At 67.9% G+C, this 114,003-nt stretch carries 113 protein-coding genes and 1 tRNA gene (2 of these 114 running past the window's edge); 70 read left to right on the forward strand and 44 right to left on the reverse strand.

Annotated features, from left to right (window positions below):
• The 9 genes in view from G6N19_RS12140 to G6N19_RS12180 are tightly spaced (at most 16 nt apart) and all read left to right on the forward strand, a layout consistent with a single transcriptional unit that may run on beyond the window.
• Positions 1-665, forward strand: the 3' portion of a protein-coding gene (locus G6N19_RS12140; RefSeq protein ID WP_269473701.1) for an MCE family protein. Its footprint begins 508 nt before the window's first position; 665 of the gene's 1,173 nt are visible here — the last part of the coding sequence; its start codon lies off the left edge, out of view; the stop codon is at positions 663-665.
• Complete coding sequence (locus G6N19_RS12145; RefSeq protein ID WP_193465026.1) at positions 665-1,702, forward strand: MCE family protein; 1,038 nt, start codon at positions 665-667, stop codon at positions 1,700-1,702. Before G6N19_RS12140 ends, G6N19_RS12145 begins: the two co-directional genes overlap by 1 nt.
• Positions 1,689-2,747 carry a virulence factor Mce family protein gene (locus tag G6N19_RS12150; protein WP_041318812.1) on the forward strand — a complete coding sequence of 353 codons (1,059 nt, stop codon included), beginning with the start codon at positions 1,689-1,691 and terminating at the stop codon, positions 2,745-2,747. Before G6N19_RS12145 ends, G6N19_RS12150 begins: the two co-directional genes overlap by 14 nt.
• Positions 2,744-4,078 (forward strand): MCE family protein, encoded by a 1,335-nt coding sequence (locus G6N19_RS12155; RefSeq protein ID WP_193465027.1) that lies wholly within the window; start codon positions 2,744-2,746, stop codon positions 4,076-4,078. Before G6N19_RS12150 ends, G6N19_RS12155 begins: the two co-directional genes overlap by 4 nt.
• 2 nt (positions 4,079-4,080) lie before the next feature.
• Positions 4,081-5,262 carry an MCE family protein gene (locus G6N19_RS12160; protein ID WP_232062693.1) on the forward strand — a complete coding sequence of 394 codons (1,182 nt, stop codon included), beginning with the start codon at positions 4,081-4,083 and terminating at the stop codon, positions 5,260-5,262.
• A 6-nt stretch (positions 5,263-5,268) separates the two neighbouring features.
• Positions 5,269-6,969, forward strand: a complete 1,701-nt coding sequence (locus G6N19_RS12165; protein ID WP_013830550.1) for an MCE family protein — start codon at positions 5,269-5,271, stop codon at positions 6,967-6,969.
• Complete coding sequence (locus G6N19_RS12170) at positions 6,915-7,631, forward strand: mammalian cell entry protein (RefSeq protein ID WP_408632435.1); 717 nt, start codon at positions 6,915-6,917, stop codon at positions 7,629-7,631. Before G6N19_RS12165 ends, G6N19_RS12170 begins: the two co-directional genes overlap by 55 nt.
• Positions 7,610-8,119, forward strand: coding sequence for a mammalian cell entry protein (locus G6N19_RS12175; protein WP_193465028.1), 510 nt, complete (start codon positions 7,610-7,612; stop codon positions 8,117-8,119). The genes G6N19_RS12170 and G6N19_RS12175 overlap by 22 nt, the downstream gene beginning before the upstream one ends.
• Before the next feature lie 16 nt (positions 8,120-8,135).
• Positions 8,136-8,678: a hypothetical protein gene (locus tag G6N19_RS12180; RefSeq protein WP_013830547.1), complete on the forward strand. Its 543-nt coding sequence runs from the start codon at positions 8,136-8,138 to the stop codon at positions 8,676-8,678.
• 1 nt (position 8,679) lies between these two features.
• Here the strand turns inward: G6N19_RS12180 and G6N19_RS12185 are convergent, their stop codons facing one another.
• On the reverse strand, positions 8,680-10,149 hold the full coding sequence (locus G6N19_RS12185) for an alpha,alpha-trehalose-phosphate synthase (UDP-forming) (protein WP_193465029.1): 1,470 nt from the start codon (positions 10,147-10,149) through the stop codon (positions 8,680-8,682).
• A 2-nt stretch (positions 10,150-10,151) separates the two neighbouring features.
• Positions 10,152-10,325, reverse strand: a complete 174-nt coding sequence (locus tag G6N19_RS12190) for a hypothetical protein (protein WP_013830545.1) — start codon at positions 10,323-10,325, stop codon at positions 10,152-10,154.
• A 64-nt stretch (positions 10,326-10,389) separates the two neighbouring features.
• Here G6N19_RS12190 and G6N19_RS12195 point away from each other — a divergent pair, with 64 nt between their 5' ends.
• The 5 genes from G6N19_RS12195 (at position 10,390) to G6N19_RS12215 (ending at position 14,163) form a co-directional block, all read left to right on the forward strand.
• Positions 10,390-11,310 (forward strand): enoyl-CoA hydratase, encoded by a 921-nt coding sequence (locus G6N19_RS12195; protein ID WP_013830544.1) that lies wholly within the window; start codon positions 10,390-10,392, stop codon positions 11,308-11,310.
• A gap of 65 nt (positions 11,311-11,375) precedes the next feature.
• Positions 11,376-12,203 (forward strand): SDR family oxidoreductase, encoded by an 828-nt coding sequence (locus G6N19_RS12200; RefSeq protein WP_013830543.1) that lies wholly within the window; start codon positions 11,376-11,378, stop codon positions 12,201-12,203.
• 2 nt (positions 12,204-12,205) lie between these two features.
• On the forward strand, positions 12,206-13,066 hold the full coding sequence (locus tag G6N19_RS12205) for an SDR family oxidoreductase (protein WP_013830542.1): 861 nt from the start codon (positions 12,206-12,208) through the stop codon (positions 13,064-13,066).
• Between the two features lie 56 nt (positions 13,067-13,122).
• On the forward strand, positions 13,123-13,983 hold the full coding sequence (locus tag G6N19_RS12210; RefSeq protein WP_013830541.1) for an alpha/beta fold hydrolase: 861 nt from the start codon (positions 13,123-13,125) through the stop codon (positions 13,981-13,983).
• A gap of 104 nt (positions 13,984-14,087) precedes the next feature.
• A tRNA-Thr gene (locus tag G6N19_RS12215) sits at positions 14,088-14,163 on the forward strand.
• A gap of 105 nt (positions 14,164-14,268) precedes the next feature.
• Here G6N19_RS12215 and G6N19_RS12220 read toward each other — a convergent pair.
• Positions 14,269-15,030 carry an MlaD family protein gene (locus G6N19_RS12220; protein WP_041318804.1) on the reverse strand — a complete coding sequence of 254 codons (762 nt, stop codon included), beginning with the start codon at positions 15,028-15,030 and terminating at the stop codon, positions 14,269-14,271.
• A gap of 108 nt (positions 15,031-15,138) precedes the next feature.
• On the opposite strand from G6N19_RS12220, the gene G6N19_RS12225 reads away from it, so the two are divergent.
• Both G6N19_RS12225 and G6N19_RS12230 read left to right on the forward strand, forming a co-directional pair.
• Positions 15,139-15,858, forward strand: a complete 720-nt coding sequence (locus G6N19_RS12225; protein WP_013830539.1) for a response regulator transcription factor — start codon at positions 15,139-15,141, stop codon at positions 15,856-15,858.
• Between the two features lie 52 nt (positions 15,859-15,910).
• Complete coding sequence (locus tag G6N19_RS12230) at positions 15,911-17,368, forward strand: sensor histidine kinase (protein ID WP_193465030.1); 1,458 nt, start codon at positions 15,911-15,913, stop codon at positions 17,366-17,368.
• 3 nt (positions 17,369-17,371) lie between these two features.
• Here G6N19_RS12230 and G6N19_RS12235 read toward each other — a convergent pair whose 3' ends face one another.
• Positions 17,372-17,776 carry an HIT family protein gene (locus G6N19_RS12235; protein WP_041320216.1) on the reverse strand — a complete coding sequence of 135 codons (405 nt, stop codon included), beginning with the start codon at positions 17,774-17,776 and terminating at the stop codon, positions 17,372-17,374.
• Between the two features lie 112 nt (positions 17,777-17,888).
• On the opposite strand from G6N19_RS12235, the gene G6N19_RS12240 reads away from it, so the two are divergent.
• Entirely contained in the window at positions 17,889-18,419 is a 531-nt protein-coding gene (locus G6N19_RS12240; protein WP_193465031.1) for a YceI family protein, read from the forward strand.
• Between the two features lie 74 nt (positions 18,420-18,493).
• On the opposite strand, the gene G6N19_RS12245 is transcribed toward G6N19_RS12240, so the two are convergent.
• The 10 genes from G6N19_RS12245 to G6N19_RS12290 form a co-directional block, all read right to left on the reverse strand.
• Positions 18,494-19,621 carry an NDMA-dependent alcohol dehydrogenase gene (locus tag G6N19_RS12245; protein ID WP_193465032.1) on the reverse strand — a complete coding sequence of 376 codons (1,128 nt, stop codon included), beginning with the start codon at positions 19,619-19,621 and terminating at the stop codon, positions 18,494-18,496.
• 162 nt (positions 19,622-19,783) lie between these two features.
• Entirely contained in the window at positions 19,784-21,034 is a 1,251-nt protein-coding gene (locus G6N19_RS12250) for a cytochrome P450 (RefSeq protein ID WP_408632436.1), read from the reverse strand.
• Between the two features lie 68 nt (positions 21,035-21,102).
• Positions 21,103-21,843, reverse strand: a complete 741-nt coding sequence (locus G6N19_RS12255; protein ID WP_041318798.1) for a glucose 1-dehydrogenase — start codon at positions 21,841-21,843, stop codon at positions 21,103-21,105.
• Between the two features lie 8 nt (positions 21,844-21,851).
• Positions 21,852-22,940, reverse strand: a complete 1,089-nt coding sequence (locus G6N19_RS12260) for an NAD(P)H-dependent amine dehydrogenase family protein (protein ID WP_193465034.1) — start codon at positions 22,938-22,940, stop codon at positions 21,852-21,854.
• Between the two features lie 26 nt (positions 22,941-22,966).
• On the reverse strand, positions 22,967-23,521 hold the full coding sequence (locus G6N19_RS12265; RefSeq protein ID WP_013830531.1) for a nuclear transport factor 2-like protein: 555 nt from the start codon (positions 23,519-23,521) through the stop codon (positions 22,967-22,969).
• Positions 23,522-23,526: 5 nt separating this feature from the next.
• Complete coding sequence (locus G6N19_RS12270) at positions 23,527-23,733, reverse strand: ferredoxin (protein ID WP_013830530.1); 207 nt, start codon at positions 23,731-23,733, stop codon at positions 23,527-23,529.
• Positions 23,734-23,743: 10 nt separating this feature from the next.
• Entirely contained in the window at positions 23,744-25,099 is a 1,356-nt protein-coding gene (locus G6N19_RS12275) for a cytochrome P450 (RefSeq protein ID WP_193465035.1), read from the reverse strand.
• On the reverse strand, positions 25,096-25,926 hold the full coding sequence (locus tag G6N19_RS12280) for an SDR family oxidoreductase (RefSeq protein WP_083037527.1): 831 nt from the start codon (positions 25,924-25,926) through the stop codon (positions 25,096-25,098). The genes G6N19_RS12275 and G6N19_RS12280 overlap by 4 nt, the downstream gene beginning before the upstream one ends.
• Positions 25,927-27,153 carry a cytochrome P450 gene (locus tag G6N19_RS12285; protein WP_193465036.1) on the reverse strand — a complete coding sequence of 409 codons (1,227 nt, stop codon included), beginning with the start codon at positions 27,151-27,153 and terminating at the stop codon, positions 25,927-25,929.
• Positions 27,150-27,785: a TetR/AcrR family transcriptional regulator gene (locus tag G6N19_RS12290; RefSeq protein WP_193465037.1), complete on the reverse strand. Its 636-nt coding sequence runs from the start codon at positions 27,783-27,785 to the stop codon at positions 27,150-27,152. The genes G6N19_RS12285 and G6N19_RS12290 overlap by 4 nt, the downstream gene beginning before the upstream one ends.
• A gap of 166 nt (positions 27,786-27,951) precedes the next feature.
• Between G6N19_RS12290 and G6N19_RS12295 the strand changes: the two genes are divergently transcribed.
• The 8 genes from G6N19_RS12295 (at position 27,952) to G6N19_RS12330 (ending at position 35,216) form a co-directional block, all read left to right on the forward strand.
• Positions 27,952-29,421, forward strand: a complete 1,470-nt coding sequence (locus G6N19_RS12295; protein WP_193465038.1) for an aldehyde dehydrogenase — start codon at positions 27,952-27,954, stop codon at positions 29,419-29,421.
• Positions 29,422-29,440: 19 nt separating this feature from the next.
• Positions 29,441-30,193 carry an SDR family oxidoreductase gene (locus tag G6N19_RS12300; RefSeq protein ID WP_193465039.1) on the forward strand — a complete coding sequence of 251 codons (753 nt, stop codon included), beginning with the start codon at positions 29,441-29,443 and terminating at the stop codon, positions 30,191-30,193.
• On the forward strand, positions 30,190-31,053 hold the full coding sequence (locus G6N19_RS12305; protein WP_041318789.1) for an NAD(P)-dependent oxidoreductase: 864 nt from the start codon (positions 30,190-30,192) through the stop codon (positions 31,051-31,053). The genes G6N19_RS12300 and G6N19_RS12305 overlap by 4 nt, the downstream gene beginning before the upstream one ends.
• A 10-nt stretch (positions 31,054-31,063) precedes the next feature.
• Positions 31,064-31,492, forward strand: coding sequence for a carboxymuconolactone decarboxylase family protein (locus G6N19_RS12310; RefSeq protein ID WP_013830522.1), 429 nt, complete (start codon positions 31,064-31,066; stop codon positions 31,490-31,492).
• Positions 31,493-31,509: 17 nt separating this feature from the next.
• A complete protein-coding gene (locus G6N19_RS12315; RefSeq protein WP_041320213.1) occupies positions 31,510-32,262 on the forward strand; it encodes an enoyl-CoA hydratase/isomerase family protein in 753 nt (250 codons plus the stop codon).
• Positions 32,259-33,137, forward strand: a complete 879-nt coding sequence (locus tag G6N19_RS12320; protein WP_013830520.1) for an SDR family NAD(P)-dependent oxidoreductase — start codon at positions 32,259-32,261, stop codon at positions 33,135-33,137. The genes G6N19_RS12315 and G6N19_RS12320 overlap by 4 nt, the downstream gene beginning before the upstream one ends.
• Positions 33,138-33,320: 183 nt before the next feature.
• Entirely contained in the window at positions 33,321-34,589 is a 1,269-nt protein-coding gene (gene purD / locus G6N19_RS12325; protein WP_041320211.1) for a phosphoribosylamine--glycine ligase, read from the forward strand.
• A gap of 54 nt (positions 34,590-34,643) precedes the next feature.
• Entirely contained in the window at positions 34,644-35,216 is a 573-nt protein-coding gene (locus G6N19_RS12330) for a hypothetical protein (protein ID WP_049792934.1), read from the forward strand.
• 74 nt (positions 35,217-35,290) lie between these two features.
• On the opposite strand, the gene G6N19_RS12335 is transcribed toward G6N19_RS12330, so the two are convergent.
• Together G6N19_RS12335 and G6N19_RS12340 are read right to left on the reverse strand one after the other, a co-directional pair.
• Complete coding sequence (locus tag G6N19_RS12335; protein WP_013830517.1) at positions 35,291-35,488, reverse strand: hypothetical protein; 198 nt, start codon at positions 35,486-35,488, stop codon at positions 35,291-35,293.
• 104 nt (positions 35,489-35,592) lie between these two features.
• Positions 35,593-36,429, reverse strand: coding sequence for an alpha/beta hydrolase-fold protein (locus G6N19_RS12340; protein WP_193465040.1), 837 nt, complete (start codon positions 36,427-36,429; stop codon positions 35,593-35,595).
• Between the two features lie 79 nt (positions 36,430-36,508).
• Between G6N19_RS12340 and G6N19_RS12345 the strand changes: the two genes are divergently transcribed.
• From G6N19_RS12345 to G6N19_RS12365, 5 genes are all read left to right on the forward strand, one after another.
• Positions 36,509-37,126 (forward strand): TetR/AcrR family transcriptional regulator, encoded by a 618-nt coding sequence (locus G6N19_RS12345; RefSeq protein WP_041320207.1) that lies wholly within the window; start codon positions 36,509-36,511, stop codon positions 37,124-37,126.
• 118 nt (positions 37,127-37,244) lie between these two features.
• Positions 37,245-38,771, forward strand: a complete 1,527-nt coding sequence (locus G6N19_RS12350) for a Re/Si-specific NAD(P)(+) transhydrogenase subunit alpha (RefSeq protein ID WP_013830514.1) — start codon at positions 37,245-37,247, stop codon at positions 38,769-38,771.
• A gap of 32 nt (positions 38,772-38,803) precedes the next feature.
• Entirely contained in the window at positions 38,804-40,225 is a 1,422-nt protein-coding gene (pntB, locus tag G6N19_RS12355) for a Re/Si-specific NAD(P)(+) transhydrogenase subunit beta (RefSeq protein WP_013830513.1), read from the forward strand.
• A 21-nt stretch (positions 40,226-40,246) separates the two neighbouring features.
• On the forward strand, positions 40,247-41,665 hold the full coding sequence (purB, locus tag G6N19_RS12360; protein ID WP_013830512.1) for an adenylosuccinate lyase: 1,419 nt from the start codon (positions 40,247-40,249) through the stop codon (positions 41,663-41,665).
• Between the two features lie 6 nt (positions 41,666-41,671).
• Positions 41,672-42,712, forward strand: coding sequence for a tellurite resistance/C4-dicarboxylate transporter family protein (locus G6N19_RS12365; protein ID WP_193465041.1), 1,041 nt, complete (start codon positions 41,672-41,674; stop codon positions 42,710-42,712).
• Here G6N19_RS12365 and G6N19_RS12370 read toward each other — a convergent pair.
• The 4 genes from G6N19_RS12370 to G6N19_RS12385 are packed head-to-tail and all read right to left on the reverse strand — an operon-like array spanning position 42,624 to position 47,617.
• Positions 42,624-44,378: an NAD-binding protein gene (locus G6N19_RS12370; protein WP_013830510.1), complete on the reverse strand. Its 1,755-nt coding sequence runs from the start codon at positions 44,376-44,378 to the stop codon at positions 42,624-42,626. The two genes, G6N19_RS12365 and G6N19_RS12370, sit on opposite strands and share 89 nt — an antisense overlap.
• A gap of 3 nt (positions 44,379-44,381) precedes the next feature.
• The gene (locus G6N19_RS12375; RefSeq protein ID WP_013830509.1) at positions 44,382-44,768 is read right to left on the reverse strand and encodes a DUF6394 family protein; all 387 of its coding nucleotides are present in this window, start codon (positions 44,766-44,768) and stop codon (positions 44,382-44,384) included.
• A 9-nt stretch (positions 44,769-44,777) separates the two neighbouring features.
• Entirely contained in the window at positions 44,778-45,416 is a 639-nt protein-coding gene (locus tag G6N19_RS12380; RefSeq protein ID WP_013830508.1) for a hypothetical protein, read from the reverse strand.
• Positions 45,417-45,463: 47 nt separating this feature from the next.
• The gene (locus G6N19_RS12385; RefSeq protein WP_013830507.1) at positions 45,464-47,617 is read right to left on the reverse strand and encodes a cellulase family glycosylhydrolase; all 2,154 of its coding nucleotides are present in this window, start codon (positions 47,615-47,617) and stop codon (positions 45,464-45,466) included.
• A gap of 227 nt (positions 47,618-47,844) precedes the next feature.
• On the opposite strand from G6N19_RS12385, the gene G6N19_RS12390 reads away from it, so the two are divergent.
• The 6 genes from G6N19_RS12390 to G6N19_RS12415 all read left to right on the forward strand — a co-directional run bounded on the left by G6N19_RS12390 (position 47,845) and on the right by G6N19_RS12415 (position 55,217).
• Positions 47,845-48,741, forward strand: coding sequence for a phosphoribosylaminoimidazolesuccinocarboxamide synthase (locus G6N19_RS12390; protein WP_013830506.1), 897 nt, complete (start codon positions 47,845-47,847; stop codon positions 48,739-48,741).
• Positions 48,738-50,885: a S9 family peptidase gene (locus tag G6N19_RS12395; protein WP_193465042.1), complete on the forward strand. Its 2,148-nt coding sequence runs from the start codon at positions 48,738-48,740 to the stop codon at positions 50,883-50,885. Before G6N19_RS12390 ends, G6N19_RS12395 begins: the two co-directional genes overlap by 4 nt.
• A gap of 41 nt (positions 50,886-50,926) precedes the next feature.
• Positions 50,927-51,415 (forward strand): glutathione peroxidase, encoded by a 489-nt coding sequence (locus tag G6N19_RS12400; RefSeq protein WP_083037544.1) that lies wholly within the window; start codon positions 50,927-50,929, stop codon positions 51,413-51,415.
• Positions 51,415-52,761 (forward strand): DUF2254 domain-containing protein, encoded by a 1,347-nt coding sequence (locus tag G6N19_RS12405; RefSeq protein WP_193465043.1) that lies wholly within the window; start codon positions 51,415-51,417, stop codon positions 52,759-52,761. The genes G6N19_RS12400 and G6N19_RS12405 overlap by 1 nt, the downstream gene beginning before the upstream one ends.
• 61 nt (positions 52,762-52,822) lie before the next feature.
• Entirely contained in the window at positions 52,823-53,542 is a 720-nt protein-coding gene (locus G6N19_RS12410; protein ID WP_193465044.1) for a DUF2334 domain-containing protein, read from the forward strand.
• 19 nt (positions 53,543-53,561) lie between these two features.
• Complete coding sequence (locus G6N19_RS12415) at positions 53,562-55,217, forward strand: FAD-binding dehydrogenase (protein ID WP_193465045.1); 1,656 nt, start codon at positions 53,562-53,564, stop codon at positions 55,215-55,217.
• A 12-nt stretch (positions 55,218-55,229) separates the two neighbouring features.
• Here the strand turns inward: G6N19_RS12415 and G6N19_RS12420 are convergent, their stop codons facing one another.
• Entirely contained in the window at positions 55,230-55,868 is a 639-nt protein-coding gene (locus G6N19_RS12420; RefSeq protein ID WP_083037548.1) for an MBL fold metallo-hydrolase, read from the reverse strand.
• 83 nt (positions 55,869-55,951) lie between these two features.
• Between G6N19_RS12420 and purS the strand changes: the two genes are divergently transcribed.
• Complete coding sequence (purS, locus tag G6N19_RS12425) at positions 55,952-56,191, forward strand: phosphoribosylformylglycinamidine synthase subunit PurS (protein ID WP_013830499.1); 240 nt, start codon at positions 55,952-55,954, stop codon at positions 56,189-56,191.
• Positions 56,188-56,862 (forward strand): phosphoribosylformylglycinamidine synthase subunit PurQ, encoded by a 675-nt coding sequence (purQ, locus tag G6N19_RS12430; protein WP_013830498.1) that lies wholly within the window; start codon positions 56,188-56,190, stop codon positions 56,860-56,862. The genes purS and purQ overlap by 4 nt, the downstream gene beginning before the upstream one ends.
• Positions 56,863-56,876: 14 nt before the next feature.
• Here purQ and G6N19_RS12435 read toward each other — a convergent pair whose 3' ends face one another.
• Entirely contained in the window at positions 56,877-57,674 is a 798-nt protein-coding gene (locus tag G6N19_RS12435; protein WP_013830497.1) for a family 1 encapsulin nanocompartment shell protein, read from the reverse strand.
• On the reverse strand, positions 57,671-58,759 hold the full coding sequence (locus tag G6N19_RS12440; RefSeq protein WP_193374482.1) for a Dyp-type peroxidase: 1,089 nt from the start codon (positions 58,757-58,759) through the stop codon (positions 57,671-57,673). The genes G6N19_RS12435 and G6N19_RS12440 overlap by 4 nt, the downstream gene beginning before the upstream one ends.
• Between G6N19_RS12440 and G6N19_RS12445 the strand changes: the two genes are divergently transcribed.
• The 9 genes from G6N19_RS12445 to G6N19_RS12485 all read left to right on the forward strand — a co-directional run bounded on the left by G6N19_RS12445 (position 58,758) and on the right by G6N19_RS12485 (position 69,547).
• The gene (locus G6N19_RS12445) at positions 58,758-60,020 is read left to right on the forward strand and encodes a M18 family aminopeptidase (protein ID WP_013830495.1); all 1,263 of its coding nucleotides are present in this window, start codon (positions 58,758-58,760) and stop codon (positions 60,018-60,020) included. The genes G6N19_RS12440 and G6N19_RS12445 overlap by 2 nt on opposite strands.
• 45 nt (positions 60,021-60,065) lie before the next feature.
• Complete coding sequence (purL, locus tag G6N19_RS12450) at positions 60,066-62,345, forward strand: phosphoribosylformylglycinamidine synthase subunit PurL (RefSeq protein WP_193466389.1); 2,280 nt, start codon at positions 60,066-60,068, stop codon at positions 62,343-62,345.
• 10 nt (positions 62,346-62,355) lie between these two features.
• Positions 62,356-64,086: an alpha/beta hydrolase gene (locus G6N19_RS12455; RefSeq protein WP_083037552.1), complete on the forward strand. Its 1,731-nt coding sequence runs from the start codon at positions 62,356-62,358 to the stop codon at positions 64,084-64,086.
• Positions 64,087-64,127: 41 nt separating this feature from the next.
• Positions 64,128-64,517 carry a sterol carrier family protein gene (locus tag G6N19_RS12460; protein ID WP_013830492.1) on the forward strand — a complete coding sequence of 130 codons (390 nt, stop codon included), beginning with the start codon at positions 64,128-64,130 and terminating at the stop codon, positions 64,515-64,517.
• Between the two features lie 52 nt (positions 64,518-64,569).
• A complete protein-coding gene (purF, locus tag G6N19_RS12465) occupies positions 64,570-66,087 on the forward strand; it encodes an amidophosphoribosyltransferase (RefSeq protein WP_041318776.1) in 1,518 nt (505 codons plus the stop codon).
• 139 nt (positions 66,088-66,226) lie between these two features.
• Positions 66,227-67,489, forward strand: a complete 1,263-nt coding sequence (locus G6N19_RS12470; protein WP_013830490.1) for an aromatic ring-hydroxylating oxygenase subunit alpha — start codon at positions 66,227-66,229, stop codon at positions 67,487-67,489.
• A 6-nt stretch (positions 67,490-67,495) separates the two neighbouring features.
• Positions 67,496-67,825 (forward strand): hypothetical protein, encoded by a 330-nt coding sequence (locus G6N19_RS12475; protein ID WP_013830489.1) that lies wholly within the window; start codon positions 67,496-67,498, stop codon positions 67,823-67,825.
• Positions 67,822-69,075: a metal-dependent hydrolase family protein gene (locus tag G6N19_RS12480; RefSeq protein WP_013830488.1), complete on the forward strand. Its 1,254-nt coding sequence runs from the start codon at positions 67,822-67,824 to the stop codon at positions 69,073-69,075. The genes G6N19_RS12475 and G6N19_RS12480 overlap by 4 nt, the downstream gene beginning before the upstream one ends.
• Before the next feature lie 16 nt (positions 69,076-69,091).
• Positions 69,092-69,547 (forward strand): MarR family winged helix-turn-helix transcriptional regulator, encoded by a 456-nt coding sequence (locus tag G6N19_RS12485; RefSeq protein WP_013830487.1) that lies wholly within the window; start codon positions 69,092-69,094, stop codon positions 69,545-69,547.
• On the opposite strand, the gene G6N19_RS12490 is transcribed toward G6N19_RS12485, so the two are convergent.
• Genes G6N19_RS12490 through G6N19_RS12500 form a run of 3 tightly spaced genes read right to left on the reverse strand, consistent with a single transcriptional unit; the run spans position 69,544 to position 73,207 of the window.
• Positions 69,544-71,232: a nitric oxide reductase activation protein NorD gene (locus tag G6N19_RS12490; RefSeq protein ID WP_013830486.1), complete on the reverse strand. Its 1,689-nt coding sequence runs from the start codon at positions 71,230-71,232 to the stop codon at positions 69,544-69,546. The two genes, G6N19_RS12485 and G6N19_RS12490, sit on opposite strands and share 4 nt — an antisense overlap.
• Positions 71,229-72,050 (reverse strand): CbbQ/NirQ/NorQ/GpvN family protein, encoded by an 822-nt coding sequence (locus G6N19_RS12495; RefSeq protein ID WP_408632437.1) that lies wholly within the window; start codon positions 72,048-72,050, stop codon positions 71,229-71,231. The genes G6N19_RS12490 and G6N19_RS12495 overlap by 4 nt, the downstream gene beginning before the upstream one ends.
• Positions 72,051-72,052: 2 nt before the next feature.
• Entirely contained in the window at positions 72,053-73,207 is a 1,155-nt protein-coding gene (locus G6N19_RS12500) for a spirocyclase AveC family protein (protein ID WP_013830484.1), read from the reverse strand.
• Between the two features lie 101 nt (positions 73,208-73,308).
• On the opposite strand from G6N19_RS12500, the gene G6N19_RS12505 reads away from it, so the two are divergent.
• From G6N19_RS12505 to purM, 8 genes are all read left to right on the forward strand, one after another.
• Positions 73,309-73,911: a TetR/AcrR family transcriptional regulator gene (locus G6N19_RS12505; protein WP_041320201.1), complete on the forward strand. Its 603-nt coding sequence runs from the start codon at positions 73,309-73,311 to the stop codon at positions 73,909-73,911.
• Positions 73,912-74,025: 114 nt separating this feature from the next.
• The gene (locus G6N19_RS12510) at positions 74,026-74,784 is read left to right on the forward strand and encodes an SDR family NAD(P)-dependent oxidoreductase (protein ID WP_013830482.1); all 759 of its coding nucleotides are present in this window, start codon (positions 74,026-74,028) and stop codon (positions 74,782-74,784) included.
• Between the two features lie 36 nt (positions 74,785-74,820).
• Entirely contained in the window at positions 74,821-76,035 is a 1,215-nt protein-coding gene (locus tag G6N19_RS12515) for an SRPBCC family protein (protein WP_013830481.1), read from the forward strand.
• Positions 76,032-76,367, forward strand: coding sequence for a hypothetical protein (locus G6N19_RS12520; protein WP_013830480.1), 336 nt, complete (start codon positions 76,032-76,034; stop codon positions 76,365-76,367). The genes G6N19_RS12515 and G6N19_RS12520 overlap by 4 nt, the downstream gene beginning before the upstream one ends.
• Before the next feature lie 34 nt (positions 76,368-76,401).
• On the forward strand, positions 76,402-77,247 hold the full coding sequence (locus G6N19_RS12525) for a TauD/TfdA dioxygenase family protein (RefSeq protein ID WP_013830479.1): 846 nt from the start codon (positions 76,402-76,404) through the stop codon (positions 77,245-77,247).
• Positions 77,248-77,335: 88 nt separating this feature from the next.
• The gene (locus G6N19_RS12530; protein WP_013830478.1) at positions 77,336-78,484 is read left to right on the forward strand and encodes an acyl-CoA dehydrogenase family protein; all 1,149 of its coding nucleotides are present in this window, start codon (positions 77,336-77,338) and stop codon (positions 78,482-78,484) included.
• Entirely contained in the window at positions 78,481-79,725 is a 1,245-nt protein-coding gene (locus G6N19_RS12535) for an acyl-CoA dehydrogenase family protein (RefSeq protein WP_193465046.1), read from the forward strand. Before G6N19_RS12530 ends, G6N19_RS12535 begins: the two co-directional genes overlap by 4 nt.
• A 34-nt stretch (positions 79,726-79,759) precedes the next feature.
• Positions 79,760-80,851 carry a phosphoribosylformylglycinamidine cyclo-ligase gene (gene purM, locus G6N19_RS12540; protein WP_013830476.1) on the forward strand — a complete coding sequence of 364 codons (1,092 nt, stop codon included), beginning with the start codon at positions 79,760-79,762 and terminating at the stop codon, positions 80,849-80,851.
• A 23-nt stretch (positions 80,852-80,874) separates the two neighbouring features.
• Here the strand turns inward: purM and G6N19_RS12545 are convergent, their stop codons facing one another.
• Positions 80,875-81,042, reverse strand: coding sequence for a DUF3073 domain-containing protein (locus G6N19_RS12545; RefSeq protein WP_013830475.1), 168 nt, complete (start codon positions 81,040-81,042; stop codon positions 80,875-80,877).
• Positions 81,043-81,190: 148 nt separating this feature from the next.
• Positions 81,191-82,270, reverse strand: a complete 1,080-nt coding sequence (ygfZ, locus tag G6N19_RS12550; RefSeq protein WP_013830474.1) for a CAF17-like 4Fe-4S cluster assembly/insertion protein YgfZ — start codon at positions 82,268-82,270, stop codon at positions 81,191-81,193.
• A gap of 46 nt (positions 82,271-82,316) precedes the next feature.
• Between ygfZ and G6N19_RS12555 the strand changes: the two genes are divergently transcribed.
• Positions 82,317-83,183 (forward strand): aminodeoxychorismate lyase, encoded by an 867-nt coding sequence (locus G6N19_RS12555; RefSeq protein ID WP_041318769.1) that lies wholly within the window; start codon positions 82,317-82,319, stop codon positions 83,181-83,183.
• A gap of 12 nt (positions 83,184-83,195) precedes the next feature.
• Here G6N19_RS12555 and G6N19_RS12560 read toward each other — a convergent pair whose 3' ends face one another.
• The 7 genes from G6N19_RS12560 to lmeA form a co-directional block, all read right to left on the reverse strand.
• A complete protein-coding gene (locus G6N19_RS12560) occupies positions 83,196-83,873 on the reverse strand; it encodes an FABP family protein (protein WP_013830472.1) in 678 nt (225 codons plus the stop codon).
• A 117-nt stretch (positions 83,874-83,990) separates the two neighbouring features.
• Positions 83,991-84,293, reverse strand: coding sequence for a DUF1416 domain-containing protein (locus G6N19_RS12565; RefSeq protein WP_041318762.1), 303 nt, complete (start codon positions 84,291-84,293; stop codon positions 83,991-83,993).
• A 1-nt stretch (position 84,294) separates the two neighbouring features.
• A complete protein-coding gene (locus tag G6N19_RS12570; protein ID WP_013830470.1) occupies positions 84,295-85,128 on the reverse strand; it encodes a sulfurtransferase in 834 nt (277 codons plus the stop codon).
• A gap of 39 nt (positions 85,129-85,167) precedes the next feature.
• Positions 85,168-85,623 carry a DUF4395 domain-containing protein gene (locus G6N19_RS12575; protein ID WP_013830469.1) on the reverse strand — a complete coding sequence of 152 codons (456 nt, stop codon included), beginning with the start codon at positions 85,621-85,623 and terminating at the stop codon, positions 85,168-85,170.
• A gap of 94 nt (positions 85,624-85,717) precedes the next feature.
• The gene (locus G6N19_RS21795; protein WP_369797625.1) at positions 85,718-85,807 is read right to left on the reverse strand and encodes an Ms5788A family Cys-rich leader peptide; all 90 of its coding nucleotides are present in this window, start codon (positions 85,805-85,807) and stop codon (positions 85,718-85,720) included.
• A gap of 29 nt (positions 85,808-85,836) precedes the next feature.
• Positions 85,837-86,253, reverse strand: coding sequence for a TlpA family protein disulfide reductase (locus G6N19_RS12580; RefSeq protein ID WP_041320198.1), 417 nt, complete (start codon positions 86,251-86,253; stop codon positions 85,837-85,839).
• An 11-nt stretch (positions 86,254-86,264) separates the two neighbouring features.
• A complete protein-coding gene (gene lmeA / locus G6N19_RS12585; protein ID WP_041318756.1) occupies positions 86,265-87,056 on the reverse strand; it encodes a mannan chain length control protein LmeA in 792 nt (263 codons plus the stop codon).
• A gap of 60 nt (positions 87,057-87,116) precedes the next feature.
• On the opposite strand from lmeA, the gene G6N19_RS12590 reads away from it, so the two are divergent.
• From G6N19_RS12590 to G6N19_RS12625, 8 genes are all read left to right on the forward strand, one after another.
• Positions 87,117-87,899, forward strand: coding sequence for a winged helix-turn-helix transcriptional regulator (locus G6N19_RS12590; RefSeq protein ID WP_013830466.1), 783 nt, complete (start codon positions 87,117-87,119; stop codon positions 87,897-87,899).
• Positions 87,896-88,813 (forward strand): mycothiol synthase, encoded by a 918-nt coding sequence (mshD, locus tag G6N19_RS12595; RefSeq protein WP_013830465.1) that lies wholly within the window; start codon positions 87,896-87,898, stop codon positions 88,811-88,813. Before G6N19_RS12590 ends, mshD begins: the two co-directional genes overlap by 4 nt.
• A 107-nt stretch (positions 88,814-88,920) precedes the next feature.
• Positions 88,921-90,024: a phosphate ABC transporter substrate-binding protein PstS gene (gene pstS, locus G6N19_RS12600; RefSeq protein ID WP_013830464.1), complete on the forward strand. Its 1,104-nt coding sequence runs from the start codon at positions 88,921-88,923 to the stop codon at positions 90,022-90,024.
• Between the two features lie 87 nt (positions 90,025-90,111).
• Entirely contained in the window at positions 90,112-91,062 is a 951-nt protein-coding gene (gene pstC / locus G6N19_RS12605; RefSeq protein WP_408632502.1) for a phosphate ABC transporter permease subunit PstC, read from the forward strand.
• Positions 91,062-91,976, forward strand: coding sequence for a phosphate ABC transporter permease PstA (gene pstA / locus G6N19_RS12610; protein ID WP_013830461.1), 915 nt, complete (start codon positions 91,062-91,064; stop codon positions 91,974-91,976). The genes pstC (G6N19_RS12605) and pstA (G6N19_RS12610) overlap by 1 nt, the downstream gene beginning before the upstream one ends.
• 56 nt (positions 91,977-92,032) lie before the next feature.
• Complete coding sequence (gene pstB, locus G6N19_RS12615; RefSeq protein WP_041318753.1) at positions 92,033-92,809, forward strand: phosphate ABC transporter ATP-binding protein PstB; 777 nt, start codon at positions 92,033-92,035, stop codon at positions 92,807-92,809.
• A 148-nt stretch (positions 92,810-92,957) separates the two neighbouring features.
• Entirely contained in the window at positions 92,958-94,022 is a 1,065-nt protein-coding gene (gene pstS, locus G6N19_RS12620) for a phosphate ABC transporter substrate-binding protein PstS (RefSeq protein WP_232062695.1), read from the forward strand.
• A 217-nt stretch (positions 94,023-94,239) separates the two neighbouring features.
• The gene (locus G6N19_RS12625; protein ID WP_013830458.1) at positions 94,240-96,222 is read left to right on the forward strand and encodes a serine/threonine-protein kinase PknD; all 1,983 of its coding nucleotides are present in this window, start codon (positions 94,240-94,242) and stop codon (positions 96,220-96,222) included.
• Positions 96,223-96,242: 20 nt separating this feature from the next.
• On the opposite strand, the gene pstA (G6N19_RS12630) is transcribed toward G6N19_RS12625, so the two are convergent.
• The 8 genes from pstA (G6N19_RS12630) to G6N19_RS12665 form a co-directional block, all read right to left on the reverse strand.
• Entirely contained in the window at positions 96,243-97,148 is a 906-nt protein-coding gene (gene pstA / locus G6N19_RS12630; RefSeq protein WP_013830457.1) for a phosphate ABC transporter permease PstA, read from the reverse strand.
• Positions 97,145-98,119, reverse strand: a complete 975-nt coding sequence (gene pstC / locus G6N19_RS12635) for a phosphate ABC transporter permease subunit PstC (protein WP_013830456.1) — start codon at positions 98,117-98,119, stop codon at positions 97,145-97,147. Before pstC (G6N19_RS12635) ends, pstA (G6N19_RS12630) begins: the two co-directional genes overlap by 4 nt.
• Before the next feature lie 42 nt (positions 98,120-98,161).
• The gene (gene pstS / locus G6N19_RS12640) at positions 98,162-99,277 is read right to left on the reverse strand and encodes a phosphate ABC transporter substrate-binding protein PstS (RefSeq protein WP_013830455.1); all 1,116 of its coding nucleotides are present in this window, start codon (positions 99,275-99,277) and stop codon (positions 98,162-98,164) included.
• Positions 99,278-99,521: 244 nt separating this feature from the next.
• The gene (gene phoU, locus G6N19_RS12645) at positions 99,522-100,190 is read right to left on the reverse strand and encodes a phosphate signaling complex protein PhoU (RefSeq protein WP_013830454.1); all 669 of its coding nucleotides are present in this window, start codon (positions 100,188-100,190) and stop codon (positions 99,522-99,524) included.
• 54 nt (positions 100,191-100,244) lie between these two features.
• Positions 100,245-102,461, reverse strand: coding sequence for an LCP family protein (locus G6N19_RS12650; RefSeq protein ID WP_193465047.1), 2,217 nt, complete (start codon positions 102,459-102,461; stop codon positions 100,245-100,247).
• 184 nt (positions 102,462-102,645) lie between these two features.
• Positions 102,646-103,731: a tRNA dihydrouridine synthase DusB gene (gene dusB / locus G6N19_RS12655; protein WP_232062696.1), complete on the reverse strand. Its 1,086-nt coding sequence runs from the start codon at positions 103,729-103,731 to the stop codon at positions 102,646-102,648.
• Positions 103,732-103,823: 92 nt separating this feature from the next.
• On the reverse strand, positions 103,824-104,825 hold the full coding sequence (locus G6N19_RS12660) for an acyl-ACP desaturase (protein ID WP_013830451.1): 1,002 nt from the start codon (positions 104,823-104,825) through the stop codon (positions 103,824-103,826).
• Positions 104,826-104,886: 61 nt separating this feature from the next.
• Positions 104,887-105,501 carry a TetR/AcrR family transcriptional regulator gene (locus G6N19_RS12665; RefSeq protein ID WP_013830450.1) on the reverse strand — a complete coding sequence of 205 codons (615 nt, stop codon included), beginning with the start codon at positions 105,499-105,501 and terminating at the stop codon, positions 104,887-104,889.
• A 401-nt stretch (positions 105,502-105,902) separates the two neighbouring features.
• On the opposite strand from G6N19_RS12665, the gene G6N19_RS12670 reads away from it, so the two are divergent.
• The 6 genes from G6N19_RS12670 to G6N19_RS12695 are packed head-to-tail and all read left to right on the forward strand — an operon-like array spanning position 105,903 to position 113,244.
• Entirely contained in the window at positions 105,903-106,778 is an 876-nt protein-coding gene (locus G6N19_RS12670; protein WP_193465048.1) for an SDR family NAD(P)-dependent oxidoreductase, read from the forward strand.
• Positions 106,775-108,175, forward strand: coding sequence for an aromatic ring-hydroxylating oxygenase subunit alpha (locus tag G6N19_RS12675; RefSeq protein WP_013830448.1), 1,401 nt, complete (start codon positions 106,775-106,777; stop codon positions 108,173-108,175). The genes G6N19_RS12670 and G6N19_RS12675 overlap by 4 nt, the downstream gene beginning before the upstream one ends.
• Positions 108,172-110,016: a flavin-containing monooxygenase gene (locus tag G6N19_RS12680; protein WP_013830447.1), complete on the forward strand. Its 1,845-nt coding sequence runs from the start codon at positions 108,172-108,174 to the stop codon at positions 110,014-110,016. Before G6N19_RS12675 ends, G6N19_RS12680 begins: the two co-directional genes overlap by 4 nt.
• A complete protein-coding gene (locus tag G6N19_RS12685; RefSeq protein WP_013830446.1) occupies positions 110,013-110,849 on the forward strand; it encodes a TauD/TfdA dioxygenase family protein in 837 nt (278 codons plus the stop codon). Before G6N19_RS12680 ends, G6N19_RS12685 begins: the two co-directional genes overlap by 4 nt.
• Positions 110,846-111,796, forward strand: coding sequence for an SDR family NAD(P)-dependent oxidoreductase (locus tag G6N19_RS12690; RefSeq protein WP_013830445.1), 951 nt, complete (start codon positions 110,846-110,848; stop codon positions 111,794-111,796). Before G6N19_RS12685 ends, G6N19_RS12690 begins: the two co-directional genes overlap by 4 nt.
• A 17-nt stretch (positions 111,797-111,813) precedes the next feature.
• A complete protein-coding gene (locus tag G6N19_RS12695) occupies positions 111,814-113,244 on the forward strand; it encodes an aldehyde dehydrogenase family protein (protein ID WP_013830444.1) in 1,431 nt (476 codons plus the stop codon).
• A gap of 36 nt (positions 113,245-113,280) precedes the next feature.
• Here the strand turns inward: G6N19_RS12695 and G6N19_RS12700 are convergent, their stop codons facing one another.
• On the reverse strand, positions 113,281-114,003 hold the 3' portion of the coding sequence (locus tag G6N19_RS12700) for a ferredoxin--NADP reductase (RefSeq protein ID WP_013830443.1). It continues 297 nt past the right edge of the window; only the last 723 of its 1,020 coding nucleotides appear in the window; the start codon falls outside the window, past its right edge; its stop codon occupies positions 113,281-113,283.

Consider the following 114,003-nt stretch of genomic DNA (forward strand, 5'->3'; position numbering starts at 1 on the left):
TGGCGTTGTCCGGGCTGAACGGCTACCTGGAGAAACTCAATCCCAAACTGCCGCAGCTGCAAACGGGCTTCGCCAAGACCGGTGTGGTCGGCAACATCTACGGGGACGCCGCACCGGACCTGGCGACGGTTTTCGACAACGTCCCGACAATCAGCAAGACGCTGGTCGACCAGCGCGACAACCTGAGCAAGGCGCTGCTGGCGACGACCGGGCTGGCCAACAACGGTTACGACACCTTCGAGCCCGCCGCCGACGACTTCATCGCCGGTATCCAGCGCTTCCGTGCTCTGGGCAGCCTGCTGGCCGAATACTCCCCGGAGTTCGGCTGCCTGCTCCAGGGCACTACCCGCGCACTGCAACGTTTCGGGCCGTCCATCGGTGGCACCCGGCCGGCGCTGTACGTGAACTCGAGCTTCATCCCGGGCGCGCCGGCCTACACCTATCCGGAGAGTCTGCCGGTGGCCAACGCCACCGGCGGCCCGAACTGTCGCGGCCTGCCGGACCTTCCCAGCAAGCAGTACGGCGGATCCTGGTTCCGGTCACCGTTCCTGGTGACCGACAGCGCCTACATCCCGTTCCAGCCGAACACCGAAGTGCAGTTCGATGCCCCCTCCACCGCGCAGTTCCTCTTCAACGGCGCCTACGCGGAACGGGATGAGTACTGATGAACACTCGTGGGACTCTGATCAAGGTCGCCGTCTTCGCCGCGGCGATGCTGCTGGTGTCGGCGGGTCTGGTGGTGGTGTTCGGCGAATTCCGGTTCGCGTCCAATCACACCTACCATGCCGACTTCGCCAGTGCGTCACGCCTCAAGGGCGGCGAAGACGTGCGGATCGCCGGGATCCCGGTGGGCACGGTGAAACGGGTGGCGCTGACGCCGGACAACACGGTCAGCGTCACCTTCGACGTCGACAAGCGCTACCAGCTCTACGACTCGACCCGAGCGCTGATCCGCTACGAGAACCTGGTCGGCGACCGCTATCTGGAGATCGCCTCCGGCGCAGGTGAACTGCGCAAATTACCACCCGGCGGCACCATCGGCCGGGAGCACACCCAGCCGGCACTGGACCTCGACGCACTGCTGGGCGGGATGCGTCCGGTGCTCAAGGGACTGGACGGCACCAAGATCAACGAGATCAGCAACGCGATCATCGAGCTGCTGCAGGGGCAAGGCGGCGCGCTGACGCAGATGCTGGCCAACACCAGCTCGTTCACCACCACGCTGGCCTCCCGCGACCAGCTGATCGGCGACGTGATCAACAACCTCAACACGGTGCTGGCCACCGTCGACGACAAGAGCGAGCAGTTCGACGCCACCGTCGACCGGCTGCAGCAGCTGATCACCGGCCTGGCCGAGGGCAAGGATGCCATCGCCGGTGCGATCGGCCCGCTGGCCACCGTCGAGACCGACCTCACCGACACGCTGCGGCGCACCCGGCGGCCGCTGCAGGGCGTGATCGAGAACGCGCGTCCGCTGGCCACCGTGCTGAACAAGCGCAAGCAGGAACTCAACGATGTCATCGACCCGCTGGAGGAGAACTACCTGCGGCTCAACGCACTCGGCGCCTACGGCTCGTTCTTCAACATCAACTACTGCACGGTCTCGATGAAGTTGAACGGGCCCGCCGGCAGCGACATCATCCTGCCCATGGGCGGCCAGACCGACACCACTAAGGGGAGGTGCTCTCCTGTCAAGAATTGATCGCGTAAACCCGGTTCGCACGGGTACGTTGGGCATCGCACTTGTGGCATGCCTGGTCTTGGTGTCGTTCGGTTACACCAGCCTGCCGTTCTGGCCGCAGGGCAAGACCTACCACGGCTACTTCGCCGACGCCGGCGGCATCATGCCCGGCAACGACGTGACGGTGTCCGGTATCCGGGTCGGCAAGGTCACCAAGGTGGCGCTGGCCGGGCCCAGCGCCGAGGTGGGTTTCACCATCGACCGGAAGGTCCGGGTGGGCGATCAATCGTTGGCCGCGATCCGCACCGATACGGTGCTGGGCGAGAAGGCGCTGTCGGTCACGCCGGCCGGCGCAGGCTCGGTGTCGGTGATCCCGTTGGAACGCACCCGGGCGCCCTACACACTCAACAACGCCCTGCAAGACCTCGGCGGCAACGTGCGTGATCTGGACACGCCGCGATTCGAAGAGGCACTACAGGTGCTCACCGACTCGATGCGCGATGCGACACCGCAATTGCGCGGGGCGCTGGACGGGGTGACGGCGCTGTCCCGCAGCATCAACCGCCGCGACGAGGCGCTGGGCCAGTTGCTGACCCACGCCAAGTCGGTCACCGGTGTGCTCAACCAGCGTGCCGCGCAGGTCAACCGGCTGGTGCTCGACGGGAACCAACTCTTCGCCGCGCTGGACGAACGCCGGCAGGCGCTCGGCGCGCTGATCGCAGGAATCGATGATGTCTCGCAGCAACTTTCGGGCTTCGTCAGCGACAACCAGAAGGAGATCGGTCCGACCCTGGACAAACTCAACCTGGTGCTGGACAACATGATCGAGCGCAAGGATCGGATCGCCGGGGCGATGGAGCGACTGCCCGGCTACGCCACCACACTCGGCGAGGTCGTCGCCTCGGGTCCGGGCTTCCAGATCAACCTCTACGGCCTGCCGCCGCCCACGTTGTCGGAGGTGCTGCTCGACATCTACTTCCAGCCCGGCAAGATTCCCGACAGCCTGGCCGACTACCTGCGCGGGATGATCTCCGAGCGCACCGTGATTAAGCCGAAGTCGCCATGACGCGCCCGTCATTGCGGATTCTGCTCGCCGGGGCGCTGGCCGCGCTGCTGGCCGCCGGCGTGTACCTGGTGCTGCCAGCGCAGCGCGGCTACCGGATCACCGGTTACTTCGCTTCGGCGGTCGGTCTGTACCCGGGTGACGACGTTCGGGTGGTCGGGGTTCCGGTCGGCCGGATCGAGTCCATCGAGCCGCGCGCGGAGAACGTCAAGATCACCATGTCGGTGAACAAGGACGTGCCGTTGCCGGCCGACGTGCACGCGGTGCTGATGGCGCCGAACATCGTCTCGGCGCGGGTGATTCAGCTGGCGCCGGCCTACACCGGTGGCGAGCGACTGGCCGACGGCGCGGTGCTCGGCGAGGATCGCACCGCGGTGCCGGTGGAGTGGGACGAGGTCAAAAAGGAGCTGACTCAGCTCAGCGCGCAACTGGCACCCGAACAGGGCAAACTCAACGGCGCGCTGAGTGCTTTCGTCAACCAGGCCGCTGACACCTTCGACGGCAACGGCGACTCGTTCCGCAGCGCCCTGCGGGAGCTCTCGGCGACCACCGGCCGGCTCGGTGACTCGCGCACGGATCTGTTCGGCACCGTCAAGAACCTGCAGGTGCTGGTCGACGCACTGTCCGGCAGCAACGAGCAGATCGTGCAGTTCACCGACCATGTCGCGGCCGTATCGGCGGTGCTCGCCGACAGCTCGGCCGACCTGGATGTCACGCTGGGAACCCTGAACCAGGCACTGCGTGACGTGCGGGGCTTCCTGCACGACAATAATGACGCGTTGATCACACAGGTCAACAAGCTGTCGGAGTTCACCAAGGTGCTCAGTGACCAGAGCGAGAACTTCGAACAGGTACTGCACATCACCCCGCACGGCCTGGTCAACTTCTACAACATCTACAACCCCGCGCAGGGCTCGCTCGCCGGTCTGCTGTCGCTGCCCGACTTCGCCAACCCGGTGCAGTTCATCTGCGGCGGCGTCTTCGACGTCGGCTCGGTACCGGACAACTTCAAGCGAGCGGAGATCTGCAAGGAGCGGATGGGCCCGGTCATGCGCCGCTGGTCGATGAACTTCCTGCCGTTCCTGTTCCACCCGATCAACTCGATCACCGCCTACAAGGGCCAGATCATCTACGACACCCCCGAGACCGAGGCCAAGGCGCAGACGCCGGTGCCGTACCTGAAGTGGATGCCCGCACCGGGTGTCACACCGCCGAGCACCGACGATGTCGCCGCATTGTTCCTACCGCCATCGGAGCCGGGGCAGCTGGGCACCGCACCCGGCCCGCACGGCCCGCAGCAGCCCGGGGCCGGCGCACCACGGGAGGGCGGATGAGCATGAGATCTGTTGCCGGCGTCGTCAGGCGTGCCGGCCGACGCGGCGCGGCACTGGGGGCCGGGGCGCTGGTGCTGTCCGGCTGCCAGTTCGGCGGGCTGAACTCGCTGAACATGCCGGGCACCGCGGGCCACGGCCGAGGGTCCTACAGCATCACGGTGCAACTGCCGGACGTGACCACGCTGCCGCAGAACTCGCCGGTGATGGTCGACGACGTCACCGTGGGCAGCGTCTCTGGCCTGCAGGCGGTGCAGAAGCCCGATGGCAGCTTCTATGCGGCGGTCAAACTGTCGCTCGATGGCAACGTTGCGTTGCCGGCGAACGCCATTGCGAAAGTCGCCCAGACCTCGCTGCTGGGTTCCCAGCACATCGAGCTCTCCGAGCCGCACGATCAGGCTCCGGCCGGCAGGCTTGCGCCAGGCGACGAGATCCCGCTCAGCCGCACCGGGCGCTACCCCAGCACCGAAGAGGTGTTGTCCTCACTGGGCGTGGTGGTGAACCAGGGCAATCTCGGTGCACTGCAGGACATCACCGAGGAGGCGTACGCGGCGGTCGCCGGACGGGCCGGCACCTTCGCCGGGCTGCTGCCCCGGCTCGCCGAGCTGACGGCGTCGCTGGACCGCCAGGCCCACGACATCATCGCCGCCGCCGAGGGGCTCAACCGGATCGGCGTGACCCTGGCCCGCAGTGCGCCCAGCCTCGCGCGGGCACTGGAGACCATGCCGGGCGCGCTGCAGGTGCTCAACGACAATCGCGCCAACATCGTGGATGCATTCGGAGCGCTGCAGCGGTTGGCGACCGTCGGGTCGCGGATCATGACCGAGACCAAAGAAGACTTCGCCGCCGACATCAAGGACCTCTACCCGGTCATCAAGGCCTTCGCCGACAACGCCAACGAGTTGGTGACGGCGTTCCCGTTCATTCCGACCTTCCCGTTCCCGTCGATGTACCTGCGCAATGCCGTCCGCGGCGACTTCCTGAACGTCTATGTCACCTTCGACATGACGTTGCGCCGGTTCGGCGAAACCGTGTTCACCACCGGCGCGTTCGACCCGAACATGCCGCACATGCACGACGTACTCAATCCGCCCGACTTCTTGATCGGTGAGCTGGCGAACCTGTCCGGGCAGGCGGCCGACCCGTTCAAGATCCCGCCCGGCACGGCTGTCCGATATGAGGAATGACCTGCGATGCTGACCCGCCTCGTTCGAATCCAACTCGGGATCTTCGCCGTGGTCACAGTGTTGGCCGTCGGTGCGATCGCGATCCTTTACCTGCACCTGCCCAGCCGGATGGGGATCGGAACCTACAAGGTGACCGCCGATTTCATCGGTGGCGGCGGGATCTACAAGAGCGCCAACGTGACCTACCGCGGCGTGACGGTGGGCCGGGTGGAAGACGTCCGTCTCACCGATCATGGGATCGACGCCCAGATACGGCTCAACAGCAGCACCAAGGTCCCGGGCAACGTCACCGCAACCGTCAAAAGCATGTCCGCGATCGGTGAGCAGTACATCGACCTGGTTCCGCCGGAAGGAGCCGCCGCCGCCGGGGTGTTGCACAACGGCGCGCGGATCGGCCAGGACCGCACCGCGATAGGCCAGGACATCGCCGGCATGCTCGATCAGGCCCAGACACTGGTCAACAGCGTCGCCAACAGCCGCCTTCGTGACCTGCTGCGCAACACCTTCGAGGGCTTCAACGGTTCCGGGCAGGAGCTGGCCCGGATGATCGCGTCGTCGCGGCAGTTGATCGACGAAGCCAACGCCAACTTCGAGGCGACCGAGGGTCTGATCGACCAGTTCGAACCGTTCCTGGATGCCCAGATCCGCAGCGGCGACGACATCAAGACGCTGGCCCGATCGCTGGCGACGGTCACCACCGAGGTGCGCAACGCCGATCCGCAACTCCGCGAGGTGCTGCAGATCTTGCCGAGCGTCACCGACGAGGCGAACACCACATTCAGCGGGATCCGGGCGTCGTTCCCGACCTTGGCGGCCAGCATCGCCAACTTCGGCCGGGTCGGGGTCATCTACCGCAAGTCCATCGAACAAGCGCTGGTGGTGTTTCCCGCGCTGATGGCGGCGCTGATCACCGTCGCCGGGGGCGCCCCGATCGAAGAGGGCGCCAAGTTGGACTTCAAGATCGACATGCACGACCCGCCGCCGTGCGTGGTCGGGTTCCTGCCGTTCACCGAGATGCGCACCCCGGCCGACGAGACCGTTCGTGAATTGCCCAAGGATTTGTATTGCAAAGCGGCGCAGAATGATTCAGCAGCGGTCCGGGGGGCCCGCAACTATCCGTGCATGGAATACCCGGGCAAGCGGGCGCCGACCATTCAGCTCTGTCGTGATCCGAAGGGCTTTGTCCCGATCGGCAGCAACGCCTGGCGCGGTCCGCCGGTGCCGTACGACACGCCGATCACCGACCCGCGGATGATCACACCGATGAACAAGTTCCCGTACATCCCACCGAGTTCCGACTACGATCCCGGCCCGCCGGTGGTCGCGCTGCCGCCGGGTGTGCCCGCGGGCCCGGGCCCGGCGCCGAACCCGCCGTACCCGTTGCCGTATCCGCCGAACGAACTCGGGCCGAACCCGCCGGCACCGTGGCCGTACTACGCCCCGCCGGACCAGAACCTGCCGACGAACCCCGGCGGTAACGGCGGCCTGCCGGCCTACGGCCGGGACCCGGCGCCGGGACCGGCCCCCGGGCCGCTGCCGGCCGAAACGCCGGCCCAGGCCAACGGCGTCGCCTACAGCAGCTATGACCAGCGGACCGGGAAGTTCGTCGACCCGGCGGGCAGCACCGGGGTGTTCGTGTCGGGGGCCGACAAATGGCTGCCGGCCGAGAACTGGGCCGACCTGATGCTCGAGCCGAGGCAGACGTGACCGGTCCGGAAGAGGCCAGGGCTCGACGCCGGGCCTCGCGGGCCGCCGGCCCGGCCGGTGACGCCGCCGAAGTCGCCACGACTGCCGTTCCGACGCCGAGTCGGGCCGCCGTGCGGGCGGTGCGGCCGGCCGGCCCACCGCCGCGGCGACAGCCCAACGCACGCCAGGCCGCTGTCGTTGCGGCGGCGGCCGCCCTGGTGGCGAGCGTCGTGCTCGGCGGTCTGGTCGCCGTGCTACTGGTGCAACACCGGCATGATGTCGCGGCCGAGAGCCGTGACCAGCGTTTCGTCGACACCGCGGTCCAGACCGTGCTGAACATGTACACTTACACGCCCGACACCATCAACGAGCAGGTGGACCGCTTCGTGGGCGGCACCAGTGGACCGCTGCGCGACACCATGGCCGGCAACGCGGATAACCTCAAGGCGCTGCTGCGGGAGACCAAGCACAGCTCGGAGGCGGTGATCAACGCCGCAGCGCTGGAGACCACGGACGATGTGGCCGGCAACGCCTCGGTGCTGGTCGCGATGCGTGCGACCGCCACCGATGCCGACGGCGTCAACAAGCCGTCGCAGCCGTACGCGCTGCGGATCATCGTGCACGAAGACAATGCCGGCAACATGACCGCCTACGACCTCAAATGGCCGGACGGCAGTCGATGAACCGGGGATGGTCGGGGCTCGTCGCCCTGGTGGTCCTGCTCGGGGTGTTCGTCGGTCTGGGCGCCACCGCGGGGAAGCTGTATTGGAACCGGGTCGAGGCGCGTGGTGAACAGCTGGCGCGCACCGAGCTGGTCGAACTGGCGAAAGCAGAGATTCCCAAGGTACTCGGCTATGAGTACAAGACCGTGGAAGGCAGCCTGACCGAGACCTTTCCGATGTTCACCGGCGACTACCGCCGCGAGTTCGAGGCCCGCGCGATCAACGACATCATTCCGCAGGCCCGGGAGAGGCAGCTGGTCAACCAGGTCGACGTGACCGGTGTGGGCGTCCAGGATGCGAAGCGGACCGCCGGATCGGTGCTGGTCTTCATCAGCCGCACCGTGACGAGCGGTAAGTCCAAGGAGCCGCTGCATGAGGGCAGTCGGCTGCGGGTCGACTTCCGCAAGGTCGACAGCAAATGGCTGATCAGCAACATCGTTCCGATCTAGCTGAGAGGATCGCGCCATGAGGAAGCTCATTCGCAGTCTGGCCGCGTTCGGTATCGCGATGGCGGCGAGCGCCGGGCTGGCCGTCGAGGCCGGCGCGGACGACGACGCCTTGCCGGAAGGCACCCTGGAAGGCATCTACAAGTACACCCAGGACGACGGCAGCACGGCGACGTGGCGGATCTACCCGCTGTGCGTACCCACGGTGGGCGATGGCCGGGTGCCGCTGCACCTGGCGGTCGGCTGCAAACTGCAGGTGGAAAGCGACGGCCCACCGGGGCAGGCCGGGGCCTACCGGCTGTCCAACGGCCAGTGGACCTACCACACGCCGCTGTTGGCCGGTGTCCGATGCCCGGATGGGCGCACCGCCGGCACTGAAGAGATGTACCGGTTCGACACGTCGCTGCGCGGCACCTACACCCAGTCGCACAATGCGGTCTGCGGCTGGCAGCCCGGTTTGAAGACGCACCCGTTCACGCTGACGTTTGTGTCGCCGCTGCCCAACCCGGTGATCCACTACCCGTTGACCTGTCAGGACAACCCGATTCACCTGTGCAGCTGAGCTACTCCGCTGTTTCGGCGAGCGAGTCCAGGAAGGATCGGGCCCAGCGGTCGACGTCGTGGGTCAGCACTTGGCGGCGCAGCGCACGCATACGTCGGCGGCCTTCTTCGGAGGTCTGGTTGATCGCCGCCTCGATGGCATCCTTGACGCCCTCCAGGTCGTGCGGGTTGACCAAGTAGGCTTGCTTCAATTCCGCGGCGGCACCGGTGAATTCACTCAAAACGAGGGCACCGCCCAGGTCGCTGCGACAGGCCACGTACTCCTTGGCGACCAGATTCATCCCGTCGCGCAGCGGGGTGACCAGCATGACGTCACTGGCCGCGAAGAACGCGATCAGCTCGTCGCGGGGAACCGGGCGGTGCAGGTAGTGCACCACCGGGTGGCCCACCTCGCTGTACTCGCCGTTGATGTGACCGACCTGGCGTTCGATGTCCTCGCGCAGGATCTGGTAACTCTCCACCCGTTCCCGGCTGGGCGTCGCCAGCTGCACCAGCACGGTGTCGTCGCGCTTGGCGCGGCCCTCGGCGAGCAGCTCGTTGAACGCCTTGAGCCGGACGTCGATCCCCTTGGTGTAGTCCAGCCGGTCCACGCCGAGCAGGATCTTGCGCGGATGACCCAATTCGGCCCGGATCTCCTTGGCGCGCCGCCGGATTCCCCGCTCGCGCGCCTTGTGGTCGAGGTCGCCGGAGTCGATCGAGATCGGAAAGGCGCCGACGCGCACGGTGCGGTCGGCCAGACTCACCTCGCCGAACCTGCCGCGTACCCCCACCGCACCGCGTGAGGTGGCCGCGCCGGTCAGGTTACGGGACAGGAACAGGAAGTTCTGCGCGCCGCCGGGCAGGTGGAAACCGACGAGGTCGGCACCGAGTAGGCCGTCGACGATCTCCCTGCGCCACGGCAGCTGCATGAACAGCTCCACCGGTGGGAACGGGATGTGCAGGAAGAAGCCGATGGTCAGGTCCGGACGCAGACTCCGCAGCATCTTGGGCACCAGCTGCAACTGATAGTCCTGGACCCACACCGTCGCACCCGGTCCGGCCGCCTCGGACGTGGCCTCGGCAAACCGGCGGTTGACGTCGACGTAGCGCTCCCACCACTGCCGGTGGTAGATCGGTTTGACGATCACGTCGTGGTACAAGGGCCACAGTGTCGCGTTGGAGAATCCCTCGTAGTAGTCCGCGATATCGGTGGCGCTCAGTGCTACCGGATGCAGTCGCAGGTCCTCGATATCGATCGGCTCCGCGGGACCGTCCGGACTGCCCGGCCAACCCACCCAGGCGCCGCGGCGCTTGCGCAGCAGCGGCTCCAGCGCGGTGACCAGCCCGCCGGGGCTGCGCTTGTACGCCGTCGTGCCGTCGGGTAGCACCTCGATGTCGGTCGGCAGTCGGTTGGCCACCACGACGAAGTCGGAGTCATGGAGTTCTCGCGGCCCCTGCGGCCCCGCCGTGGCCCGGCCCCCCGACCCCGGCACCGCTAGGCCCCGGGCTTCTCGGTATTCGCCGGACCGATCCCCAGCATGGACAGGAAGACCCGGCACTCGTCGGCATCCTCTGCGTAAGCGGCCACGACTCGCCGCGCTTGGCGTGCGGTGCTGTCGGCCAGCGGTTCCACGTCGTCGATCTCGGCGTGTTCGGATTTAGCAGGCATGCAGTCGACTCTAGCGAAGTGCGCCGTAACCTGGGAGGCGGACGACAACGAGGGCGGAGGTCCAGTGGCGACATCGGAGACCACATCAGCGCAGGCCGGCGATCTCGTCGACTACGAAATCCTTGACGACGGCCGCATCGCCCGGATCTGGCTGAACCGTCCGGAGACACACAACGCGCAGAACCGCACTCTGCTCGTGCAGCTTGACGAAGCGTTCGGCCGGGCCGAGGCCGACGACGCCGTGCGGGTGGTGATCCTCGCGGCGCGCGGTGAGAATTTCTCCGCCGGCCACGACCTGGGCTCCGAGGCGGCCCTGGCCGAGCGCCGGGCCGGGCCGGGCCAGCACCCGAGTTTCCGGAGCCACGGCGGCACCCGGGAACCGGTCGTCGAAAAAACCTACCTGCAGGAGTGGCACTACTACTTCTCGAACACCTGCCGCTGGCGGGAGCTGCGCAAGATCACCATCGCGCAGGTGCAGGGCAATGCCATCTCCGCCGGGTTGATGTTGATCTGGGCGTGCGATCTGATCGTCGCTGCCGACGACGCCCGGTTCTCCGACGTGGTCGGGGTGCGCCTGGGCATGCCGGGCGTCGAGTACTACGCCCACCCGTGGGAGTTCGGCCCGCGCAAGGCCAAGGAACTGCTGCTGACCGGGGACTCGCTGGACGCCGACGAGGCCTACCGGCTGGGAATGGTCTCGAAGGTGTTCAGCGTCGAGGAACTGGAGGACAAGACATTGGAGTTCGCCCGCCGCATCGCGCAGCTTCCGACCATGGCCGCGCTGTTGATCAAGGACTCGGTGAACGCCGCCGCCGACGCCATGGGCTTTTCCGAGGCGCTGCGCCACGGGTTCCATATCCATCAACTGGGCCATGCTCATTGGGCGGCGCATAACGACAACAAGTTTCCGGTCGCGCTGCCGCCGGAGGTACCGGACTGGCGCACCGCCAAGGCCACGGACGTGGCCCGTCGCGACCAGCCGTAGGCGAAGGCCTTGCCGGCATGGTTCCATGGATAGAACACGTTCCAGTTTTGGTGTGAGGGGTTGGTGTGACACTTTCGTCGCGGATTTCGTTCGACGGCCGCAGCTACCTGGTCACCGGTGGCGGTAGCGGTATCGGCAAGGCGGTGGCGGCTGCGCTATCCGCCGCCGGAGCCGATGTGCTGATCGTCGGCCGTAATGCCGAGCGGCTGGCGGCGGTGGCCGACGAGATCGGGGCACGCCACCAGGCGACCGACGTCACCGACGAGGACAGTGTGATCGCGGCCGTCGATGCCGCCGTGGGTGGAAGCGGCCGACTGCACGGGGTGGTGCACTGCGCCGGCGGTTCGGAGACCATCGGCCCGATCACCCAGATCGACTCGGAGGCGTGGCGGCGCACCGTCGACCTCAACATCAACGGCGCCATGTACGTGCTCAAGCACGCCGGGCGGGTGCTGGTGCGTGGCGGCGGCGGCTCGTTCGTCGGGATCTCCTCGATCGCGGCCAGCAACACCCACCGCTGGTTCGGCGCCTACGGTCCCACCAAGTCGGCGCTGGACCACTTGATGCAGCTGGCCGCCGACGAACTGGGTGCCTCGTGGGTGCGGGTCAACAGCATCCGCCCGGGCCTGACGCGCACCGAGCTGGTGTCGGTGGTCCTCGATACACCGGCTCTCTCCGAGGACTACCGGGTCAGCACTCCGCTGCCGCGGGTCGGGGAGGTCGAAGACGTCGCCGACCTGGCGTTGTTCCTGCTCAGCGACGCAGCGGGCTATATCACCGGCCAGGTCATCAACGTCGACGGCGGGCAGATGCTGCGCCGCGGCCCGGACTTCACGGCGATGCTGGAGCCGGCGTTCGGTGCCGACGGCCTGCGGGGAGTGGTCGGGGAATAGCCGTGGGCGTCTATGCGGTCACCGGCTCGGCATCCGGGATGGGACAGCAGGCGGCCGAGAAGCTGCGTGCGGCCGGGCACCGGGTGATCGGGGTCGACCTGCGCGATGCCGACGTCATCGCCGACCTGTCGACAGCGGATGGCCGCGCGGCGGGCGGCGAGGCGGTGCTGGCCGCCTGCGAGGGCCGCTTGGACGGTGCGGTGCTGGCCGCCGGCGTCGGACCCGCCCCGCGGGCGACACCGCTGATCCTGCAGGTCAACTACTTCGGGGTGGTCGAACTGCTGGAGGCATGGCGCCCAGCGCTGGCCGCCGCCGGCGCCGCCAAAGTGGTGGTGGTCGCGAGCAATTCGACGACCACGGTGCCGGCGGTGCCGCGGTCGGCGGTGCGGGCACTGTTGGCCGGCAAGGCGGCCAAGGCGACGCGCCGGCTGCGACTGCTCGGCCCGGGCGCGCCATCGCTGGCCTATGCGGCATCCAAGATCGCGGTGTCGCGCTGGGTGCGCCGACGGGCGGTCGAGCCGTCGTGGGCGGGGGCGGGCATCCGGCTCAACGCCCTGGCTCCGGGGGCGATCATGACGCCACTGTTGGAACGTCAGCTGGCCACCCCCGGCCAGCAGAAGGCTGTCCGCAGCTTCCCGATACCGGTCGGCGGTTTCGGTGACCCCGGCCGGCTGGCCGACTGGATGTTGTTCATGCTCTCCGATGCCGCCGATTTCCTCTGCGGCAGCGTGATCTTCGTCGACGGTGGATCAGATGCCTACTTCCGTTCCGACGACTGGCCCCGCAGCGTCGGGCTGTCGCGGCTGCCGCGCTATCTGATGCGGTTCAGGGCGTTCCGGGGTGCCACGCCCCCGGCGCATTGACCCGCGCCGTTCGGCGTTAGCGTGTCTAAAGACTTCGAGAGATCCTGAGGAGAGAAATGCCGGCAGAGCTGACCCACGACGAGACCCTGCGCGAGGTCGCCATCGAGCAGGGGGTGCTGCGCTACCACGAGGCCGGCGACGGCCCGACGTTGCTGCTGCTGCACGGCTCCGGACCGGGTGTCACCGGGTGGCGCAACTACCGCGGGGTGCTGCCGGCGTTCGCTGAGCACTTCCGCTGTCTGGTGCTGGAATTCCCCGGGTTCGGCGTCAGCGACGACTTCGGTGGGCACCCGATGGTGACGGCCTTCGGCGCGGTCGGGCAGTTCGCCGACGCGTTGGGCCTGGATGAGTTCAGCATCGTCGGCAACTCGATGGGCGGTGGCGTCGGCATCAACTACGCCATCAACAGTCCGGACAAGGTGCGCAAGCTGGTGACCATCGGCGGCATCGGCACCAACCTGCTCACCCCCGGGCCGCCCGAGGGCATCCGGCTGTTGCAGGACTTCACCGACAACCCCAGCCGGGAGAGCCTGATCCGGTGGCTGGAGTCGATGGTCTACGACCCGAAGGTGATCACCGAACAGCTCATTGAGGAGCGCTGGGCCCTGGCGACCGACGCCGAGACGTTGGCGAGTGCGCGGCGGATGTACGGCAAGGAAGCCTTCACCAACATGGTGAAGATGATGCAGGCGTCCAAGGGCCCGCTGCCGTGGTCGATGATGCACCGGGTCAAGGCACCGACCCTGGTCACCTGGGGCCGCGACGACCGGGTCAGCCCGCTGGACATGGCGCTGATCCCGATGCGCACCATCCCCAACGCGGAGTTCCACGTATTCCCCAACTGCGGGCACTGGACGATGATCGAGGCCAAAGACGCCTTCGAGTCGGTGGTGCTGGACTTCTTGCGGCGCGATTGATTCCACGCCCGGCAGCGCCGGCTTTGGCCGTCCTCCGCCCAAGTCGGCGGGAGCGGGCGGCTCCACCCGTCGTACAATCGCCATGGCTCATCGAGCCGGCCCCGGCCGCGTTAGCTCAGTTGGTAGAGCGTCGCTCTTGTAAAGCGGATGTCGAGAGTTCGAGTCTCTCACGCGGCTCCATTACCTGCCGGTACCGGCGGATAGCGTCTGTCCTATGACAGTGACCTGTCTCGGCTGCGGAGCCGATTTCGAAGGCCGTCGCCTAAGGGTGTTCTACAGCAATGCCTAATGGGGCTCGGTCGGTCGCTCGAGGTCGGTCGGGTCCGGGTCGACCACTCGCTGGGAGCGTACGGTCCGCGGTGGCGGCGGGCGCCGACTGGACCGGCGCGGCAGCAGCGGGATGCGCTCGGCGATGTTGCTCAGCGGGTTGACCACCATGGTCAGCGCGATCACCGCCTCCTGCAGGGTCTCGATGGCGGGCTCCAGCGCCTCCATCCCAGGGGCCAGCCGGCTCAACGTGTCGGCGACGTTGGCAAGCTGCTCCAGCGGGCCGTTGCGCGCGGTGAGCTTGTCGATCAGCCCGCCCTCGGCCAGCAGGCGGTCGGCCAGGCCGTCTTCGGACAGCAGCCGCTCGATCAATCCGTTCTCGTCGGTCAGTTGATCCACCAGTCCGCCGGGTTGCAATGCCCGCTGCAGCCCGCCGCCTTCGGCGGTGAGCCGGTCGAGGACGCCTCCCGGCCCGGTCAGTTGGTCGACCAGGCCCCCGGGGGCCAGCAGCCGGTCAGCCGGGCCGCCCGGAGCCAGGGCGCGGCCGAGTGGGGCGTCGTCGTCCATCAATTTGGCGAGCCGGTTGGCCCGGGCGATGGCGTCCTCCAGGCCCAGCATCTGTGCCATTGAGTTGGCGGGCCCATGGGTCTCGGGTTCGCCGAGGGTCTGCCGGGCCAGCCCGAGCGCCGCGGTGGCGACCCCGAGTCCGGCATCGGCGATGGAAAGACCGATCCGCGCCGGCGCGGTCGACACGGCGATCAGCTGTTTGGCCAGGCCCACCAGGTCAGTGTAGGGGCGAAACCCCACCGATATCAGGTAGTTTGATTGACAACAAACACACAGCCGGTTTCCAGTTTATTTTCACCCGTTCGGGAGGGAATTGACCCCATGGGAGCTACAGCTGCGCAAGACGCCGCACCGGAGGCCCGCATCCTGGTCGTCGATGACGAGACCAACATCGTCGAGCTGCTGTCGGTCAGCTTGAAATTCCAGGGGTTCGAGGTCTACACCGCATCCAGCGGGCCGGCGGCGCTGGACCGTGCGCGCGAGGTCCGGCCGGACGCGGTGATCCTGGACGTGATGATGCCGGGGATGGACGGGTTCGGTGTGCTGCGCCGGCTGCGCGCCGACGGTATCGACGCCCCGGCGCTGTTCTTGACCGCGCGTGACTCGTTGCAGGACAAGATCACTGGCCTGACCCTCGGCGGCGACGACTATGTGACCAAGCCGTTCAGCCTGGAGGAGGTGGTGGCCCGGCTGCGAGTCATCCTGCGCCGGGCCGGCAAAGGTGCCGGTGAGCCACGCAACTCGCGCCTGAGCTTCGCCGATATCGAACTCGATGAGGACACCCACGAGGTATGGAAGGCGGGTCAGCCGGTGTCGTTGTCGCCCACCGAGTTCACCCTGCTGCGCTATTTCGTGATCAATGCCGGCACCGTGCTGAGCAAGCCGAAGATCCTCGACCACGTCTGGCGCTACGACTTCGGCGGTGACGTCAATGTGGTGGAGTCCTACGTCTCCTATCTGCGGCGCAAGATCGACACCGGCGAGAAGCGACTACTGCACACGCTGCGCGGAGTTGGCTATGTGTTGCGCGAGCCGCGCTAGCGAATGCCGCCGGTGATTGCCGGGCGCGGGGGATCGGACGAAGGATAGAGGGATGGCGAAACCCCCGCGCGGCATCCTGCCCCTGCGCGTCAGCCTGGTCGCCGCCACACTGGCCATGGTGGCTATCGGCTTGCTGGCACAGGGATACGCCGTGACCACCATCCTGCGGCACCGGCTGATCAGCAGGATCGACGCCACGCTGATCGACGCGGCGCACGGTTGGGCGCTGGAGCAGCGCGGGCGGTCACCGGTGAAGGCGGACGAGGATCCCAACCCCGGCCGGCCGCCGACGAGCTTCTATGTTCGCGACGTCGACCCCGACGGCAGCGTCTGGACGGTCGTCAACGATCAGAATGCCGAGCCGCTGTTGCCACCGGACAACGACGTGGGGTCGGTGCCGGTCACGATCGGCTCGGTCGACGGGTCGGGCGTGCAGTGGCGGGCCCTGTCGGTGCACGCTGAGAGCGGCCGGCTGATCACGGTGGCCAGGGATCTGTCGGACCCGCGGGCTACGCTGCGCTACCTGGCCTGGTCGCGGGTGGCGATCGGTGTCGGGGTACTGGTGGTCCTCGGGGCCGCCGGGTATCTGGTGGTCAACCGCAGCCTGCGCCCGTTGGCCGAGGTTGAGCGGACCGCGGCGGCGATCGCCGCCGGCCAGTTGGATCGCCGTGTACCCGAACGTGATCCGCGCACCGAGGTGGGGCGCCTCTCGCTCGCGCTCAACGGCATGCTGGCGCAGATTCAGCAGGCGGTGGCCTCCTCGATTGCCTCGGCGGACAACGCGCGTGTCTCCGAGGAGCGGATGCGCCGGTTCATCACCGACGCCAGCCATGAGCTACGCACGCCACTGACCACGATCCGCGGCTTCGCGGAGTTGTACCGGCAGGGTGCGGCCCGTGACGTCGAGTTGCTGATGTCTCGCATCGAGAGCGAAGCCCGCCGGATGGGCCTGCTCGTCGAGGATCTACTGCTGCTGGCCCGGATGGATGCCCAGCGGCCGCTGGAGCGGCGCTGGGTCGACTTGCTGGTCTTGGCGACCGACGCGGTGCACGACGCCCGGGCGATCGCGCCGGACCGCGCCATCGAACTGGAGGTCTTCGACGGTCCGGGCACCCCCGAGGTGCTCGGTGACGAAGCCCGGCTGCGTCAGGTGCTGAGCAATCTCATGTCCAATGCGCTGGAGCACACTCCGGAAGACGCCGCGATCACCGTGCGGGTCGGAACCGCCGGCGGCGACGCGATCCTCGAGGTCGTCGACCAGGGTCCCGGGATGAGCGAGGAGGACGTGCAGCGGGCCTTCGAGCGCTTCTTTCGCACCGACTCGTCGCGGGCGAGAGTCAGCGGCGGCACGGGTCTGGGACTCTCAATCGTCGACTCGCTGATCCGTGCCCATCACGGCACCGTCACCGTGAGCTCGCCACCCGGTCATGGTTGCACCTTTCGGGTCGCAGTACCTCGTCTTGCCGAGACGGCGGCCCAGCCGGCCGAGTTACCCGCCGAAATCAACTGAACATCAAGGAATCTCGGACAGCGCAGCCTTGATCTTGGTTTGCGCCTCGTCGAGCGATTCCGGTGACGGGTTGCGGTCGACGCCGGCGAAGCCGAAATCGGACAGGCTGCGAGTCGGAAAGACGTGGACGTGCAGGTGCGGGACCTCCAGGCCGGCGATGATCATGCCGGCGCGGTCGGTGTCGAACGCCCGGCATACCGCCTTGCCGATTCGCTGTGCCACGGCCATCACCCCGGCGAACACGGCGCCGTCGACGTCCTGCCACTGGTCGATCTCGGCGCGGGGCACTACCAGGGTGTGGCCCTGCGTCATCGGTTCGATGGTCAGGAAACCGACGACGTCGTCGTCCTCGTAAACGAATCGACCTGGCAGTTCCCGGTTGATGATCTTGGTGAAGACAGTGCTCATGAACTTCAGCATATGCGTCGAGTGCCGGATATAGCGGGCGTAGCTGCGTATTATCGAAGACACGCTGGTGCCCCTGGCGGGTGCTCGTCACGCCACAGGTAGAGGAGATGAGATGTCAGCTGTCACAACATTTCTCAGCAGTCCCGAGGCGGTCGGCGTTTGGAGCCTCGATACCGAGCAGTCGAGCATCCGGTTCGAGAACGGCACGATGTGGGGCGCGCTGAAGGTACGTGGCGCTTTCACCGATTTTTCTGGCGGCGGCGAGATCAAGGACGCCAAGACCGTGTCGGGCCGCATCGATATCAAGGCCGCCTCGATCGACACCGGCCTGGGCACCCGCGACCATGACCTGCGGCGGTCGAATTTCTTCGACACCGACCACTACCCCGACATCACCATCGTGGTCAAGAGCGGGGAACCGGCCGGTGGCGACGCCGCCCGGCTGAACGCCGACCTGACCGTCAAGGGCATCACCGGGCCGCTGCCGCTGAAGGTCGACATCACCCCGCTCGGTGACGGTGGCGTGCGGCTGACCACCGAGACGACCGTCACTCGCAAGCAGTTCGCAGTCGAGGGCAATTTTCTGGGGATGGTCGGCAACAAGACCAAGCTGAAGGCCAGCGTGGTGTTCCGGAAGGTCTAGTCCTGGCGTTGACTCTGCACTGAGGGCGGGTGCTTCTCGCACTTCTTCGCCCTCAGCGCAGAGTCAACTGGGGTTTAGCGATCCGCGTCGGTGTAGCGGATGATGCCGCGGATGTTCTTGCCGTCGAGCATGTCCTGGTAGCCCTCGTTGATCTGCTCGAGTTGGTACTGGCGGGTCACCATGTCATCCAGGTTCAGCTTGCCCACCTTGTACATCGACAGCAGTTGCGGGATATCGTATTGCGGGTTGCCGCCGCCGAAGATGGTGCCCTGCAGGTTCTTCTGCAGCAGTGTCAGCATCGCCAGGTTGAGTGTGACCTGGTTGTCGAGCATGCTGCCCATCGCGGTGAGCACACAGGTTCCGCCCTTGGCCGTCAGGATCATGTAATTGTCGACGTCTGTGCCGTGCACCTCACCGACGGTGACGATGACCTTCTTGGCCATCAGCCCCGCCGTGACCTCCATGATCCCGCCCATGGCGGCATTGATCTCCGGATAGACGTGCGTAGCACCGAACTTCAGTGCCTGGTCACGCTTCCAATCAACCGGATCGATGACGAAGATGTTGCGCGCGCCGGCATTGACCGCGCCCTGCAGGGCAGACATGCCCACCCCGCCGACGCCGACGATCGCGACGTCGTCGCCGGGACGGATGTCGGCGGTGCGCACCGCCGAGCCGTAACCGGTGGTGACGCCGCAACCCACCAGGCAGGCCACCTCGAACGGGATGGCCGGGTCGATCTTCACCACCGATGTCTTGTGCACGACCATCCACGGCGAGAAGGTGCCCAGCAGCGTCATGGGGTACACGCCTTGGCCGCGGGCCGTGACGCGGAAGGTGCCGTCGCTGACCGCCACGCCGTTGAGCAGTCCCGCGCCCAGGTCGCACAGGTTGCGCAGCCCCGACTGGCAGGTCGGACAGCTACCGCAGGAGGGAATGAAGGACAGCACCACATGGTCACCGGGTGCGATGTCCTCCACACCGGGGCCGACCTCGGTGACGATGCCCGCGCCCTCGTGCCCGCCGAGGACGGGGAAGCCGGCCATCGGGATGCTCCCGGTCATCAGATGGTGGTCGGAGTGGCACATCCCGGCCGCCTCCATCTGGATCTTGACCTCGTCCTTCTGAGGTTCACCGATCTCGATCTCTTCGACCGACCACGGCTTGTTGAACTCCCAGAGCAACGCACCCTTTGTCTTCACCACGAACCTGCTTTCATTCTCGAATATCCGGCTAGGAAACGGCCCCGGTCCTAGCCCGGGACTCCGGGCAGCCCACTTGTCGCAGCCTATAGCCCGTCACAGCCCGGGGGAAGGGGTCGCCCAACCAACCGTCTGATTGACTGAGGCTGCCATGGACCGGGCCTAGCCGTGGTAGGCGACTTGCAGGTCTTTGACCCCGTTGATCCAGCCCGAACGGAGCCGTTGCGGCTCGGCCAGTTTGGTGATGTCGGGTAGCTGGTTGGCGATCTCATCGAACATCAACCGGATCTCCATACGGGCAAGGTTGGCGCCGATGCAGTAGTGCGTACCCTGTCCGCCGAACGCCAGATGCGGGTTGGGATCACGCAGGACGTCGAAAGCGAAGGGTCGCTCGAAGACCTCCTCGTCGAAGTTGGCCGAACTGTAGAACAGGCCGACCCGCTGCCCCTGCCCGATGGGCACCCCGCCGATCTCGGTGTCGATCTTGGCGGTGCGCTGAAAGCAATGCACCGGGGTGGCCCAGCGGACGATCTCGTCGACGGCGGTCTCGGGGCGTTCCCGCTTGTAGAGCTCCCACTGATCGGGGTTCTCCGCGAAGGCGTTGATGCCGTGAGTCATGGCGTTGCGGGTGGTCTCGTTGCCCGCCACCGCCAACAGGATCACGAAGAACGCGAACTCGGTCTCGCCGAGTGATTCACCGTCCATGTCGGCCTGGACCAGCCGTGTGACGATGTCGTCGGCCGGGCAGCGCCGCCGCTGCTCGGCCATGGTGTAGGCGTAACCCATCAACTCGGCATTGGCCATGGCCGGATCAGAGTCGAAGTCGGGGTCATCGGTGTTCATGATCGAGTTGGTCCAGTGGAACAACCTCTCGCGATCGGCCTCGGGCACCCCGATCAGATCGGCGATCGCCAACAGCGGCAGCTTCATCGCGATGTCATCGACGAAGTTGCCGCTGTCCTTCTCGGCGGCCGCCGCAACGATATCGCGCGCCGACTGCGCCAGCTTCTCCTCCAACGCGCCCACGGATCGCGGGGTGAACAATCGGGACACCAGCTTGCGCAGCCGGGTGTGCTCGGGCGGGTCATGGTTGATCAGCAGCGCCTTGGTCAGCTCCAACTGGTCGGCGGTGATGCCGTCGGGCAGCCGCATCACTGCGCCCTTGGCGTTGGTCGACCACACCTCGTTGTCGCGTGAGATCTCTTTGATGTGTTGGTGTTTGCTGACCACCCAGTAGCCGCCGTCATCGAAGATGTTGCTGTGCGCGGGCTGCTCGTTCCACCAGACCGGGGCGGTCTTGCGTAACTCGGCGAACTGGGCGATCGGCATGCCGTGCAACAGGACGTCCGGATCGGTGAAATCGAAACCCGGGCCGAACGGACAGGCTGGTTGCGTTGATGTCAAGACGAACACCTCTGATTGTCGCGGGCTGCCGAGCCAACTTCGAACATACACGTGATGGTCATGTGTATGACCAGATGTCAACCGGTTTTGTGAGGTACGTCGGTGACCAGACCGCCGTCCATGACGAACTCCGAACCGGTGGCATAAGAGGATTCGTCACTGGCCAAAAAGACCACAAAGGTGGAGACCTCCTCGGACTCGCCGGGCCGGCCCAGCGGGATCGTGACCATATCCTCGGGCAGATGCTCGGTCATCGGGGTGCGGATGAATCCGGGATGCAGGGAATTGACCCGAATGTTGTGGCGCGCCAGTTCAAGTGCGGCCGACTTGGACAGCCCGCGCACCGCCCACTTGGAGGCGACATAGGGGTGCACCATCGGTGCGCCGCGCAGCCCCTCGATGGAGGACACGTTGATGATGGAACCGCCGCCCGCGGCGATCATCGAGTCGATCGCCGCGCGCATACCGAGAAAGGTGCCGTTGAGGTTCACGTCGATCACGTTGTGCCACTGGTCCAGATCGAACTTGCGCAGCGACCCCAGCGCGACGGTGCCGGCATTGTTGACCAACACGTTCAACTTGCCGAACCCGTCGACCGCGGCGGTCACGGCGGCGGCCCACTGCTCGGGGTCCCGGACGTCGAGGTGCACGTAGGCCGCGGCGTCGCCGAGTTCGGCCGCCAGCGCCGCTCCCTCCTCGTCGAGCACGTCGCCGATGACTACCTTGGCGCCCTCGGCGACGAGCATGCGGGCGTGGGACGCGCCCATGCCACGCGCACCGCCGCTGATCAGAGCAACTTTTCCGTCGACGCGCCCCATAGTCGTCCTCAGCCTTTCGATGATTCGGTGATGATCTGTGTGCCGCCGGTGACCAGCGGCAGGTCCAACGTGGTGACGATGCCCGCCGGTGCTGCGACGACGGCGGGAACGGCGTTGACGACCCGCCCCACCCCGGCGGCGATCGCCGCGTAATTGTGGTCACCGTGGCGACTGGTCGGGCGGATGTCGACGGTGTACGACGGTTCGCCGGTGATCTCCACGCGATAGGAACCGCCCGGTTGGGCCGGCTGCGCCCAGTCCGGCCGCAGGTCGCTGTGCAGTCGAGTGACGTGCTCCACCACGATAAGCGGGTGGTCGTCGACGATGCCGCAGATCTCGAACTTGAGTGCGGCGACACCGCCCTTGGGGATGTGCCCGGCCGCGATGTCGAACGCCTCAGGCGCCGGTTCGCGCTCCGAGGAGTCGGTGATGGCATCCAGGGTCACGCCCAACCCGTTGGCCAGCTCACGGATCGCGGCGCCCCACGCGACGCTCAAGATCCCGGGCTGCAGCAGCATCGGGACTTCGTCGAGCGAGTTTCCGAAGCCCATCACGTCGAACATGACCTCGGCTCCGTCATAGGTCGCGTAGTCGGCGATCTCCAGGCAGCGGATCTGCTCGACGTGGTGGCAGGTGCTGGCGAACGCCAACGGCACCAGGTCGTTGATGAAACCGGGGTCGACGCCGTTGACGTAGACCGTCGAATTACCCTGCTGCGCGGCCTCTTCAACAGGGGCGATGAACTTATCCGGGATGACGCCCCACGGGTATTGCAGCACCCCGGGCGCCGTGCCGATGACGTTGATGCCGGCCGCGAGCAGCCGGCAGACATCACGCAGCGCGCCGGGCAGCCGGGTGTCGCCCATGGCGCAGTAGAGCGCGGCGTCGGGCTTGGCGGCGATGATCGCATCGAAGTCATCGGTGGCGGCAATACCGGTATGGACGTCGAGGCCGGCCAGCTCGCCGGCGTCTTTGCCCACTTTGGCGGCTGTTGAGACCCACACGCCGGTGAGCTCGTAGGCGGGATTGCTGATCAGCCCCCGCAGGGCGATGCGCCCAGCGTTGCCGGTGCCGATCAGAGCGACGCGGATGGCCACGTGTTCTCCTGGGCGTGAGTTGTGGGCTACCAGAGCGGGACCGGCGACTGGCCGAGCGGGTAGTAGCCGGGGAGCTTCTCACCGGCCAGGCTGCGCTCGATGCGCTTCTGCATACCCTTCGAGAGCTTGCCGGCGGTCATCAGATCCAGATAAAGCTTCTGGACGTGACCGAAGTCGAAGAAGTCACGCTGCCACTCGATGAGCGGCAGCCCGCCCTTTTCGGTGAGCCGAAACCAGCTGCCGCCGATCCCGTAGATCTCCGATTCGACACCATCGGAGTCGGTCGCGACCTGCTTCCAGAATCCGACGATCTCACCCTGCTTGTCGTCGATGATCACCTTCTGGTACGGATACTGCCAGTTGTCCAACCCCTCCATCTCCAGGCCCAGGGCGATGTCACGGATCTCGTCGATGCCGACGCAGATGACGTCCTCTTTGGGGCCGATGTTCCAGCCGTAGGTGGCGTCGTCGGCGAAGAAGTCAGCCAGCGGTCGCCAGTCGCCGGCGGCTTCGGCTTCCCGGTTGGCCTGCAACCAGCGCTCGACCCAGTCCTCGAGTTGTTCGCGGGGGAAAGATGGCATGGTTCTCAATCCTTTTTCTCTTCAATGGACAACGCTCGGGTGGGACAGGCCCGCACGGCCTCTTCGATCTGGCGACGGTCGGATTCCGGTGGCTCGTCGTTGAGGATCTCGACCTTGCCGCGCTTGGGCACCCGGAAATAGTCGGGCGCCTCCAGCTCGCACATGGCGTGGCCCTGGCACAGGTCCAGATCGACCTTGACTCGAAAAGCCATGGGAACCCCCTTATTTGGTTCGCCGCCGGTAGCGCACCTTGGCCGGGCGGGCAAGCTGCACCACCATCTTGGAATGGTCGTTACGGTAGGTCTCCGGCGGCTGCGACATCTCGAACTCATACTCGCGCAGCAGCACCGAGAAGATGGCCTTGATCTGCATGGTGGCGAACGCCGCGCCGACGCAGCGATGCCGGCCCGCTCCGAACGGAATCCAGGTCCAGCGCTGGAGGACGTCTTCCTCCCGCGGCTCGTTATAGCGTTCCGGCACGAACTCATTCGGCTCCGGGAAGGATTCCGGGATCCGGTTGGAGACCGCCGGAGAGGCCGCCACCATGTCGCCCTCGTGGATCGGGTAGCCGCAGACCTCGAACTCGCCCTTGGCCATCCGCATCAAGATGATCAGCGGCGGGTGTAGCCGCAGCGTCTCCTTGAGCACGTTCTCCAGGTTCGGGATCTGGCGCAGCGCATGGAAACTCACCTCACCGCCGTCGGCGTAGAGCTCATCGAGCTCACTGATGACGGCCGCGTGTGCCTCCGGGTGGCGCAACAACTCGATCAGCGTCCAGGCGGAAGTCCCGGAGCTGGTGTGGTGGCCGGCGAACATGATCGAGATGATGATCCCGGTGATCTCGTCGGCGGAGAACCGCGGATTGCCGCTCTCGTCGGGGATCGAGACCATGACGTCGATCATGTCCCGGCGTCTCTTGTCGGTCTCCGGATTGGCGATTCGGCCGTCCATGATGCCCTGCACCAGCTCGACCAGCTTGACGCGGGCCGCGTCGCGGCGCTGGAAGCTCTCGATCGGTAGATACGGGTCGACGTAGCACAGCGGGTCGGTGCCGCGCTCCAGCTCGTAGTACAGCTCGGCGAACCGGTGGTCGAGTTCCTCGCGGAACTTCTGCCCGATCAGGCAGGCCGTCGAGGTGTAGATGGTCAGTTCGGCGAAGAACTCCAGTAGATCGATTTCACCGCTCTCACCCCACCCCTCGATCATCTTGCGCACTTCGTGCTCGATAGTGCTGGCGTGCCGCTTCATGTGGTCGCCGCGAAGCGCGGTGTTGTGCAGCATTTCCGCGCGTCGTTCCGGCGGAGCGTCGAACACCACGCCGTTGCCGAAGATCGGGGTCATGAACGGGTAGGCCGCGGCCTGGTCGAGCTCGTCGTCGCCTGACCGGAAGAAGAACTCGTTGGCCTCGGCGCCGGTCAGCAGCACCACCTTTCGGCCGGCCAGGTCAAACCAGCCGACGTCCCCGCATTCGTCGCGCACCCGCTGCATCAACCCGATCGGGTCGGTGCGGAACTCCTCGAGGTGGCCGTGCTCGGCCTCGCCTCCCGAGACCCGGGGAACCTCAGTCGTGACAGTCATGATTGCGGCATTCCTTCCTCACCCAGTTGCAGGTGCTGGCGATCGGAGTCGGTGTCGTGCAGCGGCGCCTCCGGCTGCACTTCCAGGTTGACGACATGGGCCCCGCGTGGGGTCTCCGCGACGAACGCGATGGCGCGGGCCAGATCGGCGGGCCGCAGGAAGTAGCTGTGCCGGGCCTGGCCCCACTTGGCCCAGTCCTGCAGCATCGGGCCCACCTGCTCGGCGGAGAGCTTCCAGCCCATCTCGGTCATTGTCGGGCCCGGGTGCACGATCGAGGCCCGGACCCCGGTGCCCTCCAACTCCATCCGCATGTTGTTCACCATGGCGACGAGTGCGGATTTGGCTGCGCCATAGGCGCCCATGTGCGGGCGCTGCTGCAGTGCCACATCGGAGCCGACGAAGATCACGTCACCGCGCCGGCGGGCCACCATATCGGGCACCACTGCGGTCGCGAGCCGGTTGGCGCCGATCAGGTGCACCTGGATCTGGTCGTTGAACGCCTCGGTGCTCATCTCGTGAATGCGGCCGGGGAACATGTCGCCGGCCCCGGAGACCAGCAGCTCGATCTCGCCCAACGCATCAATGCTGGACGCCACAAAAGATTTCACCGAGTCGGCGTCGGTGACGTCCAGTGGGAACGCCACCGCCTCGCCGCCGTCGGCGCGAATAGTGTCGACGAGCTTCGCCAACTTGTCCGCGCGACGCGCTCCCAAGGCCACCGGAAAACCGCGGCGTGCCAACTCTTCAGCCGTGGCGGCACCGATACCCGAGGACGCCCCGGCGACGATGGCGGGCCGGCGAGCTGGGGGCGGGTCGAAACGTGGCACTTAGGCCTCCTTGATGGTGATGGGGAGGTCGGCGAAGCCGCGCACGTTCGATGAATGCACCCGTACGGCGTTGGCTTCGTCGACCTGGTAGTCGCTGATCCGGTTGAAGAGTTCTTCAAGGGCCACCCGGGCCTCCATCCGGGCCAGGTGCGCGCCGAGGCAGAAATGGGCGCCGCTGCCGAAGCTGAGCAGCTTGGAGCCGATGTCCCGGCCGATCCGGAAGGTGTCGGGGTCCTCGAAGACCCGCTCGTCGCGGTTACCGGAACCGGGCAGCAGCAGCACCACCGAGTCTGCCGGAATGGTGGTGCCGTGCAGTGTGTAGTCCTCCGCGGCGGTGCGGGCCAGGATCTGGCTGGGGGTGTCGTAGCGCAGGGTCTCCTCGACCCACAGCGGGATCCGGGAACGGTCGGCGAACAGCGGCGTCAGCTGGTCGCGGTTGCGGTGCCCCCAGTAGATGGCGCTGCCGAGCAGCTTGGTGGTGGTCTCGTTGCCGGCGATCACCATCAGGAACAGGAACGCCAGGATCTCGGAGTCGCCCAGCCGGTCTCCGTCGACTTCGGTCTCCAGCAGTGCCGAGGTCAGGTTGTCGGCCGGATTCTTCTTGAAGTCGGCGATCATCTCGTTGTAGTAGGTCATCAGATCCATCGACGCCTGGATCGCCGACTGCGGCACATCGGTCACCCCGTCCTCGCGGTGCAGCACCCCGTCGGCCAGCTCGCGAATCCGAGTCCGGTCGGCCTCCGGCACTCCCATCAGCTCGGAGATGACGTCCATCGGCAGTTTGCCGGCGAAGTCGTTGATGAAGTCGAACGAGCAGGTGCCGTCGGAGCCCGGTTGGATAGCGTTGTCCAGATGCTGGCGCGCCAGCCGCACCACATTCGGTTCGAGCTCGCGGATCCGGCGCGGCGTGAAGCCTTTGGACACCAGGGTCCGCAGCCGCAGGTGCTGCGGGTCGTCCATCGCCAGGAACGACATCACCAGCTGGGCGTGCGGGCCGCGGGAGACCGGATCCAGGGAGACACCGTCACGGTTGGACAGCGCGTCGCTGTTGCGGAACCCGTGCAGCACATCGGTGTGGCGCGAGATCGCCCAGAAGTCGAGCTCCTCATTGTGATACACCGGGGCTTCGTCGCGCAGCCGCTTGTAGTACGGGAACGGGTCCTCGTGGAAGTCGTAGTCGTACGGGTTGAGGACCGGCGGGCCGGAGGTCATGGTCTGCAGGCTCATTGCGCTCCCGACTCGAGGATCAGGCTGACCACATAGGACAGCCGATCGGTGATCTGGTGGTAGGTGAAGGCGCCGCTGCCGGCGTTGACCAGCGCGCCGAAGAACGTCATCTCCAACGCGGAGACCTTCTCCGGATCCGCGCCGGGGCCGATCGCAGAGACGATGCGGCGGTGGATCTCCGCGCCGATCCGGTCTCGCACCGTGCGCACCGCCGGATCGCCGCTGCCGCTGAGCAACGCCGCGGTGCAGGCCGCCGCGACTTCTGGTTCGTCGGCGACCACCAGCGCCAGGTGCCGCAGCGCCTGGTTGACCCGGCTGGGCATCGGCTCGTTGACATCGGTGAAGTACGGAACCTGACGCACCAGGTCCAGGTAGACCTCGGCAATCAAGTGGTTCTTCGACGAGAAATAGGTGTAGGCGGTCGCCGGGGCGACCTTGGCCCGCGCCGCGACCGCACGAACGGTGAGGTCCGCGTAGGACTTTTCGCGCAACATCTCGACCCCGGCGGTCAGCACCTTGCGGAAGGTCTCCTCCTGGCGACGGTTGCGGGTGCCCGGGGCGCCCGCAACCGTCGACGGTACCGCCGGTGCGCCGTTCGCCGGTGTGACTGCCGCCACGGATTCGCTGGACACCTGTCCAACGTAGCCGACGGCGGCTTGGTTGGGCAAGTCTGCTGGGAAATAAGGTTTTCTCGGCCGCCGGGTTGCCAGAGTCGCAATTCTGCCGCTAGGGTTCGACCGAGCGATAACAGACAAGTGTCCAATTCCGGACGGCACCGAGAAGCTGTGGGAGTGACTGATGGCGCTACTGGCCGACGGCGTGAGCCGGCTGCTCATCGACGGAAAGCTGACCGCCGGCGGGGCCGGCGGGTTCGCCACCGTCAACCCGGCCACCGAGGAGGTGCTGGGCGAGGCGGCCAACGCGGACAGCGCCGACATGGACCGCGCCATCGACGCGGCACGGCGGGCATTCGACGACACCGACTGGTCGACCAACACCGAGCTGCGGGTGCGCTGCGTACGCCAGCTGCGTGAGGCCATGCGCGAGCAGGTAGAAGAGCTGCGGGAGCTGACGATCGCTGAGGTGGGTGCGCCGCGGATGCTCACCGCCGGTGCCCAGCTTGAAGGCCCGGTCGAAGACCTCGGGTTCGCCGCGGACACCGCCGAAAGCTACGAATGGACGCAGGATCTCGGCCATGCCACCCCGCTGGGCATTCCCACTCGCCGGTCGGTGGTGCGCGAGGCGGTCGGGGTCGTCGGCGCCATCACGCCGTGGAATTTCCCGCACCAGATCAATCTGGCCAAGCTCGGCCCGGCGCTGGCCGCGGGTAACACCGTGGTACTCAAACCCGCGCCCGACACCCCGTGGGTCGCCGCAGTGCTCGGGGAGCTGATCGCCGAGCACACCGATATCCCGCCGGGCGTCGTCAACATCGTCACCTCCACCGACCACACGCTGGGCGCCATGCTCGCAGGAGACCCTCGGGTGGACATGGTCTCGTTCACCGGTTCGACGGCCACCGGCCGCAGCGTGATGGCCGACGCGGCCGCCACCATCAAGAAGGTCTTTCTGGAACTGGGGGGCAAGTCGGCTTTCGTGGTGCTCGACGACGCCGACCTCGCCGCGGCCTGCTCGGTGGCGGGCTTCTCGGTCTGTCTGCACGCCGGGCAGGGCTGCGCGATCACCACCCGGCTGGTGGTGCCCCGGGCTCGCTACGACGAGGCAGTGGCCATCGCGGCCGGCACGATGGGCTCGATCAAGCCCGGCGACCCCACCAAGCCCGGCACGGTCTGCGGTCCGGTGATCTCGGCGCGCCAGCGCGACCGGGTGCAGAGCTACCTGGACCTGGCCCTGGCCGAGGGTGGTGAGTTCGCCTGCGGCGGTGGCCGCCCGGCCGATCAACCCGCCGGCTTCTTCATCGAGCCCACCGTCATCGCTGGGTTGACCAACGATGCGCGGGTGGCCCGGGAGGAGATCTTCGGCCCGGTGCTCACCGTGATCGCCCACGACGGCGACGACGACGCGGTGCGGATCGCCAACGACTCGCCCTACGGGCTGTCTGCCACCGTCTACGGCGCCGACGCGCAGCGAGCGGCCGCGGTGGCGGCCCGGATGCGGGCCGGGACGGTCAACGTCAACGGCGGGGTCTGGTACTCGGCGGACGTGCCGTTCGGCGGATACAAGCAGTCCGGCAACGGACGCGAGATGGGTGTCGCCGGGTTCGAGGAATACCTGGAGATCAAAGCCATTGCGACAGCAGCGAACTGATAAGCAAGGAGAAGAACCAGTGGGGCAATTCGACGACAAGGTGGCCATCGTCACCGGTTCCGGTGGCGGGATCGGCCAGGCCTACGCGGCGGCACTGGCCGCTGAGGGCGCCGCCGTGGTGGTCGCCGACATCAACCTCGAGGGCGCGCAGAACGTCGCCAAGCAGATCGTCGCTGACGGCGGCAAGGCCCTCGCGGTGGAAGTCGACGTCTCCGACCCGGAGTCGGCGCAGGCCATGGCCGATGCGGCGGTCAATGAATTCGGCGGGATCGACTACCTGGTCAACAACGCCGCGATCTTCGGTGGCATGAAGCTCGACGGGCTGCTGACCGTGCCGTGGGACTACTACGAGAAGTTCATGCGGGTCAACCTCGACGGTGCACTGATCTGCACCCGGGCGGTCTACGAACACATGGCCGAGCGCGGGGGCGGCGCCATCATCAACCAATCCTCCACCGCGGCATGGGTTTACTCGAACTTCTACGGGCTGGCCAAGGTCGGTATCAACGGTCTGACCCAGCAGCTCTCCCGCGAGCTGGGCTGGCGCAACATCCGGATCAACGCGATCGCACCCGGCCCGATCGACACCGAGGCCAACCGGTCGACCACCCCGCAGGCCATCGTCAAACAGATGGTGCAGCAGTTGCCGCTCGCACGGATGGGCACGCCCGAGGACCTGGTTCCGATGTGCCTGTTCCTGCTGTCGGATCAGGCGTCGTGGATCACCGGACAGATCTTCAACGTCGACGGCGGACAGATCATCCGGTCATGAGCACACCTGATTCACCACCGCGCCTCGGCTACATCGGGCTGGGCAACATGGGCGCGCCGATGGCCAGGCGGATGGTCGACTGGCCCGGCGGCGTAACGGTATTCGATGTGCGTGCCGAAGCGATGACGCCGCTGGTCGAGGCCGGCGCCGGCTCGGCCGACAACGTCGCCGAGGTGGGTGCGAGCGCCGACATCATCAGCGTCACCGTGCTCGACGACGCCCAGGTCCGCGAGGTCGTCGCCGAACTGGCGGCCAACGCGAAGCCGGGCACCGTCATCGCGATCCACTCGACGATCGCCGACACCACCGCCGCCGAGCTGGCCGAGCAGCTGAAGCCACAGGGCATTCACGTCGTGGATGCGCCGGTCAGCGGAGGCGCGGGAGCCGCCGAGAAGGGTCAGCTGGCCACCATGGTCGGCGCCGACCGCGCGGTCTACGAACAGATCAAGCCGGCGTTCAAACACTGGGCGGCATTGGTCATCCACGCCGGGGAGCCCGGCGCCGGCACCCGAATGAAGCTGGCCCGCAACATGTTGACGTTCACCGCCTATGCCGCGGCCGGTGAAGCCATGAAACTGGCCGAGGCCGCCGGCCTGGACCTGCAGGCGCTGGGCCGGGTGGTGCGGCACACCGATGCGCTCACCGGCGGACCCGGGGCGATCATGCTGTTGGACTCCACCGCGCCGCTGCCGGCGGACCATTTCCTGCACGACGCCTTCACCCACACTCGCGGCCTGGGGGAGAAAGACCTCAGCCTGGCGTTAGGGCTGGGACGGGCGACCGGTGTGGAGCTGCCGCTGGCGCAGATCGCGCTGCAGCGGCTCGCCCCCGGCCTCGGCGTTCCGCACCCGACTGATTAGGAGAGACCCGATGGACGAACTGCGCCGCACCGGACTGGAGAAGATGAATGAGGTCTACGGCTGGGAGATGCCCAACATCGAGGGCGACCCCTACTTCGACCTGACCGTCGATCACCTGTTCGGCAGCATCTGGACCCGGCCCGGATTGTCGATGCGCGACAAACGGATCATGACGCTGACGGCGGTGACGGCGATCGGCAACCGGAACCTGGCGGAGATCCAGATCAATGCCGCACTGCTCAACGGCGAGCTCACCGAGGCCGAACTCAAGGAGATGGCGGTCTTTGTGACCCACTACCTCGGGTTCCCGCTGGGATCGGCGCTCAACGGCGCGGTCGACGCCGTCGTGGCCAGGCGTAAGAAGGCCGCGGCTAAGGGCCAGGCCGAGGACAAGAAGGCCAACGTCGACGCCGCGGTCAAGATGCACGGCGGCGGGTAGGGAATGTGGAGCGCACCTTGACTCTGGAGATCACCACCACCGGACGCGTGCGGGTCCTGACATTGGCCAGGCCCGAGGCGCTCAACGCCTTCAACGAGGCGCTTTACGACGCCACCACCGAGGCACTGCTGGAGGCAGCGCAGGATCCCGAGGTGGCGGTCGTGGTGGTCACCGGCGCCGGCCGGGCCTTCAGCGCCGGGACCGACCTCAAGGAGATGCAGGCGCGGGTCACCGCAACGGATTTCACTCCGGGCCGGCACGGCTTCCCGGGGTTGATCGACGCGCTCAACGGCTTCGCGAAGCCGTTGATCTGCGCGGTCAACGGAATCGGGGTGGGCATCGGCACGACCATTCTCGGCTACGCGGACCTGGCGTTCATGTCGTCGACCGCACGGCTGATGTGCCCGTTCACCAGTCTCGGTGTCGCGCCGGAGGCGGCGTCGTCGTATCTGCTGCCGCGACTGATCGGCCGGCAGAACGCCGCCTGGCTGCTGATGTCCTCGGAATGGATCACCGCCGAGCAAGCCCTCGAGATGGGCCTGGTCTGGAAGGTCTGCGAGCCCGATGACCTGATGGCGGAGGCGCATCGGCACGCCGAGGTCCTCGCTGCGCGACCGCTCGCCAGCCTGATGGCGGTCAAGAAGAGCATCGCCGCGCCCACCCTGCCCGGGGTGGCGGCCGCCCGCGAGCGGGAGAACGCCTACTTCGTCGAGCTGATGGGTTCCGGCGCCAACGCCGAGGCGCTGGCGGCCTTCACCTCGACACCATGACCGACGAGACATTGCTTTCCGGGCGGGCCGCCGTCGTCGTCGGCGGCAGCCGGGGCGTCGGCCGGGCGGTCGCCGACCTACTCGCGGCTTGCGGCGCCGGCGTCGTGGTCAACGGCCGGGATCCGGATGCGGTGGACGGCACCGTCGCGGCGATCACCGGTTCGGGAGGTCGGGCCGTCGGGGTAGCCGGGGCCGCCAACGCCGAGGCGACCGCGACGGCGTTGATGGCGGCCTGCCGGGACGAATACGGCAGCGTCGATGTGCTGATCAACTGCGCCGGCATCGCCGAACCGCCCGGTTCCTCGATCCTGTCGATATCCGGCGCGCAGTTCCAGGAACTGCTCGACGCTCATCTCGGCACGGCATTCCACACCTGCCGGGCCGCCGCCCCCATCATGGCCGAGCAGCGACGGGGGTCGATCGTCAACAGCGGTTCGGTGGCCTTCCTGGGCGACTACGGCGGCACCGGCTATCCCGCCGGCAAGGGGGCGATCAACTCCCTGACGCTGGCGATGGCGGCCGAGCTCGCGGAGCACGGCGTTCGGGCCAATGTCGTCTGTCCGGGCGCGAAGACGCGTCTGTCGACCGGCGCCGACTACGAGCAGCACATCCGCGACCTGCACGCCCGGGGACTGCTGGATGAGTTCACCATGCAGGCGTCGCTGGATCCGGCGCCGACCGGCTACGTGGCACCGCTGTATACCTACCTGGCCAGCGACCTGGCGAGCACGGTGACCGGCTCGGTGTTCCTGGCATCCGGAGGCTTCGTCGGCCGATTCGACCGTCCCGCCCCCGCGGTGCTGGGTTACCGCGATCACCATGGCTCGTCACCGTGGTCGATCGCGGAGTTGCACGCCATGGTGACGGGCAGTTGAGCCGCTGAAAGTACTCGGGAGACGCCAGCAGCGCCGAGCCGGGCGGGCTGAATGGCGCCGGCGGTGCCCTCCGGGGGCGGTGACGTAGGCCCGTCGCCGCGTACCGGGCGGTCTTGCTATATATCCTTTGTCTCGCGCCCCGCCGACGACGATGCGAGGGGAAATGAGAGAGGAGTGGCGCCGATGCGCGTCCTGGTGATCGGTTCCGGCGCCCGGGAACATGCGCTCCTCATGGCCCTTCGCAACGACCCGAAAGTCGAACACCTGGTGATCGCGCCGGGCAACGCCGGCACCGCAGCGGTCGCCGAACAACGCGAGGTCGACATCACCTCCGGTCCGGCGGTCGCCGCCCTGGCCCGTGACGTCGCTGCTGACCTGGTGGTGATCGGGCCCGAGGTGCCTTTGGTGTTGGGCGTTGCCGACGCGGTGCGGGCCGCGGGCATCGCCTGCTTCGGACCGTCCCGGGACGCCGCGCGCATCGAAGGCTCCAAGGCGTTCGCCAAGGACGTGATGGCCGCGGCTGGGGTGCGCACCGCTCGCTCGGAGATCGTCGACAGCCCGGCCGACCTGGACGCTGCCCTGAGCCGGTTCGGCCCGGATGCCGGCGAGGCGGCCTGGGTGGTCAAGGACGACGGGCTGGCCGCCGGCAAGGGAGTGGTGGTGACGCCGGACCGCGCGGCGGCCCGGGCACACGCCGCCGGGCTGCTCGACGCCGGACATCCGGTGCTGTTGGAATCGTTTTTGGACGGCCCCGAGCTGTCATTGTTCTGTGTCGTCGACGGCGACACGGTAGTGCCGTTACTGCCGGCGCAGGATTTCAAACGGGTGGGTGACGGTGATGCCGGCCCCAACACCGGCGGCATGGGTGCCTATGCCCCGCTGCCCTGGCTGTCCCGAGAGGCTGCGGCGGGGATCGTCGCCGACATCGTCAAGCCGGTCGCCGCCGAACTGGTGCGCCGCGGCAGCCGGTTCGCCGGGCTGCTCTACGCCGGAGTGGCGATGACTTCGACCGGGCCGGCTGTCGTCGAATTCAACTGCCGCTTTGGGGATCCGGAGACCCAAGCGGTACTGGCGCTCCTGGAGTCGCCGCTCGGGCAGCTGCTGCACGCCGCCGCCACCGGTGGGCTCAGCGAGTTCGGTGCGCTGCGCTGGCGGGACAGCTCGGCGGTGACGGTGGTGCTGGCCGCGGAGAACTATCCCGGCCGGCCCCGCGTCGGGGACGTGATCGTGGGCGCCGAGGGTGAGGCCGTGCTGCACGCCGGCACCGTGCTCCGCGAGGACGGGGCGGTGGTGTCCTCCGGTGGCCGGGTGCTGTCGGTGGTGGGTGTCGGCGACGACTTGGCCGCTGCCCGCGCGGCCGCCTACCGGACCCTCGGTTCGATCCGCTTGCCCGGTAGCCACTTCCGCACCGATATCGGCTTGGCGGCCGCCGAGGACAAGATTCGGATCTAGCCGAGCCGAACATCCTCGGTCGGCTCGGCGAGGGCGCCGGTACAGTTACCCAGTATGTCTGACGAAACTGAGCTGGACGCTGCTGAGTCGGCCGACGAGGATCACCCATCGGAGCAGCCTGCGGCTGCGAAACGATCGGCGGCCCAAGCGCCGGTGAAATCAGCTCAGGGGCCCCTGCTCCTCGCGGCGGCGATTGCGCTCGTCGCCGGAGCCTTGGCCGGCGCGGCGGTTGCCTGGTGGCTCCCGGCATCCGCGATGTCGGCCAATTTCTCGGATCAGCAGGTTGCCGACGCGAAGAAAGATGTGTGCGCTGCGGCAGTGCTCGCGCGCCAGGCGGTGGCCAACAACATGCACCTGAAGAACCCGGATCCCGAGAACCCGGTTGCCCAGCTTGCGGTGGCCGCCAACGCGAGGCTGTCGCTGACGGCGGGTGCCGCATACCTGCGGGGTCGCGTTGAAGAGAAGGCCGCCGTTTCACAGGATATTGCGGAAGCGGCCCGCGCGATGGCCGGCGAGCTCGAGCATCTGAACCTCAGTTACCTTGTCGGGCAACCGAATTCAGAACGGGAGCAGCTGGGGCGCGATCTTGACGCGCGCATCGCGGCATTGGGCAAGCTCTGCCAGTAACCGCAGTCGGCTGACCGGATTCTGCCGGGTCCGATCAGCGGCCTAGCTCAGAAACCCAAGAACGCCAGCGGATTTCAAGCCGATGCGACCGCTGACGTCCCGTCGGCGTTCGGGATCGCCTCGTAGACGTTCGTGAACCATCCGAGGTCGGTCACGCTGTAGACCGTGCCCAGCGTCGGCGGGTCCGCGAGTTGCGCATCGGTGAGACCCGATGCGGCATCGACCGAGGTAACGGTGAACTGGGTGGTCTCGATCCCGAGAATGTTCGACATGTTCTCACCGAGGCTGACCGTTCCCAGCGTGTCACCGCTGCTGAGTGCGGCGGGTTCCGAGGAGGCGTCGGCGTCGCTAACCCAGGTTGGGGCTGAAAAATTGGCTAAGCAGTTAGAAGCGGGGCGGCCCAGGTCAACTCGGCCGGGAGCTGCGAGCTCCAGTAGGACCCGTCATGCCCGCCGGGGGAGAAGCCGCCGGCGGGGGGATTGGGCAGCTGGTCGATGAAAGCCCGGGTCGCCGAGTAAAAGGGGTCGGAGTCACCGCAATCCACCCGGATCGGGATCGATCCCAGGGCCGGCATCCCGAAGACGGAGTTCGCCGTGAAGTCCGCCGCGCCGTCGAACGCGCCCGGCGCCGCCGCACCGGGCGACAGCCACAGCGCAGGGCTCACCGCGCAGATCGCCGCGGTTCGGCGCGGACCGAGCCGGCCCCCGAGCAGCAGCGCGCCGTAGCCACCCATCGACCAGCCGATGAACGCCACCCGGGAAGTGTCCAGCCCCTGGTCTGCCAGCAGCGGCAGCAACTCGTCGGTCACCATCGCGCCGGAGTCCTCCCCGGAGGTGCGCCGGTGCCAGTAACTGCCGCCGCCGTCGACGGCCACCACCGCGAACGGGGGCAGGCCGGCGGCGACCGCCTCGGCCAGGCCCTGTTCCACTCCGCCGGCCATCACCGTCGCCGCGTCGCTGCCTTTGCCGTGCAATGCGATCAGCGGGCGCAGTGACTCGGTCTGTCCCGGGGGCCTGGCGATCGCCCAATTGGTCGAGATCCCGCCGCGCGCGGCCGAGGCGAACGAGCCGGTCGTCATGGTGGGCAGCGTCGGGGTGGCCCGCGCGGGCCGGACGCCGACCAACGAACTCACGCCCAACGCGCCCGCCGCGCCCACGGTGGCCCCGAGTCGCAACGCCGCTCGTCGGCTCAACCCGGGCATGGCGGCCATCATGCCAGCGGAGCACGGTTTGTCCGAAAAGACGCAAACCCATGATGCGGCGATAGCTCTGCTGGCAGCATCTCTAGGCGTGATGACAGCGGTCACGCCCAAGGGCGAACGCCGACGGTATGCGCTGATCAGTGCCGCCGCCGAGCTACTGCGTGAGGGTGGGTTCGAAGCGGTGCGACACCGCGCGGTGGCGCAGCGGGCCGGCCTGCCGCTGGCGTCGACCACCTATTACTTCTCGTCGCTGGAGGACCTGATCGCCAGCGCGGTGGAACACATCGGAATGTTGGAGGTCGCTCAGCTGCGGGCCCGCATCGCCGGCCTGTCCCGGCGCCGGCGCAGCGCCGAAACGACGGCCGACATGCTGGTGGATCTGCTGGTGGGTGAGGAGCACGGCTCGCAGGTCAGCGAACAGCTCATCTCGCGATATGAGCGGTCCATCGTCTGTGCCCGGCAGCCTGCCCTCCGCGAAATCCAGCGCCGCATCCTGCACCAACGGTCCGATGCCGTCGCCGAAGCCGTCGAGCGTTCCGGGCGGATCGCCCGGGTCGAGATGGCGCATGCGCTGGTCTGCATGGTCGATGGGGCGGTGATGGCGGCCCTGGTTGACGACCGCCAGGGACCGCGGGCCGTTGCCCGGGCGGCGGTGATCGACGTCATCGACCTGCTCGCGCCGCTGGACCAGCGCGCCGTGTCAGCCTGAGAAGCTCACACGGTATGCTGCCTCGACCCCTTTGTCGCTACTTTGCTACTGGCGGGTAACCGGGGGGTGCCAAGACGCCCAGAAACGCCTACGAGAAGCGAATGCGGAGAGCTACGTCATGAATATCGGTGTCCTATCCGAGGCGCAGCCCGGTGAGACGCGCGTGTCGGCGACGCCAACCACGGTCGCCCAGCTGATCAAGCTCGGCTACGAGGTGGTGGTGGACGCCGGTGCGGGAGAGGCGTCGTCGTTCACCGACGCCGCCTACGTCGAAGCCGGCGCCACGATCGGCGACGCCCGCGCCGCTGACATCGTCTTCGGCGTCAATGCCCCAGCGACCGAGCAGCTCGACGCCATGAAGCCGGGCGCGACACTGGTCAGCCTGCTGGCACCGGCACTGAACCCGGATCGGGTGGAGGATCTGGCCCGTCGGCCGATCACGGCACTGTCGATGGACGCGGTACCCCGGATCTCGCGCGCGCAGTCGCTGGACGTGCTGAGCTCAATGGCCAACATCGCCGGCTACCGCGCCGTGGTGGAGGCCGCCCACGTGTTCGGCCGCTTCTTCACCGGCCAGGTGACCGCCGCCGGAAAGGTGCCACCGGCCAAGGTGCTGGTGGTGGGCGCCGGCGTCGCCGGCCTGGCCGCGATCGGCGCAGCCGGCAGCCTGGGAGCGATCGTGCGGGCCACCGACCCGCGGCCGGAGGTCGCCGATCAGGTGAAATCCCTAGGCGGCGAGTATCTGTCGATCGAAGATCCCGAGGCTGAGGTCTCGGCAACCGGCTACGCCAAAGAGATGGGCGACTCCTACAAGGCCCGCGAGGCCGAGCTCTACGCCGAGCAGTGCAAAGACGTCGACATCATCATCACCACCGCGCTCATCCCCGGTAAGCCGGCACCGCGGATCATCACCGCCGACATGGTCGCCTCGATGAGCCCGGGCAGCGTGATCGTGGATATGGCCGCAGCCAATGGCGGCAACGTCGAGGGCACGGTGGCCGACCAGGCCGTCGTCACCGACAACGGGGTGACGATCATCGGCTACACCGATCTGGCCGGCCGGCTGCCCGCGCAGGCGTCGCAGCTCTACGGCACCAACCTGGTCAACCTGGTGAAGTTGATGACGCCGGGCAAGGACGGCCAGCTGGTGCTGGACTTCGACGACGTGGTGCAGCGGTCGATGACCGTGGTGCGTGACGGCGAGTCGACCTGGCCGCCGCCGCCGGTACAGGTCTCGGCCGCCCCCGCCAAGGCCACTGAAGCAGCCCCGGTGGTCAAACAGGAGTCGAAGGCGCCGATGACGGCCGGTCGGCGGCTGGGTCTGGTGGTAGCCGCGGCGGCGGTGCTGTTCGCGCTGGTGGCGCTGGCGCCGGCGGCGCTGCAGGTGCACCTGACGGTCTTCGCGCTGGCGATCGTGATCGGTTATTACGTGATCGGGCATGTGCACCACGCGCTGCACACGCCGCTGATGTCGGTGACCAACGCCATCTCGGGCATCATCGTCGTCGGTGCGCTGCTGCAGATCGGGCACGGCGATCCGGCCATCACGGCACTGGCGACCGCGGCGATCCTGCTGGCCAGCATCAACGTCTTCGGCGGTTTCGCGGTGACCCGCCGCATGCTGGCCATGTTCTCCCGCAGCTAGGCGCTGCGCACCCCGATTTGGAGTAGACCCCTATGTTCTCGATCGACACCGCCGCCTCGGCGGCATACATCGTCGCGGCGCTGTTGTTCATCCTGGCGCTGGCCGGGCTGAGTAAGCATGAAACGTCCAAGGTCGGCAACAGCTTCGGCATCCTCGGCATGACGGTGGCGCTGGCCGCGACGATCGCCTTGGCGGTCAACCGCTGCATCCAGCCGGTCGGCCTGGCGCTGCTGATCGGGGCGACCGTGGTGGGCGCGGCGATCGGGCTGTGGCGGGCCAAGGTCGTCGAGATGACCGGCATGCCCGAGCTGATCGCGCTGCTGCACTCGTTCGTCGGTCTGGCCGCCGTGCTGGTCGGCTGGAACGGTTACCTGCACATCGAAGCCGACATGCAGGGGGCCGACGCCCAGGAGTTGGCGGCCTCGGGGTTGCTGGGCATCCACTCCGCCGAGGTGTTCATCGGCGTGTTCATCGGTGCGGTCACCTTCACCGGCTCCATCGTGGCCAACCTCAAGCTGTCGGCGCGGATGAAGTCCAACCCGTTGATGCTGCCCGGCAAGAACTTTCTCAACGTCGGCGCCCTGGTGGCGTTCTTCGCGCTGACGGTGTGGTTCGTCAACGAGCCGCAGCTGTGGCTGCTGATCGTGGTCACCGTGCTGGCGCTGGCGCTGGGCTGGCACCTGGTCGCCTCCATCGGCGGTGGCGACATGCCGGTCGTGGTCTCGATGCTCAACAGCTACTCCGGCTGGGCGGCTGCGGCATCGGGCTTCCTGCTCTCCAACGACCTGCTGATCATCACCGGTGCGCTGGTCGGCTCCTCGGGTGCCTACCTGTCCTACATCATGTGCAAGGCGATGAACCGGTCGTTCATCTCGGTGATCGCCGGCGGCTTCGGCATCGAGGCCGGCCCGTCGGATGACACCGATTACGGCGAGCACCGTGAGATCACCGCCGAAGGGGTGGCCGAACTGTTGGCCGGCGCCGAGTCGGTGGTCATCACCCCGGGCTACGGCATGGCCGTCGCGCAGGCCCAGTACGGCGTCGCCGAACTGACCCGCAAACTGCGCGAGCGCGGGGTCAACGTGCGCTTCGGCATCCACCCCGTCGCCGGCCGGCTCCCGGGGCACATGAACGTGCTGCTGGCCGAGGCCAAGGTGCCCTACGACATCGTCCTGGAGATGGACGAGATCAACGACGACTTCGACGACACCTCGGTGGTGCTGGTGATCGGCGCCAACGACACCGTCAACCCGGCCGCCGCCGAGGATCCGGGCAGCCCGATCGCCGGCATGCCGGTGCTGACCGTGTGGGAGGCCGACAACGTGATCGTCTTCAAGCGCTCGATGGCATCGGGCTATGCCGGCGTGCAGAACCCGCTGTTCTTCCGACAGAACTCCGCGATGCTCTTCGGGGACGCCAAGGATCGGGTCGAGGACATCCTGCACGCGCTGTAGGGGGCCGTAAGCTAGCTGCTCGTGAGCATCCCCAACGTGCTGGCCACCCGCTACGCCAGCGCCGCGATGACCGACATCTGGTCGCCGCGGGCCAAGATCGTCGCCGAACGCCGACTGTGGCTGGCGGTGCTGCGGGCGCAGGCCGAGCTCGGCGTGCCGGTACCCGAGAAAGCGATCGCCGACTACGAGGCCGTGCTCGAGAATGTCGACCTCGAGTCGATCGCCGCCCGCGAGCGAATCACCCGCCACGACGTCAAGGCGCGCATCGAGGAGTTCAACACGCTGGCCGGCCATGAGCACGTCCACAAGGGCATGACCAGCCGCGACCTGACCGAGAACGTCGAACAGCTGCAGATCCGCCAATCCTTGGAGCTGGTGTTCAGCCACGGCCTGGCGGCGGTCGCCCGGCTGGTCAGCCACGCGGTGGCCTACCGCGAGCTGGTGATGGCCGGGCGCAGCCACAACGTCGCCGCCCAGGCCACCACGCTGGGAAAGCGGTTCGCCTCGGCCGCCCAGGAGACGCTGATCGCGTTGCAGCGGCTGGAAGAGCTGATCGGCCGTTACCCGCTGCGCGGTATCAAAGGCCCGATGGGCACCGCCCAGGACATGCTCGACTTGTTCGACGGCGACACCGCCAAGCTCGCCGAACTGGAGCGCCGAGTCGCCGAATTCCTGGGATTCTCCACGGTTTTGACCAGTGTCGGCCAGGTCTATCCCCGATCGCTGGACCACGATGTGGTGTCCGCGCTGGTGCAACTGGGCGCCGGGCCGTCGTCGCTGGCCCACACCATCCGGCTGATGGCCGGTCACGAACTGGTCACCGAGGGTTTCGCGCCCGGCCAGGTGGGCTCGTCGGCGATGCCCCACAAGATGAACACCCGAAGCTGCGAGCGGGTCAACGGATTACAGGTGGTGCTGCGCGGCTACGCGTCGATGGCCGCCGAACTGGCCGGCGCACAGTGGAACGAGGGCGACGTGTTCTGTTCGGTGGTGCGCCGAGTCGCGCTACCGGATGCGTTCTTCGCCATCGACGGACAGACCGAGACGTTCCTGACCGTGCTCGACGAATTCGGCGCCTACCCGGCGGTGATCACCCGCGAACTGGACCGCTACCTACCGTTCCTGGCCACTACCAAGGTGCTGATCGCCGCGGTGCGCGCCGGGATGGGTCGAGAAGCTGCCCACGAGGTCATCAAGGAGCACGCGGTGGCCGTCGCCCTGGCGATGCGCGAACGCGGCGCCGAACCCGACCTGCTGGACCGGCTGGCCGCCGACGAGCGGCTGCCGCTGGACCGCGCCGCCCTCGATGTGGCGATCGCCGACCGGCAGGCGTTCACCGGTGCGGCTGCCGACCAGGTCGACCAGATGATGGCGGAGGTCACCGCGCTGGTCGAGCGGTATCCGTCGGCGGCCGGCTACGTTCCAGGCGCGATTCTCTAACCGCGCATGAGCGTGACGCGGTGGCCGGCACCGGACGCCTTCGCGGCGGTGATGGCCACCGGCATCTTGTCGATTGCCGCCCGCAATCATCAATATTCGTGGCTTTCAGACACTTTGGGGGTACTGGCAACCGGCCTGCTGGTGGTGTTGGGGGCAGCCGCAACGCGCGCCGTCACCCGCTGGGACCTACGCGACCCCGACGTGACGCTGCGGTTGTTCACGTTCGTCGCCGCGTGCGCGGTGCTGGATTCGCGGCTGGTCGCCCACCCGGTGGTGGTGCGGCTGCTGGGCGCGATTGCGCTGACGGCGTGGCTGGTGTTGCTGATCTTGACGTGCCGCAACCTGGCTGCCGGTGGTCGGGTCGCGCTGCGTGGCAGTGCCCACGGCGCCGGGGAACTGGCCAGCGTCGGAACATCGGGGCTGGCGATTCTGGCCGCTCAGGTCGCCCGGCACACCGGTGATCGCGGCTGGACGGCGGTGGCCATGGCGGTCTGGCTGCTCGCGATCGCGATCTACATCGCGATGACCTGGCTGATCCTGTGGCGCGCCGTCCACGAGCGCAAAGACCGGGACGGCCTCGAACCGGACGACTGGATTCTGATGGGGGCGTTGGCGATCGCCACCCTTGCCGGTCACACCATCTACGGCGTGGCGGTGGGCTGGCCGGCCGGGGCCGTACGGGCCGTCACCGCCGTGACCTGGGTAGCGGCCAGCCTATGGATCCCTCCGCTGGTCTACTTCGTGTTGCACCGGATCAACCGGCGCCCGGCGGTCCTCAAATTGACCGGCGCGTGGTGGGCGCTGGTATTCCCATTGGGGATGTACTCGGTGGCCACCGGGGCGATGGCCACCGAACTGCGGATGCCCGCACTGCAGACCCTGTCGCTGGTGTTCTACTGGAACGCGTTGACCGCCTGGCTGATCGTGGCAGTCGCCGGGTTGCTGCGCGCGCGAGCCCTCAGTGCGGCCGCGCTGCATCGGCGCGGCGGCGCATCCGCGCGGTCAGCCTGGCCCATACCCACGTCAAGGGCACGTCGCGGCCGGTAGCCAGGTACTCCACCGTGGCAGGGTAGTTGCACACCTCGCGCACCTGGGACAGCCCCTCGGGCTTGCCGACGAGCAGCACCTGGTCGTCGAGCGCCAGTGTGGTGTCCGGGTCCGGCATGAACGTCGGCGCACCGTCTCGCATCAGCACCAACGCGGCCAGCGGCAACCGCACCTCCCGGTCGTCGGGCCGGCGGATGAGATCGCCCAACGTCAGCGTCTCCCCACGTCGCAACCAGTCCGCGATCGCTGGAGCCTGCTCGGCCGACAACACGATGACATCACGACTGGGCGTGCGCCGCCCGCAGGTCTCCTGCAGGTGGTCGCGCACCCTGGTGGCCCAAGCTTCATCGCGCCCGAAGGCGTGTTCAACAAAGCTCCAGAACACCGGTGTGAGGGTTCGGGCCAGGACCTCGCGGGCAACGAGCTCGGGCGCGATGTAAACCGAGTCGATCTGCAACGCGTCGAGCAGGGCTTTCTTGGCGTTGGTCTGTTGGCGGACCACCAGATAGACGTCCGCGTTGGCCAACCTTGCCTGCTCTGCTACGGCGATGTTCGTGGTGTCGCTATTCGTCCCGGCGATGAATCCGACGGCATCGGCGACGTCGAGTTCATCCTCGGCGGGGTCGACGAGGTCTACGGCCAGCCCGCTGGCGGTGAGATCACGTACCAGTTCGTCACCGAACTCGGGGTCGGCGCAGACCACCCAGCGGCCGGTGGCCAGTCCCCGCCGCAATGGCGGCAGCTGGTCTTCTTCGTTGTCCATCAGCCAGCGAAGCAGCTGGTGATTGACCGGGCGATGAATGGACAGCGCGAGGTAGTCACCGAACCGGTCAGCGGGGTTGATGATTCCCGCCGGAGCGAAGCGCTCGATACGGGCCTGGATCTTCGGGTCGCTGCAGCGGGTGAACACGGGCACTTCAGGCCGCAGCAGCGCCACGGTCATCACCACCGCGAGGTTTGCGTCGTCATCGTTCGTCAACGCCAGGACGCCCTCGCAGTCGCGGTGAGCGAGGCCGGCCACGCCGAGCACGGGCGGGCTGGCGCAATCTCCCTCGATCGCCGGGACGTCGGAACTGAGTTGCCCCGATGTCACCGATGCGACTCTGGATTCCTGTTTGTCGATGACGACGAACCGGCGCCCGTGTTCGTCGAGTTCGGCGCCGACGGCCCGGCCGGCCTGGCCGTAGCCGGCGATGATGACGAAGGGCTCGACCATCCGGCGGACTTGCCGGCGAAACCGCTGCGCGGCGATGGCGTCCTGAAAGGCGGTGTCGTTGATGACGGAGAAGAAGACGCCGATGGCGAAGGCCCAGCTGATCACGACCAGGTAGATCGACATCGACAGCCACATCCGCTGCGGGTAGCTGAAGGCGTGAGGCACCTCGCTGTAGCCGACCGTCGTCAACGTGATCGTCATCTGGTAGAACGCATCGAAGACGGTCAGCCGGTAGGGATTGCCCTGCGCATCGACACCGGGCATCAGCATCAAGCCGGTGGTGCAGACGCTGAACATGGCGATGACGACAATGAACGGTGCGCGCATCCGCCGCATGAACAAGAAGATGACCTCGGTGGTCTCGACCGTCGTCGGGACTCGGATCGGCTTGGGCCGCGGCTTGTTCGGTCGCCGGGTCCAGAACGCCAAGAGGTGCAGGGAGTTGGGCATCTGCTATCGACGTCTGAAGGACGCCGTTTCGACCACCAGCAGCGTGACCGACACGATGTTGGCCAACAGCGCCCCGCCGGACAGCGACACCACGCTGGCGATGGCATGTGCGTCCAGCCCGTAGCTGGACACCTGGGTGTAGTAAACCCACATCGTCGCTGCGCCGGCGAGCTGCAGCAGCGCGACCAGGCTCGTCGCCAGATGGACCGCTCCGAGCTGGGTGCGGTCACCGAACTTCAGGATCGAGGTGATGAAGGCGACGATGAGGGCGAGGAAGAGTTCCCACGGATTGTGGATGAGCGGGTCGCCGATGTCGCCGACGAAGAACCCGAAATTCAATGTCGCCGCTAGCAACACAAAGAAACCGAAAACCACCTTCTCGAGGTTCACGACCGCAGCCTAACTCGCCGCGCTCAGGGATCGGGGATGTCGCGCCAGCCCGGCAGACCGTAGCTCGACGGCGGCGAGTTCGGCGATCACGGGGAGGTCTTGATGCCGCCATGCGCCGACCGGGTCGGGACTGACCGCGGTCAGCGCGCGGTGCGGCCGGTTCGCCAGCGCGCGCAGTGCCAGCAACTGCAGGCCGGCCGGCGTGGCGGCCAGCGCCAGCACCGCCCGTTTGCGCAGGAAGAATCGCAGCCGCAACGCCAGCCACGGCATCGCGACCGCCAGGATCGGTGGCGCCGCCACCGCGATCGCCAGCAGGTAGGCCAGCCAGCCGGCGGTGGTGTTCAGGTTGTGGCCGGCGCCGGCGATGTCGACTGCCGCCTCGCCGGCCGCGGTCAGTGGCTTGCTCACCGCATCGCCCACCAGCGGAATGCGATCCGCGCTGTGCCCGGCCGAGGCCAGGCTCTCGGCCACCCCGTTGGCGCCTTGCTCGAACTGCCGTCCGACCCCGGCGATGGTGGCGACGGCCCCGTGCACGGCCAGCGCGACCAGCACCCACAGGAAGGTCCAGACCGCGACGATGGCGTCGCTGAACAACTGAGCCAGCAGGCGGCCGGGGGAGGTGGCGTAGGGCAGCAACCGTGACGTCATGTCGTTGATCCCAGCACAGTTGATGCCGTCTGGTGCGGTGGTGCGGCTCAGCTGTTGGGCGTCACCGTCACCGTGACGACGGAAGCGCCGGCGTCGGAGGCGATCACCAGCACCGGGGCGTTCGGCTCCGAGGCGACCTCGCCGCCGGTGACCACCACCTGGTAGCCGTCCGGGTAGATGCTGGTCGGCACTGAGATGTCGGTGTGCGCGCCGGCGGCGAACTGGCCGGAGCCGTCGGCCATTGCGGTGGAGTAGCTGAACGCGAAGGTGCCTTCGGTGAACGACCAGGTGCCCGGGATGCCCGACACCGCCTGCGGGTAAGGCGCGGCCAGGGTGAGCATCGCGTCGGTCGCCACGTTGTCCCCGGTCGGCGGCTGCGCCATGTCACCGACCAGCACGTTGTTGTAATCCCAGAACAGCCAGCCGAATCCGTGCTTGTCGGCGGCGCCGGTCGCGTTGCTGATGACGCCGGGAACGGTGGTGTTGCCGAACTCGGTGAGCATCCCCGGCAGGCCGTGGGTCTGGGTGTAGGCGGCGGCCTGATCCATGATGAAGCCCTCGTAGGCCGAGCAACCGATGTCGGTGCCCAGGACCTCGAACCACGGGCAGTAGCTGTGGAACGCGAAGATGAGGTTGTCATCGTCCGGCGGGGTCACGTGGGTGGGCACCGGCAGGTTGCCGAACAGCGTGTTGGGTTCGAAGAGTATCGGGGTGGTCGGGTCGACCGACCGGATCGCCGCGGTCACCTGGTCGTAGAACGGCGACAGCTGTTGGGTGTCGAAGAACGGGTTGCCGAACGCGGTCGACAGATAGCCTGAGCCCGGCCAGGGCTCGTTCATGATCTCGTAGCCGGCGACATTCGGGTTGCCGTTGAAGTAGCCGGCGACAGCTTGGAACATCGCGGCGTAGTGGTTCTGCAGGCCGATCCCGTCCGGTGCTGCGGAGTTGGTCCAGAACGCGTCCCAGGCGTGGTTCACCGCGAAGTTGAGCGGATAGTTCCACGGCCAGCCGAAGTTGATGTTGAGCGCATCGCCGGTCTGCACTGCCCACTCCGGCGCCCCGTCACCGATGCCGGTGATGGTGTCGCTGTACAGATCCTGGTGCATGTCGAGGACGCTGACGATGCCGTGCTTGGCGAGCAGGTCCACGGTGGCCTTGATCGACGCCAGGTACCCATAGTCGATCTCGCCGGGGTTGGGCTCGACCCCGGCCCAGATGATCCCGACCCGCACCGCGTTGACGCCGTTGGCGGCCAGGTACGCGGCGTGCTGCTCGTCGAAGTGGTTGGCCTCCGGGGTGAACGGCGCACCCTTGTTGACTTCGTTGACGCCGTGCAGGATCAGCACCCGGCCGTCGGCGTCGGTGAGCCAGGTGCCGGCGGTGCTGAAGGCACCGCTTCCGGTGGGCGGGCCGCCGCCCGCGGTGCCGAAGGCGCCGACCGCGCCGTGGGTGCCCGCCACCCCCGGGTTGCCGCCGGCCCCGCCCAGGGCCGGCACCGGGTGCCCGGCAACGGACCTGATGCTGTCGCCGTCGCCGGCGTCACCGCCGTGCCCGCCGGCGGCGAACAGCCCGATGCCGTTGCCGCCGTCACCGCCGTCACCGCCGGCGCCACCGTCGCCGCCGGCGCCACCGTTGCCCAGCAGCCAGCCGCCGGCCCCGCCCGCGCCGCCGTGAGCCCCGGCACCGCCCGCGCCGCCGGCGCCTCCGTTGCCGAACAGTCCCGCCGCGCCGCCGGTTCCGCCGCCGACCTCGGCCTGGTCGCTGTCCCAGCCGGCGCCGCCATCGCCGAACAACCAACCGGCCGCGCCGCCATTCGGGTTGTCTGCGGTGCCGGCGGCCCCGTCACCGATCACATGCGAGCCGAACCCGTTGAGGAACTCGGCCACCTGCTGGCCGGCTGTGCTGTCCAGCCACTGCTGCAGTCCGTCGTGCACCGGTAGGTAGATCGAGTGCTGGAACCAGTCGGTGAAGTCGAAGCTGGTGGCCGACGCCGCAAACGGGTCGCCCCAGTCGGCGGCGATCCCGGCCAGCAGCTGGTCGAAGGCGTCCTCGATGACCTCGGCGTGAGCGGTCGGGGCGCTCACCGGGGCCAGGCCGAACCCGAACGACACCCCGGCTACCACGGCCGCGCCGGCCAGTCGGGTGCGGCCGCTCAGCCGCGGCGGCCGGCGATTCTCCGAGACGGTGTGTGCGTGAGCCATGGCTGGACGATCCCTCGCGGCTGGATTTTAAATATGAGTCAGGTGTGAGAAGCCTAACAAATAACTGTAGGCGATGATTGGGTCGTTGTCCGGGTTTGTGGACGACCGGCCACTCGGCCAGGTTGATGCGGCGGCCCCATCAGTGGTTCGGGGATCCCCCGCCTTGCGGAGTGCCCACGCGCCCGCCGCCGGCGCGTCGCGCATGTTCGCCCGGTTAGGCTGGCGCAATGTCGCGTCCCGCGCTCTCCGACTATCAGCACCTGGCCAGCGGCAAAGTCCGCGAACTGTACCGGATCGACGACCACCACCTACTGTTCGTCGCCACCGACCGGATCTCGGCGTTCGACTACATCCTCGACAGCCAGATCCCCGACAAGGGGCGCATCCTCACCGCGATGAGCGTCTTCTTCTTCGACCTGGTCGACGCGCCCAACCACTTGGCGGGCCCGCCCGACGATCCGCGCGTCCCCGAGGAGGTGCTGGGCCGGGCGCTGGTGGTGCACGAACTGCAGATGATGCCGATCGAGTGTGTGGCGCGCGGCTACCTGACCGGCTCGGGGCTGCTGGACTACCAGCGCAGCGGATCGGTCTGCGGCATCCCGCTGCCGCCGGGGTTGGTGGAGGCCAGCAAGTTCGCCAACCCGCTGTTCACCCCCGCCACCAAGGCCGAGATCGGCGAACACGACGAGAACATCTCGTTCGCTCGGGTGATCGACCTGGTGGGCCCGGTGCGGGCCGGCCAGCTGCGCGACCGCACCCTGCAGGTCTACCTGCAGGCGGCCGACCATGCGCTGACGAAGGGGATCATCATCGCCGACACCAAGTTCGAGTTCGGCGTCGACGAACACGGCAACCTGCTGCTGGCCGACGAGGTGTTCACCCCCGACTCGTCGCGGTACTGGCCGGCCGACCACTATCAAGCCGGGGTCGTACAGGAAAGCTTCGACAAGCAGTTCGTGCGCAACTGGCTCACCGGCCCGGGCTCGGGCTGGGATAGGGCCGGTACCGAGCCGCCTCCGCCGTTGCCGGACGAGATCATCGCCGCCACCCGCGCCCGTTACATCGAGGCCTACGAACGGATCTCGGGCCTGTCCTTCGATGACTGGGTCGGCCCCGCGGCATGACCGACGGTTCACGAACGCTGCCCGATCCCCCGTCGGCCAAGCGGGTGGACAGTACCCGCACCCACCACGGGGACGTTTTCGTCGACCCCTACGAATGGCTGCGCGACAAGTCCGATCCTACGGTGATCGCTCATCTGGAAGCCGAGAACGCCTACACCGACGCCGCTACCGAGCACCTGGAACCGTTGCAGCAGCGCGTCTTCGACGAGATCAAGGCCCGCACCAAGGAAACCGACCTGTCGGTGCCGACCCGGCGCGGCGACTGGTGGTACTACGCCCGCACCTTCGAAGGTAAGCAATACGGCGTCCAATGCCGCTGTCCCGTCAGCTCGCCCGACGACTGGGATCCACCTCGACTCGCCGGGGACATCGAGATCCCCGGCGAGCAGCTGATGCTAGACCAGAACGCCGAAGCCGAGGGGCACGATTTCTTCGCACTGGGCGCCGCCGGTGTCAGTCCGGACGGCAACATCTTGGCATACTCCGTCGACGTCGTCGGCGACGAGCGATACACGCTGCGATTCAAGGATCTTCGCACCGGCGAACTGTTCCCCGACGAGATCGCCGGAATCGGCGCGGGGGTGACCTGGGCGACCGACAGCCGCACCGTCTACTACGTCACGGTCGACGCGGCCTGGCGCCCGGACACGGTGTGGCGCTACGGTATCGGCGCCGGTCAACCCGCCGAGCAGGTCTATCACGAGGATGACGAGCGGTTCTGGCTGTCGGTGGGGCGCACCCGCAGTGACGCCTACGTGCTAATCGCCGCCGGCTCGGCGGTCACCTCCGAGGTGCACTACGCCGACGCCGCCGACCCACACGCGGAGTTCACCGTGGTGCTGCCCCGCCGCGAGGGCGTCGAGTACTCGGTGGAGCATGCGATCCTCGACGGCCGCGACCGGTTTCTCATCCTGCACAATGACGGCGCGGTCAACTTCACCCTGGTGCAGGTGCCCGTGGCGGACGCGGGGAACCCGGCCGCGCAGCAGACCCTGATCGCCGGAGCCGATGACGTCCGGCTCGACGGAGTGGACGCCTTCGCGCACCACCTCGTCGTCGGCTACCGCGCCGAGGGGCTGCCGCGGCTGCAGCTGTGGCCGATCAGCAGCGACGGCGACTATTCACCGCCGCAGGAGATCACATTCGACACCGAGTTGACCTCCTCGGGCCTGGCGGCCAACCCGAACTGGGACTGCCCCAAACTCCGGGTGGGTGCGACGTCGTTCATCACGCCGGTTCGCATCTACGACATCGACCTCGCGACCGGCGAACGCACACTGCTACGGGAACAGCCGGTACTCGGGGACTACCGCCGCGAAGACTATGTGGAGTACCGCGACTGGGCCTACGGCGAGGACGGCACCCGCATCCCGGTCTCGGTCGTGCACCGGGCCGGCATCGAGCTACCGGCGCCGACCCTGCTCTACGGCTACGGCGCCTACGAGATGTGTGAGGACCCGCAGTTCTCGATCGCCCGACTGTCGCTGTTGGACCGGGGCATGGTCTTCGCCGTCGCGCACGTCCGCGGCGGCGGCGAGCTGGGTCGGCTCTGGTACGAGCACGGCAAGTTGCTGGAGAAGAAGAACAGTTTCACCGACTTCGTCGCCGTGGCACGCCACCTGGTCGAGTCCGGGGTCTGCGAACCGCGGCGCCTGGTGGCGATGGGCGGCAGTGCGGGCGGACTGTTGATGGGCGCGGTCACCAATCTGGCACCGGAAATGTTCGCCGGCGTGGTGGCCCAGGTTCCGTTCGTCGACCCGCTGACCACCATCCTGGACCCGTCGCTGCCGCTGACGGTCACCGAGTGGGATGAGTGGGGAAACCCGCTGGACGACAAGGACGTCTACTTCTACATGAAGTCTTATTCGCCGTATGAGAACGTCACGGCCCGGGACTACCCGCCCATCCTGGCGATGACGTCACTGCACGACACCAGGGTGTTCTACGTCGAGCCGGCCAAGTGGGTTGCGGCGCTGCGCCACAACAAGACCGACGCCGGCCAAGTACTGCTGAAAACCCAGATGAGCGCCGGCCACGGCGGCATCTCCGGGCGGTACGAACGCTGGAAGGAAACCGCGTTCTGCTATGCCTGGCTGTTGGCCATGGCCGGCTGCGACGTTCCCGCCGAACGCCGATCGGGCTGAGCTGATCGCAGTCGCCACCGGCAACGGGTAACCTCGCGGCCATGAGCCTCGCCGATATCCCGCTGACCACCCTCGACGGCCGGTCCACGTCCCTGGCCGACTACGCCGATCGAGCGGTCCTGGTCGTCAACGTCGCGTCCAAATGCGGGCTCACACCCCAATACAGCGCCCTGGAGAAGCTCGCCCGGGACTACGCCGACCGCGGTCTGACGGTGCTGGGGGTGCCCTGCAACCAGTTCATGGGTCAGGAGCCCGGGACCGCCGAGGAGATCCAGGACTTCTGCTCGACCACCTACGGGGTGACGTTTCCGCTGCTGGCCAAGACCGACGTCAACGGCGATGACCGTCACCCGCTGTATGCCGAGTTGGCCAAGACCGCCGACGCCGATGGCACCGCCGGCGACGTGCAATGGAACTTCGAGAAGTTTCTGCTCGCTCCGGGGACGGTGGTGGCAAATCGCTTCCGGCCCACCACGGTGCCCGATGCGCCCGAGGTGATCGCCGCCATCGAGGCGGTCCTGCCAAGCTGATGCGTCCCAGCTCGGAGCGCTTCCCGAGTGTGCGGGCGTTGGCGCTGGCTTACCGGTTTCGCGAGAGCCTGTTTCTGCTGCCGCTGCTGATCGTGTTCGGCGGCATGTTGTTGGCGGTCGGCAGCCGCGTGCTCGATCGACACGTCGGCCCGTCGCCCCGCTTCCTGCTGAAGATGGACAGCGGTGTGGCCACCTGGCTGCTGTCCACCATCGCCGGCGCGACGATCACCACCGCGGGGGTCATCTTCTCGCTGACCATCGTGAGCCTGCAGCTGGCCAGTTCGCAGCTGTCGCCGCGGGTGATGCGCTGGTTCATCCGGGATCGGCTCAGCCAGGTCGTGATCGGCCTGCTGGTCGCGACGTTCGTGTACTGCGTGCTGAGCCTGCCGGATCTGGACGGATCCTCGCCGCACCGCGCGCCGCCGGTGACGGTGACGGTCGCGGTCGTGCTGACGATCGTCACGGTGATCACGATCATCGCCCACATCGACCACCTGGCCCATCGGCTCGAGGTCGGTCAGGTGGTGCGGGAGATCGCGGCGGAGGGCTCGATGGTGATCGACGCCGTCGTGGCCGCCGCAGCCGATGAGCAACCGGCCCCCGAAACCGACATGGACGCTCCGCGGGACGCGCTGCGACTGACCTCGCCGGGCAACGGCTGGATCAGCCGGGTCGACACCCGGCGGCTGCTGGCCGCCATCCCGCCCAACACCAAGATCCGGTTGGACACCCGAGTGGGCGCCTACATCCACCTGGGCCAGCCGCTGGTCACGATCTGGCCGGCGCCGGACAACCCGGACCGGGTGCGGCAGAAGCTGACCAGGGCGATCGCCGTCAGCGACAGCCGCACTATGCAGGAAGACGTCGACTTCGCGTTCCGCCAACTCGTCGACATCGGCTTGCGCGCACTGAGTTCGGCGATCAACGACCCCACCACCGCGGTGGAGGCGACGCTGCGCGTCGGCAGCCTGCTGCGCCGCCTGCTGGTGGCGCCGTTGCCGCTGGTGGCGGTAGCCGGCCCGGAAGGGCGGATACTGCTGCGGCCCTGGGGCCTCAACGCCAAGGAGTACATCGCGCACGGCTTCGATCAGCTCCGCCAGGTCGCACCGGCGCAGCCCATGGTGGCGGCGGCGATCCTGCGGGTGCTGCGGATGCTGGCCGGTCATGTCGAGGAGGCCGGCCGTCCCGAGCACCTTCCCGCGCTGCGTGAGCAGGCCGACCTGCTGCTGGACTCGCTTGCCAAGATGCCGAACCTGCATCCCCGCGACCTGGCACGGTTGCGGGCGATCGCCGCCAACAGCACCGACCCGGCCAACCACAGCCGTCGCCGCCGGATGAACCCGTAACGCCGGCTGACGTCTTCCCCGACGTCACCGGCCGGTCACCTGCACCGGCCACAATGATGGCGTGACCGGCCAGTTGATCGTCTCCGTCTCGGGCATCGGTGCACGTAGCCGCGCCGATGCCGAGGCGTTCTGCGCGCAATTGGACACCCGCGCCGTACCGGTGTCGCTGCTGGTGGCCCCGCGGCTGGGCGCCGACTACCGGCTCGACCGTGACCCGGGCACCGTCGACTGGCTGACGCAACGGCGGACAGCCGGCGCCGCGATCGTGCTGCACGGTTTCGATGAGGCGGCCACCAAGAAGCGTCGCGGCGAGTTCGCCACCCTGCCCGCGCACGAGGCCAACCTGCGGCTACTGGGCGCCGACCGCGTGCTGGAACACCTCGGGTTGCGCACCCGGCTGTTCGCCGCGCCGGGCTGGACGGTATCGCCGGGAACCGTGTTGGCATTGCCGCGCAATGGGTTCCGTCTTCTTGCCGGACTGCACACCATGACCGACCTGGTGCTCGACTGCACTGTGCGGGCCCGGGTGGTCGGCATCGGGGCCGGTTTTCTGACCGCGCCCTGGTGGTGCCGGATGGTGGTGGCGACCAGTGAACGCGTCGCACGCCGCGGCGGGGTGGTGCGGCTCTCGGTGGGTGCTCGACAGCTGAGCCAACCCGGCGTGGTGGCGGCCATGCTGGACGCGGTGGACACGGCGCTGGGCTACGGCTGCCGACCGGTGCCCTACCGGTGGCCGGTCGCGGCCGACGTAGCCGACGTGGCCTCGGAGCTGAGCGCCTGAGTCGTTACCCTGGAACGCCATGAGCGATAGGGCGGACGCCGACGCGATCATCGTCGGGGCGGGTCTGGCCGGCCTGGTGGCGGCCTGCGAACTGGTGGAGCGCGGCCAGCGGGTATTGATCGTCGACCAGGAGAACAGTGCGAATCTGGGCGGGCAGGCATTCTGGTCCTTCGGTGGCCTGTTCTTCGTCGACAGCCCCGAGCAGCGGCGGCTCGGGGTGCGCGACAGCCATGAACTGGCACTGCAGGATTGGCTGGGCACCGCGGGCTTCGACCGGCCCGAGGACCACTGGCCGCGCCAATGGGCGCACGCCTACGTCGACTTCGCGGCCGGCGAGAAACGCAGCTGGCTGACCGCCCGCGGCCTGAAGGTCTTCCCGCTGGTCGGCTGGGCCGAGCGGGGTGGTTACGGCGCGATCGGGCACGGCAACTCGGTGCCGCGGTTCCACATCACCTGGGGGACCGGGCCGGCGCTGGTCGAGATCTTCGCGGGCCGGCTGCGGGGCCGCTCCAGGGTCCGCTTCGCACACCGCCACCAGGTCGACGAACTGATCGTCGAAAGCGGCCGGGTGACCGGCGTGCGCGGCAGTGTGCTGGAACCGTCGACTGCGCCGCGCGGTGTCGCATCGTCACGGAACACGGTGGGGCAGTTCGAGTTCCGTGCGGCCGCAGTGCTGGTGACCAGCGGCGGTATCGGCGGCAACCTGGAGCTGGTGCGGCAGAACTGGCCGGAGCGGATGGGCCGTGTCCCCGCACAACTGCTGGCCGGCGTGCCCGCCCACGTCGACGGCCGGATGGTCGGGATCACCGAGGCGGCCGGCGGCCGGGTGATCAACCGGGACCGGATGTGGCACTACACCGAGGGCATCACCAACTACGACCCGATCTGGCAGGGCCACGGCATCCGGATCATCCCCGGCCCGTCGCCGCTGTGGCTGGACGCGGCCGGCGCCCGGCTGCCCGGGCCGCTGTATCCCGGCTTCGACACCCTGGGCACCTTGGAGCACATCGCCCGCTCCGGGCAGGACTACACCTGGTTCGTCCTCAACGCGAAGATCATCGAGAAGGAGTTCGCGCTGTCGGGTCAGGAACAGAACCCGGACCTGACCGGGCGCAGCCTGCGGAAGTTGATCGCGTCGCGGGCGCGGTCGGGGCCGCCGCCGCCGGTGCAGGCGTTCGTCGACCGCGGGATCGACTTCGTCAGCGCCGATTCGCTGCGTGATCTGGTCGCGCGCATGAACGAGCTGCCCGACGTGGTGCCGCTGGACTACGCGACGGTGGCTGCCGAGGTCACCGCGCGCGACCGTGAGGTGGCCAACCGGTTCTCCAAAGACGGTCAGATCACCGCGATCCGCGGGGCCCGGGCCTACTTGGGTGACCGGCTGGGCCGGGTGGTGGCCCCGCACCGGTTGACCGATCCGGCGGCCGGTCCGCTGATCGCGGTCAAGCTGCATATTCTGACCCGTAAGACGTTGGGCGGCTTGGAGACCGACCTGGACTCCCGGGTGCTCGGCGGCGACGGTCAGCCGATCGACGGGCTGTACGCGGCCGGCGAGGTGGCGGGCTTCGGGGGCGGCGGGGTGCACGGCTACCGGGCGCTGGAGGGCACCTTCCTGGGCGGGTGCATCTTCTCCGGACGCGCCGCCGGCCGGGGAGCCGCCGGCGATATCGCCTAAAGGCACCGCCGGTTAAAAGGCCACGGCACTCTCGGGCGGCAACACCTGAAAGTCGGTGCGCCCCATCTCGGCGAGCCGGCCGTGGTAGATGCCACGGGCGTCGGTCGCGATGATGCCCTGATGGATCGGCACCGCGGCGCGCGGCGCCACCGCGCGCAGATAGTCGACCGCCTCGGCGATCTTCATCCACGGCGCCGCTGCCGGGGCCGCCAGCACGTCCACCGGTTCGCCGGGCACGAACAACGCGTCGCCGGGGTGCATCAACCTGGCCGGGTGTCCGGCGTCACCGACCAGATAGGAGATGTTGTCGATCATCGGCAGCTCGGGATGGATCACCGCGTGCTGCCCGCCCACACCGCGCACCCGCACCGAGCCGAGCTCGAAGGAATCCCCGACGTGCACCGGCCGCCACGGCGATCCGAGTTGGGCGGCGGTCTGCGGGTCGGCGTAGAGCGCGGCTTCCGGGTTGGCGTCGATCAGGGCAGGTAGCCGCTGGGTGTCGACGTGGTCGGGGTGTTGGTGGGTGATCAGGATGGCCGTCAGCCCGGTGATGCCCTCAAAGCCGTGCGAGAAGGTTCCGGGGTCGAACAGCACCGTGGTGTCGACGAAATCGGCGAGCAGACAGGAATGGCCGAAGTGGGTCAGTCGCATGCCTACGATTGTGCGCTCCGGGGCCACGGATGGGCATCGGTATTGTTGACGCGACCGATCCTCATCGACAGTAGGGAGCGCGCGTGGCCCGGGTGGTTGTGCACGTGATGCCCAAAGCCGAGATCCTCGACCCGCAGGGGCAGGCGATCGCCGGAGCGCTTTCCCGGCTCGGACACACCGGCGTGTCGGACGTGCGGCAGGGCAAGCGCTTCGAACTCGAGGTCGACGATTCGATCGACGATGCCGCACTCGCCGAGATCGCCGAATCGCTGCTGGCCAACACGGTGATCGAGGACTGGACCATCAGCCGGGAGACCCCGTGAGCATCCGGGTCGGCGTCATCACCTTTCCCGGCACCCTCGACGACATCGACGCCGAACGCGCCGTCCGGTTCGTCGGTGCCGAACCGGTCAGCCTGTGGCACGCCGACGCCGACCTGAAGGGGGTCGACGCGGTGGTGGTGCCCGGCGGGTTCTCCTACGGTGACTACCTGCGCGCCGGCGCCATCGCCCGGTTCGCCCCGGTGATGGGGGAGGTCGTCGACGCCGCCAAGCGGGGTCTACCGGTGCTGGGCATCTGCAACGGTTTCCAGGTGCTCTGCGAGGCCGGGCTGCTACCAGGTGCGCTGACCCGCAATGCCGGCCTGCACTTCGTCTGCCGCGACGTCTGGCTGCGGGTGGCCTCCAACCAGACGGCCTGGACCTCCCGGTTCGACGCTGACGCGGACCTGTTGGTGCCGCTGAAGTCCGGCGAGGGCCGCTACGTCGCCCCCCCGCAGGTGCTCGACGAGCTGGAGGGCGAAGGCCGGGTGGTGTTCCGCTACTTGGACAACATCAACGGCTCACTGCGGGACATCGCCGGGGTGAGCTCGGCCAACGGCCGGGTGGTCGGTCTGATGCCGCACCCCGAGCACGCCATCGAAGCCCTGACCGGTCCCAGTGACGATGGGCTGGGGTTGTTCTACTCCGCACTGGACGCGGTGCTGGCGGCCTGAGCCGCGCGAACGTGCTAGCAGGTCAGCGCGACCGCGGCTTCGGCGGTGTAGCACAAGAACGTCAGCGTCTCCTGCAGGTAGAGCTGCACGTTCTCGGCGTCGTGCGACAGGTAACCGATCGACACGTCGGTACCCAGGCGCAGATCGAAGTCGCCGCCCCGGGTAGTCAGCACGAACGCGCCGTCGATCGCCGGTGCCCAGATGATGTCGCCGGTGACCAGCCGGCGCAGGTGCTCCAGGATCGGATAGCCGTGATCGGACGTCTCGGCGACCTTGGTGTAGGCGTCGGCCGACAACAGCACCGAGTACGGGCCGTCCACCCCGGCCAGCCGTAGCGCCGACAGTGCCTGGGTGATCACGTCCGGGATGTCGCGCGGGTCCTCCGGCAACCTCAACTCGGCATTCGAGCTCGCACTGCGGATACCCTCCACCGCGGCGGCCGGGTAACCGCCGAAGATGATGCGGTCCTCGGCGAACGCCAGCTTCTTGGCGGCGACCTTCACCGGGTCCCAGTCGGGATCCTGCGAGCCGCGCTCGACATCGTCGATCTCCGCACGCGACAGCGTGAACGGAACCCGCAGGCGCACCAGTGGCTTGCTGTCGCGCAGGTGCGCGACCACACCCTCGGCCGGGGCGTCGACACCGGTCATCCGGCCGGTGCCCACCGCGGCGGCCGTCGGACCGGCCGGCTCGCTCAGGTCCACGACGCGTCGACCGGCGATGTGCCGCTTGAAGGTCCGGGCCGCCTCCTGCTCGATGTCAGCCCAAGCCGCTTCGGTGACCGGGGCCAGGTCGCGATACAGGTTGTTCATTGCGAGATTCCTTTCAGGCTGCCGATATTCAGTGAGCCGTCAACGCCGGGGCCGGCGGTCTCGACGGGCGTGGCGGACTCAGTGGGGGCCGGGACCGCCGCGCCCGGAAGCGGCGGCGGATCGTCGAGGAAGTCGGCGGTGGGGGTGAAGAACAGTCCACCGGTGATCGCGGTGGAGAAATCCAGGATGCGGTCGGTGTTTCCCGGCGGGTCGCCCAGGAACATGTTGCGTAGCATCTGCTCGGTGATCTCCGGACTGCGCGCATAGGCGATGTAGTAGGTACCGGACTCCCCGGAGCCCACCGTGCCGAACGGCATGTTGTGCCGCACGATGTCCAGTTCGTTGCCGTCCTCGTCGGTGATCACGTTCAGCGCGATATGAGAGTTGGCGGGCTTCACCGCGTCGTCGAACTCGATGTCGTCGGCCTTGGTGCGGCCGATCACCCGCTCCTGTTCGGTGACCGGCAGCGCCTCCCAGGCGGCCATGTCGTGCAGGTACTTCTGGATGTGCACATAGGATCCGCCGGCGAAGTCGGGATCCTCGTCGCCCACCGCGGTGGCCTCGACCGCCTCGTCGCCGACGGGATTCTCGGTGCCGTCGACGAACCCGAGCAGGTCGCGATTGTCGAAGAACCGGAAGCCGTGCACCTCGTCGACCACCGTGATCCCGTCGCCGATCGCCTTGACGATGCGTCCCGCCAGCTCGAAGCAGACGTCCATCGTCTCGCCCTTGATGTGGAACAGCAGATCGCCCGGCGTCCCCGGCGCGGTGTGCCGGGGACCGGTCAACTCGACGAACGGATGCAGCTCGGCCGGGCGGGCCCCGGTGAACAACCGGTCCCAGGCGTCCGAGCCGATCGAAGTCACCAACGCCAGCCGCTTGGTCGGGTCGCGGAAGCCGATCGCCCGGGCGAATCCCGCCAGGTCCGGCAATGCCTCGTGTACCGCGGCCTCACCGCCCTCTTCGATGGTGGCGACCAGGAAAATGGCCGCACAGGTCAACGGGGTGGTGACTGGCTGAAGGGACGGCACGGTATCGACCCTAACGTCCCCGCCCGGGTCCGGATGCGAAAGACTTGAGCCCATGGCGGCCACCGCGACCGGGTTATGCGAGTTCATCGACGCCTCTCCATCGCCCTTTCACACCTGTCTGACCGTCGCCGAACGGCTGCGGGCAGCCGGCTACACCGAGCTCGCCGAGACCGATCGGTGGCCCGGGGACCCCGGGCGCTACTTCACCGTCCGGGCCGGCTCGCTGATGGCCTGGGACGCCGCCGGCGCCACCGACCCGGCCGCTCCGTTCCGGATCGTCGGCGCCCACACCGACAGCCCCAACCTGCGGGTCAAGCAGCATCCCGCCCGCGAGGTCGCCGGCTGGCAGCTGGTGGCGCTGGCGCCCTACGGCGGCGCCTGGTTGAACTCCTGGCTGGACCGCGACCTGGGCGTCAGCGGGCGGCTCTCGCTGCGAGACGGAACCCACCACCTGGTCCGCATCGACGAGCCGATCCTGCGGGTGCCGCAACTGGCCATCCACCTGGCCGACGACCGCGCCGCGGTCAAGCTGGATCCGCAGCGCCACGTCAACGCGGTTTGGGGCGATGGGCGGTCTCCGGACTTCCTCGGCTATGTGGCGGAACGCGCCGGTGTGGAACCCCGCGACGTGCTGGGCTTCGACCTGATGACCCACGACCTGGCGCCGTCGGCGGTGACCGGGCTGGGCCGCGACTTCGTCAGCGCGCCGCGGCTGGACAACCAGGCCAGTTGCTACGCGGGGCTGGCGGCGCTGGTCGCCGCGGCCACCACCACGCGTAGCCGCTACCTGCCGGTGTTGGTGCTGTTCGACCATGAGGAGGTCGGTTCGACCTCGGATCACGGCGCCGGATCGGATCTGCTGCTCACCGTCCTGGAGCGCATCACCTTGGCCGCCGGCGGCGACCGGGAGGACCTGCTGCGCCGGCTGGCCGGCTCGACGCTGGCGTCGGCGGACATGGCGCACGCCACCCACCCCAACTACCCCGACCGGCACGAGCCGGCCCATCAGATCGCGGTGAACGCCGGACCGGTGCTCAAGGTGCAACCCAACCTGCGGTACGCCACCGACGGCCGCACCGCAGCGACGTTCGCGCAGGCCTGCGACCAAGCGGGGGTCGCGCTGCAGCGCTACGAGCATCGCGCTGACCTGCCGTGCGGGTCGACCATCGGCCCGATGAGTGCGGCGCGCACCGGTATCCCCACCGTGGACGTGGGCGCACCGCAACTGGCCATGCATTCGGCACGCGAGCTCATGGGCGCGCGCGACGTCGCGGCCTACGCGGCAGCGCTGGCGGCGTTCCTGGCGCCGGACTGAGCGAAATCGGTGCCCTACACTGTGGCCGTGACGCCCGGGCCTGCCATAGATACCGTCGAACACGCCGCCGCTACCCCCGACCATCCGCAACCGTTCGCCGAGCTGGGCCTCAAAGACGACGAGTACCAGCGCATCCGCGACATCCTGGGCCGCCGGCCCACCGACGCCGAGCTGGCCATGTACTCGGTGATGTGGAGCGAACACTGCTCCTACAAGTCCTCCAAGGTGCACCTGCGCTACTTTGGCGAGACCACCACCGATGAGATGCGCAAAGCCATGCTGGCCGGGATCGGTGAGAACGCCGGTGTGGTCGACATCGGCGACGGCTGGGCGGTCACGTTCAAGGTCGAGTCGCACAACCACCCGTCCTACGTGGAGCCCTATCAGGGCGCGGCCACCGGGGTGGGCGGCATCGTGCGCGACATCATGGCGATGGGCGCGCGCCCGGTGGCGGTGATGGACCAGTTGCGGTTCGGCGCCGCCGACGCCCCCGACACCCGCCGCGTGCTCGACGGGGTGGTGCGCGGCATCGGCGGCTACGGCAACTCGCTGGGCCTGCCCAACATCGGCGGCGAGACCGTCTTCGACCCCTGCTACGCCGGCAACCCCCTGGTCAACGCGCTCTGCGTCGGGGTGCTCAAGAAGGAAGATCTGCACCTGGCGTTCGCATCGGGCACCGGCAACAAGATCATCCTGTTTGGGGCGCGCACCGGGCTGGACGGCATCGGCGGCGTGTCGGTGCTGGCATCGGACACTTTCGGTGGCGACGAAACCGGCAGCGGCAGAAAGAAACTCCCGTCGGTTCAGGTCGGGGACCCGTTCACCGAGAAAGTGCTCATCGAGTGCTGCCTGGAGCTCTACGCCGCCGGCCTGGTGGTCGGCATCCAAGACCTCGGCGGCGCCGGATTGGCTTGCGCCACTTCCGAGCTGGCATCGGCCGGTGACGGTGGCATGGCGGTCGAACTGGAGAAGGTTCCGCTGCGGGCGGCGAACATGACCCCCGCCGAGGTGCTCTCCAGCGAATCGCAGGAGCGGATGTGCGCCGTGGTGGCCCCGGAGAACGTCGACGCCTTCATGGCGGTCTGCGCCAAGTGGGAGGTGCTGGCCACGGTGATCGGTGAGGTCACCGACGGCGACCGGCTGCAGATCACCTGGCACGGGCAGACCGTCGTCGACGTACCGCCCCGCACGGTTGCCCACGAGGGACCGGTCTACCACCGCCCGGTGCAACGCCCCGACACCCAGGACGCGCTGAACGCCGACCGCTCCGACAAACTTCCGCGACCGGCCTCCGGCGAGCAGCTACGCGCGACTCTGCTTGCGCTGCTGGGAAGTCCACACCTGTGCAGCCGCGCCTTCATCACCGAGCAGTACGACCGCTACGTGCGCGGCAACACCGTGCTGGCCGAGCATGCCGACGGCGGCATGCTGCGCATCGACGAGGCATCCGGACGCGGAATCACCATCTCCACGGACGCCTCGGGCCGCTACACCAAGCTGGACCCCTACGCCGGCGCCCAACTGGCGCTGGCGGAGGCCTACCGCAACGTGGCGGTCACCGGCGCCACGCCGGTCGCTGTCACCAATTGCCTCAACTTCGGGTCCCCGGAAGACCCCGGCGTGATGTGGCAGTTCGCCGAGGCGGTGCGCGGTCTGGCGGACGGCTGTGCGGCACTGGGGATTCCGGTCACCGGCGGCAACGTGAGCTTCTACAACCAGACCGGCGCGACACCGATCCACCCCACCCCGGTGGTCGGGGTGCTCGGCGTCATCGACGATGTGAACCGCCGGCTGCCGACCGCGTTCGGCGTCGAGCCGGGCGAGACGTTGCTGTTGCTCGGTGACACCCGCGACGAGTTCGACGGATCGATCTGGGCGCAGGTGACCGGCGACCACCTGGGTGGCCTGCCGCCGCAGGTCGACTTGCAGCGGGAGAAGTTGCTCGCCGACGTGCTGGGCGCGGCATCGCGCGACGGCTTGGTCTCCGCCGCCCACGACCTGAGTGAAGGCGGGTTGATCCAGGCCGTGGTCGAATCAGCGATCGCCGGCGAAACCGGTTGTCGCATCCTCATTCCCGAGGGGCCCGAGGCTGTCGACCCGTTCGTTTTCTTGTTCTCCGAGTCGGCGGGGCGGGTGCTGGTCGCGGTGCCGCGCACCGAGGAGAGTCGGTTCCGGTCGATGTGCGAGGCACGCGGTCTGCCGGTGACCCGCGTCGGCGTGGTGGACCAGGCCTCGCAGCAGGTCGAGGTCCAAGGCCAGTTCAGCGTGTCGCTGGCCGAACTGCGCAGCACATCGGAGGCGGTGCTGCCGGGGATCTTCGGATAGCCGTACCGGCATGGGGACCACGGCCGCACCCCCGGGCAGGCATCCACTTTTCGTGTGGGCGTGGGGGCTGTTGCGGCTGAAGTTCGTCGGCGTGGCGTTCGGCGCGCTGTTCTTCTGTCTGTCGCTGACCCCGTCGCTGCTACCGCGCGATTGGCTGTTCCAAGGGCTGATCGGTGGCATCAACGCCGCTTTCGGATACGGCCTGGGAGTGGTGATCGGCGCGGCGGTCGACCGGTTCGTGCTGCGCGGCGCCCGGTGGTGGCCGCCGTCGAAACGGGTGCTGCTCGTGCTGAAGGCGGCCGTCGTGGTGGCGGCGCCGACCGCGTGCGTGCTCATGCTGATCCCGGCCGCCGGCTGGCAGCGGCAGGTTTCCGAACTGCTGGGCATCGAGGGCCCGGCAACGCTGGGCTACCTGCGCACGCTGGCTGTTGCGAGCGGTGTCGCCGCCGCCCTGGTGTCGACGGTGCGCACGCTGATCGACGCCAGCCGCCTGCTGGCGCGGGCGCTGATCCGGCGATGGCATCTGCACAGCGAGGTCGCGCTTTTCATCGGCACCGCGATCGTCGTCGTGCTGCTGGTCAGCCTGATCAACGGGGTGCTCATCCGCGGCTTCTTCGCCGGTGCCAGCGCGGTGTTCCAGCCCGAGAACAGCGCCACCAAACCCTGGGCGATCCAGCCGCAGCAGCCGGAGCGGTCCGGCAGCCCGGCGTCGTTGGCGCCCTGGGAGACCCTGGGCAGCCAGGGCCGCAGCTTCGTTTCCGGCGGTGCACACGCGGGGGAGCTGAGCCGGATCAACGGGCGGCCCGCCCGCGAGCCCATCCGCGTCTATGCCGGCCTGCACAGCGCCGACGACGACCAGGACCGGATGGAACTGCTGGTCGACGAACTGGAACGCACCCGGGCCTTCGACCGCCGGGTGCTGGTGGTGATACCGACCACCGGCACCGGCTGGGTCAATCCGGCTGCCGCGGACTCGCTGGAGCTGCTCTACAACGGTGACACCGCGATCGTCGCCGTCCAGTACTCCTACCTGCCGAGCTGGATCTCCTTCCTGGCCGACCAGCGCAAATCGATGGACTCCGGCCGGTTGCTGGTGCATACCATCGCGCAGCGCTGGCAACGCCTGCCGGCCGACCATCGGCCCAAGCTGGTGCTCTACGGCGAAAGCCTGGGAGCGATGGCCGGTCAGGCCGCGTTCGACTGGCTGCCCGACATCGCCGAGATGGGTTTCGATGCGGTGCTGTGGGTGGGGCCCCCGCAGGCCAGCCCGCTGTGGCATGCGCTGATGGTGCGACGCGACCCGGGCAGCACCGCGACACTGCCGCGCTACGACAACGGCCGCACCGTGCGGTTCTCGCAGGCCACGTATCCAGCCGAGATCGCCCGGATCGCCACGCCGCCGTGGGACGGCCCGCGGGTGCTGTTCTTGCAGCACGCCTCCGACCCGGTGGTGTGGTGGTCGCCGGATCTGCTGTTCGCCCGGCCGGATTGGCTCACCGAGCCTCCCGGCCCGGACCGCACCGCGTCGATGCGCTGGTACCCGGTGGTGACGTTCTGGCAGGTCAGTGCCGACCTGGCGCACGGCGAAGCGATGCCGGCCGGGCACGGCCACAACTACTCCGACACCATCCTGGACGGCTGGATGGCAGTGCTGCCGCAGCAGGGTTGGACACCGGCCGACACCGAGCGGGTGCGCGCCGCGTTGCGCGAGGCCCGCGGTAGCGACGGCCCGGTGTCGTAGGGCTGCGACGAGCCCCGCGGCACCCGAATACCCTGAGGCACATGCCCGCTGCCGCCGATCCGGCGCAGACGCGCGCCGCCGTGCTGGCGGTCGCCGCGTGGCTGCGCGACGAGACCCTGCCCGCGCCGGACCGGACCGCGCTGGCCGCCGCGGTCCGCCTGACCGCCCGCAGCCTGGCCGAGGCGGCCCCGGGCGCCAGCGTCGAGTTGCGGGTGCCGCCCTTTGTCGCGGTGCAGTGCGTCGCCGGGCCGCGACACACCCGAGGCACCCCGCCCAACGTCGTCGAGACCGACCCGCGAAGCTGGCTGTTGCTGGCCGCCGGCCTACTCAGCACCGCCGAGGCGACCGCCGCCGGGAAGCTGCGATTGTCCGGCTCGCGGGCCGCCGAGATCGCCGGATGGCTGCCGTTGGTGAAACTTGACGCATGTTGACCGTAGACTGAAGACCGTCACTTGAGGCCCGTCCCCCTGGAGCAGCTAAAACGTGCCGGACCAGCAGCCTGTAGACCTTGAGAATTCCCCCCGCGAGGAGTGCGGCGTGTTCGGCGTTTGGGCTCCGGGCGAAGACGTCGCCAAGCTCACATATTACGGCTTGTATGCGTTGCAGCACCGCGGTCAAGAGGCTGCCGGTATCGCCGTCGGCGACGGATCGCAGGTGCTGGTGTTCAAGGACCTCGGCCTGGTCAGCCAGGTGTTCGAGGAGCAGACGCTGGCGGCGATGCCCGGCCACGTTGCGATCGGCCACTGCCGCTACTCCACCACCGGTGACACCACCTGGGAGAACGCGCAGCCGGTGTTCCGCAACACCGCGGCGGGCACCGGGGTGGCGCTGGGCCACAACGGCAACCTGGTCAACACCACCGAGTTGGCCGGCCGCGCCCGCCGGCTGGGGCTGATCGACACCCGTGGTCCCGGCGTGGCCACCACCGACTCCGACATCCTGGGCGCGCTGCTGGCGCACGGCTCCGCAGACACCAGCTTGGAGCAGGCGGCGCTGGAACTGCTGCCGACCGCGCGCGGCGCCTTCTGCCTGACATTCATGGACGAGAACACCCTCTACGCGGCCCGCGACCCGTGGGGTGTGCGCCCGCTGTCGTTGGGGCGGCTCGACCGCGGCTGGGTGGTGGCGTCGGAGACCGCCGCGCTGGACATCGTCGGCGCCTCGTTCGTTCGAGACATCGAACCCGGTGAGCTGCTGGCGATCGACGCCGACGGGGTGCGCTCGTCCCGATTCGCCAACCCCACCCCCAAGGGCTGCGTGTTCGAGTACGTCTACCTCGCCCGGCCCGACAGCACCATCGGCGGCCGGTCGGTGCACGCCACCCGGGTGGAGATCGGCCGCCGGCTGGCCCGCCAGCATCCCATCGACGCCGACCTGGTCATCGGGGTGCCCGAGTCAGGCACCCCGGCCGCGGTCGGGTACGCCCAGGAGTCCGGCATCGACTACGGGCAGGGCCTGACCAAGAACGCCTATGTCGGGCGGACCTTCATCCAGCCGTCGCAGACCATCCGCCAGCTCGGCATCCGTCTCAAACTCAACCCGTTGCGCGAGATCATCCGCGGCAAGCGGCTCATCGTCGTCGACGATTCGATCGTGCGGGGTAACACCCAGCGGGCACTGGTGCGGATGCTCCGGGAGGCGGGCGCCATCGAGGTGCACGTACGGATTGCGTCCCCACCGGTGAAATGGCCGTGCTTCTACGGCATCGACTTCGCCTCACCGGCCGAGCTGATCGCCAACGTCGTCGAGGACGAGACCGAGATGCTCGAGGCGGTGCGGCGCACCATTGGCGCGGACACGCTGGGCTACGTCGGGCTGGAGGACATGATCGCCGCCACCGAGCAGCCCAAGTCGCGACTGTGCAGCGCCTGCTTCGACGGCAACTACCCGATCGAGCTGCCCGGTGACAGCGCGCTGGGCAAGAACGTCGTCGAGCAGATGCTGGCCACCACCGCATTACAGGCCGAGAGTGACCCCGACCCGGCGCTGAGTAAGCCCTAACCTCCCGCGGCATCCGCTGCCCTTCGGGCCGAGGCCCCGGCCATAAGTATCAACTACTTGACACTAGATCGGTCACTTCGATAGCGTCGGCGCCATCGAGGCTCGGCCCTGACATCATCAGGCCAGGACAGGAGTGGTTGTGGCGCGTTTTCCCAAGCCGCCCGAGGGCAGTTGGACCCAGCACTATGAACTCGGTACCGAACCGGTGTCCTACCGCGATTCCATCAGCCCCGAGGTCTACGAGAAGGAGCGGGCGGCGATCTTCCAGCGCGCCTGGCTCAATGTCGGTCGGGTGGAACAACTTCCGCGCAAGGGCAGCTACTACACCAAGGAACTCAAGGTCGCCAACACCTCGATCATCGTGGCGCGCACCACATCTGACGAGGTCAAGGCCTACCACAATGTCTGCCGGCACCGCGGCAACAAGCTGGTGTGGGACACCATGCCATTGGAGGAGACCAGCGGGAACTGCCGCCAGTTCACCTGCAAGTACCACGGCTGGCGCTACGACCTCGACGGCAACCTGACCTACGTGCAGCAGGAAGAGGAGTTCTTCGACCTGGACAAGAGCCGCTATGGACTGGTCGGCGTGCACTGCGAGGTCTGGGAGGGCTTCATCTTCGTCAACTTCGCCGCGGAGCCCGAGCAGTCGCTGCGCGAATTCCTCGGCCCGATGGTCACGGCTTTGGAGGGTTACCCGTTCGGGAAGATGACATCGCGTTGGCAGTACCGTTCGGAAGTCAACTCCAACTGGAAGCTGTTCCTGGACGCGTTCCAGGAGTTCTACCACGCTCCGGTGTTACACGGGAACCAGACACCCGTAGCTTTCAGGGTGGCGGCCGAGGAAGCCGGTTTCGAAGCGCCGCACTATCGGCTCGAGGGGCCGCACCGGTTGGTGAGCACCTCGGGGGTGCGGGCCTGGGAGATGTCGGCCGAGATGCGCAAGCCGATCGAGGACATCTGTCAGAGCGGGTTGTTCGGCCCGTGGGACCCGCCGGACATCGGCCCGGTTCCCGACGGCCTCAACCCGGCCAACTGCGATCCCTGGGGGCTGGACTCGTTCCAGATCTTCCCCAACTTCACCATCCTGTTCTGGGGCCAGGGCTGGTACCTGACCTATCACTACTGGCCGACGTCGCACGAGTCGCACATCTTCGAGGGCACGCTGTACTTCCCGCAGCCGCGCACGCCCCGCGAGCGGGTCGCCCAGGAACTCGCGGCCGTATCGTTCAAGGAGTACGGGTTGCAGGACGCCAGCACGCTGGAGGCCACCCACACGATGCTCGGCACCGGAGCGGTGGACCACTTCCTGCTCAACGACCAGGAGGTGCTGATCCGGCACTTCCACCACGAAACCGCCCGATGGATCGCCGAATACGAGCACGCGAACGCGAAGGTGTGAGTTGCCATGACCGCGATGCTTCCCAGCGAGTTCTCCGACCTCGAACCCTTCAACGGCTGGTGCCTGGCCTCTGAACCGGAGCGCTACGCCAAGCGGATGGCCAGTTCGATGGCGGACATGCAGGCGTTCTACGACGCCATCACGGCGCGCGCCGAAGACGCGCTGGCCTACTGCGACAAGTTCAGCCTCGACGACCTGCCCGAGGATGTCCTCAACCTGATGCACCTGCTGTATTCCATGATCACGGTGGCGTTCCCGGCCGAATCCTGGAAGCAGCCAAGTGTTCCTGACTCCGGGGCCGCCGTCATCGAGTGCGTCTCCGAGCCGTTCCCGTGAGCGAGTCCGGGACCACGGTGCTGCGGGCCGCCCGGTGGCTCGACATCGACGCCGGCGTGCTGCGGTCGCCGGCCGTCATCGTCATCGAGGACGGGCGTATCGCGGCGATCAATCCCGAAGCGCCGGTCGCTGACTCCGCCGAGGACATCGATCTCGGTGACGTGACGTTGCTGCCCGGCCTGATGGACATGGAACTCAACCTGCTCATCGGCGGACCGGGCAGCCCCGAAGGGCTGCCCACGCCCATGCACGGCGTGCAGGACGACCCGGTCTATCGCACCCTGCGGGCGGCGGTGAACGCGCGGACCACGCTGGAAGCCGGATTCACCACCGTGCGGAACCTCGGCCTGATGGTCAAGACCGGTGGTTATCTGCTCGACGTCGCGCTTCAGCGCGCCATCGACCAGGGGTGGCACGTCGGCCCGCGCATCTATCCCGCCGGCCATGCCGTCACGCCCTACGGTGGGCACCTGGATCCGACGGTCTTCCAGCGGTTGGCGCCCGGGATCATGCCGTTGTCGGTCGCCGAGGGGATCGCCAACGGGGTACCCGACGTGATCGCCTGCGTGCGGTACCAGATTCGCCACGGCGCCAAGCTGATCAAGGTCTCGGCGTCCGGCGGCGTCATGTCGCACAGCACCTCGCCGGGCGCCCAGCAGTACTCCGATGCCGAGTTCGCCGCGATCGCCGACGAGGCCCATCGGGCCGGGGTGCGCGTGGCCGCCCACGCCGTCGGTGACGTCGCCATCCAGGCCTGCATCCGGGCCGGCATCGATTGCATCGAGCACGGCTTCCTGGCCAGCGACGAGACCATCGCGATGATGGTCGATCACGGCACCTTCCTGGTGTCCACCACCTATCTCACCGACGCGATGGCCGTCGACCGTATCGCCCCCGAGCTGCGGAAGAAGGCCGCCGAGGTGTTTCCGCGCGCAAAAGCCATGCTGCCCAAGGCCATCGCCGCGGGCGTGAAGATAGCGTGCGGCACCGACGCGCCGGCCATCCCGCACGGCCAGAACGCCAAGGAGCTGGCGGCGCTGGTGCAGCGCGGCATGTCACCGGTACAGGCGCTGCGGGCGGCCACCACCACCAGCGCCGAACTCATCGACGCCGAGCACGAACTCGGCCGGCTGGCGCCGGGCTACTGCGCCGATATCATCGCGGTGCCGGGCGACCCGACCCGCGACATCGCGGTCACCGGCGACGTGCGGTTCGTCATGAAGGACGGCCGAGTCTTCAAGCGCAGCTGATGAGGGAAGTGGGGACATGGATCTCAACCGCAACACCCTGTGGCTGCTCAAGCAGGCCTTCTACTACTCGTTGACCACCGTGAACGAGGCGATCAGCGATTACGGGGTGAGCACGGCCCAGATCGGGTTGTTACGCCAACTGGCCGGCGAACCGGGGCTGTCCGGCGCGGAGTTGGCGCGCCGGCTGCTGATCACCCCGCAGGGCGTACAGCTGGCGCTGAGCGCACTCGAGGGGCGCGGTCTGGTGGAGCGCAAGCAGGATCCGCGACACGGCCGAATCCTGCGGGCCTATCTCACCGATGAAGGGCGTTCGGTGGCCTCGGCGGTGGTCGCCGACGCGATCGCCGCGCACGAGAAGGTGTTCGGCGTGTTGACCGCGCAGGAACAGGAGACGCTGCGGGCGCTGCTGACCCGCGTCGTCGAGCAGGGCACCGGGCATACCCTGTTCGACGACCACGTCGAGCCGGACTAGCGAGACCGTCGGGGCCCGGGTTTCGGCGCGGCGAGTTCGGCCAGCGCCGCCGAGAACAGCTCGTCCATCCGCGGGCTCAACTCGGCCAGCGTCGTGGCGCTGGCATGGCCGGCGGCGCCGAAGACCGGCCGGTCGGCCTCGCCGGTGACGCCGATGGTCAGACACAGGCAGCCGAGGCCGTCTGCGCGGAGTTCCTCGATGGCCTTGCTGACGTCGGCCTCGGCGTAACGGCCCTCGTAACCGACGTCGTAGGGAAAGCCGTCCGACAAGACGAGCAACAGCCGATTAGGGGTGCCCGCCTCGGCCTTGAGGATCTGCGCGGCGCCGCGGATGCCGGCGCCGAGCCGGGTGTAGCCCGACGGCTGGAGCTGGTTGAGCCGGGCTCGGCCGACGGCACCGAAACGTTGCCCGAAGGTCTTGATCGCCGGCAGCTCAACACAGTGCCGGCCCTGGGACCGGAACCCGTAAACTGCCACCCGATCGCCGAGCTGCTCGAGCGTGACGGCCAGCGTGGCGGCTGCTCGGCGCTGATGGTCGTGCACCGCGAGGCCTGCCGGGTCCGTGTCCGTCGACGATCCGGACGCATCCAGCAAGATCAGAACGCCGAGATTGCGGGCAAGTTTGCGACGTTCGGTGTAGACGTGTTCCGGTGGCGAATGGCCGGAGCGCAAGTCCACGAATACGTCGACGAGCGCCTCGAGGTCCAGCTCATCCCCGTCGGGCCTACCCCGTAACACCATGGGCCCCAAGCCGACCCGCGACAGCCGCCGGCGAAGCACGTCATCGTGGACCACACCGGCCTCGGAGGTGGGTGCGGCAGCGGTGAGCGGGAAATTGACGACGCGGCACCAGTCGGGCCGGTAGGTGTTGCTGAAGACATCCCACTCGGGATACCAGGCTCCGCCGATACCCGCCGTTGCGGCCGCCTTCCCGTCGGTGAATCGGATCCGGCTGGGCAGCGGGCGGGCATTCGGCCCCGCCGACCGCGTCCGGCGCAGGGCGCGGGCCGGCAGTTCACCGCCGGAGTTGCTGTCGCCGGACCGCGAGCCGCCGAGCAGTTTTCGCAGAAACTCGGAGAGGGCTTGCGCATTGAAGACCGGGTTGTCGAACAACTTGAGGATTTTGCTCTCGCCCGCGTCCGCCTCGTCATCGTCGCCGTCCGCCGGTGCGTCGGTGGCATCGAGTTCGAAGCGCAGGTCGGCATCGGCGGCCTTCGCGCCGGCGGTGCCGGCCGACTGCAACAGCCGGGCGGGTTTGATGACACCGAACCACTCCGGTGGGTCTGCGATGTTGACCCGCGTTCTGGCCAGCCGCAGCGATTCGTCGGCCGTCGCGGTACGCGGCGGCGATCCGGAGCGCAGTGCCGCCGCCAGCGGCAGCCGGGTGGCGACGTCGCTCAGTACCCGGTCGCCTTCGAGCGCCAGATAGCGCCGGGCCACCGAGGGGCGGGCCCGCAGCGCCTTGACCAGCCGCGGTTCCAGGCTCCCGGCGCCCAGCAGCGCGCCCTGGACCAGGATCTCGCGGCGCTGCGTCGCCGCCGATGCGCCCGCCGACACGAAGATGGCATGCCCGTTGGTGTGTGCGGCCTCGCCCGCGGGCGCCTGCGCAACCTCGACCGACCGGCCCGCGAGGTAGCCGGCGATGAACTTGAACCGGTCGGGCGTGGCCGGGCCCGGCGCGCTCACATCGGGGGAAGAACGGCGTCGGCGAGTTCACCGAGCGCGCGGATGACGTCGGTGTCGTCGGAGAGGATTTGGACGATGGCGGCCTGGACTGCGCTGCGCAGGCCGAGGCCTTCGGCGACCAGGCCGCCGGCCAGGATCAGCATCCTGGTGGAGGCGCCCTCGCGCAGCGGTGAGCCGTCCAGGTTCCGGATGGCGTTGCCGAGTGCCACCAGCGCCTGCGCCGTCTGCGGATCGACCCCGGTTTCGTGCGAGACGATGTCGATCTCGGCCTGCGCCGGCGGGAAGCCGAGCTCGATGGCGACGAACCGTTGCCGGGTCGACTCCTTGAGATTCTTCAGCACGCTCTGGTACCCGGGGTTATAGGAGATCACCAGCTGAAACCCGGGTGCCGCCGGCACCGTCGTGCCGAGTCGATCCACCGGCAGGGCACGGCGGTGATCGGCGAGCGGATGGATGACCACGGTGGTGTCCTGGCGCGCCTCCACCACCTCGTCCAGATAGAAGATGGCGCCTTCGCGTACCGCACGGGTCAGCGGACCGTCGACCCAGACCGTTTCCGAGCCCTTGAGCAGGAACCGGCCCACCAGGTCCGCCGACGTCATATCCTCGTGTCCGGCGACGGTGATCAGCTCGCGACCCGACTGCTCGGCCATGGCCTCCACGAAACGCGTCTTCCCGCATCCCGTGGGCCCCTTCAACAGCACCGGCAGCCCGCGACGCGCCGCCGCCCGAAAGACTTCGATCTCATCGCCGACCGCCCGGTAAAAGGGCGCCCCGGTACGGCTTTCGGCCGATGTGGCGGAGCTGTTGTTCAGCACTGTCACTTCCCGGGCTCGAAGGGCACGATCGGGGGCACCGAAACCCCGTCGGGCATCACCAGTTGGCCGTCGACATTGATGTAGCCGGACCGGTTGGACGGCATCGGCAGGGCCGGATGCGGACACGGCTTGTCGGTCCCGTCGCCGCAGATGCCGCCGGTGAAGTAGGAGCGCTTCTGGTGGTCTTGCGGCCACGGATCGGCATGCAGGGCGATCCATTGCGCCGGGCCCATGTAGAAGGCGAAGAAGCACGCGCTCACCCCGGCGAAGATCGCCAGGAACCGGGTGAACTGCTGCCGCGCGAATCCGCCGCGGACGCCATCTAGTCCGCGCTCGACGACGGTGCGGCCGCGATCGTCGGTGAAGTAACGCAGGCAGCACAGCGCCGCCTGCACCGCTCCCCACATGAGTCCCTCGTAGACGGGCCATTGGTAGTAGGTGTCGGCATTGATCGACACCGACCGGATGGCGCCGGGGTAGGTGTACAGGCCGATCGGCAGCAGGACCAGGCCCTCCATGACGAAGTCGAAGACGAACGAGATCGCATAGGTCACGGCGATCAGGCGAAGATTGCTGATGCCGGGCCAGCGCGCCTTGATCTTTCGCATCACGGCGCATCCGACGATGGTGATCAGCAGCACCCCGTAGGCGTAGCCCGGAAGGTTCGTCAACAGCGGCTCGGCGACCTGGCGGCCGGGTTCCTCCGGTGACGCCCACCCGGGGATGTGCGACGTCCAGGCGCCCCGGTTGAACAGCCAGGTGTTGTAGGTGCACCAGGTGTTGAAGTAGTTGAGCAGCGGGTCTTGGAAGAACATCAGGCCGATCGATAAAAAGAGCATGCCGTCCAACGTGATTCGCCGCTCGCGACGCCAGGGGCGGATGAAGAACCACCAGATGGCGAACGGCAGGCCGACCCACAGCACGATGGCGTTGGCCATCAGCGGAACCTTCATGTACATCGGCGGATCGTTCGGTCCGACCGGGACGCGTTCGAAGTACGGGCCGGTGATCCAACGCGCCCACACATACAGCTGCAGCGCCAGCAGCGCGCCGCCGGCGGCCGCCCAGATCCGGATGGCCCCGCCGCCTCGACTGCCGGCAGACTCCGGCCGCGCGGCAACTGACACGTTCTGCTGGCTCGACACGCCGCTACCCATGTTGCGGTCCCCTTCCCGGATGACGCAGTGTGTGCCGAAATATACTCATCGGTATCTGAGTTGCCAATAGGTATCGCAGATTCTGTGGGATGATCTCGGGCATGGTGGAGCGGTGGACCCGGGAGCGGCGGCTGGCTCACACGCGTTCGCTGCTACTGGACGCCGCCGAAGAAGTGTTCGCCGAAAAGGGCTTCACCACCGCGACTCTCGATGACATCGCCCAGGCCGCCGGCTACACCAAGGGCGCCATCTACAAGCACTTCGGCGCCAAGGAGGAGCTCTTCCTGGCCGTCAGCGACCGGTACTGGCGGCGCTATTTCGAGAACTTCGCCGAGGTGATGGCGAGCGCGAGTCAGATCGGGGCGCGGGAACTCGACGACATCGCCGAGCGGTGGCGGCAGCTGAGTCAAGACCGCGGCGCAGAGCACGCCGCGCTCGGGCACGAGTTCGCGCTGTATCTGCTGCGCAACCCCGACGCCCGGGAGCGGGTCGCCGCCAAGCGGGCCGAGGTCGTCGAGCAGCTGGCGCAGTTCATCGTCGCCGGTGTCGAACGGCTGGGCGGAACGCTGCTGATCCCCGCATTGACGCTGGCCCAGGTTCTCGTCGCCACCAGTGATTCGGCCGTGCTGGCCAGCCGGCTCGACGACGTCGATCTGTATCGGCCGGTCGTGGCGATGTACGTCTCCATGATCAAGCTGCCCTGACCGGTTGTCAGCGGTGCAGCGCCCGGCACTTGAGATTAATGACAAGTACTTGATAATATCCGTCACGATGCAGTGCGCAGTTGTGATTCGCCGATCGGCGCCGAAGGGGATGCAATGACCACAGAGGTGTCGCCGCGGGTCGCCGTGGTCACCGGCGGAGCCTCCGGCATGGGCGAGGCCACCTGTCACGAACTGGGCCGCCGCGGCTATCGCGTCGCCGTTCTCGATGTCGATGACCAAGCCGCGCAGCGGGTTACCGACGACCTTCGCGGCCGGGGGGTCACTGCGCTGGGAGTCGGGGTCGACGTCACCGATCGGGTCGCCGTCGACGACGGCCTGGCCAAGGTGCGCAGCCAGCTGGGGCCGGTCGCCGCACTGGTCACCAGCGCGGGCGTGTTCGGCTACTCCGCCTTCGCCGACATCACGCCGCCGGAGTGGGCGCGAATCATCGACGTCAACCTCACCGGCACCTTCCACTGCTGCCAGGCCGCGCTACCGGACATGGTCGAGGCCGGCTGGGGGCGCATCGTGATGATCTCGTCGTCCAGTGCCCAGCGCGGCACACCGTTCGCGGCCCACTACGCGGCGTCCAAGGGCGCGGTCATCACCCTGACCAAGTCGCTGGCCCGCGAGTACGCCGGCCACGGCATCACGGTCAACAACATCCCGCCCTCGGGGATCGAGACGCCCATGCAACACCAGTCGCAGGCGGCCGGACACCTGCCGCCCAACGAGCAGATCGCCGCCAACATCCCGCTGGGCCGGCTGGGCACCGGCGCCGACATCGCCGCGGCTGTCGGGTTCCTGTGCTCGGAGGAGGCCGGCTTCATCACCGGTCAGGTGCTGGGCGTCAACGGCGGATCAGTGATGTGACACAGCGTATTTCGCCGGGTAATCAGGGAGGTTCAGATGCAACGATCCGGTAGGCCCGCAGCGGGTTCGTGGACCGAGCACTATGGGCTCGGCACCGGCCCGGTCTCGTTCGCCGACTCCACCTCGCCCGAGTTCTACGAGGTCGAGCGCGAGGCGGTGTTCAAACGAGCCTGGCTCAACGTCGGCCGCGTCGAGGAGGCGCCCGACCACGGCAGCTACGTCACCAAGGAGATCGAAGCGGCCCGGGCATCGGTCATCCTGGTGCGCACCGACGGCGGGGTTCGCGCATTCCACAACGTCTGCCCGCGGTGCGCCACGAAGCTGGTCTGGGACGACTTCCCGGACCGCGAGACCGCCGGGCAATGCCAGGAGTTCACCTGCAAGCGCTGCCGCGGCAGCCACGGATTCGACGGTGCCAAGCCGGACCTGATCGCAGTCCACTGCGACATCTGGAACGGCTTCGTCTTCATCAACTTCGCCGCCGAACCGCGGCAGGTTCTGCGCGAATTCCTCGGGCCGATGATCACCGGTCTCGACGACTACCCGTTCGAGAAACTGACCGAACGCTACGACTGGGTGGCGCACAACAACAGCAACTGGAAGATCTTCGCCGACGCGTTCCAGGAGTACTACCACGTGCCGGCGCTGCACTCGCAGCAGGTTCCCGCCGCGGTGCGAGTGCCCGATGCCGGCTTCACCTGCGGTCACTTTCAAGTCGACGGGCCGCACCGGTTGGTGTCCACCGCCGGGCGGCGCCGCTGGTTGCTGCCGCCGGAGTACATGTACCCGATCGAGCGCGCCACCCGCAGCGGACTGGTCGGTCCTTGGGAGACCCCCGATATCGGTGAGATACCGGCCGGGGTGAACCCGGGCGGCATCGAACCGTGGGGGATCAGCAACTTCCAGATCTTCCCCAACACCGAGATCCTCATCTACGGCGGCTGGTACCTGCTCTACCGGTACTGGCCCACGTCGCACAACACCCACCGGTTCGAGGCTCACACCTACTTTCACCCGGCCCGCACCGTGCGTGAACGCATCGAACACGAGGTTGCCTCGGTGGTGCTCAAGGAGTTCGCACTTCAGGACGCCGGCATGCTCGGCGGCACCCAAGCCGCGCTGGAGTACGGCATCGTCGACGACTTCCCGCTCAACGATCAGGAGATCCTGGTCCGGCACCTGCACCAGGTGGTCAACGACTGGGTGGACGACTACCGGCGCGACCACGTCGGCGCGGGAGGGCCCCGGTGACCGCCAAGAAGCTGCCGAGCGCCTTCGCCGAGCTGGAGAGGTTCGCCGAAACCTGGTGCTTGCCAACCGAAACCGAACGATTCAGTCAGCGGCTGGCCAGCACCATCCCGGAGCTGCGGGTGTTCTACGACGCGTTCTTCCCGCGGTTGGAGGAGGCGATCGACTACTGCGACAAGTTCGCCCTCGACGAGCTTCCCGAGGATGCGCTCAACCTGCTGCACCTGATCTATTCCCTGGTCATGGTGGCCATGGCGGTCGAGGTCATGCACCAGCCCGCCCCCGTCGACGCCGCCGACGCGGTCATGATCCGCACCGGCTGGCCCGTTCCGTGACCGCCGGAGTTCCCTGCCCGAAAGGACGCAGCCGATGAGTCTGCTCACCATCAACAAACTCACCTCCTCGGTGGGCGCCGAGGTCATCGGTGTCCAGCCGGAACGACTGGTCGACGACGATCACCTCAGCGCCGCGGTGCTCGAGGCGCTGGAGGACAACGGGGTCCTGGTGTTTCGGGATCTGCATCTTGAGCCCACCGACCAGGTGGCATTCTGCGGGCGGCTGGGCAGCGTGGACTTCTCCTCGGACGGCCACCACGAGGTGGCCGGGATCTACCCGATCACGCTGAACAGCGCGAAGAATTCCGCCGCGAGCTACCTGCGCGCCACGTTCGACTGGCACATCGACGGTTGCACGCCGATGGGCGACGAGTGCCCGCAGAAGGCGACCGTGCTCTCCGCGGTGCAGGTCGCCGAGCGGGGTGGCGAGACCGAGTTCGCCAGTTCCTATGGCGCCTACGACCTGCTCACCGACGAGGAGCAGCAGCGCTTCGGCGCCCTGCGGGTGGTGCACTCGCTGGAAGCCTCTCAGCGCCGGGTCACCCCCGACCCGACACCGGAAGAGCTCGCGAGGTGGCGGGCCCGGCCCACCCACACCCATCCGCTGGTGTGGACACACAACACCGGCCGAAAGTCATTGGTGCTGGGCGCCTCCGCCGACTACATCGTCGGCATGGATCTCGACGAAGGGCGCGCGCTGCTGACCGAACTGCTCGAGCGCGCCACCGTGCCCGACAAGGTCTACCGCCACAACTGGTCGGTCGGCGACACCGTCATCTGGGACAATCGGGGCGTGCTGCACCGCGCCGCCCCGTACGACCCCGACTCGCCGCGGGAGATGCTGCGCACCACGGTGCTCGGTGACGAGCCCATCCGGTGATCCGGCTGGAGCCGGTGTGTCAGAACGGTTGGCGATACGGTCTACTTGGCTTGGCGGTCAAGGCCTTTAGCGTCCAGGAGGAGACCACATGACCGAGTTGTCCACCGAGAGCGAGCTGTTCGTCGCGACCGCGCGGGCGTTTCTCGACAAGACCGCGGCGATCAGCGCGCAACGCGAGTTGCATGCCCAGGGCCGCTCCTATGACCCGGCGTGGTGGAAACGGGCTGCTGAACTCGGCTGGGCCGGCCTGCTGGTGCCCGAGGAGCTCGGTGGCGGCAGCGTCTCGGAAAGCGGTCTGCACGACCTGGTGGCGATCGCCGAAGCGATCGGGCGCACGGTGGGTCCGGGGCCGCTGTACCCGGTGAGCACCGTGCTGGCTGGCCTGATCGACGCCGACAACGCCGACGCCCTCGCCGGGAGCATCGCCGCACTGGTAGCCGGGGAACAGGTGGCCACCTGGGCCGCGGATGAACCGGGCCGCGGCTTCCGCCCGCAGGCGCCGAGTGCCACCGCGACCCCCACCGCTAAGGCCGGGGGAACCGGCTACCGGCTCAACGGCGTCAAGGACCGGGTCGAGGCCGGCGCGCAGGCGGACCTGATTCTCGTCGGGGCCCGCACCGACGACGGCGCGCTGCGACAGTTCCTGATCTGTTCCGACGCCCCGGGGGTGACGGTGCGCCCGCAGAACTGCGTCGACCTGGTGAAGCAGTACGCCCGCATCGAGTTCGACGACGTCGAGGCCGAGGCGGTCGTCGGCACCGCCGCGCAAACCGCCGCCCTCATCGACCGGCAGACCCAGGTCGGCATCGCGCTGGCGTGCGCCGAGTCCGTCGGGATCCTGGACGCCGTGCTGGCCCTGACCATCGAGTGGTGTCGGGACCGCTACAGTTTCGGCCGGCCGCTGGCGTCCTACCAGGCGCTCAAACACCGGCTTGCCGACATGACCATGTGGTTGCACGCGGCACGCGCCATCACCGCCGGCGCCGTCGACAAGATCGCCGCGCGAGCCCCGGACGCCGGGATGTGGGCCAGCGCCGCCAAATCCTATCTGGGGGAGCACGCCGGGCTGCTGGTCCAGGAGTGCATCCAGCTGCACGGCGGTATCGGCGTCACCTGGGAGCACGACCTGCACGTCTATCTGCGGAGGATCACGTTGTACAGCAACCTGCTCGGCACTCCGGACGAGCATCACCGGGCGATCTTCACCGCCGCGAACACCACGGAGCCCGCCGCATGAGCCAGACCGCCGCAACCGAGCTCAGCGTGGCAGAGTTCGCCGCCCGGGCGCGTGCCTGGCTGGCCGACAACATGCCGCGGCTGGACCCGCAGCAGCCGCCGCGCAACGGGCGTGACGACGAGGGCGCCTGGCAGCGTGCCCGCGAACTCCAGCGACGCCTCTACGAGGGTGGCTTCGCCGGGATCTGCTTCCCGCGCGAATACGGCGGCCTCGGACTGGACATCAGCTATCAGAAGGCTTTCGACGTGGAATCCGACGGCTACGAGATGCCGTTGATCCTCAACGTCCCGACCTTCACCATCTGCTGCGCGACACTGCTCGACACCGGCAGTGAGGAGCAGAAGCGCGAGCACATCAGCGCCGCGCTACGCGGTGACGAGGTGCTCGTCCAACTGCTGTCGGAGCCCAGTGGCGGGTCGGATCTGGCGGGGCTGATCACCCGCGCCGACCGCGACGGCGACGGCTGGGTGATCAGCGGGGCCAAGACCTGGAGCACCAGCGCCTTTGCCGCCGATTACGGGCTGCTGCTGGCCCGCACGGACGCGACGGTGCCCAAGCACGACGGCCTGACCATGTTCCTCATGCCGATCGACGCGCCCGGCGTCACACTGCGGCGCATCGAACAGGTGGACGGATCCAACGAGTTCTGCGAGGAGTTCTTCGACGGGCTGCGGCTCGGTGATGACGCGGTGGTCGGTGAGGTCAACAAGGGCTGGGACGTCGCCTCCCGACTGTTGTTCCATGAGCGGCGTGCGGTCGGACAGGGCTCGGAGTTCGCCAGCGGCCGCGGCGCCGAACGCACCGAGATGGCCGCCGGTGACTTCCTCACCCTGGCCGCCGAAGCCGGGACCGCCGACGACCCGTTGACCCAGGACAAGGTCGGCCGGGTGCTTGCCCGACGGATGGTCCGCGACTGTCTCGTCGACCATGTCGGGCGTGCCATGCGCACCGGGGCGCTGCCGCCCGCCGCGGGCTCGCTCATCCGGCTGTTCCATTCCGACGTCACCTTCCTGGAGGTCGACACCGCCACCGAGGTCGCCGGCCCGCTCGGCGTCGTCGACGACGACGCGCAGTTGCTCAAGGTCGGAAAACGGTACCTGTCCCGCCAGACGGTGGCGCTCGGCGGCGGCAGCAACGAGATGGCCCGCAACGTCATCGCCGAGCGGGTCCTGGGCCTGCCTCGTGAATACGCCGCCGATCGCGGCGTCCCGTTCAACCAGGTCCGACACAACAGGGCGTGACCGCGGCACGCGCGAGCACGGTAGCCTTACCGCGATGACGGATCCCGCAGCACATTCGAGCGCCCAGGGCGTCACCTACGCTTCGGCCGGTGTGGACATCGAGGCCGGTGACCGGGCTGTCGAACTGTTCAAGCCGCTGGCCGCCAGGGCGACCCGGCCGGAGGTGCGGGGCGGGCTCGGCGGGTTCGCCGGGCTGTTCGCCCTGCGCAACGATTACCGCGAGCCGCTGCTGGCGTCGTCCACGGACGGGGTGGGGACCAAGCTGGCGATCGCCCAGGCGATGGACAAGCACGACACCGTCGGCATCGATCTGGTCGCGATGGTCGTCGACGACCTGGTGGTGTGCGGTGCCGAGCCACTGTTCCTGCAGGACTACATCGCTGTCGGCCGCACGGTGCCCGAACGCGTCAGCGCGATCGTGTCCGGTATCGCCGAAGGCTGCGTGCAGGCCGGCTGTGCGCTGCTGGGCGGCGAGACCGCCGAACACCCCGGACTGATGGAACCGGATCACTACGACATCTCCGCGACCGGCGTGGGTGTGGTGGAGGCCGACGACGTGCTGGGACCGGACCGGGTTCGCCCCGGCGACGTGCTGATCGCGATGGGCTCCTCGGGACTGCACTCCAACGGCTATTCGCTGGCCCGCGCGGTGCTGCTCGACATCGACCGGATGAACCTGGCCGGCCATGTCGAGGAGTTCGGCCGCACCTTGGGCGAGGAACTGCTGGAACCGACCCGCATCTACGCCAAAGACTGCCTGGCGCTGGCCGCCGAGACGCAGGTGCGGACCTTCTGTCACGTCACCGGTGGCGGGCTGGCCGGCAACCTGGCCCGCGTCATCCCGGACGGCTTGATCGCCGAGGTGGATCGGGGCACCTGGACGCCCGCGCCGGTGTTCGGCATGATCGCGCAGCGCGGCCGGGTGAGCAGGGCCGAGATGGAGAAGACGTTCAACCTGGGCGTCGGCATGGTCGCGATAGTCGCACCGGAAGACACCGACCGGGCGCTTGCGATCCTGACCGCTCGCCATGTCGACTGCTGGCCGCTCGGCACAGTGGCCAAGGCCGGCAAGAGCGCCAGGGCCGGTGCCGGCGCCAAGCTCGTCGGGCAGCACCCGAGATTCTGACGACGGGCGCTACGCCGCAGTGCTCAGCGACGCCAGTCGTCGTCGCCGCTCCACGAGTCGTCGCCGTCGTGGTTGGATTTGTCAGACCCAGCCAGCTCACGTTGTAGCTGGGTGAAATCGGTGGTCGGTGAGCTGTATTTGAGCTCACGAGCAACCTTGGTCTGCTTCGCCTTAGCCCGGCCGCGGCCCATGGGGGGACCCCCTCGCGCAATAACGGAGCGGCCCCAACAAGCAGGCGGCTCCGATCTGAGTGTGTGTATTGTCCTGCCGACAGCTTACCGTGCCGCGCGCGCGACTGCCGACCAGGCCTGTGAGGTGTGACGCCCGTCAACTCCGGGATCAGGCCCGGCCGCGCAGTCGGTCGACGGCGACCCGTCCCGCGCCCGGCGCATCGGGCGGCGGCATCGATTCGGCATCGATCACCGCGCTGACCTGCCCGTCCGGCCCGGTCGACAGGGGTGTCTCGGCCGACAGCCCGCGCTTGAGCAGTGCCAGTGCGATCGGGCCCAGCTCGAAGTGGTCCACCACGGTGCCCAGCCGGCCCACCGGGCGCCCACCGGAAGAGATCGGGTCGCCGGTCGACGGCCGGTCCACCGATCCGTCCAGATGCAGCAGCACCAGCATCCGAGGCGGCTTGCCCAGGTTGTGTACCCGCGCCACAGTCTCCTGCCCGCTGTAGCAACCTTTGTCCAGGTGCACCGCGCCGACGCCGGGACCGCCGATCCAGTTCAGCTCGTGCGGGATGCTGCGCTCGTCGGTGTCCAGTCCCAGCCGCGGCCGCCGCGCCGCCACCCGCTCGGCCTCGTAGGCCCAGATACCGGCCGGCTTCACCCCGGCACGTGCCAGCCGGCGCTGCCAGTCGCCCTTCTCGGCGCGCGGCACCAGCAGCTCCAGCGCGTGCTCGCCGGGGCCACGCCGCACGAAGCCGTCGGCGTCTCCGATCGCCACCGCCGCCTCGCCGGGCGGCGCGGCAACGCCCAGTGCGTCGAGCACCGCGGGGTCGGCGAGGCGGGGGCCCAGCAGTGACAGCACCGCGAGATCTGCCGGTTGGATCGTCACGTCGGCCCAGAACACCATCTTGCGAAGGTGTTCGGTCAGCGGATCGCCCAGCCACGGCTCGGTGTCGAGGTAGGTGCGCCCGCCCAGTTCGGTCTGCACCCAGTGATTGGTGATGCGGCCCTTGCCGTCCAGGGTCAGGTTCTCGGTGGTGGCGCCGTCAGCCAGCTCGGCGACGTGCTGGGTGCACAGCGTGTGCAGCCACGTCTGGCGCTCCGAGCCGCTCACGGTGAGCGCCGCGCGATGCGAACGATCCACCAGGACGGCTTCGGTTTGGGCGCACCGCTGTTCGCCGAACGGATCGCCGTAGTGCCAGATCGCACCGGCGTCGGGCCCGGAATCTGGGGCGGGGACGGCAGGCACATGTCAACTCTACGGAGCCGCTACGCTCAGGGTCTATGCCCGGTCGATGCCCGCCGATGACGTCGTGACCATCGTCACCGTGGGCGGCGGCCCGGTGGCCGCGGACCGCCCGTTGTTGCACGCGGACGACCTGGCGGTGTTGCGCGGCGACGGGGTCTTCGAAACGCTGCTGGTGCGCGATGGTTCGGTCTGTCTGCTCGAGGCCCACCTACAGCGGTTGGCCCGTTCGGCGGAGCTGATGGATCTGCCCGCGCCGGATCTGGCCGCGTGGCGAGACGCCATCGACACGGCGGTGCGGCAGTGGACGACGGCCGGCGAGGGGGCACTGCGGCTGATCTACAGTCGCGGCCGGGAAAGTGGCTCCCAAAATGACCCGCAGCCAACCGCATACGTGATGATCACCCCGCTGCCGGCTCGCATCATCGCGGCACGGCAAGCGGGCGTGACGGCGCTGACCCTGGACCGCGGTGTGCCGGCGCAAGGAGAGCCGATGCCGTGGCTGCTGGCCGGCGCCAAGACCCTGTCGTACGCGGTCAACATGGCCGCGCTGCGCCACGCCGCCAGGCAGGGCGCCGACGACGTGATCTTTGTCAGCTCCGACGGCTTCGTTCTGGAAGGCCCGCGCTCCACCGTCATCTTGGTGGAACCAGGACGGTTGATCACCCCGCCCTCGTCGCAGCCGATTCTGCGCGGCACTACCGCCGAGGCGCTGTTCGAGGTGGCGCGTGGCGCCGGGTACCGCTGCGAGTACATGCCGCTGCGCGCCGCGGACCTTGTTGCCGCGCAAGATATCTGGCTGGTCTCGAGCATCACCCTGGCTGCGCGGGTGAACACCCTGGACGGGCGGGTGCTCAACCCGCGAATGCCCGGCGAAGAGATCAGCGGGCTGGTGGACCAGGCCATCGGCCGTTGACGCCGCGGCCGATCAGCCGACGAAGCGGGCCAACCGCGCCGAAAGGTGCGGCACCAGTTCGCCGTCGGCGTCCACCCGCTCCTCCACGTAGGCCAGGTCACCGTCGGCGACGATCCCGTAAAGCCGCTTGGCCCCACCGATCAGCGCACCCGATTTGCTGCGCGCCAGCGCGTCGGTGACCAACTCCCAAGACGCCGGGCCGTGCGGGCGCCCGTAGAACAACTCCACGTAGCCGCTCGAGTGCGCCAGCAGCAACTCGATCGCCTGCGACTCCTCCGGATCGCCGGGATCACTGTTGAAACGCCAGAAGCCGGTTTCCCGCAGGGCCGGCCCGGTGAGCTCGGCGGCATCATCGAGCGGCCAGGACCGCGCCTCCCAGTTCAGGTAGTCACCGCCGTCGTGGGAGACCACGATCTGCTGGCCGAACCGGTAGTCGCCGTGCGCATGGTGGCCCACGCCTTCGCCCCGCCACACCCCGACCAACGGCAGCAGTGCCAACAGGGCGTCGTGCAGATCGGCGCCTTCACGAAGGTTGGCCGTGTCGCTGACCGGAAGGTCCTCGAAGACCGGGATATTGCGGGCCGCGGTCCGGGCGGCCCGTTCGGCAGCCGCGGCTATCGCACGGTCACCGGAACCCGGGATGGCCGGACGGTCGCCGCCGCCCTGCGCGTCACCGTCTGGGGCGCTCACATCTCGTCGGTGATCAGCCGATACAGCGTGTACAGCGCGAACCAGGTGATCAGGCCCGTAGCCGCCACCAGCATCAACTCGAAGAACAGCACCACGGGGGCAGTCTATCGCGAGTCGTCAGGCGACCTTGATGTCGACCTCGTGCAGACCGGCGCCCGACGGTGACACCACGGCGTCACCGTTGCCCGCCGAGGACAGTGCCCGCACCGTCCACAGGCCCGGTGCGGCGAAGAACCGGAAGTCACCGGTCGCCGATGCGACCACCTCCGCGGTGAATTCGTCGGAGGAGTCCAGCAGTCGCACGAAAGCGCCCCCGACGGTCGCACCGGAGCTGTCCACCACGCGGCCCGTGATCACCGTCTCCTTCGCCAGGTCGACGTTGGCCGGCAAGACGAGTCCTTGTTTCGGTCCAGAGCACATATCAGCTTCCCAATTCGATCGAGGCGCCCACCAGGGAGCCGTATTCCATCCAACTGCCGTCGTAGTTCTTGACATTCCGGTGTCCGAGGAGTTCGTGCAGCACGAACCAGGTGTGTGAGGAGCGCTCACCGATCCGGCAGTACGCGATGGTCTCCTTCTCGCCGTCCAAGCCGGCGGCGGCGTACAGCTTGGCCAGCTCCTCGTCGGACTTGAAGGTGCCGTCTTCATTGGCGGTGCGGCTCCACGGCACGTTGATCGCGCTGGGGATGTGGCCGCGCTGCTGGCTCTGCTCCTGGGGTAGGTGCGCGGGCGCCAGGATCTTGCCGGAGAACTCCTCCGGGGAGCGCACGTCGATGAGGTTCTTGGTGTTGATCGCGGCGATCACCTCGTCGCGCCGCGCCCGCAGCGACTCATCCAGCGGCTTGGCCGTGTAGGACGTGGCCGGACGGGTGACCTGCTCACCGGAGAGCGGGCGCCCCTCGAGCTCCCACTTTTTGCGGCCACCGTCGAGCAGTTTGACCGATTCGTGGCCGTAGAGCTTGAAGTACCAGTAGGCGAACGCGGCGAACCAGTTGTTGTTGCCGCCGTAGAGGATCACCGTGTCGTCGTTGCCGACACCGCGTTCGGAGAGCAGTTTGGAGAATCCGGCGGCGTCGACCACGTCGCGACGGACCGGGTCCTGCAGGTCCGTTCGCCAGTCCAGTCGGATCGCGCCGGGGATGTGGTTGGTGTTGTAGACGCTGGTGTCTTCATCGACTTCGACGAAGACGGTGCCCGGCGCGTCGAGATTGCTCTCGGCCCAGTCGGTGGAGACCAGGACGTCAGAGCGAGCCATGGCGGGCATCCTTTCGGTGATTCGAGGCAGCCGCTGCGGTCATGCCGCCGTCGGGCGCAGGCGGACGACGAGCGGGTAAAGCTGACAGGCCAGACAGATGCCGAAGGCCGCATTGAGGAAGGCCGCTGCCAGCGCAACGGTCGTCGCGATGATTCCCACCACCGGGGCGGCGGCGAAACCGGCGAGTCCGATCAGGGCGAAAACCAGGCCGACGAGCTGGGCGAATTTCAGCGGAGCCACCGGCTCGCGCGCGCTGGCCGGACTCAGCCGCGGCGCCAGCAGTCGGGCGAACAGCACACCGTAGGGGTGGCGCCGGGGGCCCGACACCGCGCCGATCGCGAACGCCACCGCCTGGCCGGCAAGCAAGACGGTCGCACCGGCCGGGCTGACCTCGAAGGTGAGCAGAACGGCCGCCAGCACCGCGGTGGTGACCCAGGCGCTGAACCGGGGACCCCGGACGTCTACCTGCCCGGTGTCGGAGGAGGTGTCCGGCATGGTGTTGCTCCCTGGCTGTCGTGGCGAATGGCTGGGTGGAGACATGCCACGGATTCACCGGGCGGCTCCCAGAGCGACGCGAGAACGCGGCTACTCAGCGGCAACGACAACAGCAGCAGCCCGCGGTGCGGCACAGATCGACTGCGCGACGCTTGGTGAGCACAAGCTCAAGGCGGGCGAACACGACGAACAGCCTACCCAATGCCGGGGCGTTCAAGCCAATAGCGGCTCCAGCGCCGACCGCAGCGCAGCGGCCGTCGGCACACCGGCGGCCCGGTAGCGCTGCCGGCCGGCGGCGTCGAAGATCAGCGTGGTGGGCAACGACAGCACCGAGAACCGCCGCGCCGCAGCGGGGTTGGTGTCGATGTCGACTTCGCGATGCGCTATCTCTCCCGGGCCGCCCAGGTCGTCGCAGACCGTCTGGACCACCCGCCGCACCCCGGCGCAGGGTCCGCACCAGGGCGCGGAGAAATGCACCACGGTCGGGCGGCCGGGCTGCAACCCGAGAAACGCAGCACCGCCGTCGTCTGCGCCGATCTCCGGGGCGGTGGCCGCCACCGCCTTGAGCGCCCCGGCCCGCCGGCTCATCCACCATCCGATGACGCCCGCCAGGAGCAGGCCGGTGAGCATCGCGACCACGCTCACCGCGGGCGGAACTCCGGCAGGGTGACGGTCATGTCCTCGGCGATGCCCTCGATGATCACATCGGAGCCGCGGGCACCCTGGCTGGTCGGCACCAACCCGAACGGCAGCCGCTGCTGCGGCACGCTGCCGTGGAACGCCGCCAGCACCGCGGCCCGCTGCTCCTCGGGAACGTGCTGGTCGGCGGTGTCCGGACCGGTGAGCACCCCGGTCGGGGTGATCACCAGTGTGCTGTGGTCAGCACCGCCGACCGAGAGGTCCACCGCCACGCTCACCCGCTTGCCGTAGCCGGCCGGCGTCCCGGTGAACACCAGGCCGTGATTGCTCGAGATCCCCGACTCGGTGGTGCCGCCGGTGGCGTCGTTGGTCTCGTTCGGCGGTGCCTCCACCATCAGGTCGCGGATGCCCAGATAGCGACCCAGGTACACCGAGCCGATGATGATCCGGCTCTCCAGTTTGGCGACCGAGATCTTGGCGCCCGGCCGGAATCGCCAGGACGCCTCGCTCAGGTCGACCGAATGCATGGTGGCCTCCAGCATCGCCTTGCCGACCATCGGCTGCTCGACGGCAGGGGCTTTGATCTCCACTTCGTCGTAGTGATCCCGCCGTGCCTGCGGGATGAACGGGAACCCCAGGATCGCGACGAAGGGGTCGGATCCGAGGTCGGTGGCCCGGCGCACCGCCCGGGACAGTTGGTATTCGGCGTAGACGCTGGTCCCGAAATCGACCCCGCCAGCTGCGACCGCCACCGCCGCGATCACGGCCGATATCCCGATAAGCACCCTGCGCACCCGGTCATTCTGGCAGGTCGCACGCTATCGTTAGATCACCTGGGACGCTGGAGGGCCACGTTGGAGCTACTGCTGTTGACCGCTGACCTGCACCCGGAAGTGGTGCTGCCGTCGCTGTCGCTGCTGGCACACACCGTGCGCACAGCGCCGCCGGAGGTCTCCGCGCTGCTGGAGGCCGGTTCGGCGGAGGTGGTGATCGTCGATGCCCGGACCGACCTGGCGGGGGCCCGCGGGCTGTGCCGGCTGTTGAGCACCACCGCCGGCTCGGTGCCGGTGATAGCGGTCGTGACCGAAGGCGGGCTGGTGGCCGTCAACGCCGAATGGGGTATCGACGAGATCCTGCTGCCAGGCACCGGACCCGCCGAGGTCGACGCCCGGCTGCGGTTGTTGACCGGTCGGCGTGCCGCCCCGGCCGCCGATCAAGCCTCCGGTCAGACCAAGCTGGGCGAGCTCGTGATCGACGAGGCCACCTACACCGCGCGGCTGCGCGGCCGGCCGCTGGACTTGACCTACAAGGAATTCGAGCTGCTCAAATATCTCACCCAGCACGTCGGCCGGGTGTTCACCCGGGCGCAGCTGCTGCAGGAGGTGTGGGGCTACGACTTCTTCGGGGGCACCCGCACCGTCGACGTACACGTCCGGCGACTGCGGGCCAAGCTCGGGCCCGAATACGAGTCGCTCATCGGCACGGTGCGCAATGTCGGTTACAAGGCGGTCCGGCCGGTGCGGGGCAACCCGGCGGGCGCATCGGGCGACGAAGACGAGGCGGGCGAGGATCTCGCGGCCGACGACGGCGCGGACTCCGCCGGTGACGGTGCACCCGAGTCGCTGGCCAGTCAGTGAGCGCCCCGGGGTGGCGCGCCGCGCTCGACGAGGACGAGCAGCGGCAGGTTCGGGAATTGATCGCCGCCGCAGCCCACCATGACGGCGTCGAGCCGGTCGGGGAGCAGGTACTGCGCGAGCTCCCCGGTACCCGCAGCGGGCACCTGGTCGCCGCGGCCGCGGACGGGTTGCTGGGCTACCTGAACCTGAGTGCGCCGCCGGACGACACCGCTCCGATGGCCGAGTTGGTGGTGGCGCCGCACGCCCGGCGGCGCGGTATCGGCTCCGCCATGGTTCGCGCCGCGCTGGCGAAGAGCCGAGGACGAACCCGGTTCTGGGCGCACGGCACGCTGCCGGCAGCTCGGGCCACCGCCGCGGCGCTGCAACTGGTCACGGTGCGCGAGCTGCTGCAGATGCGACGGTCGTTACGCGGGATCTCCGAGCCGTCGATTCCGGCCGGGTTGGTGATCCGCAGCTACGCGGGCGCGGCGGACGACGCCGAGTTGCTGCGCGTCAACAACGCCGCCTTCGCCTGGCACCCCGAACAGGGCGGCTGGACGGCGGCGGAGCTGGCCGAACGGCGGGCCGAGGGCTGGTTCGATCCGCACGGGCTGTTTCTGGCCTTCGACGAGACCGACGACCAGACGCTGCTGGGATTCCACTGGACCAAGATCCACCCCGGCACCGCCGGCGCCGAACCCGCCGGGGAGGTCTACGTCGTCGGGGTCGATCCGGCCGCTCAGGGCCGCGGCCTGGGAGGGGTGCTCACCGAGGTGGGCCTGGCTCACCTGGCCCGGGAGCTCGCCGACCTCGACGCGCCGACCGTGCTGCTCTACGTCGAGGCGGACAACACCGCGGCGTTGCGGACCTACCGGCAGCTGAACTTCGCCGTGCACAGCGTCGACACCGCCTACGCCGGGGTGGAGGGAGGTTGACCGGTCGGCTATCTATTCACCGCCCGTTCACCTGCCATGCGGTTCCCATCCATAAGTGCCGCATACGTTCCGGGGGGATTTGAACCTGAGCGAGGAAGTGAGGAGCGATGAAACCCACAACGGCGGGTGTTGCCCTGTTGGCGGCGACCCTGGGGCTGGCACTGAGCGGCTGCGGCAGTGACGACAACTCCGGTGGTGCGGCCGGCGCCGGCGCGTCGGGATCCGCCGAGTGTGCCGGCAAGAGCACGCTGACCGCCGAGGGTTCGACGGCCCAACAGAACGCGATCGCGGTGTTCAATCAGGTGTGGGGCAAGGAGTGCGCGGGCAAGAACCTGTCGTACAACCCGACGGGGTCCGGTGCCGGCCGGGAGCAGTTCATCGCCGGACACGTCGATTTCGCCGGGTCCGATTCGCCGCTGAGCGAGGCGCAGGTCGAACAGGCCGCCGCCCGCTGCGACGGAAATCCCGCGTGGCATCTGCCGCTGGTGTTCGGTCCGATCAGCATGGCGTATCACCTCGACGGGGTGGAGCACCTGGTGCTCAACGCGGACGTGCTGGCCCGCATCTTCAGCGGATCGATCACCAGCTGGGACGACCCCGCGCTGGTCGCCCTGAACCCGGGCGTGGAGCTGCCCGCGATCGCCATCACGCCGATCTACCGGTCGGACTCCTCGGGGACCACCGACAACTTCCAGAAGTACCTCAGCGCCGCCGCGCCGCAGGCCTGGACCAGGGGCGACGGCAGCGAGTTCCAGGGCGGCGTCGGTGAGGGCGCGCAGAAATCGGCCGGCGTGGTGCAGGCCGTGCAGAGCACGCCCGGCGCCATCGGTTACGTCGAGAAGGGCTTCGCCGACCAGGCGAACCTGCGGTCGGCGATGATCGACTCGGGTGCCGGCGTGGTCGCCGCCACCGACGAGGCGGCCGGCGCGGCGATCCAGTCCGCCGCGTTCGTGACCGAGGACAGCAATGACATGCGACTGGACCTGCGGTCGCTCTACGGGACCAAGCAGGCCGCTGCCTACCCACTAGTCTTGGTGACCTATGAGATCGTCTGCTCCAAGGGCTACGACGCGGATACGGCGGCGGGCGTGAAGTCCTTTCTGAAGGCGGCGTCGACCACCGGTCAGGAAGGCCTGGCGGACGTGGGCTATGTCCGGTTGCCCGACCAGCTCAAGCGGCGACTGAGTAGCGCTATCGACGCGATTCAGTAGCGGCACCGCGCAACCGAAGGGGTGTCTAGTATCGCCGAGTCGTCGAGTTTCAGCGTGACGGAGTCACCGGTGGCGAACAAGTCGCCGCTGACTCCGCCGACGAGGCGCTCCGCCACGGGTTCCCTGACCGACCGGCTGTTCCGGCGGGTAGCCGAGGGTTCCGGGGTGTTGATCATCGTCTTGATCACCGCCGTCGGCGGCTTCCTGCTGCTGCGTGCCGTCCCGGCGTTGCAGCGCAACAAGGAGAACTTCTTCACCTACGGCGGCAACTGGGTCACCACCGACACCTCCGCCATGCATTTCGGCGTCGCCGAGCTACTGCAGGTGACGGTGTTCGTCTCGGTGTTCGCCCTGCTGCTGGCCATGCCGGTGGCGCTCGGTGTCGCGATCTACCTCACCGAGTACGCTCCCCGGCGGCTCGTCGGACCGCTCGCCTACATGGTCGAGTTGTTGGCGGCCGTGCCGTCGATCATCTACGGCGCGTGGGGGCTGTACGTGCTGGCGCCGCAGCTGCGGAGCACGGCGCAGTGGCTCAACGACAATCTCGGCGGGTTCTTCCTGTTCGCCACCGGCAACGCCTCCGTCGCCGGCGGCGGCACGGTCTTCACCGGCGGGATCGTGCTGGCGGTGATGATCCTGCCGATCATCACCGCGGTCACCCGGGAGGTGCTGGCTCAGACCCCCCGGGGCCAGGTCGAGGCCGCCCTGGCGCTGGGTGCGACTCGCTGGGAAGTGGTCAAGGTGGTGATGTTGCCGTTCGGGCGGTCCGGCTACATCAGCGCCGCGATGCTGGGGCTGGGCCGTGCGCTCGGCGAGACGGTTGCGTTGTTGATCATTCTGCGGGCCACCCAGACGTCGTTCAACTGGTCGCTGTTCGACGGCGGCTACACCTTCGCCACCAAGATCGCCGCCACCGCATCGGAGTTCAACGACCAGTACAAGGCCGGCGCCTACATCGCGGCCGGACTGGTGCTGTTCGTGCTGACTCTGGTGGTCAACGCGTTGGCACGTGCGGCCATCACGAAGAAGGTGCACTGATGACCGCCCTGCTGGACCGGCCCGTCAAGGAGCGCACCTTCGCGACGGTGAGCCTGCGTCGCCGGGTGGCCAACGCCATCGCGACGGTGTTGGTCACCGTCGCGATGGGGGTAGCGCTGGTGCCGCTGATCTGGGTGATGTACTCGGTGTTCGAACGCGGGTTCGGCGCGGTCAGTTCCAGTGTCTGGTGGACGAATTCGCAGGCCGGGATGACGGCTTTCGCAGCCGGGGGCGGCGCCTACCACGCGATCGTGGGAACCCTGTTGCAGGGACTGGTGTGCGCGGCGCTGTCGATCCCACTGGGCATCTTCGTCGCCATCTATCTCGTCGAATACGGTGCCGACACCCGGCTCGGCAAGCTTGCGACGTTCATGGTCGACATCTTGACCGGGGTCCCGTCGATCGTGGCGGCGCTGTTCATTTACGCGCTGTGGGTGGCGACGCTGGGCTTTCACCGCTCCGGTTTCGCGGTGTCGTTGTCGTTGGTGCTGCTGATGGTGCCGGTGATCGTCCGGGCCACCGAAGAGATGCTCCGGATCATTCCGATGGATCTGCGAGAGGCCAGTTACGCACTGGGCGCGCCGAAGTGGAAGACCATTGTCAGCATCGTGATCCCGACCGCGCTGTCGGGCATCATCACCGGGATCCTGCTGGCGCTGGCCCGGGTGATGGGCGAGACGGCGCCGCTGCTGATCCTGGTCGGTTATTCGCAGGCGATCAACTTCGACATGTTCCAGGGCTTCATGGGGTCGTTGCCGGGCATGATGTACGACCAGACGTCGGCGGGCGCGGGCACCAGCGCGGTTCCCACCGATCGTCTCTGGGGTGCCGCGCTGACGCTGATCGTCCTGATAGCGATACTGAACATCGCGGCCAGGTTCGGAGCGCGGGTGTTCGCGCCCAAGAAGTTCTAGTCTGACGGCAATCCAGCGCGTAGCGGTGGGAGAAGAATAATTAGGAGTGCTGCACGGTGGCTAAAAGGTTGGACCTGACCGATCTCAACATTTATTACGGGGCCTTCCATGCCGTTGCCGACGTGACGCTGTCGGTCGCCCCGCGCAGCGTGACCGCGTTCATCGGACCGTCCGGATGCGGCAAGTCGACGGTGTTGCGCACCTTGAACCGGATGCACGAGGTCATCTCCGGCGCCCGGGTGGACGGGTCGGTGCTGCTCGACGGTGAGGACATCTACGGCCCGTCGATCGATCCCGTCGGGGTGCGGAAGGCCATCGGCATGGTCTTCCAGCGTCCGAACCCGTTTCCTACCATGTCGATCCGCGACAACGTGGTCGCCGGGCTGAAGTTGCAGGGTGTTCGCAACCGCAAGCTACTCGACGAGACCGCGGAGCATTCGCTGCGCGGCGCCAACCTGTGGAACGAGGTGAAGGACCGGCTGGACAGGCCCGGCGGCGGGCTGTCGGGCGGGCAGCAGCAGCGATTGTGTATCGCCCGGGCCATCGCGGTGCAGCCCGACGTGCTGTTGATGGACGAGCCCTGTTCGGCGCTGGACCCGATTTCGACGATGGCCATCGAGGAGTTGATCGCTCAACTCAAGCAGGACTACACCATCGTCATCGTCACCCACAACATGCAGCAAGCTGCCCGGGTCAGTGACCAGACCGCGTTTTTCAACCTCGAGGCCGTTGGCAAACCGGGCCGGCTGATCGAGATCGACGGCACCGAGAAGGTCTTCTCCAACCCCAGCTGCAAGGAGACCGAGGACTATATCTCGGGCCGGTTCGGCTGACCCCGCACCCCGAACGGCTGACACCGCAGGCGAACGGTTGCGCATGTAGCCGGTATTTCCGACACCGAGATCGACTACGGTGTAGTGATCAGCGCCGGCGGGAGGAATGTGTGTGAAGTCCAATCGATTCCGCATCGCGTTGAGCCTGATGGTGACGACTCTGCTGCTGGTCGCGGGCTGTGGCGGCTCGACGAAGTCGGACTCCGCCTCGAATATATCGGTGCAGTGCGGTGGAAAGAAGAAGCTGCTCGCCAGCGGGTCGACCGCCCAGGCCCATGCCATCGAGCAGTTCGTCTATGCCTACATCCGGGCCTGTCCGGACTACACGTTGGACTATCGGGCCAACGGCTCCGGCACGGGAGTCGCACAGTTCGCCAGTGGCCACACCGAGCTGGCCGGGTCCGACTCCCCGCTGGACCCGTCGACGGGTGAGCCGCAACGGGTAGCGGCCCGCTGTGGGTCGCCGGCGTGGCATCTGCCCACAGTGTTCGGTCCGATCGCGGTCACCTACAACGTCAGTGGTGTCGGTGATCTCGCCGTGGACGGGCCGACGCTGGCGAAGATCTTCAACGGCACCATCACCAGTTGGGACGATCCCGCGCTGCGGGCTCTCAACAAGGACGTGCAGTTACCGGCCGAGCCGATCCATGTGTTGTTCCGCGGTGACTCGTCCGGGACCACCGACAATTTCCAGAAGTATCTCGACGCTGCCTCCGACGGCGCTTGGGGCAGGGGCGCCGGTAAAACTTTTAACGGTGGTGTCGGCGTCGGGGCGACCGGCAACGACGGGACTTCCGCGCTACTGCGCAGCACCGAGGGATCGATTACCTATAACGAATGGTCTTTTGCGGTGGGGCGGCAGTTGAAAATGGCCCGGATCATCACTTCGGCGGGCCCGGAACCGGTGACGATCTCGACCGAGTCGGTGGAGAAAACCATTGCCGGTGCCAAGTTCATCGGCGAGGGCAACGATTTGGTGGTCGACACGTCATCGTTCTACAAGCCGACTGACGCCGGGGCCTACCCGATCGTGCTGGTGACCTACGAGATCGTGTGCTCGAAGTACCCCAACGCCTCGAACGGGCAGGCGGTGAAGGCGTTCATGAGCGCGGCGATCGGCGCCGGCCAGGAGGATTTGGATCAGTACGGCTACATACCGCTGCCGGATTCGTTCCGGGCGAAATTGCGGACGGCAATCGACGCGATCCAATAGCCGACCGGTCTCCGGTTGCGTTGGCGGCCCCGCAGGGGGTGTTGCCGATACGAATTCGTGGTTCTTCTGAATTTCATTCTGACCAGGAATGTAGCCCCACCTTAAGGTTCAGCTGTAACCTCTGGTTAACCTGCCCTTCATTTGGGAGGTCGCTGCAGTCATGCTGCAGAGCGGGTCACGCCGGTGCCATCGGCATGACTAGGTCGGAGGGAGTGTCGTGGACAGTCGTGAGGCGAGTTCGCTGGTAGGGACGCAATTCGGGCCCTACCTGCTGCTGCGGCTGCTGGGTCGTGGCGGGATGGGCGAGGTCTATGAAGCCGAAGACGTCCGCAAGCACCGGTCGGTCGCACTGAAACTGATCTCGCCGCCGCTGTCAGGTGACCCGATGTTTCGGGCCCGCATGCAACGGGAGGCGGACGCGGCGGGACAGCTCAGGGAACCGCACGTGGTGCCCATCCACGACTACGGCGAGATCGACGGCCAGATGTTCGTTGCCATGCAGTTGGTCGACGGCGACGATCTGGCCGCGGTGCTGCGGCGGTCCGGTCCGATGAACCCGGCACGAGCGGTGGCCATCATCGACCAGGTGGCCGCCGCCCTTGACGCCGCCCACGGCAACGGCGTGACGCACCGCGACGTCAAGCCGGAGAACATCCTGATCACCCGCCGCGATTTCGCTTATCTGGTCGACTTCGGTATCGCACGCGCCGCGACCGATCCGGGATTGACCCAGACGGGTACCGCCGTGGGCACCTACAAGTACATGGCCCCGGAACGGTTCGGCGCCGACGAGGTCACCTACCGGTCAGACATCTATTCACTGGCCTGTGTGCTCAATGAGTGCCTGACCGGTGTGCCGCCATTCCGGGTCGACAGCGTCGAGCGGCTGATCACCGCGCACCTGATGGAGCCCCCGCCGCGGCCCAGTCAGCTGCGGCCGGGCGTCGTCCCGATAGCCCTCGATCAGGTGGTCGCCCGGGGCATGGCGAAGAACCCGTGGGACCGCTACAGCAGCGCCGGGGATCTGGCGAACGCCGCTCACGACGCGCTGACGGTGGCAGAGCAGCATCGGGCCGCCATGATCGTGCGGCGGGGTGAGGAAGCCGACCGCCCGGTCAGCGTTGCCGGAATCGCGGTCGGCGGCACGACCGAGCGGCCCAACGGCCACCCCGGCCAACCCGGGCAAACGGGCGGCTTCGACGCGACCATGGCCCGGCCGGCGGCCGCCGAGTCGTGGCGGGAGCGGCCGGCGCCCCCGCAGCGGTCGACGCCCGAACGGTTCGAGAGCCGGTCGTTCGCCGCGGCACCGCGCGGACACCGACGCAAGTGGCTGCTGCCGGCCGCCGTGGCGGCGGTGGTGCTTGCCATCGCGGGCGTGGCCGGCGGATACGCGCTCAGCCGTGAGTCGGGTTCGACAACCGGCGTCTCGGCGGACGGGCAGAGCGTGGTGCCGCTGGAGGGGCTGAGTTTTCGGCTGTCCCCGGGTGGCCTGGCGCTCGACGGTGACGACAATCTGTACATCACCAACCAGAGCATGTACGGCCGGGTGCTGAAGCTGGTGCCGGGATCGAGCAATCCGGAAGTATTGCCGTTCACCGGTCTCTACGAGCCGCAGGGCGTGGCCGTCGCCGCCGACGGCTCGGTCTATGTCAGCGACTTCAACAACCGGGTGGTGAAGTTGGCCCCGGACACCGGCGAACAGACCGAACTGCCGTTCGCCGGACTCAACTACCCGGAGGGGGTGGAGGTGGACGCTCAGGGCAGCGTCTACGTCGCCGACCGGGGCAATAACCGGGTGCTCAAGTTGCCGGCCGGAGCCGGCGCTCAGGTCGTGCTGCCCTTCACCGGACTTCATCATCCAGACGACGTGGCCGTCGACAGCAACGGCAACGTCTACGTCACCGACACCGACAACGACCGGGTGGTGCGGCTGAGCGCCGGGTCCAATACCCAGACGGACCTTCCGTTCACGGGGCTGTCCTCACCGTGGGGCGTCTCGGTCGACCGCGCCGACAACGTCTACGTCACCAACCACGAGAACCACAAGGTCATGAAGCTGGATCCCGTGACCAACAACCAGACCAAGTTGCCGTTCTCCGGCCTCAACACCCCCTTGCAGGTGGTGGTCGACGCCGACGGTGCGGTGTACGTAGCCGACCGCGGTAACAACCGGGTGGTCAAGCTGGCGGCCGGCTCATAGCGGTCCGGCCGGCGGCCGGGTCATCGCTGGCGGACCGAGGTGAGCCGGGTTGCCACCGCGGCCATCACGGCGCTGAGCGCTACCACGATGATCAATGTCAGTGCCGCCCCCCACACCCGGGTATGGCCGGCGGCCTCCGGATTGGCGAGTTCGCTGTAGATCAGCAGCGGTAGTGAGGCCATGTTGTCGTGCAGGATGTCGTAGTTGATCGAGCGGCTGTAACCCACCAGAACCAGCACCGGGGCCGTCTCACCGATGATTCGGGCCAGCGCCAGAAATGTTCCGGACAGGATCCCTGACAGGGCGGTCGGAAGCACGATCCGGATGATCGTCTTCCACTTCGGTACGCCTAACGCGTAACTGGCCTCCCGCAGCTCGTCGGGGACCAGCCGAAGCATCTCCTCGGCGGACCGCACCACGATGGGCAGCATCAGCAGCACCAGTGCCAGCGAGACCGCCAGCGCGCTCTGCTCGAAGCCCAGGGTGGCGATCCACAGACTGAAGATGAACAGCGAGGCGACGATCGACGGCACCCCCGCGAGCACGTCGACCATGAACGTGGTCAACCGGGCCCACCAGCCCGAGCCGTACTCGACCAGGTAGATCGCGGTCATCAGACCCAGCGGTACCGCCAGTAGGGCGGCGACCCCGGCCTGCACCAGGGTGCCGTACAACGCGTGATACACCCCGCCGGCCAACTCATCGGGCAGTACGCCGCGCAGCGAGTGCGTCCACCAGGACGCGTGGACGACTGCCCGCCAGCCGCGCGCGACCACCACCCACAGCAGCCAGATCAGCGGCACCGTCGCGATGCCGAACGAGATCATGAATATCAGCGCGGCGAAGCGGTCCTTGATCCGGCGCCTGATGCTGATGTGGCTGCGCACCCGGGACTTGACCGGTGCTGTCAGTGCGGGGGCGCTCATCCGTTGACCTTTCCGCCGGCCACCGCACGCGCGGCGGCGTTGACGACGAACGTCAGGACGAACAGGGCGAAACCAGCGGCGATGTAGGCGCCGGTCGGCAGCGGGGCACTGAACTCCGAGGCGGCGGACGCGATCTTGGACGCAAACGTGTACCCGCCGTCGAACAGCGACCAGTTACCGGGGCGCGGGGCCGCTCGCAAGATGATCAGCATGGCGATCGTCTCGCCCAGGGCACGGCCCAGCCCCAGCATCGACGCGGCGATGACACCGCTGCGGCCGTAGGGCAGCACCACGATCCGCACCACCTCCCATCGGGTGGCGCCCAGCGCCTGAGCCGCCTCGATGTGCGCGGTCGGGGTCTGACGGAAGACCTCCCGGGACACCGAGGTGATGATCGGCAGGATCATCACGGCCAGCACGATCCCGGCGGTGAAGATGGTTCCGCCGCCGGCCAGTGACACATTGCCTTTGGCGAACAGAAACAGCCAGCCCAGGTGGTGATTGAGAAACCTCGTCACCGGATAGAGCATCGGCGCCAGCACGAAGATCCCCCACAGTCCGAAGATGATGGACGGGACCGCAGCCAACAGGTCGATGACGATCCCGCACGGCCGCGACAGCTGCCGTGGCGCATAGCGGGTGAGGAAGATCGCGATGCTGATCGAGATCGGCACCGCCACTACCAATGCGAGCAGCGAGGTCAATACCGTCACCACCAGCAGGTCCCGGATCCCGAACGCCAGACCGTCGGCGCCGCCGGTGCTGAAGGTGGCGGTGGTGAAGAAGTTCGCGGTGTTGGCTTGCAGGGACGGTACGGCGCGGATCAACAGGAAGACGGCGATCAGCGCGATCGCGACGACGACCGTCGAACCGGCCGACAGCGCCAGCGCCCGGAATATCCGTTCTCCGCCGGACCCGTGCTTGCGGGGCAGTGATACGGGCGCCGACGATTCCGAGGTGTTATCGGCCACGGCGACAACACCCTCGAAACCGCGGTGACCGGTGGGGCAGGATCACTCGATGGCGTCGACTGCGGTCGACAGGCGCGGCTTGAACGCATCCGGGATCGGCACGTATCCGTACTCGTCCAGGCCGAACTGCCCCGAACTGATGGTCGATTTCAGGAACATCCGCACAGCGGTGCCCACCTCGGCATCGGGGTACTTCGAGCAGACCACCTCGTAGGTGGCGAGCACGATCGGGTAGGAGCCGGCGTTGCTGGGTTTGTAGAACGACGCGGTGTCGAGCACCAGATCGTTGCCCTCGCCCTTGATGGTGGCTCCGGCGATCGTCTTGCCGACCGATTCGGTGCTGATCGCGACGGGATCCGGACCGGCCGATGTGATGATCTGCGCGGTGCGAAGATTCTTGGCCTGGGCGAACGACCACTCGTTGTAGGTGATGGCGCCCTCGGTGGTGCTGATCGCGGCCGCGGTGCCGTCGTTGCCCTTGGCGCCCTCTCCGACGCCGCCGTTGAACGACTTGCCGGTGCCCTTGCCCCACGCGCCATCGGAGGCGCCCTCCAGATACTGCTGGAAGTTGTCGGTGGTGCCGGACTCGTCGCTGCGGAACACCACATGGATGGGCGCGGCGGGCAGTGCGGCGCCCGGGTTGAGGTCTTTCACCGCAGGGTCGTCCCAGCTGGTGACGGCGCCGTTGAAGATCTTTGCGACGGTCGGACCGTCGAGAATCAGATTGTCGACACCGGCGATGTTGTAGGTGATCGCGATCGGGCCGAACACCGCGGGCAGGTTCCAGGCCGGGGAGCTACAGCGCTGCTGCGCTTGGGCGTACTCATCGGCGCTGAGCGGGACGTCGGTGCCGGCGAAATCGGTCTGGCCGCCGACGAATTCGCGGATGCCGGCACCGGACCCGTTGGCCGTGTAGTTCACCGTCTGATCGGGGCACTCTGCGATGAAAGTCTTGACGAATCTGGCCATGGCATTCTGCTGGGCCGTCGATCCGCTCGCTTTCAGCGTCTCGGTGCCGCCGCAGTCGCTCCCGGCCGACGAACCTCCGGAGGAATCGGTGCCGTGAGAGGTGGTGTTGGGGTCGCTGCCGCAACCGGACAAGGCCAGCGTGCCGGCGGCCAGGATTCCCAGTGCCGCACCGTAACCGTTCCGTGTCATCTCGGGGCCTTTCGGGTCGAATCAGGGTGTCGAATCACGGTTGGAACGCACCCGCTGTATCACCGGATCGGCCCGGCCGCGAAACCACACGGAGCAAGCACGGCACGGGCTGCCAGCAGACTAACAGCCTGCTGGCGAAAAAAAGGATGATATTCCTCTTGGAAATGGACCTGAAAAACGGACCCGCCGCACGAGGCGACGACGCGGTAGCCGACGTCGCGCTCCGGGGCGCGCGACGGTCGTCCTAGTCGGGTGGGGGCAGGGTGTTCTCGTCGGGGAACTTGCCGGTCGCCTGGAAGATCACCCGGCGCGCCACTTCCACAGCGTGGTCGGCGAATCGTTCGTAGAACCGGCCGAGCAGTGTCACGTCGACTGCCGCGGCGACGCCGTGCCGCCACTCCTTGTCCATCATCACCGAGAACAGATGCCGGTGCAGATCATCCATCGCATCGTCTTCTTCGCGGATCCGGGCGGCTTTCTCCGGGTCCCGCGACAGCAGCACCTCTTGCGCGCTGTTTCCCAAATCGACTGCCACCCTGCCCATTTCGGCAAAGTATCCGTTAACCTCTTCGGGCAGGGCGTGTTGCGGGTGCCGGCGGCGGGCGATCTTGGCGACGTGCAGTGCCAGCGCGCCCATCCGGTCGATGTCGGCGACCATCTGGATGGAGCTGACGATGGCCCGCAGGTCCCCGGCGACCGGTGCCTGCAACGCCAGCAGCACGAAAGCGCTCTCCTCGGCGCGCGCGCTCATCGCGGCGATCTTCTCGTGGTCGGTGATCACCTGCTCAGCCACCACCAGGTCGGCCTGCAGCAGGGCCTGCGTGGCACGTTCCATGGCGATTCCGGCCAGGCCGCACATCTTGCCGAGCTGTTCGGCCAAGTCCGAGAGTTGCTCGTGATAGGCGGTTCGCATGCCCTCAAGACTAACCCGGACGGCGCTCGAGGCGGCTGCGCGCCGCCGCCGCGTTTACTCGCAGGTGGTGTCGGCGGCGTTGGTGACCGTCAGGTCGTCGGGCAGCTCGGTGGGTTCGACGCTGGCGCCGCGGTTGAGTTGCACGTTGATCTGCGAGCCGGTCACCGCTGGCCTGCTGACGGCGCGGAAATCCGCGCCCAGCACCACGCGCACGATGCTGCCCAGCCCGGCGACCCGTTCGATCGGCGCACCTGTCAGTGCTGAGGCCACGGTGGCGGCGGCCTGTTCATTGCCCGGAGAGAACAGCACTTTGGTGTTCTTGACCGTAGCCGGGTAGTCATCGGCGCTGTCGACGTCGAAGCCCCAGTGCTGCAGGCCCTCGGAGGTGGCGGCGGCCAGGCCGGACTGGTCGGTGGCGTTGGACACCCGTACGGTGACCTCGCCGGGGGAGGTGGTGACCGCCCGGACCTGCTCGCTGTACGGCTTGGCGGTCGGGCTGGCCGGTGTCGCGGCGGCCTGGGTGGAATGCGGAGTCGGGCTGGTCGCGGTGGTCGGGACGGACGTGGCGTTGTGATCGTTCTCGCCGGGCAGCGGGTCGTCGTTGATGATGGCGTCGAACAGCGCTCGCATGTCGTCCATCCGAGGGACCTCGTCGCCGTTCTCGTCGGTCTCACTGGTCGGCACGGTGACGAAGGTGATGTGCCCGGCGGACACCTTCTGCAGCGACTGCCCCAGGTTCACCAGGTCCTTGGTCTTGACGTTGTCCACGTAGCTGTCGCCGATGAACATGTTGACCACGTTGTTGAGCTTGGTCGGGGAGAAGAAGGTGTTGGTGGAGATCAGCGAGCGCAGCAGTGACGACAAAAAGAGCTGCTGGCGTTTGATCCGGCCGTAGTCGCCGTTGTCCTCGGTGGTGACGTTGCGGGCGCGCACGTAGCTCAGTGCCGTCGCGCCGTTGACCCGCTGGCGCCCGCTGTTCTCCAGCACGCTGCCCAGCTCGAGGTCGTAGAGCGGGCTGGTGGTGCACACCTCGACGCCGCCCAGGGCGTCGACCATCTTGCCGAAGCCGACGAAGTCGACGGCCATGAAGCGGTTGACCGCCAGCCCGGAGAGCTTCTGGATCTCCTTGACCAGACACTTGGGACCGCCGAAGGCGTACGTGGAGTTCAGCTTCGTCTCGGTGTAGACCGTGTCGTCGCCGTAGGTGCCGGTGTCCGGGTCGTAGATCGCGCCGTAGGCGCCGGTCTCGGGATTCCAGACCTCGCATTGAATCGGCGTGATCGCCAGGTCGCGTGGGAAGGACACCACCACCACGCGTTTCCGGTTCGCCGGGATGTTGACCAGCATGATCGTGTCGGACCGGGCCCCCTCGGCGTCCTCGGTGCTGCCGGCGCCGACATTGCTGTTGGCCCCGGCCCGGGTGTCGGCGCCGACGATCAGGAAGTTCTCGTCGCCGTACTGCCCGGCCGCGTCGAGGATGTCGTGCGAGTCGGGGTCCAGCGCGCTGACGTGGTTGAGGCTGCGGTTCTTCGAGGCGCTCCACTGCCAGGCCGAACCGGTCAGCACCAGGGCCAGAACCGCCATCATGGCCGCTACCGCCCGGCCGGCCAGCAGCGCCCCGTGACCGGTCTTTCGCGGCCGCGGCTCGTCGGATTCAAGGTCGTCGTGCCCCGGCGGGTCGATTCGCGCCGGCGGTAGCTCGCGGGCGAAGCTGGGACCGCCGACCGAACCCGCCGGTTCGGTGGTGGGCTCGGACCCGGCCCAGTCGTCGGACCAGTCGGTTTCACCGGGCTCGTCGTAGTCCGTGCCGTGAATCCGGTCGAGATCGGGCAACTCCGAGGGGTAGGCCACCTCCGCGATGTCGGCGGTGGAACTCGGCGCGTCCGTCGCGGCGAGGGCCGCACAGGGCTCGGGATCCGGGTCGGGCGTGGTGTCCCGGGGTTCGGCGGCTTCTCCGCTATCCGCGGGATCGGCAGGCGCCGCCGGCTCGTCGGCGACGGTGGCGGCACGGCGCTGGCTGCGGCCACCGGACGGCGGAACACCGCCGTTGACCCGGGCGATCAGGTCCGCGACGGTCACCGAACCGTCACCACGGTGGCGGCGGCGTGACGCGGCCGGCCGACGCGGGGCCGGCGTGTGGTCGTCGGCCGGGGTCTGCCAGCGTTCCCACGGGGCGGGTCCGGGCGGCGTCATCGTCATCAGCTGATGGTCACCGTCGTCCCGGCCCTCTCCAGGCCAGCGTCCAGGAGTGGCGTTATCGCCGTCACTCATGTCCTCACGGGCCTCCGAGTCTTCGGGACTGACGGGCGTCGATCACACGTCAGCCTGGCACGGGTGATCGCCGTCGATTCTCCGTGCCTGTTTTCCGCCCCCGCAGGGGACAACCCCCCCGGGGCAATAAGTTACTTATTCTACTGAGAAGTTTCCAGACACGCGATGTCGAGAACGTCTCATTTCAGCCACCCGAGTGCATAATGTCTGCTCCGCTCGGCACGGTGCAGTCGTCCGGGTCGGCGAGCCAACCCTCGGGAAGGGTGACTTTGGCCGGTGAGCCTTGCCGTCCGCGCGGTCCGGTCGCAGCAGTTGGGAAGGGGATCGACCCGTCGAGTTGCTTGAGCAGCGCGTCGAGCTCGGCCAGCGTCGTGACCATTGCCAGCCCGCGCCGTAGCTCCGAGCCCGCCGGAAAGCCGTGCAGGTACCAGGCCACGTGCTTGCGGATCTCCCGCATGCCCTTATCCTCGCCGAAGTGCGACGCCAGCAGTTCACCGTGGCGCCGGATGATGTCGGCGACCTCGCCCAGCGTGGGCGGGGTCGGGATGGGGCGACCGGCGAATGCCGCCGACAGCTCACCGAACAGCCACGGGCGCCCCAGACAGCCCCGCCCGATGACCACGCCGTCGCAGCCGGTCGCCGCCATCATGGCCAGGGCGTCGCCCGCCTCGAAGATGTCGCCGTTGCCGAGCACCGGGATCGAGCGCACCTGCGCCTTGAGTGCGGCGATCTGCTCCCAGTCGGCCTTGCCGGAGTAGCGCTGCGCTGCTGTCCGGGCGTGCAGGGCCACCGCCGCGGCGCCCTCGGCCTCGGCGATTCGCCCGGCGTCGAGGTGGGTGTGGGTGGCTTCGTCGATCCCGATCCGGAATTTCACGGTGACCGGGATGTCGGTCCCGGCCGTGCCGCGGACTGCCGCTGCGACGATGTTGCCGAACAGCCGGCGCTTGTAGGGCAGCGCCGACCCGCCGCCGTGCCGGGTCACTTTGGGCACCGGGCAGCCGAAATTCATGTCGATGTGGTCGGCCAGGCCTTCGTCGGCGATCATCTTCGCCGCGGCGTAGGTGGTGTCCGGGTCCACCGTGTAGAGCTGCAACGAGCGCGGCGACTCGGCGGCGGAGAACGTCGTCATGTGCAGGGTGGCCGGATGGCGTTCGACGAGCGCGCGGGCGGTCACCATTTCGCACACGTACAGCCCGCTGACCGTTCCGGCCCGGGACTGTTCCAGTTCGCGGCAGAGCGTGCGGAAGGCGACGTTGGTCACGCCGGCCATCGGGGCCAGCACCACCGGGCTGGCAAGCGTGAGCGAACCGATCCGCAGCCCGCGCCGCTGCGCGGTCAGCACGTTACCGCCGCTGCTACCGACTACGGCGCCGATGAGGCGAATTCCTTCTTGGCGGCGCGCTTCTCGGCCATCTTGGCCTCCCGCTCGAGCCGGCGCTGCTTGGCCACCTCGAACTTCTCGCACGTCTGTTCCAGCTCGGCGACGATCTTGCCGATCTCGTCCTGGTAGCGGGCCGCTTCGCCGGTGAAGTCCCGTTCGAGGATGCGCCACTTCTTCAGCACCGGCATCACCACGTCGTCCAGGTGGATGCGTGGGTCGTAGACACCGCCGACGGCGATGATCACCGCCTTGCGGCGGAACTCCGGGACCACGTATCCGGGCATCTGGAAGTTGGCCAGCACCCGGTGCAGCGAGTACATCGCCTGCTCTGGCGCGATGTCGAAACCGGCCGCGCTGATGTCGCGGTAGAAGATCATGTGCAGGTTCTCGTCGGCTGAGATCCGGGCGAGCAGCTGGTCGGCAACGGGGTCGTTACAGGCCCGGCCGGTGTTGCGGTGCGAGATCCGGGTGGCCAGCTCCTGGAAGGTCACATAGACGACCGAGTCGAACAAGCTCTTGGCGAACAGGTCGCCGGAGACCTGCTGGTTCTGGCCCGGGCTGAAGCCGCGGTTGACGGTCTCCATCCGCAGCGTCTCCAGCTCGATCGGGTCGCAGTTGCGGGTCACGACGAGGTAGTCCCGCAGCGCGATGCCGTGCCGGTTCTCCTCGGCGGTCCACCGGTTCACCCAGGTGCCCCACGGGGCGTCCATGGTGAAGTTCATCGCGATCTCGCGGTGGTAGGAGGGCAGGTTGTCCTCGGTCAGCAGGTTCTGCACCATGGCTGTCCGGGCGACTTCGGACAGTTTCGACTGCTCGATATCCCAGTCCTGCCCGCCGAGGGCGTAGTAGTTCTTGCCCTCCGACCAGGGGACGTAGTCGTGGGGATTCCAGTCCTTGGTCATAGAGAAGTGCCGGTTGACCGCATTCTCGACGACGGGCTCGAGTTCGTGCAGCAGCTCCAGGTCGGTCCATTCACGCGCCATAACAGCTCCTGGTATCTGTGTCCGCTAGTTGCAGGCAATATATCTGTGTCTTCCGGTGACATCAAGTTCGCGGCGGCGTGTTGTCGCCGCCATCGTGGGGTCGGCCGGTATTGAGCAGCATGTCGACGCAGAAGTCGATGAACTGGCTGCGGGTCGCTGCCAGCCGCCCCTCCAGGTAGGCGCTGAACAGGGCTGTCAGCGCGCCGATCAACCCGGTCGCGACCATGTGCTGAAGCGGCGGATCACCGATCCGGGTGAGTTTGCGCTGCAGCATCCCGATGAAGTTGGGCATCCATTGGGCGCCGGAGTGGGTCAGCACCGGCTCGGTCGCCGGGGCGAGCAGTAGCACCCGGCCGCGCACCGGGTCGTCGACCATCAACGTGACAAAGGCTTCCACGGCCGCTCGCGGCGTCTGGGCCGACAGCAGCGTTGTCATCGCGCGCGTACATACGTCGTCGTAGACCGCGCGGACGAATTCGTCGCGGTCGGTGAAGCTCTCGTAGAAGTAGCGTTCGGTCAGCGCGGCGGCCCGGCAGAGCGACCGGATGGTCAGCGTGGGCCCGTTCTCGTCGCCGAGCAGTCCGACGCCGGCCTCGATGAATTCGTCGCGGCGCAGGGCCGGGCGCTCCGCCAGCGGGACCCCGGACCAGCGGCCCCGGCGTTGACCGGACGGCACTTCAATCTCTCCTCGGGTCTGACAACGGTGGTAGTCGAAATAGCCTGCGGTTGCCGAGTTCCATCATGACGCACCGCGGGTACGGGCCGGCTTCGTCCGGCGGTGATTCGTCCCGGTTCGGCGCCGGTCGACGGGTGTGCCGGTCCGGCCGCGCGGGCCGACGCCGCGGCCGGATGCGTCCACGCACGTCGCCGCAGGCGCTCGAGGCTCGGCCCGTTAGTCCAGACAATAAAACCGCCTGGCCGCTTGTCTCTGCCCTTGACTGCGCCCATCGTGCTGCGGAATAGTGTTCTTCAGAACGAAGAATCACGTATGTTGTCCGGACAAATCTGCATACCCGGTGTCTGACGTCGCCGCCGGGGGAGTGCGGATCTGCTGCTTGTGCCAGGAGAAGGCGGGTCATGGCGGATCACACCAGCCTGCTGAGTCACTCGGGCCTGCTGGGCCTTGATGGCCGTGTCGTCATCGTGTCGGGAGCCGGTGGCGGCGGCATCGGTACGACGGTCACCGCGATGGCCGCGCAGGCCGGCGCCACGGTGATCGCGGTGAGCCGCTCGGCGGAGAACCTCGACGAGCACATCGCGCCGCTGGTCGCTGCCGGCCTGCCGGTGGTATCGGTGGCCGCCGACGCCGGTACCGACGAGGGCGTGACCGCGGTGCTCGACGCGGCGCGCAACGCCGACGGGCAGCTCTACGGGCTGGTCAACGTCGCCGGCGGGGCGGCGCCGTCGACCTGGATGGCCTCGACCCGGGTGGCCCGCTCCGATTGGCGGGAGATCTTCGCGCACAACCTCGAAACGGCGTTCTTCATGAGCCGTGCGGTCGCCGCCGAGCTGCTGGCGCAGCGGCGGCCGGGCTCGATCGTCTCGATCTCTTCGATCAGCGGGATGAACACCGCGCCGTTCCACATCGCCTACGGCACCGCCAAAGCCGGCGTCGTGGCGATGACGCGCACCATGGCCCTTGAGTTGGCGGCCGCCGGCATCCGGGTCAATGCGGTGGCGCCGGGGGTGACCGAGACCGCGGCATCGGGAACCTACGTCGACGAGGACCCCGATCGCGACCGAGGCGCGATCGCGTTGGGACGGCGCGGCCGACCCGAGGAGCAGGCCGGGCCGATCCTGTTCCTGCTGTCGGACCTGTCCAGTTACATCACCGGGCAGACCCTGCTGGTCGACGGTGGACTCAACCTCAAGTGGAGTCACCTCGGCGCGGACAACACCTCGCTGTTCCTCAAAGACGAAACCTTCCGCGCAGCGATGAGGAGGATGTCATGACCGATCCGGTGCACAACGCCGATTCGGCCGAAGAACTGTCGCAACCCATGACGATCGGCGTCGAGGCCTACACCTCGGAGAGCTACGCCCGTGCCGAACGCGACAAGTTGTGGCGCAAGGTGTGGCAGCAGGCCGGCCGGGTCGAGGATCTGCCGGAGGTGGGCAGCTACCTCACCTACGACATCCTCGACGACTCGATCATCGTGGTGCGCACCGGCTCGACCTCAGGCTCGGACTCTTTTCGGGCCCACCACAACGTCTGCCAGCATCGCGGCCGCCGGCTGGTCGACACCCCGGCCGGGGAGAAGAACGCCTGCGCGCGCACCCGCAAGTCATTCGTCTGCGGCTTCCACGGCTGGAGCTACGGCCTGGACGGGGCATGCACCCACATCCGCGAGCAGGACGACTGGCAGGGCACCCTGACGCCGGAGAACACCCACCTACGCCCGGTGCGCGTCGACACCTGGGGCGGCTGGGTCTGGATCAATATGGATCCGGACTGCGAGTCCCTGGCCGACTACCTGTTCCCCGCCGCCAAGATCCTGGAACCGTTCGGCCTGGAGAACATGCGTTACAAGTGGCGCAAGTGGCTGGAATTCGACTGCAACTGGAAGGTCGCGATGGAGGCCTTCAACGAGACCTACCACGTCTACACGACCCACCCGGAGTTCAACAGGTTCGGCGAGTTCAAGGGCTGGGCCAAGGTGCAGGGCCGCCACAGCAACATCGGCTACGACGCTCCGGAGGATCTGGAGACCACCAAGTCCAAGATCCGGCTGGGCACCGGTGCCGACCCCCGGGTGTCGACCGCGGAGATGCAGATCTACACCATGGAGGAGACCAACGCCACCACCACGGCGACGCTGGTCAACGCCGCCAAGCGACTGGTCGACGAGCTTCCCGAGGGCACGCCGGCCGAAAAGGTCCTCGAACACTGGCTGGCCTCGGCACGCCGCGACGACGAAGCCCGCGGCGTCATCTGGCCGACGATCCCGGCCGACGTGCTCGGGCAGGCCGGCACCGCCTGGCAGATCTTCCCGAACTTCCAGATCGGCCAGGGTCTCACCAGCGCACTGTGTTACAGCGCCCGGCCGCATCCCAGTTACAACCCGGACAAGTGCATCTTCGAGGTCTCGGTCTTCGAGCTGTTCCCCAAGGGCGAGGAGCCGCAGACCCGCTGGGAGTACACCCCGGTGGGGGACCCGCGGTGGCGCTCGGTGCTGCCGCAGGACTTCTCCAACATGGCCGCCGTGCAACAGGGGATGAAATCCCTTGGCTATCAGGGCGCCAGGCCCAACCCCTACCGGGAGCGCGCCATCGTCAACCTGCACCACCAGCTGGCGAAATACATGGCCGCCGGCGCGCCCGAGCAGATCCCGACAGGAAATGACCGATGACGGAGTGCCCGCCGACCCAGACCCCGGACGACTTCGACATCGAAGCGCTCCGTGAGAAGTACGCCGCCGAACGGGCTAAACGCATTCGCTCCGACGGATCGAGTCAGTACCTCGAACTCAAAGACGATTTCGTGGAGTTCGCCGAGGTGGATCCGCACACCGCGGTGACGCCACGTGAACCCATCGACGCCGACATCGAAGTCGTGGTCCTCGGCGGTGGCATCGCCGGACTGCTGGCCGGCGCCTACCTGAAGAAGGCCGGCGTGCGCGATGTGCGGGTCATCGAGATGGCCGGCGACTTCGGCGGCGTCTGGTACTGGAACCGCTTCCCCGGAATCCAGTGCGACAACGACGCCTACTGCTATATCCCGATGCTCGAAGAGCTCGACTTCATGCCGTCCAAGAAGTTCGCCGACGGCGCCGAGATATTCCAGCATTGCCAGAACATCGGCAAGCACTTCGGCCTCTATGACGGCGCGATCTTCTCGACCCAGGTACGCACCGTCCGCTGGGACGAGGAACTCCGGCGCTGGCGGCTGACGACGAACCGGGGCGATGACCTGCGGCCGCGGTTCGTGGTGATGGCCCAGGGCTCCTACAACCGGCCCAAGCTGCCCGGCATCGCGGGCATCAAGGACTTCATGAACGCCGGCGGCCACGTCTTCCACTCGGCCCGCTGGGATTACGACTACACCGGCGGTGACTCAGGCGGTGGCTTGGACAAGCTGGCCGACAAGCGCGTGGCGCTGGTCGGCACCGGCGCGACCGGTGTGCAGCTGGTCCCGCACCTGGGCCGAGACGCCAAGCATCTCTATGTTTTCCAGCGCACCCCGTCGTCGGTGGATTTCCGCGGCAACGAGCCCACCGACCCGCAGTGGGCGGCGTCGCTGCAGCCGGGTTGGCAGGCCGAACGCAAGCGCAACTTTCACCGCTGGTCGCCGTTCGAGGGCGTGGTCTTCGACGCCCCCGATATGGTGTGCGACTTCTGGACCGAACTGGGTCGCAACCTGACCGCCCGCATCGGCGCCAGTCCCGACCCGACGGCGCTGGGCGTCGAGGAGATCATGGCGATGCGGGAGGAGGAGGACTACAAGATCATGGAGCGGCTGCGCCGCCGGATCGCCGACATCGTCGAGGATCCGCAGACCGCCGAGGCGCTCAAGCCGTACTACCGGTTCATGTGCAAGCGACCGACCTCCAGCGACACCTACCTGCCCGCGTTCAATCGGCCCAACGTCACGCTGGTCGACGTGGCCGAGTCCAAGGGCGTCGAAAAGCTCACGGAGAAGGGCATTGTCGCGGGCGGAGTCGAGTACGAGGTCGACTGCGTCATCTTCGCCAGTGGTTTCGAGATCTCCACGGAGATCAGCCGTCGATACGCGATGGACGTCATCGAGGGCCGCGACGGCGTGTCGTTGTTCGACCACTGGCGCGACGGGTTCCGGACCCTGCACGGGATGACCAGCCGCGGCTTCCCCAACCAGTTCCACACCGGTTTCATCCAGGGCGGCGTGTCTGCCAACACCACCGCGATGTTCGAGCAGCAGGCCGAGCACATCGCCTACATCATCGCCGAGGCTTTCAACCGGGGAGCGACGGTCGTCGAGCCCAGTCAGGAAGGCCAGGACGCCTGGGTGAACACCATCCGGGAGTTGGCGTTCGACAATTCGGCGTTCGACTTGTCCTGCACGCCCGGCTATTACAACAACGAGGGCCGGGGGTTCGGCGACGCCAGCCGCTCTTTCCTGGGAGAGGTTTACTCACCGGGCTTCTACGCCTTCGATGATCTGTTGAAGCAGTGGCGCGAGGCGGGCGACCTGAAAGGTATGGAACTGCAGTGACATTGCAGACGACGAGCACGTTGCCGACACGCGACCTCACCGAGCGCATCGCAACCGAGGTCCACGCCGACAAGGCGGCGCTGCTGAGCGGCGACCATGCCGGGGCGATCCGCGAACTGCTCGAGCGGCGCGGCGTGCTGGTGTTCCCGCAGATCGGGTTCACCGACGCCGAACAGATCGCCTTCACCGAGACGCTGGGCACGCTGGCGCCCGAACGGGACGGCGAGGCCGTCTACGACGTCACCTTGGACACCAACGTCAACAAGCAGGCCGACTACCTCAAAGGCTCCTTCTACTGGCACCTGGACGGCACCATGAACCAGGTGCCGATCCTCGCATCGCTGCTGTCGAGCAGGGTGCTGCCGGCCGACGGCGGCGGTGACACCGAGTTCTGCAACACCTACGCCGCCTACGACGACCTCTCCGAGGACGACAAGGACCAGATCGCGTCGCTGCGCGCCATGCACTCCGCCTGGAACTCGCTGCTGTACTACGACCCCGAGCCCGACTTTGCGACACTTCGGCAGATGATGGCGATCGGAGAGCGGGAACTGCCCGTGGTCTGGACGCACCGCAGCGGGCGCAAATCGCTGATCCTGGGCTGCACCGCCAGCAACATCGTCGGCATGGACTACGCGCAGAGCACCAAAACCCTGGTGCGGCTACGTGATTGGGCTACCCAACCACAGTTCGTTTACCGGCACCGGTGGTCGGTCGGCGATCTGGTCATGTGGGACAACACCGGCACGATGCACCGGGCGCTGCCGTACGACCCGAACTCCGGCCGGATGCTGCGACGGACCAAGCTGGCCGGTGAGGAACCCTTCGCTTGAGCACTGGGCAGCCGCTGAACTTCCATGGCCGGGTCGCCGTGGTGACCGGCGCCGGGCGGGGGCTGGGTCGCGCTTACGCGCAGCTGCTGGCCGAGCGGGGCGGGCGGGTCGTGGTCAACGACACCGGTGCCGACCTCAGCGGTGACGGCGTGCGCGAGGACCCCGCCGAGGCGGTGGCCGCCGAGATCCGCGACGCCGGCGGCGACGCGATCGCCTGCACCGCGTCGGTCGCGACACCGCAGGGCGGCCGGGACATCATCGCCGCGGCGCTGCAGCATTACGGCCGGCTCGACGCCGTGATCCACAACGCCGGAAACGTCCGACGCGGCTCGTTGCGGGACATGAGCTCGGAAGATTTCGACGCCGTCCTCGACGTTCACCTGCGGGGGGCCTTCCACGTGGTGCGGCCGGCCTTTCCGGTGATGTGCGATGCAGGCTACGGTCGCATCGTGTTGACCTCGTCGATCGGCGGCCTCTACGGCAACTTCGGTGTGGCCAACTATGCGGCCGCCAAGGCCGGCGTGATCGGGCTGAGCAATGTCGCGGCGCTGGAGGGCGCGCCGGCCGGTGTCCGCTGCAACGTCGTGGTGCCGGCGGCGGTGACGCGGATGGCCGAGGGCATCGACACGTCCGGCTACCCGCCGATGGAGCCCGAACTGGTCGCGCCGGTGGTCGGTTGGCTTGCGCACGAATCCTGCTCGGTCACCGGCGAAGTGCTGATCGCGCTGGCGGGCCGGGTCGCCCGGGCGGTGGTGGCCGAAAGCCCGGGCGTCTACCAGCCGTCGTGGACCCTCGAGGAGGTGGACCGACGGATCGAGGAGATCCGGGATGTCACGGCGCCGGTGGTCTTCCCGGTGGTGCCGGACGGCCACGCCGACCACATCCGATACAGCTTCGGCCTGGCCCACCCGGTCCAGGTGCCCGACGAGACCCAGGGAACCCGGTAGTTCAAAGGAGTGTAGTGATGCGCGAATACCTCAAGTTCTACATCGACGGCCAGTGGGTGGACCCGGTCGAGCTCACCACCCTCGACGTCGAGAACCCGGCCACCGAGCAGGTCGCCGGCAAGATCGCGCTCGGTTCGGCCGCCGACGTCGACCGTGCCGTCGCCGCGGCGCGGCGGGCGTTTGCCGGCTGGTCGCAGAGCAGCCGTACCGAACGCCTGGATCTGCTGCAGTCGATCCTGGCCGAATATCAGCGCCGCAGCAGTGATCTCGCCGATGCGGTGCACGAGGAGATCGGGGCGCCGCCCGCGCTGGCCGGGGGAACCCAGGTGCAACTCGGGCTCGGCCACATGCTGACCGCGATCGACGCGCTGAAGAACTTCGCGTTCGAAGAACAGCGTGGCGACACCCTGGTGGTCCGGGAGCCGATCGGGGTCTGCGGTCTGATCACCCCGTGGAACTGGCCGCTGAACCAGATCGCGGTGAAGGTCTACCCGGCGCTGGCGACCGGGTGCACCATGGTGCTCAAACCCTCGGAGGTCGCGCCGTTCTCGGCCTACATCTTCACTGAGATCATGGCCGCCGCGGGCGTTCCGGCCGGCGTCTACAACATGGTCAACGGCGACGGTCCCGGCGTCGGGGTGGCCCTGGCGCAACATCGCGACGTCGACATGGTGTCGTTCACCGGTTCGACCCGGGCCGGTGTCGCGGTGGCCGAGAACGCCGCGCCGACGGTGAAGCGGGTGACCCAGGAACTCGGCGGCAAGAGCCCCAACATCGTGCTCGACGACGATGCGTTCGCCGCCAGCGTCACCGCGGGCGTGTCGGTCATGATGGTCAACTCCGGGCAGAGTTGCAATGCGCCGTCACGGATGCTGGTGCCCAACTCCCGGATGGACGAGGCCATCGCGATTGCGAAGGCGGTCGCCGAGCAGGTGAAGGTGGGTGATCCCGCCGACGCCAAGGCGATCGGCCCGGTGGCGTCGGCGGCGCAGTTCGCCAAGGTGCAGGGCCTGATCGAGCAGGGCATCGCCGAGGGGGCGACCGTCGCCGCGGGCGGCGCGGGCCGGCCCGACGGACTCGACAGCGGCTACTTCGTTCGACCGACGGTCTTCGCGCACGTGAACAACCAGATGACGATCGCGCGCGAAGAGATCTTCGGCCCGGTGCTGTGCATCCTCGGCTATGACGACCTGGACGAGGCCGTCGAGATCGCCAACGACACCGACTACGGCCTGGCCGGCTACGTGTCGGGCGCCGACCTCGACGCCGCGCGCGGGATCGCCCGCCGGATCCGGGCCGGCTCGGTGGCGATCAACCACGCCTTCGACATGAACGCACCGTTCGGCGGCTACAAGCGCAGCGGCAACGGCCGTGAGTGGAGCGATGCCGGTTTCCACGAATATGTGGAGATCAAGAGCACGTTGGGCTACGGGGCCGCCGCCGGTTGACAACCGGCGGCCGGGCCCGGCCCGACCATTCGATGACTATTCGTAGTGGACGGTGATCGAGCCGCCTTCGGGAACAGCCTGGCAGGTCAGGATGTAGCCGTCGGCGACCTCATCATCGTCGAGTGCGGTGTTGGCGATCATCTTCGCGCTGCCCTCGCTGATGTGGGCGATGCAGGTGCCGCAGTTGCCGGCCTCGCAGGAGAACGGCGGTGTCAGCCCGGCCCGCCGGGCGCTCTCCAGCAGGGTCTCGCCGGCGACGCGCGGCACCGACTCCTTCTTGCGCCCGAGGTGAATCGTCACCGTCCCGCTCACCTCGGCCGCGGTGCCGGCAGCGGCCGGTGCCGCCGTCGGTATCTCGGCGGCGGCGCCGCCGGTGTCGAAGTCCTCGACGAACAGCCGACCCGGGCCCGGCCAGGCCTGGCGCACCACCGCCATGAAGCCCTCCGGGCCGCACAGGTAGCAGTCGGCCCCGGTGTCCGCGCCGACGAACGCGGTGACGGCCGCCGCGTCGAGCAGCCCGTTCTCGGCGTCGCGATGCCGCTGCACCGACAGCCGGCCCGGGTACCGGGCGGCGAGTTCGCTCAGCGCGTCGTCGAAGATCGCCGCCGAGGCGTCCCGGTCGGCGCAGAGCAGCCGTACTGTGCGGTCGGTGGTGGCCAGCGCGCTCTTGGCCAGCGACAGGATCGGCGTAATCCCGCTGCCGCCGGAGAATCCCAGCAGCGGGGAGTCCGAGGAGTCCAGGCAGAAGGTCCCCGCCGC

This window comes from Mycobacterium novum, assembly GCF_010726505.1.
Taxonomy (GTDB): domain Bacteria; phylum Actinomycetota; class Actinomycetes; order Mycobacteriales; family Mycobacteriaceae; genus Mycobacterium; species Mycobacterium algericum.

What these genes read in the sequence shown, in the direction of transcription:
- G6N19_RS12240 (WP_193465031.1), top strand. Translation starts at nt 17,889, where the DNA reads ATGTCAGCTGTCACAACATTTCTCAGCAGTCCCGAGGCGGTCGGCGTT.
- G6N19_RS12365 (WP_193465041.1), top strand. Translation starts at nt 41,672, where the DNA reads ATGAGCGTGACGCGGTGGCCGGCACCGGACGCCTTCGCGGCGGTGATG.
- G6N19_RS12380 (WP_013830508.1), bottom strand. Translation starts at nt 45,416, where the DNA reads ATGACGTCACGGTTGCTGCCCTACGCCACCTCCCCCGGCCGCCTGCTG.
- G6N19_RS12420 (WP_083037548.1), bottom strand. Translation starts at nt 55,868, where the DNA reads ATGCGACTGACCCACTTCGGCCATTCCTGTCTGCTCGCCGATTTCGTC.
- G6N19_RS12165 (WP_013830550.1), top strand. Translation starts at nt 5,269, where the DNA reads ATGCTGACCCGCCTCGTTCGAATCCAACTCGGGATCTTCGCCGTGGTC.
- G6N19_RS12515 (WP_013830481.1), top strand. Translation starts at nt 74,821, where the DNA reads ATGCAACGATCCGGTAGGCCCGCAGCGGGTTCGTGGACCGAGCACTAT.
- G6N19_RS12385 (WP_013830507.1), bottom strand. Translation starts at nt 47,617, where the DNA reads ATGGCTCACGCACACACCGTCTCGGAGAATCGCCGGCCGCCGCGGCTG.
- pstA (WP_013830461.1), top strand. Translation starts at nt 91,062, where the DNA reads ATGACCGCCCTGCTGGACCGGCCCGTCAAGGAGCGCACCTTCGCGACG.
- pntB (WP_013830513.1), top strand. Translation starts at nt 38,804, where the DNA reads ATGTTCTCGATCGACACCGCCGCCTCGGCGGCATACATCGTCGCGGCG.
- G6N19_RS12415 (WP_193465045.1), top strand. Translation starts at nt 53,562, where the DNA reads ATGAGCGATAGGGCGGACGCCGACGCGATCATCGTCGGGGCGGGTCTG.
- purD (WP_041320211.1), top strand. Translation starts at nt 33,321, where the DNA reads ATGCGCGTCCTGGTGATCGGTTCCGGCGCCCGGGAACATGCGCTCCTC.
- G6N19_RS12510 (WP_013830482.1), top strand. Translation starts at nt 74,026, where the DNA reads ATGACCACAGAGGTGTCGCCGCGGGTCGCCGTGGTCACCGGCGGAGCC.
- G6N19_RS12330 (WP_049792934.1), top strand. Translation starts at nt 34,644, where the DNA reads ATGTCTGACGAAACTGAGCTGGACGCTGCTGAGTCGGCCGACGAGGAT.
- pstS (WP_013830464.1), top strand. Translation starts at nt 88,921, where the DNA reads ATGAAACCCACAACGGCGGGTGTTGCCCTGTTGGCGGCGACCCTGGGG.
- pstS (WP_013830455.1), bottom strand. Translation starts at nt 99,277, where the DNA reads ATGACACGGAACGGTTACGGTGCGGCACTGGGAATCCTGGCCGCCGGC.
- G6N19_RS12485 (WP_013830487.1), top strand. Translation starts at nt 69,092, where the DNA reads ATGGATCTCAACCGCAACACCCTGTGGCTGCTCAAGCAGGCCTTCTAC.
- G6N19_RS12255 (WP_041318798.1), bottom strand. Translation starts at nt 21,843, where the DNA reads ATGGGGCGCGTCGACGGAAAAGTTGCTCTGATCAGCGGCGGTGCGCGT.
- G6N19_RS12155 (WP_193465027.1), top strand. Translation starts at nt 2,744, where the DNA reads ATGACGCGCCCGTCATTGCGGATTCTGCTCGCCGGGGCGCTGGCCGCG.
- G6N19_RS12695 (WP_013830444.1), top strand. Translation starts at nt 111,814, where the DNA reads ATGCGCGAATACCTCAAGTTCTACATCGACGGCCAGTGGGTGGACCCG.
- G6N19_RS12345 (WP_041320207.1), top strand. Translation starts at nt 36,509, where the DNA reads ATGACAGCGGTCACGCCCAAGGGCGAACGCCGACGGTATGCGCTGATC.
- pstA (WP_013830457.1), bottom strand. Translation starts at nt 97,148, where the DNA reads ATGAGCGCCCCCGCACTGACAGCACCGGTCAAGTCCCGGGTGCGCAGC.
- G6N19_RS12170 (WP_408632435.1), top strand. Translation starts at nt 6,915, where the DNA reads ATGGCTGCCGGCCGAGAACTGGGCCGACCTGATGCTCGAGCCGAGGCA.
- pstS (WP_232062695.1), top strand. Translation starts at nt 92,958, where the DNA reads ATGGTGACGACTCTGCTGCTGGTCGCGGGCTGTGGCGGCTCGACGAAG.
- G6N19_RS12230 (WP_193465030.1), top strand. Translation starts at nt 15,911, where the DNA reads ATGGCGAAACCCCCGCGCGGCATCCTGCCCCTGCGCGTCAGCCTGGTC.
- G6N19_RS12225 (WP_013830539.1), top strand. Translation starts at nt 15,139, where the DNA reads ATGGGAGCTACAGCTGCGCAAGACGCCGCACCGGAGGCCCGCATCCTG.
- G6N19_RS12680 (WP_013830447.1), top strand. Translation starts at nt 108,172, where the DNA reads ATGACGGAGTGCCCGCCGACCCAGACCCCGGACGACTTCGACATCGAA.
- G6N19_RS12175 (WP_193465028.1), top strand. Translation starts at nt 7,610, where the DNA reads ATGGCCGGACGGCAGTCGATGAACCGGGGATGGTCGGGGCTCGTCGCC.
- G6N19_RS12525 (WP_013830479.1), top strand. Translation starts at nt 76,402, where the DNA reads ATGAGTCTGCTCACCATCAACAAACTCACCTCCTCGGTGGGCGCCGAG.
- G6N19_RS12270 (WP_013830530.1), bottom strand. Translation starts at nt 23,733, where the DNA reads ATGGCTTTTCGAGTCAAGGTCGATCTGGACCTGTGCCAGGGCCACGCC.
- G6N19_RS12335 (WP_013830517.1), bottom strand. Translation starts at nt 35,488, where the DNA reads ATGTCGAACATTCTCGGGATCGAGACCACCCAGTTCACCGTTACCTCG.
- G6N19_RS12660 (WP_013830451.1), bottom strand. Translation starts at nt 104,825, where the DNA reads ATGGCGCGTGAATGGACCGACCTGGAGCTGCTGCACGAACTCGAGCCC.
- G6N19_RS12580 (WP_041320198.1), bottom strand. Translation starts at nt 86,253, where the DNA reads ATGCTCACCGGCCTGCTCCTGGCGGGCGTCATCGGATGGTGGATGAGC.
- G6N19_RS12505 (WP_041320201.1), top strand. Translation starts at nt 73,309, where the DNA reads ATGGTGGAGCGGTGGACCCGGGAGCGGCGGCTGGCTCACACGCGTTCG.
- G6N19_RS12475 (WP_013830489.1), top strand. Translation starts at nt 67,496, where the DNA reads ATGACCGCGATGCTTCCCAGCGAGTTCTCCGACCTCGAACCCTTCAAC.
- G6N19_RS12555 (WP_041318769.1), top strand. Translation starts at nt 82,317, where the DNA reads ATGCCCGCCGATGACGTCGTGACCATCGTCACCGTGGGCGGCGGCCCG.
- G6N19_RS12145 (WP_193465026.1), top strand. Translation starts at nt 665, where the DNA reads ATGAACACTCGTGGGACTCTGATCAAGGTCGCCGTCTTCGCCGCGGCG.
- G6N19_RS12405 (WP_193465043.1), top strand. Translation starts at nt 51,415, where the DNA reads ATGCGTCCCAGCTCGGAGCGCTTCCCGAGTGTGCGGGCGTTGGCGCTG.
- G6N19_RS12675 (WP_013830448.1), top strand. Translation starts at nt 106,775, where the DNA reads ATGACCGATCCGGTGCACAACGCCGATTCGGCCGAAGAACTGTCGCAA.
- G6N19_RS12455 (WP_083037552.1), top strand. Translation starts at nt 62,356, where the DNA reads ATGGGGACCACGGCCGCACCCCCGGGCAGGCATCCACTTTTCGTGTGG.
- G6N19_RS12460 (WP_013830492.1), top strand. Translation starts at nt 64,128, where the DNA reads ATGCCCGCTGCCGCCGATCCGGCGCAGACGCGCGCCGCCGTGCTGGCG.
- G6N19_RS12445 (WP_013830495.1), top strand. Translation starts at nt 58,758, where the DNA reads ATGGCGGCCACCGCGACCGGGTTATGCGAGTTCATCGACGCCTCTCCA.
- G6N19_RS12320 (WP_013830520.1), top strand. Translation starts at nt 32,259, where the DNA reads ATGACCGACGAGACATTGCTTTCCGGGCGGGCCGCCGTCGTCGTCGGC.
- G6N19_RS12235 (WP_041320216.1), bottom strand. Translation starts at nt 17,776, where the DNA reads ATGAGCACTGTCTTCACCAAGATCATCAACCGGGAACTGCCAGGTCGA.
- G6N19_RS12395 (WP_193465042.1), top strand. Translation starts at nt 48,738, where the DNA reads ATGACCGACGGTTCACGAACGCTGCCCGATCCCCCGTCGGCCAAGCGG.
- G6N19_RS12570 (WP_013830470.1), bottom strand. Translation starts at nt 85,128, where the DNA reads ATGGCTCGCTCTGACGTCCTGGTCTCCACCGACTGGGCCGAGAGCAAT.
- G6N19_RS12535 (WP_193465046.1), top strand. Translation starts at nt 78,481, where the DNA reads ATGAGCCAGACCGCCGCAACCGAGCTCAGCGTGGCAGAGTTCGCCGCC.
- G6N19_RS12210 (WP_013830541.1), top strand. Translation starts at nt 13,123, where the DNA reads ATGCCGGCAGAGCTGACCCACGACGAGACCCTGCGCGAGGTCGCCATC.
- G6N19_RS12350 (WP_013830514.1), top strand. Translation starts at nt 37,245, where the DNA reads ATGAATATCGGTGTCCTATCCGAGGCGCAGCCCGGTGAGACGCGCGTG.
- G6N19_RS12530 (WP_013830478.1), top strand. Translation starts at nt 77,336, where the DNA reads ATGACCGAGTTGTCCACCGAGAGCGAGCTGTTCGTCGCGACCGCGCGG.
- G6N19_RS12340 (WP_193465040.1), bottom strand. Translation starts at nt 36,429, where the DNA reads ATGATGGCCGCCATGCCCGGGTTGAGCCGACGAGCGGCGTTGCGACTC.
- G6N19_RS12545 (WP_013830475.1), bottom strand. Translation starts at nt 81,042, where the DNA reads ATGGGCCGCGGCCGGGCTAAGGCGAAGCAGACCAAGGTTGCTCGTGAG.
- phoU (WP_013830454.1), bottom strand. Translation starts at nt 100,190, where the DNA reads ATGCGAACCGCCTATCACGAGCAACTCTCGGACTTGGCCGAACAGCTC.
- G6N19_RS12650 (WP_193465047.1), bottom strand. Translation starts at nt 102,461, where the DNA reads ATGAGTGACGGCGATAACGCCACTCCTGGACGCTGGCCTGGAGAGGGC.
- G6N19_RS12275 (WP_193465035.1), bottom strand. Translation starts at nt 25,099, where the DNA reads ATGACTGTCACGACTGAGGTTCCCCGGGTCTCGGGAGGCGAGGCCGAG.
- G6N19_RS12305 (WP_041318789.1), top strand. Translation starts at nt 30,190, where the DNA reads ATGAGCACACCTGATTCACCACCGCGCCTCGGCTACATCGGGCTGGGC.
- G6N19_RS12190 (WP_013830545.1), bottom strand. Translation starts at nt 10,325, where the DNA reads ATGCCTGCTAAATCCGAACACGCCGAGATCGACGACGTGGAACCGCTG.
- dusB (WP_232062696.1), bottom strand. Translation starts at nt 103,731, where the DNA reads ATGGCCGGCGTGACCAACGTCGCCTTCCGCACGCTCTGCCGCGAACTG.
- G6N19_RS12295 (WP_193465038.1), top strand. Translation starts at nt 27,952, where the DNA reads ATGGCGCTACTGGCCGACGGCGTGAGCCGGCTGCTCATCGACGGAAAG.
- G6N19_RS12440 (WP_193374482.1), bottom strand. Translation starts at nt 58,759, where the DNA reads ATGGGCTCAAGTCTTTCGCATCCGGACCCGGGCGGGGACGTTAGGGTC.
- G6N19_RS12180 (WP_013830547.1), top strand. Translation starts at nt 8,136, where the DNA reads ATGAGGAAGCTCATTCGCAGTCTGGCCGCGTTCGGTATCGCGATGGCG.
- G6N19_RS12285 (WP_193465036.1), bottom strand. Translation starts at nt 27,153, where the DNA reads ATGAGCCTGCAGACCATGACCTCCGGCCCGCCGGTCCTCAACCCGTAC.
- G6N19_RS12565 (WP_041318762.1), bottom strand. Translation starts at nt 84,293, where the DNA reads ATGTGCTCTGGACCGAAACAAGGACTCGTCTTGCCGGCCAACGTCGAC.
- purM (WP_013830476.1), top strand. Translation starts at nt 79,760, where the DNA reads ATGACGGATCCCGCAGCACATTCGAGCGCCCAGGGCGTCACCTACGCT.
- G6N19_RS12500 (WP_013830484.1), bottom strand. Translation starts at nt 73,207, where the DNA reads ATGGGTAGCGGCGTGTCGAGCCAGCAGAACGTGTCAGTTGCCGCGCGG.
- G6N19_RS12390 (WP_013830506.1), top strand. Translation starts at nt 47,845, where the DNA reads ATGTCGCGTCCCGCGCTCTCCGACTATCAGCACCTGGCCAGCGGCAAA.
- G6N19_RS12575 (WP_013830469.1), bottom strand. Translation starts at nt 85,623, where the DNA reads ATGCCGGACACCTCCTCCGACACCGGGCAGGTAGACGTCCGGGGTCCC.
- G6N19_RS12310 (WP_013830522.1), top strand. Translation starts at nt 31,064, where the DNA reads ATGGACGAACTGCGCCGCACCGGACTGGAGAAGATGAATGAGGTCTAC.
- G6N19_RS12370 (WP_013830510.1), bottom strand. Translation starts at nt 44,378, where the DNA reads ATGCCCAACTCCCTGCACCTCTTGGCGTTCTGGACCCGGCGACCGAAC.
- G6N19_RS12435 (WP_013830497.1), bottom strand. Translation starts at nt 57,674, where the DNA reads ATGAACAACCTGTATCGCGACCTGGCCCCGGTCACCGAAGCGGCTTGG.
- G6N19_RS12670 (WP_193465048.1), top strand. Translation starts at nt 105,903, where the DNA reads ATGGCGGATCACACCAGCCTGCTGAGTCACTCGGGCCTGCTGGGCCTT.
- G6N19_RS12265 (WP_013830531.1), bottom strand. Translation starts at nt 23,521, where the DNA reads ATGCCATCTTTCCCCCGCGAACAACTCGAGGACTGGGTCGAGCGCTGG.
- G6N19_RS12400 (WP_083037544.1), top strand. Translation starts at nt 50,927, where the DNA reads ATGAGCCTCGCCGATATCCCGCTGACCACCCTCGACGGCCGGTCCACG.
- G6N19_RS12160 (WP_232062693.1), top strand. Translation starts at nt 4,081, where the DNA reads ATGAGATCTGTTGCCGGCGTCGTCAGGCGTGCCGGCCGACGCGGCGCG.